Source organism: Bradyrhizobium sp. A11, from assembly GCF_042077125.1.
In the GTDB taxonomy this organism is placed as follows: domain Bacteria; phylum Pseudomonadota; class Alphaproteobacteria; order Rhizobiales; family Xanthobacteraceae; genus Bradyrhizobium; species Bradyrhizobium japonicum_B.
In genome coordinates this window covers 2511917-2625050 of record NZ_CP149509.1, presented here as the reverse complement: position 1 = coordinate 2625050, position 113134 = coordinate 2511917, and the positions used below count along the sequence as shown (strand labels likewise).

At 65.1% G+C, this 113134-nt stretch carries 106 protein-coding genes, 1 tRNA gene and 1 pseudogene (1 of these 108 only partly in view); 34 read left to right on the top strand and 74 right to left on the bottom strand.

Translation table 11 applies throughout. From position 1 onward, the window contains the following. A protein-coding gene (locus tag WI560_RS12065; RefSeq protein ID WP_375308177.1) for a xanthine dehydrogenase family protein molybdopterin-binding subunit crosses the window boundary here: on the top strand, positions 1 to 457 show its final stretch. It extends 1916 nt beyond the left edge of the window; only the last 457 of its 2373 coding nucleotides appear in the window; its start codon lies off the left edge, out of view; the stop codon is at positions 455 to 457. A gap of 173 nt (positions 458 to 630) precedes the next feature. Here WI560_RS12065 and WI560_RS12060 read toward each other — a convergent pair whose 3' ends face one another. After that, positions 631 to 1431 (bottom strand): hypothetical protein, encoded by an 801-nt coding sequence (locus tag WI560_RS12060; protein WP_375308176.1) that lies wholly within the window; start codon positions 1429 to 1431, stop codon positions 631 to 633. Between the two features lie 106 nt (positions 1432 to 1537). Here WI560_RS12060 and WI560_RS12055 point away from each other — a divergent pair, with 106 nt between their 5' ends. Genes WI560_RS12055 through WI560_RS12045 form a run of 3 tightly spaced genes read left to right on the top strand, consistent with a single transcriptional unit; the run spans position 1538 to position 4926 of the window. Beyond that, positions 1538 to 2029, top strand: a complete 492-nt coding sequence (locus tag WI560_RS12055) for a YaiI/YqxD family protein (protein WP_375308175.1) — start codon at positions 1538 to 1540, stop codon at positions 2027 to 2029. Between the two features lie 2 nt (positions 2030 to 2031). Next, positions 2032 to 3843 (top strand): ABC-F family ATP-binding cassette domain-containing protein, encoded by a 1812-nt coding sequence (locus WI560_RS12050; RefSeq protein WP_375308174.1) that lies wholly within the window; start codon positions 2032 to 2034, stop codon positions 3841 to 3843. A gap of 3 nt (positions 3844 to 3846) precedes the next feature. Next, complete coding sequence (locus WI560_RS12045) at positions 3847 to 4926, top strand: D-TA family PLP-dependent enzyme (protein ID WP_375308173.1); 1080 nt, start codon at positions 3847 to 3849, stop codon at positions 4924 to 4926. A 97-nt stretch (positions 4927 to 5023) separates the two neighbouring features. Here WI560_RS12045 and WI560_RS12040 read toward each other — a convergent pair whose 3' ends face one another. The 8 genes from WI560_RS12040 to WI560_RS12005 form a co-directional block, all read right to left on the bottom strand. After that, entirely contained in the window at positions 5024 to 6211 is a 1188-nt protein-coding gene (locus tag WI560_RS12040; protein ID WP_375308823.1) for a TIGR03862 family flavoprotein, read from the bottom strand. Positions 6212 to 6409: 198 nt separating this feature from the next. After that, positions 6410 to 7327, bottom strand: a complete 918-nt coding sequence (locus WI560_RS12035) for an SDR family NAD(P)-dependent oxidoreductase (RefSeq protein ID WP_257177870.1) — start codon at positions 7325 to 7327, stop codon at positions 6410 to 6412. Between the two features lie 229 nt (positions 7328 to 7556). Then, on the bottom strand, positions 7557 to 8036 hold the full coding sequence (locus WI560_RS12030) for a MaoC family dehydratase (protein WP_375308172.1): 480 nt from the start codon (positions 8034 to 8036) through the stop codon (positions 7557 to 7559). A gap of 128 nt (positions 8037 to 8164) precedes the next feature. Continuing rightward, positions 8165 to 9883: an AMP-binding protein gene (locus tag WI560_RS12025; RefSeq protein WP_375308171.1), complete on the bottom strand. Its 1719-nt coding sequence runs from the start codon at positions 9881 to 9883 to the stop codon at positions 8165 to 8167. Next, positions 9883 to 10773, bottom strand: coding sequence for a 3-hydroxyisobutyrate dehydrogenase (gene mmsB / locus WI560_RS12020; protein WP_375308170.1), 891 nt, complete (start codon positions 10771 to 10773; stop codon positions 9883 to 9885). Before mmsB ends, WI560_RS12025 begins: the two co-directional genes overlap by 1 nt. Before the next feature lie 25 nt (positions 10774 to 10798). Continuing rightward, positions 10799 to 11866: an enoyl-CoA hydratase/isomerase family protein gene (locus WI560_RS12015; RefSeq protein ID WP_375308169.1), complete on the bottom strand. Its 1068-nt coding sequence runs from the start codon at positions 11864 to 11866 to the stop codon at positions 10799 to 10801. Beyond that, a complete protein-coding gene (locus WI560_RS12010; RefSeq protein WP_375308168.1) occupies positions 11863 to 13008 on the bottom strand; it encodes an isobutyryl-CoA dehydrogenase in 1146 nt (381 codons plus the stop codon). Before WI560_RS12010 ends, WI560_RS12015 begins: the two co-directional genes overlap by 4 nt. Before the next feature lie 183 nt (positions 13009 to 13191). Beyond that, on the bottom strand, positions 13192 to 14688 hold the full coding sequence (locus tag WI560_RS12005; RefSeq protein ID WP_375308167.1) for a CoA-acylating methylmalonate-semialdehyde dehydrogenase: 1497 nt from the start codon (positions 14686 to 14688) through the stop codon (positions 13192 to 13194). Between the two features lie 101 nt (positions 14689 to 14789). Here WI560_RS12005 and WI560_RS12000 point away from each other — a divergent pair, with 101 nt between their 5' ends. Further along, the gene (locus WI560_RS12000; RefSeq protein ID WP_375308166.1) at positions 14790 to 15698 is read left to right on the top strand and encodes a LysR family transcriptional regulator; all 909 of its coding nucleotides are present in this window, start codon (positions 14790 to 14792) and stop codon (positions 15696 to 15698) included. A 110-nt stretch (positions 15699 to 15808) separates the two neighbouring features. Here WI560_RS12000 and WI560_RS11995 read toward each other — a convergent pair whose 3' ends face one another. Continuing rightward, complete coding sequence (locus tag WI560_RS11995) at positions 15809 to 16426, bottom strand: TetR/AcrR family transcriptional regulator (protein ID WP_375308165.1); 618 nt, start codon at positions 16424 to 16426, stop codon at positions 15809 to 15811. Positions 16427 to 16490: 64 nt separating this feature from the next. Then, complete coding sequence (locus WI560_RS11990) at positions 16491 to 17024, bottom strand: PaaI family thioesterase (RefSeq protein ID WP_375308164.1); 534 nt, start codon at positions 17022 to 17024, stop codon at positions 16491 to 16493. Positions 17025 to 17170: 146 nt separating this feature from the next. On the opposite strand from WI560_RS11990, the gene WI560_RS11985 reads away from it, so the two are divergent. The 3 genes from WI560_RS11985 to WI560_RS11975 all read left to right on the top strand — a co-directional run bounded on the left by WI560_RS11985 (position 17171) and on the right by WI560_RS11975 (position 20794). Next, positions 17171 to 17941: an enoyl-CoA hydratase gene (locus WI560_RS11985; RefSeq protein WP_375308163.1), complete on the top strand. Its 771-nt coding sequence runs from the start codon at positions 17171 to 17173 to the stop codon at positions 17939 to 17941. A gap of 254 nt (positions 17942 to 18195) precedes the next feature. After that, positions 18196 to 19392 (top strand): acetyl-CoA C-acyltransferase, encoded by a 1197-nt coding sequence (locus WI560_RS11980; protein ID WP_375308162.1) that lies wholly within the window; start codon positions 18196 to 18198, stop codon positions 19390 to 19392. Between the two features lie 112 nt (positions 19393 to 19504). Continuing rightward, positions 19505 to 20794 carry an MFS transporter gene (locus WI560_RS11975; RefSeq protein ID WP_375308161.1) on the top strand — a complete coding sequence of 430 codons (1290 nt, stop codon included), beginning with the start codon at positions 19505 to 19507 and terminating at the stop codon, positions 20792 to 20794. A 152-nt stretch (positions 20795 to 20946) separates the two neighbouring features. Here WI560_RS11975 and WI560_RS11970 read toward each other — a convergent pair whose 3' ends face one another. From WI560_RS11970 to WI560_RS11945, 6 genes are all read right to left on the bottom strand, one after another. Beyond that, positions 20947 to 21693 (bottom strand): CoA-transferase, encoded by a 747-nt coding sequence (locus WI560_RS11970; protein ID WP_375308160.1) that lies wholly within the window; start codon positions 21691 to 21693, stop codon positions 20947 to 20949. Further along, the gene (locus WI560_RS11965) at positions 21690 to 22496 is read right to left on the bottom strand and encodes a CoA transferase subunit A (RefSeq protein WP_375308159.1); all 807 of its coding nucleotides are present in this window, start codon (positions 22494 to 22496) and stop codon (positions 21690 to 21692) included. The genes WI560_RS11970 and WI560_RS11965 overlap by 4 nt, the downstream gene beginning before the upstream one ends. Before the next feature lie 110 nt (positions 22497 to 22606). Further along, positions 22607 to 23182: a peroxidase-related enzyme gene (locus WI560_RS11960; RefSeq protein WP_375308158.1), complete on the bottom strand. Its 576-nt coding sequence runs from the start codon at positions 23180 to 23182 to the stop codon at positions 22607 to 22609. A 449-nt stretch (positions 23183 to 23631) separates the two neighbouring features. After that, positions 23632 to 24291: a TadE/TadG family type IV pilus assembly protein gene (locus WI560_RS11955; RefSeq protein WP_257180907.1), complete on the bottom strand. Its 660-nt coding sequence runs from the start codon at positions 24289 to 24291 to the stop codon at positions 23632 to 23634. An 8-nt stretch (positions 24292 to 24299) separates the two neighbouring features. After that, positions 24300 to 24848, bottom strand: a complete 549-nt coding sequence (locus WI560_RS11950) for a TadE/TadG family type IV pilus assembly protein (protein WP_375308157.1) — start codon at positions 24846 to 24848, stop codon at positions 24300 to 24302. Between the two features lie 9 nt (positions 24849 to 24857). Then, positions 24858 to 26279: a TadE/TadG family type IV pilus assembly protein gene (locus WI560_RS11945; protein ID WP_375308156.1), complete on the bottom strand. Its 1422-nt coding sequence runs from the start codon at positions 26277 to 26279 to the stop codon at positions 24858 to 24860. A gap of 478 nt (positions 26280 to 26757) precedes the next feature. Between WI560_RS11945 and WI560_RS11940 the strand changes: the two genes are divergently transcribed. Continuing rightward, the gene (locus tag WI560_RS11940) at positions 26758 to 28236 is read left to right on the top strand and encodes an FAD-binding oxidoreductase (RefSeq protein ID WP_375308155.1); all 1479 of its coding nucleotides are present in this window, start codon (positions 26758 to 26760) and stop codon (positions 28234 to 28236) included. 24 nt (positions 28237 to 28260) lie between these two features. Here WI560_RS11940 and WI560_RS11935 read toward each other — a convergent pair whose 3' ends face one another. From WI560_RS11935 to WI560_RS11920, 4 genes are all read right to left on the bottom strand, one after another. After that, positions 28261 to 28785: a hypothetical protein gene (locus tag WI560_RS11935; RefSeq protein WP_375308154.1), complete on the bottom strand. Its 525-nt coding sequence runs from the start codon at positions 28783 to 28785 to the stop codon at positions 28261 to 28263. 213 nt (positions 28786 to 28998) lie between these two features. Then, positions 28999 to 30696 (bottom strand): GMC family oxidoreductase, encoded by a 1698-nt coding sequence (locus tag WI560_RS11930; protein WP_375308153.1) that lies wholly within the window; start codon positions 30694 to 30696, stop codon positions 28999 to 29001. A gap of 235 nt (positions 30697 to 30931) precedes the next feature. After that, positions 30932 to 32491, bottom strand: a complete 1560-nt coding sequence (locus WI560_RS11925; protein ID WP_375308152.1) for an acyl-CoA carboxylase subunit beta — start codon at positions 32489 to 32491, stop codon at positions 30932 to 30934. Further along, complete coding sequence (locus WI560_RS11920; RefSeq protein ID WP_375308151.1) at positions 32421 to 33395, bottom strand: IclR family transcriptional regulator; 975 nt, start codon at positions 33393 to 33395, stop codon at positions 32421 to 32423. The genes WI560_RS11925 and WI560_RS11920 overlap by 71 nt, the downstream gene beginning before the upstream one ends. A gap of 94 nt (positions 33396 to 33489) precedes the next feature. Here WI560_RS11920 and WI560_RS11915 point away from each other — a divergent pair, with 94 nt between their 5' ends. The 4 genes from WI560_RS11915 (at position 33490) to glsA (ending at position 39218) form a co-directional block, all read left to right on the top strand. Continuing rightward, positions 33490 to 33711, top strand: a complete 222-nt coding sequence (locus tag WI560_RS11915; RefSeq protein WP_257194100.1) for an acetyl-CoA carboxylase biotin carboxyl carrier protein subunit — start codon at positions 33490 to 33492, stop codon at positions 33709 to 33711. 165 nt (positions 33712 to 33876) lie between these two features. Further along, entirely contained in the window at positions 33877 to 35043 is a 1167-nt protein-coding gene (locus WI560_RS11910; protein WP_375308150.1) for a TAXI family TRAP transporter solute-binding subunit, read from the top strand. 230 nt (positions 35044 to 35273) lie between these two features. Beyond that, complete coding sequence (locus tag WI560_RS11905) at positions 35274 to 37349, top strand: TRAP transporter permease (protein WP_375308149.1); 2076 nt, start codon at positions 35274 to 35276, stop codon at positions 37347 to 37349. Positions 37350 to 37370: 21 nt separating this feature from the next. Further along, the gene (glsA, locus tag WI560_RS11900; protein ID WP_375308148.1) at positions 37371 to 39218 is read left to right on the top strand and encodes a glutaminase A; all 1848 of its coding nucleotides are present in this window, start codon (positions 37371 to 37373) and stop codon (positions 39216 to 39218) included. 224 nt (positions 39219 to 39442) lie between these two features. Here glsA and WI560_RS11895 read toward each other — a convergent pair whose 3' ends face one another. The 14 genes and pseudogenes from WI560_RS11895 to WI560_RS11830 all read right to left on the bottom strand — a co-directional run bounded on the left by WI560_RS11895 (position 39443) and on the right by WI560_RS11830 (position 52447). Further along, the gene (locus WI560_RS11895; RefSeq protein WP_257177843.1) at positions 39443 to 39745 is read right to left on the bottom strand and encodes a nucleoside triphosphate pyrophosphohydrolase family protein; all 303 of its coding nucleotides are present in this window, start codon (positions 39743 to 39745) and stop codon (positions 39443 to 39445) included. A gap of 26 nt (positions 39746 to 39771) precedes the next feature. Next, positions 39772 to 40299, bottom strand: a complete 528-nt coding sequence (locus WI560_RS11890) for a carboxymuconolactone decarboxylase family protein (RefSeq protein ID WP_375308147.1) — start codon at positions 40297 to 40299, stop codon at positions 39772 to 39774. Positions 40300 to 40781: 482 nt separating this feature from the next. Then, positions 40782 to 41141, bottom strand: a complete 360-nt coding sequence (locus WI560_RS11885) for a Zn-ribbon domain-containing OB-fold protein (protein ID WP_375308146.1) — start codon at positions 41139 to 41141, stop codon at positions 40782 to 40784. Then, complete coding sequence (locus WI560_RS11880; protein WP_375308145.1) at positions 41138 to 42274, bottom strand: thiolase family protein; 1137 nt, start codon at positions 42272 to 42274, stop codon at positions 41138 to 41140. Before WI560_RS11880 ends, WI560_RS11885 begins: the two co-directional genes overlap by 4 nt. A 144-nt stretch (positions 42275 to 42418) precedes the next feature. Next, positions 42419 to 43618, bottom strand: a complete 1200-nt coding sequence (locus WI560_RS11875; protein WP_375308144.1) for a CaiB/BaiF CoA transferase family protein — start codon at positions 43616 to 43618, stop codon at positions 42419 to 42421. 127 nt (positions 43619 to 43745) lie between these two features. Next, positions 43746 to 43952, bottom strand: a complete 207-nt coding sequence (locus tag WI560_RS11870; protein ID WP_028135770.1) for a hypothetical protein — start codon at positions 43950 to 43952, stop codon at positions 43746 to 43748. A 124-nt stretch (positions 43953 to 44076) separates the two neighbouring features. Then, positions 44077 to 45237, bottom strand: a pseudogene (locus WI560_RS11865) (acetyl-CoA acetyltransferase); the annotation flags it as partial. Between the two features lie 60 nt (positions 45238 to 45297). Then, entirely contained in the window at positions 45298 to 45948 is a 651-nt protein-coding gene (eda, locus tag WI560_RS11860) for a bifunctional 4-hydroxy-2-oxoglutarate aldolase/2-dehydro-3-deoxy-phosphogluconate aldolase (RefSeq protein ID WP_375308143.1), read from the bottom strand. A gap of 11 nt (positions 45949 to 45959) precedes the next feature. Continuing rightward, a complete protein-coding gene (locus WI560_RS11855) occupies positions 45960 to 46928 on the bottom strand; it encodes a sugar kinase (protein ID WP_375308142.1) in 969 nt (322 codons plus the stop codon). Between the two features lie 23 nt (positions 46929 to 46951). After that, positions 46952 to 47938 carry a D-erythronate dehydrogenase gene (gene denD / locus WI560_RS11850; RefSeq protein ID WP_375308141.1) on the bottom strand — a complete coding sequence of 329 codons (987 nt, stop codon included), beginning with the start codon at positions 47936 to 47938 and terminating at the stop codon, positions 46952 to 46954. Positions 47939 to 48003: 65 nt separating this feature from the next. Next, positions 48004 to 48915, bottom strand: coding sequence for a carbohydrate ABC transporter permease (locus tag WI560_RS11845; RefSeq protein ID WP_375308140.1), 912 nt, complete (start codon positions 48913 to 48915; stop codon positions 48004 to 48006). An 81-nt stretch (positions 48916 to 48996) separates the two neighbouring features. Then, a complete protein-coding gene (locus tag WI560_RS11840; RefSeq protein WP_080672162.1) occupies positions 48997 to 49914 on the bottom strand; it encodes a carbohydrate ABC transporter permease in 918 nt (305 codons plus the stop codon). A gap of 100 nt (positions 49915 to 50014) precedes the next feature. Beyond that, positions 50015 to 51334, bottom strand: coding sequence for an ABC transporter substrate-binding protein (locus tag WI560_RS11835; protein WP_375308139.1), 1320 nt, complete (start codon positions 51332 to 51334; stop codon positions 50015 to 50017). A gap of 45 nt (positions 51335 to 51379) precedes the next feature. Then, positions 51380 to 52447 carry an ABC transporter ATP-binding protein gene (locus WI560_RS11830; RefSeq protein WP_028135762.1) on the bottom strand — a complete coding sequence of 356 codons (1068 nt, stop codon included), beginning with the start codon at positions 52445 to 52447 and terminating at the stop codon, positions 51380 to 51382. 203 nt (positions 52448 to 52650) lie between these two features. On the opposite strand from WI560_RS11830, the gene WI560_RS11825 reads away from it, so the two are divergent. The 7 genes from WI560_RS11825 to WI560_RS11795 all read left to right on the top strand — a co-directional run bounded on the left by WI560_RS11825 (position 52651) and on the right by WI560_RS11795 (position 59051). Then, positions 52651 to 53751, top strand: a complete 1101-nt coding sequence (locus WI560_RS11825) for a LacI family DNA-binding transcriptional regulator (RefSeq protein ID WP_375308138.1) — start codon at positions 52651 to 52653, stop codon at positions 53749 to 53751. 122 nt (positions 53752 to 53873) lie between these two features. Then, positions 53874 to 55703: an IlvD/Edd family dehydratase gene (locus WI560_RS11820; RefSeq protein ID WP_028135760.1), complete on the top strand. Its 1830-nt coding sequence runs from the start codon at positions 53874 to 53876 to the stop codon at positions 55701 to 55703. 132 nt (positions 55704 to 55835) lie between these two features. Beyond that, positions 55836 to 56567, top strand: coding sequence for an SDR family oxidoreductase (locus WI560_RS11815; protein ID WP_375308137.1), 732 nt, complete (start codon positions 55836 to 55838; stop codon positions 56565 to 56567). Between the two features lie 17 nt (positions 56568 to 56584). Then, the gene (locus tag WI560_RS11810) at positions 56585 to 57331 is read left to right on the top strand and encodes an SDR family NAD(P)-dependent oxidoreductase (protein ID WP_375308136.1); all 747 of its coding nucleotides are present in this window, start codon (positions 56585 to 56587) and stop codon (positions 57329 to 57331) included. Positions 57332 to 57338: 7 nt separating this feature from the next. After that, entirely contained in the window at positions 57339 to 57731 is a 393-nt protein-coding gene (locus WI560_RS11805) for a GFA family protein (protein ID WP_375308135.1), read from the top strand. Positions 57732 to 57885: 154 nt separating this feature from the next. Beyond that, positions 57886 to 58566 carry a site-2 protease family protein gene (locus tag WI560_RS11800; protein WP_375308134.1) on the top strand — a complete coding sequence of 227 codons (681 nt, stop codon included), beginning with the start codon at positions 57886 to 57888 and terminating at the stop codon, positions 58564 to 58566. A 62-nt stretch (positions 58567 to 58628) separates the two neighbouring features. Then, positions 58629 to 59051 carry a hypothetical protein gene (locus WI560_RS11795; protein ID WP_028135755.1) on the top strand — a complete coding sequence of 141 codons (423 nt, stop codon included), beginning with the start codon at positions 58629 to 58631 and terminating at the stop codon, positions 59049 to 59051. Here the strand turns inward: WI560_RS11795 and WI560_RS11790 are convergent. The 6 genes from WI560_RS11790 to WI560_RS11765 all read right to left on the bottom strand — a co-directional run bounded on the left by WI560_RS11790 (position 59039) and on the right by WI560_RS11765 (position 64825). Continuing rightward, the gene (locus tag WI560_RS11790) at positions 59039 to 59851 is read right to left on the bottom strand and encodes an energy transducer TonB (protein ID WP_375308133.1); all 813 of its coding nucleotides are present in this window, start codon (positions 59849 to 59851) and stop codon (positions 59039 to 59041) included. The two genes, WI560_RS11795 and WI560_RS11790, sit on opposite strands and share 13 nt — an antisense overlap. Positions 59852 to 59862: 11 nt before the next feature. After that, positions 59863 to 60318, bottom strand: coding sequence for a TonB system transport protein ExbD (exbD, locus tag WI560_RS11785; RefSeq protein WP_375308132.1), 456 nt, complete (start codon positions 60316 to 60318; stop codon positions 59863 to 59865). A gap of 3 nt (positions 60319 to 60321) precedes the next feature. Then, the gene (gene exbB, locus WI560_RS11780; protein WP_375308131.1) at positions 60322 to 61272 is read right to left on the bottom strand and encodes a tonB-system energizer ExbB; all 951 of its coding nucleotides are present in this window, start codon (positions 61270 to 61272) and stop codon (positions 60322 to 60324) included. Further along, on the bottom strand, positions 61269 to 61958 hold the full coding sequence (locus WI560_RS11775) for a Fe2+-dependent dioxygenase (RefSeq protein WP_375308130.1): 690 nt from the start codon (positions 61956 to 61958) through the stop codon (positions 61269 to 61271). Before WI560_RS11775 ends, exbB begins: the two co-directional genes overlap by 4 nt. A gap of 2 nt (positions 61959 to 61960) precedes the next feature. Beyond that, positions 61961 to 64363 (bottom strand): TonB-dependent receptor, encoded by a 2403-nt coding sequence (locus WI560_RS11770; RefSeq protein WP_375308822.1) that lies wholly within the window; start codon positions 64361 to 64363, stop codon positions 61961 to 61963. Positions 64364 to 64585: 222 nt separating this feature from the next. Continuing rightward, on the bottom strand, positions 64586 to 64825 hold the full coding sequence (locus WI560_RS11765) for a hypothetical protein (protein ID WP_028135749.1): 240 nt from the start codon (positions 64823 to 64825) through the stop codon (positions 64586 to 64588). A 384-nt stretch (positions 64826 to 65209) separates the two neighbouring features. Between WI560_RS11765 and WI560_RS11760 the strand changes: the two genes are divergently transcribed. The 3 genes from WI560_RS11760 to WI560_RS11750 all read left to right on the top strand — a co-directional run bounded on the left by WI560_RS11760 (position 65210) and on the right by WI560_RS11750 (position 70153). Further along, entirely contained in the window at positions 65210 to 66379 is a 1170-nt protein-coding gene (locus WI560_RS11760; protein ID WP_375308129.1) for an efflux RND transporter periplasmic adaptor subunit, read from the top strand. Further along, a complete protein-coding gene (locus tag WI560_RS11755; protein ID WP_257177822.1) occupies positions 66376 to 69522 on the top strand; it encodes a multidrug efflux RND transporter permease subunit in 3147 nt (1048 codons plus the stop codon). The genes WI560_RS11760 and WI560_RS11755 overlap by 4 nt, the downstream gene beginning before the upstream one ends. 64 nt (positions 69523 to 69586) lie before the next feature. Next, positions 69587 to 70153, top strand: a complete 567-nt coding sequence (locus tag WI560_RS11750; RefSeq protein WP_375308128.1) for an invasion associated locus B family protein — start codon at positions 69587 to 69589, stop codon at positions 70151 to 70153. A gap of 11 nt (positions 70154 to 70164) precedes the next feature. On the opposite strand, the gene WI560_RS11745 is transcribed toward WI560_RS11750, so the two are convergent. The 8 genes from WI560_RS11745 to WI560_RS11710 all read right to left on the bottom strand — a co-directional run bounded on the left by WI560_RS11745 (position 70165) and on the right by WI560_RS11710 (position 77619). Beyond that, the gene (locus WI560_RS11745; RefSeq protein ID WP_375308127.1) at positions 70165 to 70527 is read right to left on the bottom strand and encodes a DUF1428 domain-containing protein; all 363 of its coding nucleotides are present in this window, start codon (positions 70525 to 70527) and stop codon (positions 70165 to 70167) included. Positions 70528 to 70699: 172 nt separating this feature from the next. Next, positions 70700 to 70773 (bottom strand) — tRNA-Gln (locus WI560_RS11740). 144 nt (positions 70774 to 70917) lie between these two features. After that, positions 70918 to 71889 carry a Bug family tripartite tricarboxylate transporter substrate binding protein gene (locus tag WI560_RS11735; protein WP_375308126.1) on the bottom strand — a complete coding sequence of 324 codons (972 nt, stop codon included), beginning with the start codon at positions 71887 to 71889 and terminating at the stop codon, positions 70918 to 70920. A gap of 57 nt (positions 71890 to 71946) precedes the next feature. After that, entirely contained in the window at positions 71947 to 73077 is a 1131-nt protein-coding gene (locus WI560_RS11730) for an iron-containing alcohol dehydrogenase (RefSeq protein WP_375308125.1), read from the bottom strand. A 13-nt stretch (positions 73078 to 73090) separates the two neighbouring features. Further along, positions 73091 to 74128 (bottom strand): 4-hydroxythreonine-4-phosphate dehydrogenase PdxA, encoded by a 1038-nt coding sequence (gene pdxA, locus WI560_RS11725; RefSeq protein ID WP_375308124.1) that lies wholly within the window; start codon positions 74126 to 74128, stop codon positions 73091 to 73093. Further along, a complete protein-coding gene (locus WI560_RS11720) occupies positions 74125 to 75231 on the bottom strand; it encodes a four-carbon acid sugar kinase family protein (RefSeq protein ID WP_375308123.1) in 1107 nt (368 codons plus the stop codon). The genes pdxA and WI560_RS11720 overlap by 4 nt, the downstream gene beginning before the upstream one ends. After that, entirely contained in the window at positions 75228 to 76670 is a 1443-nt protein-coding gene (locus tag WI560_RS11715) for an FAD-binding oxidoreductase (protein ID WP_375308122.1), read from the bottom strand. Before WI560_RS11715 ends, WI560_RS11720 begins: the two co-directional genes overlap by 4 nt. 28 nt (positions 76671 to 76698) lie before the next feature. After that, positions 76699 to 77619, bottom strand: coding sequence for a dihydrodipicolinate synthase family protein (locus WI560_RS11710; RefSeq protein WP_375308121.1), 921 nt, complete (start codon positions 77617 to 77619; stop codon positions 76699 to 76701). 124 nt (positions 77620 to 77743) lie between these two features. Between WI560_RS11710 and WI560_RS11705 the strand changes: the two genes are divergently transcribed. Then, a complete protein-coding gene (locus tag WI560_RS11705; RefSeq protein WP_375308120.1) occupies positions 77744 to 78577 on the top strand; it encodes an IclR family transcriptional regulator in 834 nt (277 codons plus the stop codon). 17 nt (positions 78578 to 78594) lie between these two features. Here WI560_RS11705 and rnz read toward each other — a convergent pair whose 3' ends face one another. Beyond that, positions 78595 to 79500, bottom strand: coding sequence for a ribonuclease Z (gene rnz, locus WI560_RS11700; RefSeq protein WP_375308119.1), 906 nt, complete (start codon positions 79498 to 79500; stop codon positions 78595 to 78597). 84 nt (positions 79501 to 79584) lie between these two features. Further along, entirely contained in the window at positions 79585 to 80190 is a 606-nt protein-coding gene (locus tag WI560_RS11695) for a TetR/AcrR family transcriptional regulator (protein ID WP_375308118.1), read from the bottom strand. Positions 80191 to 80389: 199 nt separating this feature from the next. Here WI560_RS11695 and WI560_RS11690 point away from each other — a divergent pair, with 199 nt between their 5' ends. Together WI560_RS11690 and WI560_RS11685 are read left to right on the top strand one after the other, a co-directional pair. Further along, positions 80390 to 81631 (top strand): efflux RND transporter periplasmic adaptor subunit, encoded by a 1242-nt coding sequence (locus WI560_RS11690; protein ID WP_375308117.1) that lies wholly within the window; start codon positions 80390 to 80392, stop codon positions 81629 to 81631. A 160-nt stretch (positions 81632 to 81791) separates the two neighbouring features. Continuing rightward, a complete protein-coding gene (locus tag WI560_RS11685; RefSeq protein ID WP_375308116.1) occupies positions 81792 to 84980 on the top strand; it encodes an efflux RND transporter permease subunit in 3189 nt (1062 codons plus the stop codon). A 48-nt stretch (positions 84981 to 85028) separates the two neighbouring features. On the opposite strand, the gene WI560_RS11680 is transcribed toward WI560_RS11685, so the two are convergent. The 5 genes from WI560_RS11680 to WI560_RS11660 all read right to left on the bottom strand — a co-directional run bounded on the left by WI560_RS11680 (position 85029) and on the right by WI560_RS11660 (position 89430). Continuing rightward, positions 85029 to 85526: a hypothetical protein gene (locus WI560_RS11680; protein WP_257194051.1), complete on the bottom strand. Its 498-nt coding sequence runs from the start codon at positions 85524 to 85526 to the stop codon at positions 85029 to 85031. Between the two features lie 429 nt (positions 85527 to 85955). Then, on the bottom strand, positions 85956 to 86378 hold the full coding sequence (locus WI560_RS11675; protein WP_375308115.1) for a hypothetical protein: 423 nt from the start codon (positions 86376 to 86378) through the stop codon (positions 85956 to 85958). A 12-nt stretch (positions 86379 to 86390) separates the two neighbouring features. After that, positions 86391 to 86612 (bottom strand): hypothetical protein, encoded by a 222-nt coding sequence (locus WI560_RS11670; protein WP_028135731.1) that lies wholly within the window; start codon positions 86610 to 86612, stop codon positions 86391 to 86393. Between the two features lie 110 nt (positions 86613 to 86722). Continuing rightward, positions 86723 to 87541 carry a lytic transglycosylase domain-containing protein gene (locus WI560_RS11665; protein WP_257194049.1) on the bottom strand — a complete coding sequence of 273 codons (819 nt, stop codon included), beginning with the start codon at positions 87539 to 87541 and terminating at the stop codon, positions 86723 to 86725. A 35-nt stretch (positions 87542 to 87576) separates the two neighbouring features. Next, positions 87577 to 89430 (bottom strand): flavin-containing monooxygenase, encoded by a 1854-nt coding sequence (locus WI560_RS11660; protein ID WP_375308114.1) that lies wholly within the window; start codon positions 89428 to 89430, stop codon positions 87577 to 87579. Positions 89431 to 89607: 177 nt separating this feature from the next. On the opposite strand from WI560_RS11660, the gene WI560_RS11655 reads away from it, so the two are divergent. Next, positions 89608 to 91233 (top strand): long-chain fatty acid--CoA ligase, encoded by a 1626-nt coding sequence (locus WI560_RS11655; protein ID WP_375308113.1) that lies wholly within the window; start codon positions 89608 to 89610, stop codon positions 91231 to 91233. A gap of 30 nt (positions 91234 to 91263) precedes the next feature. Continuing rightward, a complete protein-coding gene (locus WI560_RS11650; protein ID WP_375308112.1) occupies positions 91264 to 92475 on the top strand; it encodes an acyl-CoA dehydrogenase family protein in 1212 nt (403 codons plus the stop codon). A gap of 21 nt (positions 92476 to 92496) precedes the next feature. Here WI560_RS11650 and WI560_RS11645 read toward each other — a convergent pair whose 3' ends face one another. The 5 genes from WI560_RS11645 to WI560_RS11625 all read right to left on the bottom strand — a co-directional run bounded on the left by WI560_RS11645 (position 92497) and on the right by WI560_RS11625 (position 97690). Then, complete coding sequence (locus WI560_RS11645) at positions 92497 to 93405, bottom strand: amino acid ABC transporter substrate-binding protein (RefSeq protein ID WP_375308111.1); 909 nt, start codon at positions 93403 to 93405, stop codon at positions 92497 to 92499. A gap of 137 nt (positions 93406 to 93542) precedes the next feature. Then, on the bottom strand, positions 93543 to 94976 hold the full coding sequence (locus WI560_RS11640) for an amidohydrolase family protein (RefSeq protein WP_375308110.1): 1434 nt from the start codon (positions 94974 to 94976) through the stop codon (positions 93543 to 93545). Positions 94977 to 94990: 14 nt separating this feature from the next. Continuing rightward, a complete protein-coding gene (locus WI560_RS11635; protein ID WP_375308109.1) occupies positions 94991 to 96016 on the bottom strand; it encodes an ABC transporter substrate-binding protein in 1026 nt (341 codons plus the stop codon). A gap of 40 nt (positions 96017 to 96056) precedes the next feature. Then, complete coding sequence (locus tag WI560_RS11630; RefSeq protein ID WP_126261191.1) at positions 96057 to 96833, bottom strand: ABC transporter permease; 777 nt, start codon at positions 96831 to 96833, stop codon at positions 96057 to 96059. Beyond that, positions 96833 to 97690, bottom strand: coding sequence for an ABC transporter ATP-binding protein (locus WI560_RS11625; protein WP_375308108.1), 858 nt, complete (start codon positions 97688 to 97690; stop codon positions 96833 to 96835). Before WI560_RS11625 ends, WI560_RS11630 begins: the two co-directional genes overlap by 1 nt. 198 nt (positions 97691 to 97888) lie before the next feature. Between WI560_RS11625 and WI560_RS11620 the strand changes: the two genes are divergently transcribed. Further along, complete coding sequence (locus tag WI560_RS11620) at positions 97889 to 98647, top strand: GntR family transcriptional regulator (protein WP_375308107.1); 759 nt, start codon at positions 97889 to 97891, stop codon at positions 98645 to 98647. Here the strand turns inward: WI560_RS11620 and WI560_RS11615 are convergent. Then, entirely contained in the window at positions 98644 to 99060 is a 417-nt protein-coding gene (locus WI560_RS11615; RefSeq protein ID WP_126261194.1) for a nuclear transport factor 2 family protein, read from the bottom strand. The genes WI560_RS11620 and WI560_RS11615 overlap by 4 nt on opposite strands. A 147-nt stretch (positions 99061 to 99207) precedes the next feature. Between WI560_RS11615 and WI560_RS11610 the strand changes: the two genes are divergently transcribed. Continuing rightward, on the top strand, positions 99208 to 100449 hold the full coding sequence (locus WI560_RS11610; protein WP_375308106.1) for an amidohydrolase family protein: 1242 nt from the start codon (positions 99208 to 99210) through the stop codon (positions 100447 to 100449). Positions 100450 to 100654: 205 nt separating this feature from the next. Beyond that, a complete protein-coding gene (locus WI560_RS11605) occupies positions 100655 to 100975 on the top strand; it encodes a hypothetical protein (RefSeq protein ID WP_375308105.1) in 321 nt (106 codons plus the stop codon). A gap of 16 nt (positions 100976 to 100991) precedes the next feature. Here WI560_RS11605 and WI560_RS11600 read toward each other — a convergent pair whose 3' ends face one another. The 6 genes from WI560_RS11600 to WI560_RS11575 are packed head-to-tail and all read right to left on the bottom strand — an operon-like array spanning position 100992 to position 105861. Further along, the gene (locus WI560_RS11600) at positions 100992 to 101906 is read right to left on the bottom strand and encodes a DUF1932 domain-containing protein (protein ID WP_375308104.1); all 915 of its coding nucleotides are present in this window, start codon (positions 101904 to 101906) and stop codon (positions 100992 to 100994) included. Further along, entirely contained in the window at positions 101906 to 102775 is an 870-nt protein-coding gene (locus WI560_RS11595) for a hypothetical protein (RefSeq protein ID WP_375308103.1), read from the bottom strand. Before WI560_RS11595 ends, WI560_RS11600 begins: the two co-directional genes overlap by 1 nt. 24 nt (positions 102776 to 102799) lie before the next feature. Then, the gene (locus WI560_RS11590; protein ID WP_375308102.1) at positions 102800 to 103483 is read right to left on the bottom strand and encodes a 4-carboxy-4-hydroxy-2-oxoadipate aldolase/oxaloacetate decarboxylase; all 684 of its coding nucleotides are present in this window, start codon (positions 103481 to 103483) and stop codon (positions 102800 to 102802) included. Then, positions 103480 to 104193 (bottom strand): PIG-L deacetylase family protein, encoded by a 714-nt coding sequence (locus tag WI560_RS11585; RefSeq protein WP_028135719.1) that lies wholly within the window; start codon positions 104191 to 104193, stop codon positions 103480 to 103482. Before WI560_RS11585 ends, WI560_RS11590 begins: the two co-directional genes overlap by 4 nt. Before the next feature lie 40 nt (positions 104194 to 104233). Next, positions 104234 to 105118: an amidohydrolase family protein gene (locus tag WI560_RS11580; protein ID WP_375308101.1), complete on the bottom strand. Its 885-nt coding sequence runs from the start codon at positions 105116 to 105118 to the stop codon at positions 104234 to 104236. A 32-nt stretch (positions 105119 to 105150) separates the two neighbouring features. Next, positions 105151 to 105861 carry a TetR/AcrR family transcriptional regulator gene (locus tag WI560_RS11575; RefSeq protein WP_375308100.1) on the bottom strand — a complete coding sequence of 237 codons (711 nt, stop codon included), beginning with the start codon at positions 105859 to 105861 and terminating at the stop codon, positions 105151 to 105153. 115 nt (positions 105862 to 105976) lie between these two features. Between WI560_RS11575 and WI560_RS11570 the strand changes: the two genes are divergently transcribed. After that, a complete protein-coding gene (locus tag WI560_RS11570; RefSeq protein WP_375308099.1) occupies positions 105977 to 106954 on the top strand; it encodes a tripartite tricarboxylate transporter substrate binding protein in 978 nt (325 codons plus the stop codon). A gap of 198 nt (positions 106955 to 107152) precedes the next feature. Beyond that, a complete protein-coding gene (locus WI560_RS11565; RefSeq protein WP_375308098.1) occupies positions 107153 to 108076 on the top strand; it encodes a PepSY domain-containing protein in 924 nt (307 codons plus the stop codon). A gap of 13 nt (positions 108077 to 108089) precedes the next feature. Here the strand turns inward: WI560_RS11565 and WI560_RS11560 are convergent, their stop codons facing one another. Continuing rightward, positions 108090 to 109229: a mechanosensitive ion channel family protein gene (locus WI560_RS11560; RefSeq protein ID WP_375308821.1), complete on the bottom strand. Its 1140-nt coding sequence runs from the start codon at positions 109227 to 109229 to the stop codon at positions 108090 to 108092. Positions 109230 to 109356: 127 nt separating this feature from the next. On the opposite strand from WI560_RS11560, the gene WI560_RS11555 reads away from it, so the two are divergent. After that, entirely contained in the window at positions 109357 to 110607 is a 1251-nt protein-coding gene (locus WI560_RS11555; RefSeq protein WP_375308097.1) for a DUF763 domain-containing protein, read from the top strand. Between the two features lie 34 nt (positions 110608 to 110641). On the opposite strand, the gene WI560_RS11550 is transcribed toward WI560_RS11555, so the two are convergent. The 5 genes from WI560_RS11550 to WI560_RS11530 form a co-directional block, all read right to left on the bottom strand. Beyond that, positions 110642 to 110884 carry a hypothetical protein gene (locus WI560_RS11550; protein ID WP_375308096.1) on the bottom strand — a complete coding sequence of 81 codons (243 nt, stop codon included), beginning with the start codon at positions 110882 to 110884 and terminating at the stop codon, positions 110642 to 110644. 63 nt (positions 110885 to 110947) lie between these two features. Next, entirely contained in the window at positions 110948 to 111148 is a 201-nt protein-coding gene (locus tag WI560_RS11545) for a hypothetical protein (protein ID WP_375308095.1), read from the bottom strand. Positions 111149 to 111162: 14 nt separating this feature from the next. After that, the gene (locus WI560_RS11540; RefSeq protein ID WP_257177796.1) at positions 111163 to 111348 is read right to left on the bottom strand and encodes a hypothetical protein; all 186 of its coding nucleotides are present in this window, start codon (positions 111346 to 111348) and stop codon (positions 111163 to 111165) included. Positions 111349 to 111447: 99 nt separating this feature from the next. Beyond that, positions 111448 to 112719 (bottom strand): cytochrome P450, encoded by a 1272-nt coding sequence (locus WI560_RS11535; protein ID WP_375308094.1) that lies wholly within the window; start codon positions 112717 to 112719, stop codon positions 111448 to 111450. A 90-nt stretch (positions 112720 to 112809) separates the two neighbouring features. After that, complete coding sequence (locus WI560_RS11530) at positions 112810 to 113133, bottom strand: hypothetical protein (RefSeq protein WP_257194033.1); 324 nt, start codon at positions 113131 to 113133, stop codon at positions 112810 to 112812. Position 113134 lies beyond the last annotated feature (1 nt).

Genomic DNA, 113134 nt, shown 5'->3' with positions numbered 1-113134 from the left:
CGGCTGCCACGTCGCCGAGGTCGAGATCGATCCGGACACCGGCGTGGTGCAGATCGTGCGCTACAGCGCGGTCAACGATTTCGGCACGGTGATCAACCCGATGCTGGTCGCGGGCCAGCTCCATGGCGGCGTCGTGCAGGGCATCGGCCAGGCGCTGATGGAGCAGATCCGCTACGACGACAGCGGCCAGCCGATCACGGGCTCGCTGATGGACTACGCCCTGCCCCGCGCCGAGGACGTCCCGAACATGACGATCGGCGATCATCCGGTCCCCGCCACGACCAACCCGCTCGGCAGCAAGGGCTGCGGCGAAGCCGGCTGCGCCGGCAGCCTGTCGACGGTGGTGAACGCCGTGATCGATGCGCTCTCCGAATACGGCATCAAGCACATCGACATGCCGCTGACCCCGGAGCGGGTGTGGCGCGCGATCCAGGACGCGAAGGCCAAGGCGGCGTAGTTGTTGTTCACCTCTCCCCGCTTGCGGGGAGAGGTCGAAGCCGGAGCGCAGCGAGGCTTCGGGTGAGGGGGAGCTTCCGCGGGGGCGGTGACAGACGACTCGTGGAGAGTCCCCTCACCCGCCGCGCGTTCCGCGCGTCGGCCTCTCCCCGCAAGCGGGGCGAGGCGAAGACCTTACGCCGCCGCCTGCTCGCGCGGCTGGTAGATCGCGGTGTGCTGGCAATGCGCCAGCGGCGTAGTGCCGTTGGCGACGACCAGCGCGTCGAGCTCGACGAAGCGGTGGCCCTTCTTCTCGTAGTTCGCGGTGACCTTGGCCCGCGCGGTGATCTCGTCGCCGGCGCGCGCGGCCGACAGCAGCTGCATCCGGCTGCCGACATGGATCCAGGGGCCCAGGATGGTGTTGTCGACCAGCACGCGGTTCATGACCCGCTGGATCAGGCCGGGATGGCCAAGCCCCTCACGCGCGAAGATCGGATCGTTCTCCCTGATGTCGGTGAGATAATCCGCCGCGTCCCGCCCAATCCAGCGGCGCGGCGCCGTGCCCAGCCATTTGCCCGTCTCGAACGTCGCGGGACCGACCGGCTTGCGCTCGGCCACAACGGGCACCGCCACATAATCGTCCAGCGACACCGCCGGCGCGGACGCCGGCAGCGAGGCCGTCCCGGTCGCGCAGAGCTCGGTACGGCTGAACACCTCGATGGTCAGCAAGCCCTCGTGCTCGGTGGCGTCGACATCGGCGGTCTCGCCGTCATAGACCGGCTTGATGAAGCGCGCCTCGATCAATCCGCGCGCCAGGAAATCGCGCCCCCAGCGGGCGATCGGCACGTGCATCATGTAGGCGAAGACGTCGACGCCCGGCACCAGCCCGCCGGAAAAGCCGAAGCGCTGCGCCACCTCGTCGTCATGCATCTTGTTCTCGGATTGTTTGGCGGTGTTGTAGGCCTCGACGCGGTAGGTTTCGAGCCGGTTCGGCATGGCTGGCGTTCCCCATATTCTTGTTGCTTCAGGGCCGATCGTAGGCCCCGGGGAACAGCGGTCAATCCCCTCGCCTTTGCGGCCCGGATGGGGTACCACGCGGCGAATGACTAACGCCCCCACTCGCATTTATGTCGATGCCGACGCCTGTCCGGTGAAGGACGAGATCTACCGCGTGGCGCTCCGGCACGGCGTGCCCGTCAGCGTGGTCGCCGGCAATTTCATCCGGGTGCCGCAGGACCCGCTGATCGAGCGCATTGCCGGAGGGAGCGGCATTGACGCGGCCGACGACTGGATCGCGGAGCGCGCCCGCCCCGGCGACGTCGTGGTGACCTCGGACATTCCGCTGGCGAGCCGCTGCGTCAAGGCCGGCGCCGACGTGCTCGCGCCGAACGGCAAGCCGTTCACGGAGGAATCGATCGGCATGACGCTCGCGGTGCGCAATCTGATGACCGATCTGCGCTCGGCCGGCGAGGTCACGGGCGGTCCCAGATCGTTCGCGCCGCGCGACCGCTCCGCCTTCCTCTCGGCGCTCGACCAGACGCTGCGGCGGATCGCGCGACGTCGCGCTGATGCAGCCGCAACCAGTCAGGGCTGACCATGGCGCCGCCGCTGATCCAACTCAAAGACATCAGGCTGACCTTCGGCGGCACGCCGCTGCTGTCGGGCGTCGAGCTCAATGTCGCGCCATCCGAGCGGGTCTGCCTGATCGGCCGCAACGGCTCCGGCAAATCGACGCTGCTGAAGATCGCGGCCGGCCTGGTCGAGCCCGACGGCGGCACGCGCTTCGTGCAGCCCGGCGCTACCGTGCGCTATCTGCCGCAGGAGCCTGATTTCGGCGCGCACAAGACCACGCTTGCCTACGTCGAGTCCGGGCTCGCGCCCGGCGACGACCAGCATCAGGCGCGCTATCTCCTGGAGCAGCTCGGCCTCACCGGCGAGGAGAACCCGCACGATCTTTCCGGCGGCGAGGCCCGCCGTGCGGCACTGGCCTATGTGCTGGCGCCCTCGCCCGACATTCTGCTGCTGGACGAGCCGACCAACCATCTCGATCTCGCCACCATTGAATGGCTGGAACGCGAGCTCGACGGCCGCCGCAGCGCGCTCGTGATCATCAGCCACGACCGCCGCTTCCTGACCAATCTCTCGCGATCGACCGCCTGGCTCGACCGCGGCCGGATCAAGCAGATCGACCGCGGCTTTGCCTCGTTCGAGAGCTGGCGCGACGAGGTGCTGGCGGAGGAAGAGCGCGATCAGCACAAGCTCGACCGCAAGATCGTCGACGAGGAGCACTGGCTGCGCCACGGCGTCTCCGGCCGACGCAAGCGCAACGTCAAGCGCCTCGCCAATTTGCATGCGCTGCGCGACCAGCGCCGCAATTATCGCGGCACCGCGGGCACCGCCAGTCTCGCAGCCAGCGAAGCCGAGCAATCCGGCAAGCTGGTGATCGAGGCGAAGGGCATCACCAAGGCCTATGGCGAGCGCAAGATCGTCGACAATTTTTCGACCCGCATCCAGCGCGGCGACCGCCTCGGCATCATCGGGCCGAACGGCGCCGGCAAGACCACGCTGGTCAATTTGCTCACGGGCGGAATGCAGCCGGATTCCGGGACGATACGTCTCGGCGCCAATCTGGAGGTAGCCACGCTCGACCAGCACCGCGAAAGCCTCGACCCCAAGTCGACACTGGCGGAGGCCCTGACCGGCGGACGCGGTGATCAGATCATGGTCGGCGGCAAGCCGAAGCACGTCGTCGGCTACATGAAGGATTTCCTGTTCGCGCAGGAGCAGCGCGGCACGCCGGTGGAGGTGCTCTCCGGCGGCGAGCGTGGCCGCTTGATGCTGGCGCGCGCGCTGGCCAAGCCTTCGAACCTCCTGGTACTGGACGAGCCGACCAACGACCTCGATCTCGAAACGCTCGATGTGCTCGAGGAGATGCTCGGCGATTACGAGGGCACCGTCATCCTGATCAGCCACGACCGCGACTTCCTCGACCGTGTCGTCACTTCCGTGATCGCGCCCGAGGGCAACGGCAAGTGGACCGAATATGCCGGCGGCTACAGCGACATGCTGAGCCAGCGGGGTGCAGACCTCAAGCGCGAGACGGCGAAAGCGCAACCGGTTGCGGAAAAGAAGGAGGAGCGCTCCGCTGCTCCCACCTCCGCGCCGAAGCGGAAGCTGAGCTTCAACGAGAAGCACGCACTGGAAACCCTGCCGAGAAAGATGGAAACGTTGCAGGCGGATATCGCCCGGCTGCAGCGCGTGCTCGACGATCCCAGTCTCTATGCGAAGGATCGCAAAAAATTCGACGATACGTCGGCCGCCATCGCCAAGGCACACGAAGAGCTGTCGGCCGCCGAAGAGCGTTGGCTCGAACTGGAAATGCTTCGCGAAGAGATAGAACAGGCATAGCTTATGACAACAACCCTTGCCGCCAAGATCGCCCGCGAATACGGCACGCCCTGCGCCGTCATCGACATGGACCGGGTCGAGCGCAATATCGCGCGGATCCAGAAGGCCTGCGACGACGCCGGCATCGCCAACCGTCCGCATATCAAGACGCACAAGAATCCGAGCATCGCGAAGATGCAGATCGCGGCCGGCGCCAAGGGCATCACTTGCCAGAAGCTCGGCGAAGCCGAGATCATGGCCAATGCCGGCATCGACGACATCCTGATCAGCTACAACCTGATCGGCGACGAGAAGATGGCGCGACTCGGGGCGCTGCAGGCCAAGGCCAACATGACGGTGGCCGCCGACAATTCCACCGTCGTCGCCGGCCTGCCGAAGGCGGCCGCGGCGTCCGGCCGTCCGCTCTCGGTCGTGGTCGAATGCGATACGGGGCGCAAGCGCGCCGGGGTCGAGACACCGGCCGAAGCGATTGCGCTGGCGCGCGAGATCGCGGCATCCAAGGGGCTCGAATTCGCCGGCTTCATGCTGTATCCAACCGAGAGCGGCTGGGCGGACGCGCAAAAGTTCTACGACGAGGCGCTGGCCGGCGTGCGCGCGCACGGGCTGGATGCAAAGATCGTCTCGACCGGCGGCACGCCGAACCTCGTCAACATCGGCAAGCTCAAGGGCGGCACCGAGCACCGCTTCGGCACCTACATCTACAACGACCGCATGCAGGTCGCTGCGGGCTCGGCGACCTGGGACGACTGCGCGCTACATATCTACTCCACGGTGGTGAGCCGCGCCGCGCCCGAGCGCGGCATCCTCGATGCCGGCTCGAAGACGCTGACGACGGATACCGGCGGGCTCGACGGCCACGGCCTGATCCTGGAGCACCCCGAGGCCAAGATCGCGAAGTTCGCCGAGGAGCACGGCTTTCTCGACCTCTCCCGCAGCAACACCCGGCCGAATGTCGGCGACGTCGTCCGCATCGTGCCGAACCATGTCTGCGTCGTCGTCAACATGATGGACGAAGTGGTGATGGTCCGCGGCGAGGAGATCATCGGCACGCTGCCCGTGGCGGCGCGAGGGAAGCTGCGGTAACGAGCACACTGCCGTAGGGTGGGCAAAGCGGAGCGTGCCCACCATGAGCCCCTTACGCGCGAACTCGTGGGCACGGCGCTTTGCGCCTTTGCCCACTCTACGAGTCCTGTGAGTTGGCGAGCCACGCGAGCACGCCCCTGCCCGCCGCATTCCCTGTCGCGAACGAGGCCTGGAGCAGATAACCGCCGGTCGGCGCCTCCCAGTCCAGCATCTCGCCGGCGGCGAACACGCCGGGCAGCTTACGGAGCATGAAGCGGTCGTCGAGCTCGTCGAAGGAGATCCCGCCCGCGGTCGAGATCGCGCGCTCGATTGGGGCGACGCCTGTGAGCTGAACCGGAATGGCGTTGATCAGCTGCGCAAGCTCCGCCGGCGCGAACGAGGCCAGCGTTCGGCCGGACGCAATGGCGGCCTCCTGCATCAGGCCGATTCCGACCGGCGACACTTGCGCGGCCTTGCGCAAAAAATTCGCCAGCGATTGCTTGCCGCGCGTGCCTGATAGCCGCGTCGTCAACGCGCCGGCATCGAGGTCGGGCCGCAATGCGATCATCAACGTCGCATGGCCGAGTTCGAGCACGGCTTCGCGCAGCTCGGCCGACAGCGCGTAGACCGCGCCGCCTTCGATGCCGCTGCGGGTGATCATGGCCTCGCCGCGCACCGTGTGTGCACCGACCGTCAGCGCCACGCCCTTGAGCGGCTGTCCCTCGAAGCGATCGCGGAACACGTTTGACCAGGCGACCGTGAAGCCGGAATTGGCGGGCCTCAGTCTGGAAATGGCAACGCCCTTGGCAGCGAGGAGCCCGACCCAGCCACCATCCGAGCCGAGCCGCGGCCAGCTCGCGCCGCCGAGCGCGAGGACCGTGGCGTCGGCAACGACCGCCACCTCGCCATGGGGCGTTCGAAACAGCAGCCGCCCCTCGCCGTCCCATCCGGTCCAGCGATGCCGGAAGGCAAACCGCACCCCGCTGGCGTCGAGGCGCCGCAGCCAGGCGCGCAGCAAGGGCGAAGCCTTGAACGCTTTCGGAAACACCCGGCCGCTGCTGCCGACGAAGGTCGGCTCGCCCAATGCTGCGCTCCACGCCCGCAGCGCCTCGGGCGAGAACGCCGCGATCGCCGCTTGCAGATTCGGTGCCGCCTCGCGGTAGCGCGCCATAAACTGCGGCGACGGCTCGCTGTGAGTGAGATTGAGCCCGCCGCGGCCCGCCATCAGGAATTTGCGGCCCGCGGACGGCATCGCGTCATAGACGGTGACGCGCGCGCCGCCCTGCGCCAGCACCTCCGCCGCCATCAGCCCGGCGGGACCGGCGCCGATGACGGCGATGTCGTTATGGGTTGAGGTCATGGCGGGAGTTTAGGGCAGATTCTCACGCCTCGCTCGTCATTCCGGGGCGCGCCACTTGGCGCGAACCCGGAATCCATCAGGCGGCGGATTCTGAGGAACGATGGATTCCGGGCTTGTCGCTTTGCGACGCCCCGGAATGACAACTTAGAGCTTGATCCCCGCACGCGCCGCGGCCTGCGCCACGTATTTCTGCGTCTGCTCGAACGCGCCCGTCAGCGCCCTGGCCTTCGACATGTCGCTGATCTCGGCGAAATGCGCGGCGACGGCGTCCGGCGTCCATTCGGACTCCGGCAGGTTGATGCCCTCGCTCTCCAAAATCTTGATCACGGCGAAGGAGCCGGCGCCGGCGCCCATGATGGTGCGGGTCGGGGCGTCCTCGCTGAGCATGTACTCGACCGCGGGCGTGATCGCGTTCGGCTTCATCAGCTGAAGCGCCTGCGGCGGCAGCAGCTCCTCGGTCATACGGGTCGCCGCGGTGGGCGAGATGATGTTGACGCGGATGTCGTTCTTGCGGCCCTCTTCCGCGAGCACGTTCATCAGGCCGACCATGCCCGACTTCGCCGCGCCGTAATTGGCCTGGCCGAAATTGCCGTAGAGGCCGGAGGACGAGGTCGTCAGCACGATGCGACCGTAATTGCGGTCGCGCATGCCGGCCCAGGCCGCCTTGCAGCAATAGAAGGTGCCGACGAGGTGCACGTCCAGCACCTTCTGGAAATCGGCCGCCTCCATCTTGCCGAACGACTTGTCGCGCAGAATGCCGGCATTGGCGCACAAGAGGTCGACGCTGCCCCATTCCTTGGTGGCGCGCTCGACCATGGCGGTGACCTGCTCGAAGTTCGAGACGTCAGCGCCGTCGGCCATCGCCGTGCCGCCGGCCTTGCGAATTTCCTCGACCACGGCTTCGGCCGGCGACAGCGAACCACCGGTGCCGTCGCGCGCGCCGCCGAAATCGTTCACCACCACTTTCGCGCCGCGGCTCGCCAGCCCCAGCGCATGCGCCTTGCCAAGACCATTGCCCGCGCCGGTGACGATGGCGACGCGTCCGTCGAACCTGATTGCCATGAGTGCAGTTCCTGCTTCCTTCTTCCTTCTCCCCTTGCGGGAGAAGGTGGCGCGAAGCGCCGGATGAGGGGTTTGCTTCTACAAGCGAGTCCGCGGAGAGAGACCCCTCACCCGGCTTCGCATTCGCGAAGCCACCCTCTCCCACAAGGGGAGAGGGTGACACCGCGCTTTGGGTCGCTTTTTGAGCAGCGATAGATGTCCGGGTCAAGCCCAGCCATGACAGGCGGAGTTACGCGAAATAAATCAGACCCAGCCAGTCCGCGACCAGCGCGGGCTTGTCCTCGCCTTCGATCTCGACCGTGACGTTGGTGCGGGACTGCAATTCGTTCGGCTTGCGCAGCTTGGCTTCGGCGAGGACGAAGCGGCCACGGATGCGCTTGCCGGATCGGACCGGCGAGATGAAACGCAGCTTGTCGAAACCGTAATTGACGCCCATCGTGGTGCCGGCGATCGCCGGCATCACTTCATAGGATATCACCGACAACATCGACATGGTCAGGAAGCCGTGCGCGATGGTGGTGCCAAACGCGGTTTCCTTCCTGGCTCTTTCGGGATCGACGTGGATGAACTGATGATCCTCGGTGACGTCGGCATAGGTGTCGATGCGAGGCTGGTCGATCAGATGCCAGGATGACACGCCGATCTCCTTGCCGACCAGGGCCTGATAGGCCTTGAGCGTGATCGGCGGCGACTTCCAGATTTGGTTCATTGATGACTCCAACCACCGTCATTCCGGGGCGCGCGAAGCGCGAACCCGGAATCCATTTGACAGCAAACTCTGCCGCAAAATGGATTCCGGGTTCGATGCTGCGCATCGCCCCGGAATGACAAGCTCCACTAACCTTCGCCCCTTGCCTTCGACAACTCCGGAAAATCCTCCTCGCGGAATTCCCGGCCGCGCAGCGGATCCTCGCGATCGTCGTCGCGTTCGAGCCGTCGTAGCTGCACGCGACGGATTTTGCCAGAGATCGTCTTCGGCAGCTCGGTGACGATTTCGAGGCGGCGGATACGCTTGAACGGGGCCAGCCGGCTATGCAGATGCCTGAAGATGGAGAGCGCCGTCTCCGGCGTCCGCTCCGTGCCCGAGGTCAGCAGCACGAAGGCCTTGGGAACGGCAAGGCGGATCGGGTCCGGGCTCGGCACCACCGCGGCTTCCGCGACCAGCTCGTGCTCGAGCAGCACGCTCTCCAGCTCGAACGGACTGATGCGGTAGTCTGACGACTTGAACACGTCGTCGGAACGGCCGACGAAGGTGAAATAGCCTTCATCGTCCTCGAACACGACATCGCCGCTGCGATAGAGCTCACCCTCGGCACCGGACAGCTTGCCGTCGTCGCCCTGGTAACCCTGCATCAGGCCGGCGGGCCGCTCGGCGCCGAGCACCAGCGTGACCTCGCCTTCCCTGGCGGGATGGCCGTCGGCGTCGCTGATCTGCACGCGATAGCCCGGCAGCGGCCGGCCCATCGAGCCGATCTTGATCTTCTGGCCCGGCGAGTTGCCCGCCAGCGCGGTGGTTTCGGTCTGGCCGTAACCGTCGCGGATGGTGAGGCCCCAGGCCGCCCGCACCTGGTCGATCACTTCAGGATTGAGCGGCTCGCCGGCGCCGCAGACCTCGCGCAGGGCCACCTTGAACGAGGCGAGGTTCTCCTGGATGAACAGCCGCCACACGGTCGGCGGCGCACACAGCGTGGTGACGCCGCAGCGGCCGATGGTGGCGAGCAGGCCTTTCGCATCGAAGCGCGGCTGGTTGACCACGAACACGGTCGCGCCCGCATTCCACGGCGCGAAGAAGCAGCTCCAGGCGTGCTTGGCCCAGCCGGGCGAGGAAATGTTGAGATGGACGTCGCCGGGCTTCAGCCCGATCCAGTACATGGTCGAGAGATGGCCGACGGGATAGCTGCGCTGGCTGTGCCGGACGAGTTTCGGCTTCGCCGTCGTGCCAGAGGTGAAATAGAGCAGCATCGGGTCGTCGGCGTTGGTTACACCGTCGGCAGCAAAACTCTCGGAAGCCTTTGCCGCGTCATCGTATGACAGCCATCCGTCGGAGGCCGCGCCGACCGCGATGCGAGCGATGTTGTCCGCACCAAGGCTCGCAAATTTCGCGACCTGATCCTCGCCGGCAACCACCGCCTTGGCCTTGCCGCGATCGAGCCGGTCGCGCAGCTCATCCGCCGTGAGCAGCGTGGTCGCGGGAATCACGACGACGCCGAGCTTCATCGCCGCCAGCATGGTCTCCCACAACGGAACCACATTGCCGAGCAGCAGCAGCAAATGATCGCCGCGCTTCAGGCCCTGCGCACGGAGGAAATTCGCGACCTGGTTGGAGCGCTTGGAGAGCGCCGCAAAGGACAGCTTTGTCTGGCGATCCTGTGCGGCATCGACGATCCAGAGCGCGGGACGATCCCTGCTCTCCGCATTGGTTGCCAGCTCGGCGTCGAACCAGTCGAGCGCCCAGTTGAAGGGGACCGGATCCGGCCAACGGAAGTCTTTGACCGCCGTCTCGTAATCCGTGCGATGTTGCAGAAGGAACGCGCGCGCTTCCTGGAATGTCGTCATCAAGCTTTCCCGGCCAGACTCCTAACGTGCTTGATAATTCCGGAAAAATCCACCCCACCCTGGCCGGCTGCGTCGAAAGACTGATAGATTTCCTGCGCATGCTTGCCGAGCGGCGTGGCTGCGCCGGCAGCCTTGGCGGCATCCTGTGCCAGCGTCAGATCCTTCACCATCAGCGCCGAAGCGAAGCCCGGCTTGTAGTCGTTGTTGGCGGGCGAGGTCGGCACTGGACCCGGCACCGGACAATAGGTCGTCAGCGACCAGCACTGGCCCGATGAGGTCGAGGCGACGTCGAACAGCGCCTGATGCGAAAGGCCGAGCTTCTCACCGAGTGCAAAGGCCTCGCTGACCGCGATCATGGAGATGCCGAGGATCATGTTGTTGCAGATTTTTGCCGCCTGGCCGGCGCCGGCGCCGCCGCAATGCACGATCTTCTTGCCCATGTTCTCCAGTACCGGCTTGGCCGCGGCAAACGCCTTCTCCTCGCCGCCGCACATGAAGGTGAGCGTCGCGCCCTTGGCGCCGCCGGTGCCGCCGGAGACCGGCGCATCGACCGAAAGCACGCCGTGCTTCGCCGCCAGCACATGCGCGGCCCTCGCGCTCTCGACGTCGATGGTGGAGCTGTCGATGATCAGCGCGCCCTTGGTCATGGCCGGCACGACCTCGTTCCAGACGCCGAGCACATGCTTGCCTGCGGGAAGCATGGTGACGACGACATCGGCGCCCTTCACCGCCGCGGACGCGCTGTCGGCAATGCCGGCGCCATCGGCCTTGGCCTGCGCGCGCGAGGCTTCGACTAGGTCGAATGCCACCACCTTGTGGCCGGCCTTGACGAGGTTAGCCGCCATCGGGCCGCCCATGTTGCCGAGACCGATGAATGCGATCGTGGCCATTGTCGTTTCCTCCGCTGTCTCGTTGTCAGTTGAACTTCAGCTCATCAGTGCCGATCTCGGCGAAATACGGCGCCAGCATCTCCGGCGTCACATCCTCGATTGTTCGCGGCGACCAGGTCGGGTTGCGGTCCTTGTCGATCACGGCGGCGCGCACGCCTTCGCGAAAATCGTCGCTGCGGAAGACTTCCAGCGCGGCACGGTATTCGCGCACCAGACACTCCTCCAGGCTCGACGAAGCGCGCGCGAGCCGCAAGAGCTTCAGCGTCACCACCATGCCGCGCGGCGATTTTTCGTTGAGCGTCTTCAGCGTGGCCAGCGCGAAGTCCGAGCCGTCGCGCTCGAGCGCCGCAACGATGTCCTCCATGCGGTCGAAGCCGAACAGCGCGTCGATGACAGGCTCCTTCGCGGCCACCGGCCCCCCGGCCTCGGCGGTTGAAAGGCTGCTGATGAGCTTGCTGACCTCGGCGGCGGTGGCGCCGGAACGCAGCTTCGTCAGGGCCTCGCGCAGCTCGGGCAGCTTCACCGCCGGCACGACCCAATCGGCGAACTTGGCATGGATCGCATCCGGCCCATTCATGGTCTGGCCGGTCAGCCCGAAATAGGTGCCGATCTCGCCCGGCGAATGCGACAACAGATAGGTGCCGCCGACATCGGGGAAGAAGCCGAGACCGACTTCGGGCATGGCGAGCCTGGTGCGATCCGTGGCGACGCGATGGCTGGCATGGGCGGACAGACCGACGCCGCCGCCCATCACGATGCCGTCCATGAAGGCGACATATGGCTTCGGAAATTTCTTGATCCGGGCGTTGAGGATGTATTCCTCGCGCCACAGGATCTTGCCGAGGTCGCCGTTCACCTTCGAGCTTTCCCAGAGCGCGCGGATGTCCCCGCCGGCGCAGAGCCCGCGCTCGCCGGCACCTTCCAGCACGATCACGGCGACTTCAGGATCGGCCTCGAAGCGATCGAGTGCCTTCTCGATGTCGCGAAACATCTCCAGCGTCACGGCATTGATCGCCTTGGGACGGTTGAGCCTGATGATGCCGGCCGCCCCCTCGACGCGGGCGATGAGATCGCCCTCTTCCACCCCGCTCATCGCGCGCCCTCGATCAGTTTGCGCGCCACGATGAGCCGCATGATTTCATTGGTGCCTTCGAGGATCTGGTGCACGCGCAGATCGCGCACGATCTTCTCGATGCCGTACTCGCTGAGGTAACCGTAGCCGCCGTGAAGCTGCAGCGCATGGTTGGCGACCTCGAAGCCGACATCGGTGCCGAAGCGTTTTGCCATCGCGCACAGCATGGTGGCATCGGGGTCTTTGCGGTCGAGCGCCGCGGCCGCCCGCCACAGGAAGGTGCGCGCGGCTTCGAGCTCGATCGCCATGTCGGCGAGGCGGAATTGCAGCGCCTGAAATTCGTCGAGGCGTTTGCCGAACGCCTCGCGCTCCTTCATGTAGGCGCGCGCCTTGTCGAGCGCGGTCTGCGCGCCGCCGAGCGAGCAGGCTGTGATGTTGAGGCGGCCGCCGTCGAGGCCGGCCATCGCGATCTTGAAGCCGACGCCCTCCTCACTCAGGCGATTGGCAACAGGCACGCGGGCGTTCTCGAACATCACCGCGCGGGTCGGCTGCGCGTTCCAGCCCATCTTGCGCTCGTTGGCGCCGAAGGAGACGCCCGGCGTCTTGCCGTCGATGACGAGGGTCGAGATGCCGCCGGGACCATCACCGCCGGTGCGCACCATCGCCACCAGCAGATCGGTGCCGCCGGCGCCGGAGATGAACTGCTTCTGGCCGTTGAGGACGTAATGGTCGCCGTCGCGCACCGCGCGGGTGCGCAGCGCCGCTGCGTCCGAGCCGGCGCCCGGCTCGGTCAGGCAGTAGCTGGCGATCAGCTCCATGGTGCAGAGCTTTGGCAGCCATTGGTGGCGCTGGGTGTCGCTGCCGTAGGCGTCGATCATCCAGGACGCCATGTTGTGGATGGAGATGAAGGCCGAGGTGGTCGGGCAGCCGGTCGCCAGCGCCTCGAAGATCAGCGCCGCGTCGAACCGCGTCAGCGCGGATCCCCCGACATCGTCGCGGATGTAGATGCCGCCCATGCCGAGCGTCGCGGCCTCGCGCATCACATCGACGGGGAAATGCTTCTCCTCGTCCCAGCGCAGCGCATGCGGCGCGATCTTTTCCGCCGCAAACGCGAGTGCCATGTCGCGAACCGCGATCTGATCCTCGTTCAGAGCGAACTGCATCTCAAAGCCCCCGCCGGGATAGGGTCACCTCTCCCCGGAGGGGAGAGGTCGATTTGCGCAGCAAATCGGGTGAGGGGGTGCTGCTCCAACGAGAGACCGTAACCCCTCACCCGCGCCTTCGGCGCGACCTCTCCCGAAGGGAGAGGTGTTGTCCCGACGCCGCTGCAGTTCACGCCGACCGCGTCACTTCATCAGCGGGATCGAGAATTCCGCACCTTCCTTGACGCCGGACGGCCAGCGCGAGGTCACGGTCTTGGTCTTGGTGTAGAAGCGGACCGAGTCAGGACCGTGCTGGTTGAGATCGCCGAAGCCCGACTTCTTCCAGCCGCCGAAGGTGTAATAGGCGATCGGCACCGGGATCGGCACGTTGATGCCGACCATGCCGACATTGACCCTAGCCGCGAAATCGCGCGCGGCATCGCCGTCGCGGGTGAAGATGGCGACGCCGTTGCCGTAGTCGTGCTCCGACGGCAGCGCCAGCGCTTCCTTGTAATCGTGCGCGCGCACCACCGAGAGCACCGGGCCGAAAATCTCTTCCTTGTAGATCCGCATGTCCTTGGTGACGTTGTCGAACAGCGATCCGCCAAGATAGAAGCCCTTCTCGTAGCCCTGCATCTTGAAGCCGCGGCCGTCGACGGCGAGCGTCGCGCCTTCCTTGATGCCGATGTCGATGTAGCTCTTGACCTTCTCGACCGCCTCGCGCGTGACCAGCGGGCCGTAATCGGCAGACGGATCGATCGAGGTGCCGATCTTGAGGCTCTCGACGCGCGGGATCAGCTTTTCCATCAGCCGGTCGGCGGTGGACTTGCCGACGGGGACCGCGACCGAGACGGCCATGCAGCGCTCGCCGGCCGAGCCGTAGCCGGCGCCAATCAGCGCGTCGACCGCCTGGTCCATGTCGGCGTCGGGCATGATGATGGCGTGGTTCTTGGCGCCGCCGAAGCACTGGCAGCGCTTGCCGGTCTGCGCGGCGCGCTCGTAGATGTACTGCGCGATCGGGGTGGAGCCGACGAAGCCGATGGCCTTGATGTCGGGGTCGTCGAGGATGGCGTCGACCGCTTCCTTGTCGCCGTTGACGACGTTGAGGATGCCGGCCGGCAGGCCTGCTTCCATCATGAGCTCAGCGAGGAGCATCGGCACGCCGGGATCGCGCTCCGACGGCTTGAGGATGAAGGCGTTGCCGCAGGCGATCGCCGGCGCAAACTTCCACATCGGGATCATCGCCGGGAAGTTGAACGGGGTGATGCCGGCGACGACGCCGAGCGGCTGGCGCATCGAATAGATGTCGATGCCGGGACCTGCTCCTTCCGTGTATTCGCCCTTCATCAGGTGCGGGATGCCGCAGGCGAACTCCGCGACCTCGAGGCCACGCTGGATGTCGCCCTTGGCGTCCGGCACCGTCTTGCCGTGCTCGCGAGCCAGCAGCTCGGCGAGCTTGTCGTAGTCGCGCTGCACCAGCTCGAGGAACTTCATCATGACGCGGGCGCGGCGCTGCGGGTTGGTGGCGGCCCATTCGGGCTGCGCGGCGCGCGCGTTCTCGACGGCGGCGCGGACCTCGGCCTTGGACGCCAGCGCCACCTTGGCCTGAACGTCACCGGTCATCGGCTCGAAAACGTCGGCGGTGCGGCCAGAGGTGCCCTTGACCTCCTTGCCACCGATGAAATGTCCGATTGAACGCATGGAATGATCTCCTGGGGTCGAGCCTGAACGCTTTGACAAATCCTATTGACCTGCATTTTATAGGATTCAAGTCTGAGATAATGCACCATAGATGTGCGAAAATGCTGGATCAAGGCGCTATCGACTGGGACGACTTTCGCTTCGTGCTGGCCATCGTGCGGGGCGGCTCGGTCTCGGCTGCGGCAAAACAGCTGGGCGTCGACCATGCCACGGTGATCCGCCGGGTCGACCGGCTGGAAAGGCACCTTTCGGCAAAACTGTTTGACCGGCGCAAGACCGGCTACCTCCTCACCGAGGCCGGCCAGCGCGTCGCCGACAGCGCCGAAGCCATGGAATCGACCATCGTCGCCAACCAGGAGCAGGTCGGCGGCTCGGTGGCGCGGCTGACCGGCACGGTCCGGATCGGCGCACCGGACGGCTTCGGCACCGCCTTCCTGGCGCCGCGGCTGGCGCCGTTTGCCGACCGGTACCCCGATCTCGATCTGCAATTGGTGGCGACCGCGCGGCTGTTCAGCCTCTCCAAGCGCGAGGCCGATATCGCCATCAGCCTGACCATGCCCAAGGAGGGCCGCATCGTCGGCCGCAAGCTGCTCGACTACCGCCTCGGCCTCTATGCCGCGCCCGCCTATCTAGACCGCTTCCCAAAGATCACCTCGCGCGAGGTGCTGCCGCAGCACCGCTTCGTCGGCTACATCGAGGAGCTCCTGTTCACGCCGGAGCTCGATTATCTGCCGCAGGTGTCGCCGCGGATCTCCGCGCGCTTCCGCAGCGCCAATCTGATCGCCCAGCTCAATGCCACGCTCTCCGGTTTCGGCATCGCGGTGCTGCCCCACTTCATGGCGACCGACTATCCGCAACTGGTTCCGGTGCTGCCCGACGAGATCTCGATCACGCGGACGTTCTGGATGCTGATGCACGCCGACAGCAAGGATCTGGCGCGCATCCGCGCGGTTGCGGATTACATCGGCGAGATCGTCGAGCGCGAGCGGGCGTTGTTCGCGGGGCGGTAGCGCCAGTCCTGTAGGGTGGGCAAAGGCGCAGAGCGCCGTGCCCACCATCTATCTCCGATAGCAGCGAAGTCGTGGGCACGCTTCGCTTTGCCCACCCTACAGGACCTCGCCTAGGTCTTCGCCTTCTTCGTCACCGCCACCTTCGGCTCGCGCTTTGCGCCCTCCAGGGCAACGTCCCTGCCCGCCTTCAGCACCTCGTCGGACAGCTCGCTGGAGCCAGCGATACGCGCGAGCAGCATGGCGCCGGCCATCGTCGCCAGCGTCGCGATCGCCTGCTTGCGTGCGGCCTTGCGCGGCAGGTTCGGGATGTAGTCCGCCAACAGCTCGATCATCTCGTCGAGCTTGCCGGCAAAGGCCTTGCGCGCCTTCGGGCTCTCGCGGGCGATCTCGGCACCGAGGGCGGGAATCGAGCAGCCATGGCCGGGATTGTCGCGATGCAGCGCCGAGAGATAGGCCTCCGCGATCAGCGCCAGCCGCTTTTCCGGCGAAACCTCGTCGGTGATCTTGCGCCAGTGCTCCATCGAGCGGTCCATCGCATAACCAAACGCCTCAATCACCAGCGCCTCACGGGAATCGAAATGCGCATAGAAGCCGCCATGGGTCAGGCCGGCCTCCTTCATCAGGTCGGCGACGCCGATGCCGTGGGCGCCCTTCTCGCGCAGCCGCACGGAAGCCTTCCTGACGATGCGGTCGTGGGTTTCCTGCTTGTGTTCCCGGGAATAGCGCATGCGGGTCTCATTGAATGTCGGAAATCATCTCATAACACGCGGAGGCCGAAATGGCTGCATTAATTCATGTCAAGTTGCTGCCGATCATGGAAAAGGTTGCAGTTGCATGCACCGCGAGGGCGCCCTTGCCGTCGCGGACGAAGCCCTCGGTGTAGCTGGTCTGCCGCCCCAGCTTGATCACCTTGCCTTCGGCCGAGATCAGCCCGGAACGGACCGAGAGCGGACGCAGGAACGCCAGCTTCAAGTCGAGGGTCACCGAGCTCTGGCCGGCCTCGAGCCGGGTCGAAATGGCGCAGCCCATGGCGGTATCGAGCAGCGCCGCAGCGGTCGCACCGTGGATGAGGCCGATGGTGTTCTCGAGATCCTCACGCGGCTCCAGTTCCATGACGATCCGCCCCGGCTCGACCACGGCCATGGTGAAGCCGATCAGTTTCGCGAAAGGCGGCGGCGGCAGCCGGCCGTCGCGAATGCCCAGCATGGCTTCCATGCCGGACAGCGCCATGGCCGCTCTCGCTACCGGCGCAGGCACCTGCCAGTCCACCACGCGCTCACGCCGCTGCGCCGGCGAAAACAGGTCGAGTTGATCGCTAGGGGTCATGGACGCCTCTTTGAATGATGTACGTCATACTACGTCGCGGACTTCGCGCTGGCAACTGGCGACTTGACAAGCCGGGGATTTCGGCCCGGAAGTGACACCGACCGCTGCGCCTTGTGCGCGCCACCAAAGCCGACCGGGATCCCACGATGGAAATGCTCAACCACCATTGCGGCGTGACGCGCGATGCGCGCGGCGTCGTCCATGTCGCGATCTGCAACGCCGGCCCGCTCAACATTCTCGGCTCGCCGGTGACCGACGCCGTGCGCAAGGGTTTGCAGCAGCTCGGCTCCGACCGCAGCATCCGCGTCGTGGTGCTGCGCGGGCAGAGCGAGAGGAGCATGATCGGCGGCGCCGATATCAAGGAGATGGCAAAACTCGACCAGGCATCGGCCGAGGCCTTCATCAGCCGCCTGCGCGATCTCTGCGAGGCCGTGCGCGCCTTTCCCGCCCCGGTCATCGCGCGGATGCCCGGCTGGTGCCTCGGCGGCGGACTGGAAGTGGCGGCGGCATGCGACTTCCGGATCGCCGCCCACGATGCACATTTCGGCATGCCGGAGGTGCGCGTCGGCATCCCCTCGGTAATCCACGCGGCCCTGTTGCCGCGCCTGATCGGCTGGGCGCGCGCGCGCTGGCTGGTGATGACGGCGGAGAATATCGACGCAGCCACGGCGCTGGCCTGGGGCCTCGTCGACAAGGTCGCGCCGGAGGGCGGGCTCGATGCCGAGGTCGAGCACCTCGTGAAGGCATTGCTTGAATGCGGCCCCGAGGCGCTGCGGTCGCAGAAGGCGCTGCTGCGGCAGTGGGAGGAGCTGCCGCTGACGGAATCAGTGAACCTGAGCGTGAAGGTGTTCGGCGAGTCGTTTTTGACGGACGAGCCGACGCGGCTGATGGGCGCGTTTGTGAACCGGAAGCGGTAGGCGCACCAAAGACGGTGTCGTGCCCCGCGAAGGCGGGGCATCCAGTACGCCGCGGCTTCTCGGTTCTAGCCGCACCGTCTCCGGTCTAAACACTTCGCGGGTGATGACAGCGTGCCGCGAAGAGCATTCTCTTCACTCGAACGACCAAATCTCATCCTCATCACGACATTTTCTCATCCCGGCCGCGGTTGCATTTTTTGCGTCGCATCATATGATGACCATAATCTTATCTGCCATCGCTAGGGAGTTCCGTCATGGCCGAAGCCGCCGATCCCGTCGTCATCGTCTCCGCCGCCCGTACCCCGCTCGGCCGCTTCATGGGCGAATTGTCGCCGCTTGCCGCGCACAAGCTCGGCTCGCATGTGATCGGGGCGGCGCTGGAGCGCGCCAGGCTCGCGCCGGAGAAGGTCGACGAGGTCTTCATGGGCTGCGTGCTGCCGGCGGGACAAGGCCAGGCGCCGGCGCGGCAGGCGGCCCGCAGCGCCGGTTTGCCGGATGCCACCGGTGCCACCACCGTCAACAAGGTCTGCGGCTCCGGCATGAAGGCGACCATGCTGGCGCACGACATCATCCGGGCCGGCTCGGCCGACATCGTCGTCTCCGGCGGCATGGAGAGCATGAGCAATGCGCCATATCTCCTCGCAAAGGCGCGCGGCGGCTATCGCGTCGGCCATGACCGCATCATCGATCACATGATGATGGACGGCCTGGAGGATGCCTACGAGACCGGCCGTTCCATGGGCGATTTCGGCGAGGCCACCGCGGAGGCCTACCAGTTCACCCGCAAGGACCAGGACGCCTACGCCATGGAGACGCTCACCCGCGCCCGCAAGGCGGTCGAGGGCGGCGCGTTCAAGGCCGAGATCGCGCCGATCACGCTGAGCGAGAAGGCAGGCCCCCGCATCGTCGCCAATGACGAGCATCCGTTGAAGGTCGACCCCGCCAAGATTCCGGGCCTCAAGCCTGCATTCCGCGCCAACGGCACGATCACGCCGGCGGCCTCCTCCGCCAATGCCGACGGTGCCGCGGCGCTGGTGCTGACGAAACGCTCGCTCGCCGATCGGAACGGGCTGCCGGTTCTCGCCGAGATCCGGGGTCGCGCCACCCACAGCCAGGAGCCGCAATGGTTCACCACGGCGCCGATCCCGGCGATCCGCAAGCTGCTGGACAGGGTCGGCTGGGCTGCCTCCGATGTCGACCTGTTCGAGATCAACGAGGCCTTCGCCGTGGTGGCGATGGCGGCGCAGCGCGATCTCGGCATTCCCCGCGACAAGCTCAACGTCAACGGCGGCGCCTGCGCGCTCGGCCATCCCATCGGCGCCACCGGCGCGCGGTTGATCGTGACGCTGCTGCATGCGCTGGAGGCGCAGAACCTCAGGCGCGGCGTCGCCGCGCTGTGCATCGGCGGCGGCGAAGCCACGGCCATCGCCGTTGAGCGGCCAGCCCGCTGACGTCAATGTCTGAAATTGAGGGAAGTCTGGCATTCCAGACTTTCCTCGCCTGTGCCAGATTGCAACGATGATGCGGGTCCCCATGGGGCTCGACAACCATGATTGAGGCTCGATGATCTCGAACTGGCTCGCGGCAGCACTGTCCCGCCGCAACATCCATTACGGTTGGGTGATGGTCGGCGTCACCTTCCTTGCCGCGCTGATCAGCGCCGGCACGGTCGGCGCACCCGGCGTGTTCATCGTTCCGCTGCAGAAGGAGTTCGGCTGGAGCACGGCGGAAATCTCCTCGGCGCTGTCGATCCGCTTCATCCTGTTCGGACTGATGGCGCCGTTCGCGGCCGCCCTGCTCAACCGCTATGGCCTGCGCAACGTCACGCTGGTTGCGCAGCTGATCGTCGTCTCGGCCCTCGTCGCCTCGCTCGGCATGACCGAGGTCTGGCAGCTCATCGCGCTGTGGGGCGTGGTGATCGGCCTCGGCACCGGCATGACCGCCTTGGTGCTGGGCGCGACGATCGCGACGCGCTGGTTCGCGGCAAGACGCGGCCTCGTGGTCGGCATCATGACCGCGAGCGTCGCCACCGGCCAGCTCGTGTTCCTGCCGCTGCTCGCGAGCCTCACCGAACGCTACGGCTGGCGGCTCGCGCTCGGCTTTGTCTGCATCATGCTCGGCGTTTCCGCACTGGCCGTCCTGCTCGCAATGCGCGACCGGCCGAGCGATGTCGGCCAGCGTCCGTTCGGCGACGAAGGCACCGAACCCCTGCCCGCGCCGCCCGCCAGCCACGGCTCGATCACGGCGGTGGCGCTCGGCACGCTGGCCGACGCCTCGAAGTCGACGGCGTTCTGGATCCTGTTTGCGACCTTCTTCGTCTGCGGCGCCTCGACCAACGGCCTGGTCCAGGTGCACCTGATCCCGATGTGCCTCGATTTCGGCATCCCGCAGGTGCAGGCCGCCAGCCTGCTCGCCGCGATGGGCATCTTCGACTTCTTCGGCACCATCATGTCGGGCTGGCTGTCGGACCGCTACGACAACCGCTATCTGCTGTTCTGGTATTACGGCCTGCGCGGGCTCTCGCTGATCTTCCTGCCCTTCACCGATTTCTCGTTCTACGGCCTCTCGCTCTTCGCGCTGTTCTACGGGCTCGACTGGATCGCGACCGTGCCGCCCACGGTGCGGCTCACCGCGCAGAAATTCGGCCCCGAGCGCGCCAACCTGGTGTTCGGCTGGATCTTCGCCGGCCATCAGCTCGGCGCCGGCGCCGCGGCCTTCGGGGCAGGCTTCTCGCGAACGGTCTATCAGAGCTACCTGCCCGCGTTCTTCATCGCCGGCGCGCTCTGCGTGTTCGCCGCCCTGATCGTGCTGGCGCTGTCGCGGCAACCGAAGCCGCAAGCGGCGATGGCGTAAGGCGCATAAGGATGTCTCCCCGGTGCGGCGTGCACCGGCAGGACAGATCGCGCGCAACTCTCTCCTCGTCGTCATTGCGAGCGCGTCGGCCTCTCCCGCAAGCGGGAGAGGCCGAGCAAGCTCGCGCCGATCGCGTGAAAGCCAGCAATATCCTACCCTGGCCCCGGCATGTTGCCTGCGAACTGCGGATAGCATTCGCGCAGCTCCTCGCGAATCCGGCCCCGGATCAAGGCGAGTGTCGCCTCGTCCGGCGACGGCATCGTGACCGCACATTGCTCGTTGTCGTACGCGAAGCCCGTGGTGCCGCGAATGTCGCGCCAATCATATCCGGGATGGGTGCTCTCGAGGCGAAAGCGTCCCACCTCGCGCTCGAAGGAAAACAACGCCGCGTTGGTCAGCAGCGCATGCGGGCCGCCGCGCCGATAGACCGTCTCGTCGGTGACGCCAGGCGCAGACACGAAGTCGACGCGCTCCACCAGGGAGCGCAGGCTGTGCTCTTCCCGAAACAGGATGACCCGCGGAACGAGGAAATAGAGGTAGGCGGAGCCGAACGAGCCGGGCCATCTGACCGGATTGTTCGGATAGTCGCCGGTGCCGACGAGATTGACGTTGCCCTGGCCGTCGATCTGGCCGCCGCCGAGAAAGAAGGCATCCAGGCGTCCCTGCGCGGCGCAATCGAACAGCTCCTCGGCACCGCCAGTGAACGAATTGTGCTTGACCGAACCGAGGATCGAGACCTGCAGGCGCTCCAGTCCGTCACGCTCGTTGAGCGCGCGCAGGAGCATCGCTCCTGCCGCGGGCATCGGCGAGGATTGACCGACCGCAACATGCCGCACCCCCTTCAGCAGCCGCGAGATCGTGTAGATCATCAACTCGCGGCTGGTGCACGGCTCGCTCATGCCGCGCTCCCCGACCCCTGGATGTAGGCCTGGAAGCCTTCCGGCGAGCGCGCCGCGCGCGCGTACTTCTCGACCTCCTGCCCGTCCCTGGGATATTCGGCGTAGAGCCCGGTGGGCCACCCGCCGTTCTTCAGCTCCGCCACCGCGCTGACGTAGATCGCCGGCAGGACGCCCGCGGCCATCTTCTCGTCGTCGAGCAGCGAGACCTCGGAAATGCGCTCGACGGTCACGAAGGCCTGCTTCGAGGCGTGCGCCAGCAACATCACCTCGCGCCGGCGCCCCAGCCGGACGTTGCCGAACCGATCCGCTTCGGGCGCATGAAACAAGGCGATGTCGGGCTGGATCGCCGAGACCGCGACGATCTTCTCGTCGTCGTCGAACGGATTGGACATCAGCTTCCAATCGTCCCGTTTCTTCAGGACGTCACTGCCGATGATGCCGCGGATCGGCATGAACGGAACGCCCTTCTCGGCGGCCGTCAGGCCTGCGAACACCGCGGGACAAGTCGCGTCGCGAAGGCGAATCGATCCGTCGCGGACGGCCCGGCTGAAACATGGCGCGCCGCCCGCCTCGCCGAGACTGACCGCGCTCGTCTCCAGCGTCGCCGCGGCACCGGCGCCGATGAGCATGTCGACCTGCATGCCGCCGATCGGCGCACAGACCACGTGCAGATCGCGGATGCCGCGCTCGATCAGCATCCGAACCAATCCCGGGGCTGCAGCGTAGTCGTCCGGTGCCAGACCGAGCTTGCAGCCAGAAGGTATCATCTCCGCCATCTTCTGCGGCGTTACGAAATCCGTCATCTCTCCACCTCTCCCTCGCTTCCCAGGAGGCCGATCGAACAGGATCGACTTCCGGCTTCGCCCGCGGCACCTGAGCCGCGCGGCCCCCGATCGTGAACGTGCGGACCCGGTCAGGCGCGTCCCATGCCGTAGAATTCCGCGTTCGGACGCATGCTGGTGACGTTGGCAAGCCGGTTGGAGAGGCCGAAGAAGGCCGTGATCGCGGCAATGTCCCAGACGTCCTCTTCCGTGAACCCGTGCGATTTCAGCGTGGCGAAATCAGATTCGGAAACCTTGTAGGCCTCGGTCGAGACGCGGACGGCGAAGTCGAGCATCGCCTTCTGCCGATCGGTAATGTCCGCCTTGCGGTAATTGACCGCGACCTGATCGGCGATCAACGGATCCTTGGCGCGGATGCGCAGGATCGCGCCATGCGCGATGACGCAATATTGGCATTGATTGAGGTTGCTGGTCGCAACCACGATCATTTCCCGCTCGGTCTTGGTGAGGTTGCCCGGCTTGTCCATGAGCGCGTCGTGGTAGGCGAAGAAAGCGCGAAACTCGTCCGGCCGGTGCGCGAGCACCAGAAAGACGTTCGGAATGAAGCCGGACTTCTCCTCGACGGCCAGGATACGGGCCCGAATGTCGTCCGGCATGTCGGCGAGATCAGGGACAGGAAAGCGACTGATGGCAGGTGCCTGGGTCATGGCCTCAATTTCCTTAGGGCTGGTCCGTGGGAATTACTTCCCGTCGCCTTCTTCATGTCCTTGGGGCCGGGCCGTTGCAAGAAACCCACGGGTGAATGCGTCGAGCGCGTCGGGGCGTCGTTCCAGCTTCGCCCGCGGCACCGTCCCCTCCCGGCCGATTCAGAAGAAATGCGCAAGGCCCACAATCAATGCCCGCTTCGATGTCGCAAGGCAATGCGGGTTGCTGTAGACCAGCCCCGCGCGCCGGTGGCGGTCTGGAGCACCGACAGTCCCCACAGCGTCAAGGCCGGGCTTGTCCCGGCCATCCACGCCTTTCCACGCAGCACAAAGAACGTGGATGCCCGGGCCTTCGCCGCGCCGAAGCGGCTTCGGCCGCGCAGGCGGGACAAGCCCGGGCACGACGCCTCTGCTAAATTCTAACCGTGATTGCCCTGCCCGCTCCCGCGAGACTAACAGGTCTTCTGCTGCAAGTGCTGGACGCAGGTGCAGGTGGTCACCCCTGTTCCATATTTCACGTCGTAATACGGAAAGCTGGTGGAGCCGCTCGGGCCGTTGGTCGAGCAGCGCGGAAATAGATAATAGCTGTCGGACAGCTTGACGGTGCCCGCGATGGTGAAGCCGAGATTGGGCGTGTAGTCGTAGGACACCTCGCTCAGGATGAGAGAGATGTTGGCATTGGTGGTGCCGCCCGGTGCGGTAAAGGACGACAAGGTCATCTGTTGACCGACGGTTCGTGCGCCCGAGGCGCTCGTCGACTTGCTCCATCGCACCGTCGCATTGCCGTTGCTGTCGGTCGAGACCTGCGAGACCGTGATCGTCATCAGGGAGGTGCTGCCATTCTTGACAGGATACGGCGCCATGATGGCGGTCGCAGCCGCGAGAATGCCGTCCATTTGGGTCGTGCTGACAGCCGTGTTCTGCGTGATCATGTCGGCAACACTGTGCGCGGTGGCGCTGACCTTGACGTTCATGGAGAGCGCGTTGCCGAGCTCGACGCCGCCGACATAGAGCAACAGCATGAACGGCGTCACGATCGCGAACTCGGTCGCCGCAACGGCGCGAACATCGGTCAACAGGTGACGGGCGCGGGACGACAGGGCGGAGATCATCAGATGGCTCATGGCTCGTTCTGGAACGCGGCGGACGACATGATCAGCCGGTTGCCGTTGCTGAGGTTCGACAGGTTGAAACCGAGCGGACCGAGGACGACCGGCCACTCGTACATGATACGGAGCACGACGATATCGCCGGGCTGGCCCGGGTTGTATTGCCAGACATTGGAGACCTTGCCCGAACCGTCGTAGGTCAGGGTCGGCATCGCCGTGTTCGCGGAGGTCCACGAGGTCGCCACCTGCATGTCGACCATCATGCCGCTGCAGTTGAACAGGATCAGGATCTGGTCGCAGACCTTCTGCTTGAAGACGGCCTGGGTCATGTTCGCGGACTGGACCTGCCCGGTCATGACGAGGCGCGCCGACTGGCGCACGATGGATTCGAGCGTCTGCTGGGCGAAGAAGACCAGAAAGGTCTGGATCAGCGCGATGACGAGGGCGAGGAACGGCGCAGCGACCAGCGCGAACTCGACCGCCGTGGCGCCACTGCTATCGCGCGCGAAACCGGCGCAGCGATCGCGGCGTTTCCTCATGGTGGCGGGGGATCCGGACATGGCCTCTTCCTACTGCACGAGGCTGGCCGTGCTGGACGCAACCTTGATGAAGAGGTCCGTCAGCGCCTTGCTGATGTCGCCGCCATTCTGAACGTTTGCGTACAGGCCCGGCGACGCACAGGATTTCAGCCGTTGTGCGATCGTGCCCGTCGACGAGGTCGGGTTGTTGAACTGCGCGATACGGCCGTTGTACCAGCCGTCGCTCGGCAGTTGCAGATACTCGGTGTAGAGGATCGCGATACGGATGTTCCGACTCTTGATGGTATCGCATACAGCGGTGTTGAGCGGTTGCTGGCATCGCAAAGTCGAGGTGTTGGCCTGCGGAAGCGGATAGGTGGCACTGGGATCGCAGCTACCCCCCGTCTTCGGAATCAGCTTGTCCTCGACGCCGTCGGTGACAAGGAAGACCACTTCCTGCGGCGTACCGGCCGCGGTACCGTCGCCGGGATTGGGCATGACGGCATTGAGGTCCGTCAGCCCCTTCGAGATGTCGGTGCCGTAGTCGGTCGTGTAGATGCAGGCGCCCTTGCTGTCGAGAACGGGGCAGTTCTGATGGTCGACCTTCAGGAGCTGAATGTTGCCGATCTTCGTGCCGGCGGTGGTCGGGCTGGTCAGCGTCTGGATCGTGTTGAGGGCGTAGTCGAAGGTGTAGATGGCGGCCTTGTAGGTCGTGTTGTTGATCGCCGACATGCACTGCATGACGCCGCCCGTGGTGCCCGACTGCGGACAGGTCCACGGCCCGACCATCAATTGCTTGACGGCGTTGGTCACGAGATCGATCCGCAACGTGATGTTGTTCGCACGCGCGACCGTAAGATTGTCTTTGTTCGTCGCGCTGGGATTTGCGTTGTTGGGATGCGCCTCGTGGCAGGCAAATGCGCAATTCTTCGCGTAAGTGGGCTGGTTCTTCGTGGCGAGAACCATGTTGTCGATGTCTTTCTGGGTGGCCGCCAGCGCCATCGACGGAGAATCGTCCAGCAACAGGTAGAAATTCATGTTGGGGGCGCTGGACGCCTGCGCCGTCGCCGACCCCGCCACCTTCCAGGTCTGCTTACCCAAAACGCCCGGGAAATTGTTGAGGGATTCCGCAGCGTAGGACACCGTGATGGTCCGCGACAGACCGACATCGGTGACCGTGACCGTCGGCGTCGGCACGGTGGCGAGCCCGGGAAGGTTCGCCTTCGCAGCAAAGACGGCAGCCGCCGTGTTCCTGATGGTGGCCTCGTCGGTCTGCGTCAGCATCGCGGGGCGCACGGCTGCGATCGCGGCCGCATCGGCGGCTGCGTTCAGCTGCTCGCGCTTGCGCAAGGCCAGCGTGTAGTCGAGGGTCATGCCCAGGAGAAAGATGATAGGAACCATCGTCAGCGCGAAGATGATGGCGACGTTGGCCTTCCGGTCTGTCGCGAAACAGAGCATTGCGCGGCGAAGCATGTCGTTCATCCTGGCTGCCGTCGTTGCGGCAGCGGTCCTTTCCCTGAAATCCACGGGCGCGGCTGCCGGGTTTCGATCCCGGTGCTCGTCCGTCACAGCGGGATATGACGATGGCTCTCTTAATCAACGCTTACGGACAATCCGCAAAGAACAGCCGAAGCGGACCGGGATGTCTCATATCGAGAAGGCATCATTAATGTCGCTTGAATCCGGTCGCAGACATTGGCGCTAAACCCTAAGCATCGCCCCGTAGAAATACCGGAGGCGACGTGCCGGCCGACGGTGCGCCGCGGTCGCCCGGTGCGGCGCCGATCAAACGGGAAATCCGAAGACGACCCCATGCCGCCTGCGCAGGCCTGCCCGTCTGGACACCCCGGGTGAGAGACATTTTGCCGTTAGACTCCACGGCGCAAACGTGGACAATGCTCTGACGCACGCCGCGTGCGCAGTGCACATCAAGATGCGCCAGGGGAAACAAATGCCGGTTGCCGGTCCGTCGTCCGAACCCATCATTCCAACCGTTCCGCTCACCGTCCCATTGCGCGATTCGCTGCGCGCGATCGTCGGTGAGAAAGGCTTTATCGAGGACGCGCACGGCATGCAGCCGTTCGTGACGGATTGGCGCGGATTGCTGGCTGGAAACGCCGGCGCGGTGGTTCGCCCTGGCAGCACCGAGGAAGTCGCGGCGGTGGTCGGGCTCTGCCACGAGCATGGGATCGCGATCGTGCCGCAGGGTGGAAACACCGGCCTGATGGGCGGCGCCACGCCCTGGCCCGCGCACACCGGCATAGTGCTGTCGCTCGGCCGCATGAACCGCGTGCTAGACATCGATGCCACCGGATACACCATGACGGTCGAGGCCGGCTGCGTGCTGCAGACGCTGCAGGAGACGGCAAGCCGGCACGACCGGTTCCTGCCCCTCAGCCTCGGCGCCCAGGGCTCGTGCATGATCGGCGGCAATCTATCGACCAACGCCGGCGGCGTGCAGGTGCTGCGCTACGGCAATGCCCGCAATCTCGTGCTGGGACTCGAGGTCGTGCTGCCGAACGGCGAGGTCTGGGACGGCTTGCGCGCGCTCAAGAAGGACAATACGGGCTACGACCTCAAGCACCTCTTCATGGGCGCCGAAGGAACGCTCGGCATCATCACAAAGGCCGTGCTCAAGCTGTGGCCGGCCCCGAAGGACGTCTGCACGGCATGGCTGGCGATCCGCGATCCGCGCGCGGCGCTGGAGATCCTGTCGGAGGCTCACAGCGCATCCGAGGACAATGTCGGCTCCTGCGAGCTGATGAGCCGCGCCGCCGTCGACATGGTGCTTCGCAACATTCCCGGCACGCAGGATCCGCTCAAGGCGGACACGCCATGGTACCTGTTGCTGGAATGGTCGTCAGCGCGGGCGCGGCAGGACGGGACCGGCGGCATCGCCGAGAAGATGGAGCAGTTTCTCGCCGATCAACTGGAGGACGGACGCGTGATCGACGCGGTCGTCGCCCAGACCGGACAGCAATCGCAGAACATGTGGCGCATCAGGGAGAGCGTCGCCGAGGCCTCGCGCGCCGAGGGGCCTGGGCTGAGCTACGACATCTCGGTGGCGATCTCCCGGATACCGGAGTTCATCGATCTCGGGCTCAAGGCCGTGCTCGACATTCTCCCGACCATCCGGCCCTATCCTTTGGGGCACATCGGCGACGGCAATCTGCATTTCTCGTTCATGGCCCCGGTGGACATGGACCAGCAGACGCTGACGCAATACAAGGCCGCCATCACGCGGGCGGTGAACGACCTCATCACCTCCATGGACGGCTCGATCTCGGCCGAGCACGGCATCGGCATCGAAAAGCTGGACGAGCTCAGCCACTACCGCTCCAAGACCGAGCTCGACATCATGCGCACCATCAAGCGCGCGCTCGATCCGCAGAACATCATGAATCCAGGCAAGGTGCTGCGGCTGGGATGAACGCCGCGCACCTTCGCCATCGTCTCAGCCGTGCGGATTGACGACTGTGTAGCCCCGCAGCGAGCGCGCGTGGATTCGCGTGGCGCGCCCGCCGGAATTGGCGTCGTACGCCATCCACGTGTCGCCGCCGAGATGCTGCTCCAGAACGAAGACATGGCCGCGGCGCGCTGCGACCATTCCCGGCGCCGGGGCCGCGCGCGGAAAGCGCAGCCAGTTGGACGCGAGATTCAATTCCGGCACAACACGGCCGAACACGCGCAAAGACGCACCGCAGCCGCAGAATGACGACGGGCAGCCGGCCGGGCGCCCCCCGACGACGCGCTCGCCGGAGACGCTCATCGTCGTGGCGGCGTTGCCGGTATCGGTCACGGTCATTTGCATCGAGCGATAGGCCTGCAATGAAGCCTTCGGCAATGAAGCTCTCTGGATTGAAACCCCGGGAGCCCGCTCGCGACGCACCTGCGAGTGCGAGAAATCGCAGGGCATGGTGACGTTGCATTCGGGCGCTTGGACGATGCGATAGGGCCGCGCCTCGGCAGCGGCGGACATGGCTATAACGACGACGCACGCAGAAACAACTTGTTTTATCATTGCAGGACTCTTGGTTGGAGGGTCCTGCCCCGCAGCGGAGAAACCAATATTGGTTTGTCCGAAATGGGCCGAAAGGGCGGCAGAAAAAGGCTTCTATTCACGTCCCTATTTTAGGTTATATGCAGTCATCCGTGTGGTGGGCAAATTGCTAAACCGCAGCGCACGCCCCTGCTACTGCATGATCGCAGCCGCGATCTTCTCCGCCGACATCAACACCGGAAAATTGGTGTTGGCGCACGGCACCACCGGGAAGATGGAGGCGTCGACGACGCGCAGGCCCTGGATGCCCTTGACGCGGCCCTGGTTGTCGACCACCGCCATCGGATCGTCCGCGCGGCCCATGCGGCAGGAACAAGAGGCGTGCCAGACGCCGATGGTGGCCTTGCGCACGAAGGCCTCCAGCGCATCGTCGTCGTTCATGACCTGATCGAAGGTGAAGCCTTCGACCACGAAATTGTCGATCATGTAATGGCGCAGCGCCGCCGGCCCGTCCATCAGGGCCGCGGCAATCGCAGTGAGGATCTTGTTCTTTGTGTTGACCACGCCGATCTTGCGCACCTTGTCGGTGTAGGCGGCCGGAAACGGCTTGTCCGTCACCTTCCTGACGACGTCGCTCATCTGGATGGCCGCCATCTTGCGAAAGCCGCTCATCAGGCGATCGAGATCGCGCCGGTCGGACAACAGGTTGAACTCGACGATCGGCTCGGCGGAGGGATCGCGCGAGGCGAGCTTGACCTGTCCGGTCTCCGAATAGGTCTTGTTGACGAAGGTCAGCAGCGAGCCGATCTGCTCACCAACCGCGTGCCAGGCCGACTTGGAGAGCAGGACGACGAACATGTCGCCCTTCGGCACGCCGGCAAGACCCGAGGAGTAGCGCAGGCCCAGCTGCATGTGGCGCCTGGTGTGCTCGTTCATGCGCGCACCGCGGCGAACGAAGGACGACAGCGAGATCGAGGGATGATCCATCAGGCGCTGGCCGACGCCGGGCAGGGCCATCAGCACGGGAATGCCCAAGTCCTTGAGATGGCCGACCGGCCCGATGCCGGCACGCAGCAGATGCGCCGGCGAATGGATGGCGCCGCTGGAGAGGATGATCTCGCGTCCGCGGAATTCCTGCTCGCGTCCGTCGACGACGGCCTTCACGCCGACGCATTGCGTGCCTTCGAACAGCAGCTCGCGCACCTGCGTGTTCGTGGAGATCGTGAGATTGGCGCGCTTGCGGGTGTCGCGATCAAGATAACCCATCGCGGCCGAGACGCGCTGCTCGGCCTGGTTGGAGTGCGTCACCGGGAAGAAGCCGTCGACAAACTCGCCGTTCTGGTCCGGCAGGAACTGATGACCGGCCTGCTGGAAGGCTTCGGCGAATGCCTGGGAATGCCTGGTCCAGTGCTCCTTGGGGATACGGCGAACCGGGATCTTGCCGTCCTTGCCGTGATAGGGACCGTCGAAATCGAGGTCCCGCTCGACCTTCTTGAAGAAGGGCAGCACCTCGTTCCACGTCCATCCTTCGGCGCCGCGCGCGTCCCATTCGTCGTAATCGGTCGGTGCGCCGCGATTGGCCATCTGGCCGTTGATCGAGGAGCCGCCGCCGAGCACGCGCGCCTGCTCGTATTTGCGCAAGGGAGGCCGCGGCTCGTTCGGATTGTTATGGCTGACGACCTGAGTCGTAACCTTGAGCTCGGTCCAGTGGAATCGCGGATCGAAATAGGCGGTGCCCGGATAGCTGTCCCGAATTTCAGCCGGCTCGTTGCCGGGCGGCGTGTCCTGCCCGGCCTCGCACAGCAAGACCCTGTTGGCGCTTCTGGCCGAGAGCCGGTGCGCCAGCACGGACCCCGCCGAGCCGCCGCCGACGATGATGAAGTCGTACACGATTGGCGTTTCCTGTTGTTCTTGTTGGGCGAGTTTAGCCCGTTATTGTTTTGCTGTGGAAGGATCTTGAACTGCGTCGGCGCCCACTTCTCTCGTGTCCCGGACGCGCTGCAACGCCTCGGGCGTTGCGGCGCAGAGCCGGGACCCAGGAGATCGCGAGCTCGCTGCTGCATGGGCCCCGGCTCTGCAGCGCACCGCTGAACGAGCGGCGCGCTGCGTCCGGGGCACAGGGATGCTACGGCCGGATCGAAAAATTCTCCGGCGGCCCCGGCTTGCGCAGCGGCTCGGCAAGGCGCGCGAACTCGCACAGCAGCGATCGCGTCTTGCGCGGGTCGATGATCTCCTCGACCCAGAATTTCTCGGCCGAGCGGAACGGCGAGCGCAGCTTGTTGAGGCGCTGCTGGATCTCCTCCAGCTTTGCCGCCTTGTCCTCGGCCGCATCGATGTCGGCGCGATAGGCGGCCTCGATGCCGCCTTCGAGCGGCAGCGAGCCCCAATAGGCCGACGGCCAGGCGTAGCGGATCGAGAAGCGGTCGGCCGGCTGATGCACGACACCGGCGACGCCGAAGGCGTTGCGCAGGATCACGGTGCACCAGGGCACCGTGGTCTGGTTCACCGCGGCCATGGCGCGGACGCCGTGGCGGATGGTCGCCGCCTTCTCGGCATCGAGGCCGATCATGAAGCCGGGGCAGTCCATGAGGTAGACGATCGGCAGGTGGAAGGTCTCGGCGAAGTCGACCCAGCGCACCACCTTCTGGCAGGCATCCGCCGTCCAGGAGCCGCCATAGTGGAAGCTGTCGCTGGCCAGCACCATCACTGCCCTACCCTCGAGCCGCGCGAGGCCGACGATGATGGGCTTGCCGAAATTCCTGGCGACCTCGAAGAACGAGCCCCTGTCCACGACGGATTCGATGATCGGCCGGATCTTGTAGACCTGCTTGCGGTTGCGCGGCACCGCGTTCATCAGCGCTTCGTCGCTGCGCTCCGGATTGTCGGTGCAGGGCAAGGTCGGCGGCAGCTCGTAGACTGATGACGGCAGGTAGGACAGGAAACGCCGCGCGCAAGCGAACGCCTCCTCCTCGGTGTCGACGGCATGGTCGATTGCGCCGGCGCGGGTCTGGATGTCGGCGCCGCCGAGCTCCTCCTTCGAGAGGTCCTGCCCCAGCGCCTTCACCACCGGCGGCCCCGCGACGAACATCGCGGACTTCCGGGTCATGACGGAATAGTGGCTGGCGGCAAGGCGCGCGGCTCCCAGGCCCGCCACCGAGCCGAGACCGAGCGCGACGACCGGCACGCGCGACAGGTTCTCCGTCGTGAAGCGGTACCAGCGCGTGCCGCCGATGCCGCCCGGCAGGTTGGCCGCGCCCTTGGTCTCGATGGTCTTGACCGAGCCGCCGCCGCCGGAGCCCTCGATGATGCGCACGATGGGAAGACGCAAATCGTGCGCCATCTCCTCGGCCATCAACGGCTTTGCCGAAATGGACGCATCAGCCGAACCGCCGCGGACCGTGAAATCGTCGCCGACCACAACCAATGGACGCCCGTCGACGCGGGCGCGGCCGAACACGCAGTTGGCCGGCGTCAATTTCTGCAATTCGCCGCCGGCATCGTACTCGCCGACGCCGGAGACGGCGCCGATCTCGTGAAAGCTGCCTTTGTCGGTCAGCTTGTCGATGCGCTCCCGTACAGTCAGCCGGCCCTGGTCATGCTGTCGCTTGACCTTGTCAACGCCGCCCATCTCCCGCGCGAAGGCTTCGCGCCGGGCGAGCTCGTCGAGTTCCGGCTTCCAGTTCATTCACTCCCTCCGAATGGATCGGCTTGTTATTGTTGTGCACGGCCATTGCGACCGGTTTGCGCGGCATGCGGTTGTTGAAGACGTCACCTTCGGCGCCCTCGAGCAGGCCGCCGAGCGAACGCCCGAGTTCGAGCATCAATGGCGCGACCTCGGCATGCAGCCGCTCCTCGTCATACATCGCCGAAAGCAGGCCGATCGTGATGACCACGAAGGTCTGGTACTGCGGCGACCATATCGGCAGCGCGAGACCGTTGATGTGCGGGCTCCACAGGCCGCAGGCCACGACATAGCCGCGCTCGCGCAGCATCTGCCGGTTGGCTTCGATGCGCGGCTTCAGGATCTTCGCCGCCTCGGGAGCCTCCCGCTCCATCTCCGCGATGAAGGCATCGCCGACCTCCGGCGCCAACGCCGCAGTGTAGGCCGCGCCCGCGGCGGTGGAGGCCATCGCGATGCGGCTGCCGGTGCCCTCGTGCAGGCCGAGCGCGGTCGCCGAACGTGCGAACAGGAGATAGACGAGATGGAATCGATCCGGAACGACGAAGCCGACCGTCCCAGGCAATTGCTCGGCGACTTCCTGCAGCCGCTGCCGGATCATGCTGCGCAGCTGCGCGCCCTTCATCATCGTGGCGCTCATCGCGACCGCGCTCGGACCGATGCGATATTTCTGATCGCGCGGCAGATAGACCAGTTGTCCCATTCGCGTCAGCGTGTGCGTGAGCCGCGACACCGTCGAGCGCGGCAGACCGCAGCGATTTGAAATCTCGAGATTGCCGAGCCTCGCCTCGTGGCCTTCGAAGCATCGCAACACGTCGAACGCGCGCGAGACCACCTGGATGACATCTCCCTCGCCGGCATCGCCAGCGAGTGCGCCTTGCCTACTCAACCGCTCCGATCGTCGTCCCATGTTCCCTACCGTATGTTCCGCTCTGCGGAATTAAATTCCACTTGCAGACGACGCTACCTCAGGCATTTTGCGACGACAACAAAAAGGCGATGGCATGCCAGAAATTAAGATCGTCACCGAGATCGCGGGACGCGTCTGCGCAACTCCCGTGCAAGTTGGAGGAACCGTCGCGGATGGCGATGACGTTGTGGTGGTCGAAGCCATGAAGATGGAGATACCGGTTTCTTCGCCCGCAAGCGGCACGATCACGTCTCTGCTGGTAAAGCTCGACGACGTCGTCGCGGAGGGTCAGGCAATCGCCATCGTCGCGTGCTGAATGTTCTGTTCGGAGTTTGCGCGACAATCTGTCAGCCTCATTCCCGCATGCGAGGTACGGCGTTGCCATCGCTCGATCGCGGTGACATGATCTGTTGCAAACAAAACGTTGTTTCAAACAAAGAAAGAAATCCTCGCGGCAAAGCGAGGATCATGGGAGGGAAACATGCTTCGTGGGCTGCTCGTGCTCGCGCCTGCTTTGGTGGCAGGCATTTCTTTTGCGTCTACACGCTACTCGTTCGCCGAAGACCTCAAGCTGCCGGCGACATTGGCTTTCACCGCCTATGACACCGGCACCGCCGGTTTCAATATCGCGGTCGGCGTCGGCAAGATGATGAAGGACAAGTACGGCACCGACGTGCGCGTGCTCCCCGCGGGCAACGACGTCGCCCGGCTTGCGCCGCTGCGCGCCAAGCGCGCCGTGTCCTCGGCGATGGGATCCGGCACCTATTTCGCGCAGGAAGGCGTGTTCGAGTTCGGCGCGAAGGAATGGGGGCCGCAGCCGCTGCAGATCCTGCTCTCGTCGGTCGACTGCAATTGCGGCTCGCTCGGCGTTGCCGCCGACACCGGCGTGAAGGAGTTGAAGGACCTCAGGGGCAAGCGCGTCGGCTTCGTGGTCGGCTCGCCGGCGCTGAACCAGAACTCGCTCGCGGTGCTGGCCTTCGCCGGCCTGACGCAGAAGGACGTCAAGGTCGTCGAGTTCGCGAGCTACGGCGCGATGTGGAAAGGTCTGATCAACAACGACGTCGATGCCGCCTTCGGCACCACCATCACCGGCCCTGCCAAGGAAGCCGAGACCTCGCCGCGCGGCCTGATCTGGCCTCCGCTGCCCGCCAAGGACAAGGAAGGCTGGGCGCGGATGCAGAAGGTCGGCTCGTTCTTCTTCCCGCAGGTCGCGACCTGCGGCGCCGGCATCTCGCCGCAGAAGCCGGTCGAGCTCGGCAACTACCCCTACCCGATCTTCGTGGCCTACGCCTCGCAGCCGGCCGACCAGGTCTATGCGATGACCAAGGCCATGATCGTCAACTACGACGCGTACAAAGATTCCGCGCCCGGCGCCGGCGGCCTTGCCGCCGATCGCCAGACCAAGAACTGGGTGGTGCCGGTGCATCCCGGCGCGGTGAAGGCGCTGAAGGAGGCCGGGCAATGGAGCGATGCGCAGGAGGCGCACAACAACAAGCTGATCAAGCGCCAAGAGGTGCTCGGCGCGGCGTGGGCCGATTACGGCAAGTCCAATCCGCCGGCGGATGACAAGGCGTTTCTCGACGGCTGGATGAAGGCCCGCGCCGCAGCGCTTGCGAAGGCGGATATGCCGAACGGGTTCGAGGAGTAGGGCGTCGTTGGGTTTGATCGCAGCCCCGCGAGAAGTGCGCTCCCTCTCCCGCTTGCGGGAGAGGGTTGGGGAGAGGGTATCTCCACGATGGGATTCCCCCGGAGGCGAAAGCCCTCACCCTCGCCTTCGGCGCAACCTCTCCCGCAAGCGGGAGAGGTTGAATCCGCGGTCCGAGCGATTCAAACAACGGCCATTCGCTTAGTCAGTTACCAGCCCACGCCCCGGGATCAATGATGTCTTCCTCCACCTCCACCGCCCCGCAAGACGCGGCCACGCGGGTCGTGTTCGACGATCCGCATGGCGCCGCCGCCAATCTGCAGGAAGCGGAGGTCACGCGCGTGCGCACGCTGCGCGGCGCCTGGCGCTGGATGCTGGTGGCCGCGACCGCGGCGACCATCCTGCTGTGCATCAACCAGCAATTCTCGCTGCGATTCTTCATCGGCTACACCCAGCTCAACACCGAATATTTCTACCTCCTGATCGCGTTGATGCTGCCCTTTACCTTCCTGATCTTCCCGGGCACCGGGCGCGCGCCGCTCGACCGGATTCCCTGGTATGACCTCGTCCTGTTCGTCGCGACCTTCGCCGCCGCACTGCTGCTGATGTCGAACGTACGCAAGGCGGCGGAGGCCGGCTGGGAATTCGGCGGCGCGCCGACCAACGTGATCGCCGCGGGCCTCGTGATGTGGGCGATGCTGATGGAGGCGCTGCGCCGCACCGGGGGCTGGAGCCTGCTGCTGAGCGTGCTCCCCTTCACCGTCTATCCGCTGTTCGCCGAAGCCGGTTGGCTCGGACCGTTCCGCGGCACGCAATCAACGCTGGAGCAGGCGACCGCCTATCACGTGCTGTCGGGCGAGAGCCTGCTCGGCATCCCCATCCAGGCCTTTGCCGACACCGTGATCGGCTTCCTGGTGTTCGGCACCGCGCTGATGATGACCGGCGCCGGCAAGTTCTTCATCAACCTCGCCTTCGCGCTGTGCGGCACCTTCCGCGGCGGGGCCGCCAAGGTCTGCATCTTCGCCAGCGGCCTGCTCGGCATGATGTCGGGCTCGATCATCTCCAACGTGCTGACCGCGGGGACCATGACCATCCCCGTGATGAAGAAGAGCGGCTTCCGCGCCTCCTATGCGGCCGCGATCGAGGCCTGCGCCTCGACCGGTGCGGTGCTGGCACCGCCGGTGATGGGCGCCACCGCGTTCGTGATCGCGCAGTTCCTCAACGTCAGCTATGCCGACGTCGCGGTGGCCGCGATCATTCCGGCCGTGCTCTATTACGCCGGCCTGTTCATGCAGGTCGACGCCTACGCCGCGCGCCACAAGCTGAAGGGCATTCCGCGCGCCGAGTTGCCGCGCGTCATGGATACGATCAAGGACGGCTGGTACTACGTCTTCGTCATCGCGCTCTTGGTCGTGATGCTGCTCTATTTCAAGCGCGAGAGCCATGCGCCGTTCTATGCCACCGCGCTGCTGCTCGTGCTCAACCAGTTCTTCTCCAAGGACACGCGCTGGACGCTTGCGACCATCGGCAAATTCCTCGAGGTCAACGGGCGCACCTTCGTCGAGCTCGTCGGCATCCTCGCCGGCTGCGGACTGCTGATCGGCGCGTTCTCGATGACCGGGGTGGTGTCGAGCCTTGCCAACGACCTCTTGCATATCGCCGGCGACAATCCCTTCCTGCTGCTGGCGATGTGCGCCCTGACCAGCCTGATCCTCGGCCTCGGGCTGACCACGACGGCCTGCTACATCTTCCTTGCCATCCTGGTCGCGCCCGCGCTGGAGAAGCTCGGGCTCAACCGCATGGCGGTGCACATGTTCATCTTCTATTGGGGCATGCTGTCGTCGATCACACCGCCGGTCGCGATCGCCTCCTTCGCCGCCGCAGGCATTGCCGGCTCGCCGGCGATGAAGACCGGCTGGGAATCGATGTGGGTCGGCAGCATCATCTATTTCCTGCCGTTCTTCTTCGTGCTCAATCCGGCGCTGGTGCTGCAGGGGCCGAGCCCGTATCTGGCCGGCCTCGGCCTGATGGGGCTTGCGGCGTTCGGTACGCTGTTCATCTGCGGCGGCATTCAGGGCTACCAGCCTTTCGTCGGGGACTTGCGCGGGACCGGCGCGCTGGAATGGCCAATCCGTGTGCTGCTGGTGATCGGCGGCTTCGTGGTGGCCACGCCCGGCGGCGGCATCATGCCGCTGTCGCAGCTGCAGGTAACGCTGCTCGGCCTTGCCATTCTCGTGCCCACCGCCTTGCTCGCGCTTGTGCTGGTCCGGCGACAGACCATGGTGCCGGACGGGTTGCGCGCCCCCTGATTGCGTTGCACAAGTGAGGCGATGACACCGCTCTCGCCTCTTGCAGCCGCCTGGACCCGCTCGCAACCGCCCTTGCTGCGGTTTCTGGACAATTGCCTCAACAAATTCTCTGCCGAAACTTCGGGCAGCGTTGCCGGCTACATTCCCGAGCTGAGCAAGGCCGACCCTGCCTGTTTCGGCATCAGCCTCGCGACCCTGGACGGCCACGTCTACGAGGTCGGCGATTCCAGGGTGCCTTTCACCATCCAGTCGATGTCGAAACCATTCGTGTTCGCGCTGGCGCTGGACCTGCTCGGCGCCGGCAGGGTCGAGCGCGCGATCGGCGTCGAGCCCTCGGGCGATCCTTTCAACTCGATCCGCCTCAATTCCGAGAACCACCCGTTCAATCCGATGGTCAATGCCGGCGCCATCGCCTGCACCGGGCTGATCCACGACAGCAAGGGCGCAGAAGCCTTCGAGCAGATCCGCCTCGCCCTCGGCCGCTTTGCCGGCCGCGAGCTCGCCGTGGACGAGGCCGTCTATGCGTCCGAAAGCCAGACCGGCGACCGCAACCGCGCGATCGCCTATCTGCTCAAGACCAACGCGGTGATCTCGGACGACGTCGCCGCCGTGCTCGACGTCTATTTCCGGCAATGCGCCGTGCTGGTCACCGCGCGCGACATCGCGGTGATGGCGGCAACGCTGGCCAATCGCGGCGTCAATCCGGTGACGGGCGAGCAGGTGTTGACGCCTTACGCGATCTCGCGCACCCTCTCGGTGATGACCTCGTCGGGCATGTACGACTATGCCGGCGAATGGATCTACCGCATCGGCATTCCCGCCAAGAGCGGCGTCGGGGGCGGCATTCTGGCCGCGCTCCCTGCCCGCCTCGGGCTCGGCAGCTATTCGCCAAAGCTCGACAAGCACGGCAACAGCGTGCGCGGCATCAAGGTCTGCGAGGCCCTGTCCTCGCATTACGACCTCCACATGCTCAACCGCAGCGACGACGCCCGCAACGCCGTCATCGCCGATTACGATATCGGCAAGAGCCCGTCCCGCCGCGTGCGCCGGCCGCAGGAGCGCGAGATCCTGGCCGCGCACGAGCAGGAGGTACGGGTCATCGAGCTGGTCGGCACGCTGTCGCTGTCGGCCGTCGACTACGTCTCGCGCCGGCTGGCCGGACGACCGCGGCCGCAAATCGTCGTGTTCGACCTGCACCGTGTCACGTCCACCACCCGTGCGGGCGCGCGGCTGATCGCCGAAGCCTTCGAAGAGCTGGCGGCCCTGAACGTCACGGTGGTGCTGTCCGGCGTCAGGCGCGCCTCCAGGGAATGGGACAGCCTGCGGGAATGGACCGCCGAGCTGAAGAACGTCCGCGACTTCTACCTGCTCGACACCGCGATCGAATGGGCCGAAGACCAGATCGTCTACCGCTATGGCGGCTCGATCGACTTCCACGAGACCACCGAGCTTGCCGAGCAGCCGCTGCTTGCCGGGATGAGCGAGGAAGAGCTGACCGATCTCGCCTCGATCTGCGCGATCCGAACCTATCAGGCCGGCGCGAAGATCATCACCACGGGAGATCCGGCCTCCTCCCTTTTCTTCCTGCGCAGCGGCGCGGTGCATGTCACGCTGCCCGACGGCGTGCGGCTGGCGACGCTGACCGCCGGCATGGCGTTCGGCGAGATGGCGCTGCTGGAGCCGACGCGCTCGGCCGACGTGTTCGCCGACATGGCGGCGACCGCGTTCGAAGTGCCGCTGAAAGCGTTCGAACGCTTCCGCAAGCAGCACCCGCGCGCCAGCGAGCGCGTCATGCGCAACCTCGCGCAGCTGCTCGCCGACCGCCTGATCGTCGCCAACGCGAAGGTGGACATTCTGACCTCGACGTGAGCCAAGGAGGTCTTCACTCCCTCGACAGGCGATGGTGCTGCATCTGGCCTTTGCGTCGACTTGAACGCACGCCTCGTCCTTCGAGACGACCGCTTTGCGGTCTCCTCAGGATGAGGCTAAGAAGCACCGTTGCTCGCTGAAACTGCTGCCGCGCGCTCGGTCCTCATCCTGAGGGCCCGCCAACGGCGGGCGTCTCGAAGGATGGCCGCAACGAGATTGTCGCCTCAGCGGCTCGCCGCCTCGCTCAGCCGTCGCTTGATCTTCTTCGCGCTGGCCTCCAGCAGCGCCGACGGCTGCTGGCCGGTCGCGGCGCACAGGCAGGCCCAGTAGTAGATGACATCGCCGAGCTCATCGACCAGACCCGCCTTGTCGAGCCAGTCGTCGCGCAGCAGCTTCTTGATGTGATCGGCGACCTCGCCGGCTTCACCGGCGAGACCGAGGCCGAGATAGGACAGCCGCTCGTTGGACGGATGCTCACCGACCTTGGCAATGGTCGCGGCCCAGGCCGCGTACTCGTCGATCGTCATAAGCATCCCTCGCCGCGTCTTTGGAATCAGCCTACCACTTCGGTGACGGGTTGGAGATCGATTTCGAAGGTCTCCAGAAATTTCGAGGTCATGATGTAGAATCCGACCGAGAGTTGCAGCTCGACCAGCGCCGCCGGCGTCAGCTGCGACGCGATCGCCTTGAAGGTCGCATCGGTCGGCTTCCTCAGCTTGACGATCTCGTCGGTGAAGGCGAGCGCGGCGCGCTGCACCTCGTTGAAGCAGCTCGCCGCCTGCCAGTTCTCGAGCGCCTCGTTCTGCGCGTCGGTGACGCCGACATTCTTGCCGATCCGCTTGTGCGCAACGATCTCGTACGGCGCCTCACACAGGATCCCGGTGCGGGTGATCGCGAGCTCGCGGACAACAGGATCGAGCTCGCCTTTGTGGCGGATCGCGCCACCCAGCCGGCAGTACTGCTCGAAGTAGCTCGGCGAGTGCGCCATCATGCGGAAGATGTTGGCGTTGCGGTTCTTGTCGAGGATCTCGCGGGTGCGGTCGGATGCCTTGGACGGGTCGCTGTACGGAATGCGGGCCATGATTTTCCTGAAGTTTTCCCAGAGCTTTTGATGCTTTTTGCAGTTGCCGGCGAGAGTTCCTTGAAACTCTATTCTTGCGCCGACGCAGGAGCAACATCATCGAGTCAAATTGCCGCCGCATTGCTGATCGACCCTGGGACGATCGATATTCGCCGCGTGGGGACACGTCGCGGCGGATACTCGAGAAGTGGGGTGTTCCGAGTAAAACAATTGGCCGTCGGGTGCGCTAGCCGCACAACGATGAGTCACGCCCAAGTCTAGGGAGAGAACGGCATGAAGGAAGCCACCAAGGGGGCGGCCTCGGGAGCGCTCGCGCATATGCTGGCGGTGACGGCGATGCTCGTCATCGCCAGCATCTTGTTCTACGGGCGCTAGTTGGAGTTCTAGCGTTTTCGTCATTCCGGGGTGGCTCTCGCACAGGCCAGGCCCAGAATACCCGTTCCAGGCTCGGTCGCATGACCGCCCCCGAATGACGAATCCCTCTACGTGTCCTTCGTGAAGAACGGCACGAGCCTGCCGGCAAACGGCCTGAAGCTCGCAATGACCGAATCGCCGATGGCGAGGTCATTGTCACCATGGGCCATCATGCGAAAACCTTCGGGGCAATCGACCAGCAGGATGTTGTAGGGCACGTGCGCCCGCGTCTCCGGCGTAGCGGCGCGGCAGACCAGCGAGGCCGCGTAGACCGTGCCCTTGCCGCTGGCGCGCAGCACGCGCGGATCCGATTCTCCGCATGCCGCGCAGAAGGCACGATGGAAATACTGCACGTGCCCGCATGAGGTGCAGGCCTGGTAGGTGATGGCCGCTTCGCCTCTGGTCCAGTCCGCCGGAGAATCGCTCATCGCACCCGCTCCAGGAGCATGCTCACGTGCGACGACAGCACGCCGCCGTCGCCATGCAGCAGCGCGATCGAGGCGTCGCGCACCTGGCGGGCCGCCGCCCGCCCCGTCATCTGCAAATGCGCCTCGACCAGATGCGCCATGGCGCCGCCGACGCCGCAATGTCCGTAGCTGAGCAGGCCGCCATGGGTGTTCAGCGGCATCGCGCCGTCGCGGCCGAAATGACCTGATCGCACGCGGGCCGCGGCTTCGCCGCGACCGGCAAGGCCGAGGTCTTCCAGCAGCATCGCGAGCGTGATCGTGAAACTGTCGTAGATCGCGGCGTAGCGCACATCGGAGATTGCAAGGCCGCAAGCCTGCTTGGCGCGCGCGATGGAGATCTCGGCGCCGAGCTCATGAAGCGCGGGCGCGGCCGTGACATGCTGATGGGTATGCGCCTGGGCGCAGCCGCGGATGCGCACGCCCACCTCTCCGGTCGGCTCGCGGCTGATGACGAAAGCCGCGCCGCCGTCGGAGACCGGGCAGCAGTCGAGCAGCTTGAGCGGCATCGCCACCGGCTTCGAGGCCATGACGTCGGCGACCGTGATGGGATCGTGGAATTGCGCGCCGGGATGGGTGCAGGCGTGGGCGCGCATCAGCACAGCGAATTCGGCGAGATCCTGTTCGGTCACGCCGTATTCGCGCATGTAGCGGTTGGCGACGAGGCCGTAATAGGCGGGAATGGTCGGCCCTAACGGCACCTCGTAGTCGGGATGGCCGACCTGCGCCAGCGCCTGGATCGAGGCATCACGGCTCTGCCCGGTGAGGCGGTTCTCGCCGGCGACGACGAGCACGTGACGCGCCACGCCTGACGCGACGAGATGATGCGCCAGCATCGTCATCGCCAGCCCCGTGGCGCCGCCGACCTGCACGGCGTGGGCGTAAGCCGGGCGGATGCCGAAATGTTCGGCGAACACAGTCGCCAGCATGATGTGGGGCGAGACGGTGGAGTAGCCGCAGAGGATGCCGTCGATGTCGCTCCGCTTGAGGCCGGCGTCGTCAAGCGCGAGTTGGGCGGCTTGGCTCATCAGGTCAAGCGAGGACGAGCCTTCATGCTTGCCGAAAGATGTGAGGCCGACGCCGGTGACGAAGCTCATCGTCGCTCCTCCTCGTCATTCCGGGGCGCGCCGTCAGGCGCGAGCCCGGAATCCATACTCACGATGGTGGTTATGGATTCCGGGCTCGCGCCCAAGAGGGCGCGCCCCGGAATGACGGATAAGAGAGCCGTTTTCATATCGCCCCTACTCCGGCGCCGACCGCGTCACGCCATCGCGGACCATGGCGGCGATCTCGTCGGCGGAATAGCCGAGCTCGCGCAAAATCTCCGCGCCGTGCTCGTTGAGCCGCGGCGCCAGCCGTACCGGCTCGGCCTCGGTCTCCGACCAGGTCGCCGTCACCTTCATGCTGCGGATCGGACCTTCCGTCGGATGGGTCACGACCGGGAAGAAATTCGTCGCCTCCAGATGCGGATCGTGCAGGATCGAGGCAAGGTCGTGCATCGGCATCACCGGCACGTCGGCCTTCGTCAGCAGTTCGATCCATTCGGCCGTGCTGCGCGTCTCGAAGATGCGCGCGAGCTCGGCGTAGACGACGTTGATGTTGGCGGCGCGCCCCGCGAAGGTCGCGAATTTGGGATCGGCGCGCAGGTCGTCGCGTGCCGTCGCCTTGAAGAAGTTCTCCCACTGCTTGTCGTTGTAGACGATGACGCTGAGATAGCCGTCCGAGGTCTTGTAGGGTCTGCGGTCGCGCGAGAGGTGGCGGGCATAGCCGCCCTTGTCGAGCGGCGGCTCGTAGGTGAGGCCGCCCATGTGGTCGCCCATGACGAAGCCGGCCATGGTCTCGAACATCGGGATGTCGACGCGCTGGCCGCGGCCGGTGCGGTCGCGATGCACCAGGCTGGCGCAGATCGCCCCGACGGCGGTGAGGCCGACGATGCGGTCGACCAGCGCGTTCGGCACGTAGCGCGGCACACCGTCGCCGGTCTGCGCCATCAGCGCCGGAAGGGCCGTGGCGCCCTGGATCAGATCGTCATAGGCGGGCTTTGCGGCATAGGGCCCGTCCTGGCCGAATCCGAACACGCCGGCATAGACCAGACGCGGATTGATGGCGGACACGACATCGTAGCCGAGCTGAAGCCGCGCCATCGCCTGCGGACGGACGTTGTAGACGAGCACGTCGGCGTCCTTCAGAAGCCGCAGCACGGCCTCGCGGCCGGCGGGCTTCTTCAAATCGAGGCAGATCGAGCGCTTGCTGCGGTTGGTGTTGAGGAACACCGGGCCCATGCCGGCGTGGCGCGTCGGGCCAATCAGCCGGGTGACGTCGCCGTCGAGCGATTCCACCTTGATGACGTCGGCACCGTAGTCCCCGAGCATCTGGGTCGCATAGGGCCCCATCAGCACGGTCGTCATGTCGATGACCTTGATGCCCTTCAGCGGCCCCATCGTTCGCTCCCGATTGCGCAGGGCTCAAGGCGCGGCCCCACGAATTCGGTCCAGCTAAAGACAGCGAGGCCGTGCGCGCAAGGGCGGCCGGCGTATGGCTGCATGCGTCGCGCGGCGATACCGGCCGCTATTTCTTCTGGCGGGATTCGCGGATCCTGAGCAGCCGGTCGAGTTCGTCGTTCTGCTGGCTGATCCGGTCGGCGATGCGCGACTCGCTCTGCTCGCCCGAGGCGGCCGCGGCCTGCTCGATGAGCTGGCGGATATTGTCCTCGAGGATCGCGATGCGATCGTTGAGTGCGTCCATCGACAGCGAGTCTTCGTAGTCAGTGCTCATGATGCGTTCCCTGCTAGGAGCCGTAGGGTGGGCCAAGCGAAGCGGGCCCACCATGATCTAACGCAAGGAAAAGGTGGGCACGGCGCATACGCGCCTTTGCCCACCCTACGAGGGACCTACTCAGCGGCTCCAGGATGGAGACGTAGTTGGCGACCGCGGCCCCGCCCATGTTGAAAATGCCGCCGAGCTTGGCGTTCTTGAGCTGCATGCCCTCGGGGGCCTGGCCGGCGAGCTGCATCGCGGTCATCACGTGCATGGAGACGCCGGTGGCACCGATCGGATGGCCTTTGGCCTTGAGGCCGCCGGACGGGTTGACCGGCAGCTTGCCGTCCTTGAGCGTCCAGCCTTCCTTGATGGCGCGGGCGCCCTGCCCCTTCGGCGTCAGGCCCATCGCTTCATATTCGATCAGCTCGGCGACCGTGAAGCAATCATGGGTCTCGACGAAGGAGAGATCGGACAGCGTCACGCCCGCCTTCTCCAGCGCGCGCTGCCAGGCGACGGTGCAGCCCTCGAACTGGAGGATGTCGCGCTTGCTCATCGGCAGGAAGTCCTGGGCGTGCGCGGTGGCGCGGAAGCCGATCGACTTGGCCATTCCCTTGGCGGTCTCGGCGTCGGCCAGCACCAGCGCCGCGGCGCCGTCGGACACCAGCGAGCAGTCGGTGCGCTTCAGGGGGCCGGCGACGTAGGGGTTCTTCTCGCTCTCGGCGCGGCAGAAGTCGAAGCCGAAATCCTTGCGCATCTGGGCGAAGGGATTGGCGACGCCGTTCTTGTGGTTCTTGGCCGCGATCAGCGCCAGCGCATCGGACTGGTCGCCGTATTTCTGGAAGTAGGAGCTGGCGATCTTGCCGAACACGCCGGCAAAGCCGCCGACGGTGTCACCGTCCTCGGGCAGATAGGAGGCCTTGAGCAGGTTCTTGCCGATCTCCGCGCTGGGGGTGCGGGTCATCTGCTCGACGCCGACGACGAGCACGACCTTGGCAGCGCCTGCGGCAATCGCGCGCAGGCCCTGATGCACGGCGGCAGATCCCGTGGCACAGGCATTCTCGACCCGGGTCGCCGGCTTGAAGCGCAGCTTCGGATCGGCCTGGAGCACCAGCGAAGCGGTAAAATCCTGCGGCGAGAAGCCGGCGTTGAAATGGCCGAGCACGATCTCGTCGACATCGCCGGCCGAAATGCCGGCATCTGCCAGCGCCTCATTGGCAACACGGGTGATGAGGCTTTCGACGGTCTCGGTGTCGAACTTGCCGAACGGCGTATGCGCCCATCCGACGATGCTGGCGGTCATGGTCATCTCTCCCTGGGGGTCTTCTCCTGAGCTAAGTCTTAGCCCAGGGATGGCAAGACTTCACGCGGCTTTCAGGGCTTTCAGGGTGCGCTGGCAGATGGCTGTTATGCCGGCCCAGTTCCCGGCCCGGATCTCCGCCGTCGGGCATAACCAGGAGCCGCCGACCGCGACCACGTTGGGCTCGGCGAGCCAGCTCGCCGCATTGGCTTCGCCGATGCCGCCGGTCGGGCAGAACCGCACGTTCGGGAACGGTCCGCCGAGCGCGCGCAGGCCCTTGATGCCGCCGGCCTGCTCGGCCGGGAAGAATTTTGCGACGTCGAAGCCGTGTGCCAACGCCATCATCAGCTCGGACGCCGTGGCAATGCCCGGCGCGAACGGCAGGGAGCTGTGGGTCGCGGCCTCAAGGAGATCGGGGGTCAGGCCCGGGCTGATGCCGAAGGCGACGCCGAGCTTCTCGACACGGGTAAAATCGGCCGGATTGAGGATCGTGCCGATGCCGACGACAGCCTCGGGCACTTCGGCCATCATCGCCCGCGCTGCCTCGATCGCAACTGATGTGCGCAGGGTCACCTCCAGCGTGCGGATTCCGCCGGCGACCAGCGCGCGCGCCAGCGGCACGGCGTCCTGGATACGCTCGATGGTGAGGACGGGAATGACAGTCGCGTCCCTGAACAGCGCGACGAGGTGGTTCTGTTGGGCAGACGTGGGCATGGGATCTCGATTCACTTAGTCGCTTGACGCGAGGCCGGCGGCCGGTGCCGCTTCTTCGGCGGCATGGCATAGCCCGGAATGATGGCGCCGGGATAGCAGATCACGACGCTGGCGAGGCGATGCCCGGCCTGAGCGGCCTCGACCGGATCGGAACCGCCAAGCCGGGCGGCAATGTAGGCGGCGGCAAAGCTGTCGCCGGCCGCCGTGGTGTCGACGACCGGCTTGGACATCGGTTCGGCGCGGACCTCGCTCGTACCGCCGGGGAAGCGCAGCAGGCTGACCGGCTCGGCGAGGCGGAACACCAACTCGGGCGCCGGAATGCGCGCCATCAGCTGGTCGTTGCTCTCGCCGGGATAGAGCGCGAGCAGATCCTCGGTCGAGGTCAGCACGATGTCGGCGGCCGCAAACGCCGACGCGAACACCTCCCGGGCGACGTCGCGGTCCGGCCATCCCCGCGCGCGGAAATTGGTGTCGAACACGAAGCGGGTGCCGAGCAGGCGTGCGCGCCTGATCGCCGCGAACAGGCGCTCGCGCCCCGGCGCATCGTAGATCGAGAGCGTGATCGCGGAGAGATAGACGATGTCGTAGCTCATCAGCGAATTGAGCAGCTCGTCGGTCTCCGGCAGCTTCATCAGCTGGCGCGCCGCCGCGCTGTCGCGCCAGTGAAAGAACTGGCGCTCGCCCTTGGCGTCGAGCTGGATCATGTAGAGGCCGGGTAGCTTGCCCGCCAGCCGTACGACGCGCCGCGTGCCGACACCTTCGCTCGTCCAGGCCGCGATCATCTCGTCGCTCAGCGCATCGTCGCCGAGCGCGGTGAGATAGTCGACCTTGACCTCGAGCCGCGCCAGATAGACGGCAGTGTTGAGGGTATCGCCGCCGAAGCCGCGTGAATAAAGCCCGCCCCCCTGCCCGGCGGACGCGCCGCCCTGCGCCTGCCGGAGCTCGACCATGCATTCGCCGATGCAAGCAACGCTCGCCATCACCAGGCCCGCTCAGTCAGAGATCAGGCGACGAAGTTGCCGCCGAGCTCGTCTTCGATGTGAATGCGGATGATATCGTCGAAGGTCTTCTCGGCGGTGGTGAAGCCGAGCTCGAGCGCCCGCTTCGGGCTGAAATTGCGCGGCCAGCCGCCGACGATGCCGACGATGAAGGGATCGGGCTCGCGCTTGATGCGGGCCGCGACCTTCTCACCGGCCACGCGCTTCAGGGCCGCGATCTGTTCGCCGACCGTGGCCGACAGGCCCGGCATGGTCAGATTGCGGCGCGGGCCGACGGCGGCGAGATCCATGGTGCCGGCATGGAGCAGGAACCCGACGGCCGAGCGCGGCGTGGCGTGCCAGTGGCGGACGTCCTCGGACACCGGGAGCACCGCTTCCTTGCCGGCCAGCGGCTCGCGCAGGATGTTGGAGAAGAAGCCGGAGGCCGCCTTGTTGGGCAGGCCGGGCCGGATGCAGATGGTCGGCAGGCGGATGCCGATGCCGTCGAGGAAGCCGCGGCGCGAATAGTCGGCCAGCAGGAGCTCACCGATTGCCTTCTGCGTGCCGTAGCTGAGCAGCGGGGTGTGGAAGAACTCGTCGCCGATCGCATCCGGGAACGGCGCGCCGAACACCGCGATCGAGGACGTGAAGACGACGCGCGGCTTGTAGCCGCCGCCAACGAGCCTGATCGCATCGAGCAGCATCCGCGTGCCGTCGAGATTGATGCGGTAGCCCTTGTCGAAATCGAGTTCGGCTTCGCCGGAGACGATCGCAGCCAGATGGAAGATCACGTCTGGACGGCCGGCGATCAGCTTCTCGGCCGCGCCCGGCACGGCGAAATCGCCCGACACCGTCTCGACGGGGAAACCGGCCTTCTCCGGCTGCTTCGGCTCGACCACGTCATGCATGGTCAGCTTCGTGATGTCGTTCTTGCCGAGCCGGCCGTCGCGCAGCAGCTGTTCACAGAGTTTGCGGCCGACCATGCCGGCGGCGCCCAGAACCAGAATGTGCAAGAGCTCAACTCCTTGTCATTGGCCGGAGCGCGCCGCTCCTGGCGCGCCCTCGGCAAGCCCCGCGATCATTCCTTCACGGCGCCGGTCATCGCGGACACATAATGCTCCACGAAGAAGGCGTAAAGGATGACGAGCGGCAGCGAGCCGGCCAGGGCTCCCGCCATCAGCGAGCCCCAGCGGTAGATGTCGCCGTCCACGAACTCGTTGACGATCGCGACCGGCACCGTCTTGTTGCTGGTCGACTGCAGGAACGTCAACGCGTAGATGAACTCGTTCCAGCACAGCGTGAAGCAGAAGATGAAGGCCGAGATCAGGCCGGGAATGGCGAGCGGCAGCACGATCTTGATCAGGATCTGCCAGCGGCTCGCCCCGTCGATCAGCGCGCATTCCTCGAGCTCGAACGGGATGGTCTTGAAATAGCCCATCAAGAGCCAGGTCGAGAACGGGATCAGGATGGTCGGATAGGTCAGGATCAGCGCCAGCGGCGAGTCGAACAGGCCGTACTGAAACACGACGGTGGCGAGCGGGATGAACAGGATCGACGGCGGCACCAGGTAGGCGAGGAAGATCAGCCCGCCGACGAGATTGGCGCCCTTGTAACGCAACCGCACGATCGCGTAGGCCGCAAACACCGATGCGACGATCGAGAGAATGGTGGCGCAGATCGCCACGTACATCGTGTTCCAGAGCCAGTACGGATAGTAGCTCTCGAACAGCAGCTTGTGGAAGTGCTTGAAGGTCGGATTCCAGGTCCAAAACGGGTTGTACTTGTCGAGGTCGAGCAGCTGCTCGTCCGGCTTCACCGAGGTCAGCGCCATCCAGTAGAACGGAAACAGGAGGACCACGACGATGATCGCGAGCGGCAGGTACAGCGTCACGAGCCGGCGCGGCACCGACTGCAGGTAGCTCATGCCCTCGCTGTTATCGACCCGCGCGGACGCCGACAGGACGCCCTTGGCGGCAGGAAGATCAGTCATTGTTCTCTCCCTGTTGCCACTTGCGGCAGCGCGCGCGGGGCTTGCCCCGTTCGCGCAAAAGAAACGGAAACAGTGCGGGGATCAGTCATTGTTCTCCCCCTGTTGCCACTTGCGGCGCTGCAGGCCGAACCAGGACACCATGATCGCAGCGAGCAGGAACGGAATCATGGCGCTGGAGATCGCCGCACCCTCGCCGAGCTGTCCCGCGATGATCGCGCGCTGGTAGGACAGCGTCGCCATCAGATGGGTGGCGTTGACCGGTCCGCCGCGCGTCATCGCCCAGATCAGCTGGAAGTCGGTGAAGGTGAACAGCACCGAGAAGGTCATGACGACGGCGATGATCGGGGTCAGCAGCGGATAGGTGATGTAGCGGAAATTCTGCCAGCGCGTCGCGCCGTCGAGCGTCGCGGCTTCATAGAGCGACGGCGACACCGTCTGCAGGCCGGCGAGCAGCGTGATCGCCACGAACGGCACGCCGCGCCAGATGTTGGCGAAGATCACGCAGATGCGTGCCCAGGTCGTGTCGCCGAGGAAGTTGATGTTCTGATCGATCAGACCCAGATGCCTCAGAGACCAGGAGATGATCGAGAATTGTGAATCGAAGATCCACCAGAACGCCAATGCCGAGAGCACCGTCGGCACGATGAAGGGGATCAGGACCATCGCGCGCAGCATCGCCTTGAACGGCATGTTCTCGTTCAGCAGCAGCGCGAGATAGAGCCCGATTGCGAATTTGAGGGCACTGGCGACGAAGGTGTAGAGTAGCGTGTTGAACACCGACAGCCAGAAGATGGAATCGTCCCACAGCCACTCATAATTCTCGGTGCCGACGAACTGCCCGACCCTGCCGATGCGGGTGTCGGTGAAGGATAGCCAGATGCCGAGCCCCAGCGGATAGGCCAGGAAGAAGATCAGGAACGCCATGGCCGGCACCATGAACCAGAAGCCGAGCCAGTTGCGGTTGTGTTTGAGCTGGGTCCAGGCGCCGCCCTCGCTCATCTGAGGCTTGGCCCTGGGAATTGCGACATCAGCCATGCCCGATATCCCTGATCGAAATGTTGACGAGCGGGCGGCGCGACTGCCGCCCGCTCCATGATCTCTAGCGATAGATGCGCTTCAGCTGGCGCTCGGCTTCAGCCATCGCGCCCTTTGCATCCTTGGTGCCGGTGCAGTAATTGGCGAACATGTCGACGACGATGAAGTCGGCGATGGCCGTTGCCGCCTTTTCGCCGACCGTGCCGATGCCGGAGGCCGGCAGCGTGCGCTTGGAGGCCTGCGAGAACACCTCGTTCTTGGGATCGGCTTTCCAGATCGGCGCAGATTCGTAGGCGTTCAGGGTCTGGGTCAGATAGCCCTGCGCGCCGTCCAGCCACTTCTCGTAGTTCTCCTTCTCCAGCATGAAGGCGACGAAGGCCTTCGCTGCGTTCGGATATTTGGTGAAGTTGAAAGCGAGAATCGGCAGCGCCAGCTGCAGCTCGGTCGGCTTGCCGACCGGTCCGACCGGCCAGAGCGCGTGATAGGTGTCCTCGGCGAGTTCCTTCTTGCTCGCATCGGTCTTGGCGGCGACGTAGATCGAGATGCCGTTGGCCGTGCAATAGAGCTCGCCGGCGAGGAACGCCTTGTTGTTGGAGGAATCGTTCCAGGACGCGGTGCCCGGGATGAAGCTGTCGTAAAGCGCCTTGCAATATTCCAGCGCCTTGGCCGTCTCCGGCGAGTTGATGACGATCTTGTCGTTCTGGTCGACCGTGTAGGCGCCGTGGCCCCACAGCACCCAGTGCAGCCACGAATTGCCGTCGCCCGAGGCATGGCCGAGGGCGAAGCCGGCCGGCGTGTTGTTCTTCTTTAGGGCCTTGCACATCTCGAGGAAGCCCGGGAAGTCCTTCGGGAATTCCTTGAAGCCAGCCTTGTCGAGCGCCGACTTGCGGTACGTCATGTAGCCGCCGTTGGTCGCGACGGGGATGCCGAGCCAGTCGTTGCCCTGCTTGCAGGTCTTGGCGGCCGCATCGGTCCAACCGCCGTATTTCTTGCCGAGATAATCGGCGACGTCGTTCATCTTCAGCACTTTGGTCGGGAACAGCTGCGGCAGCGTGTGCAGGCCCCAGGCGAGGTCGAGCCCCGAGCCGGTATTGGCCGCAACCGAGGCCTTCGGCTGCACGTCCTCGAAGGATTCGCTGAACACGTTCATCTCGGTGCCGGTCGCGGCCTTGAACGCCGCCACCATCTGGTTGAACGCATCGTCTTCTGCAGGCACGAAGCGCTTCCAGCGCATCACGGTCAGCTTGGCGCCCGCCTCCGGCTTCCAGGGCGCGCTCTGCGCCCAGGCCTTGGCGAAGTCGAACAGCGCCGGCCCGGTGAGCATGCCGGTCGCAGCCAGTGCCGTTCCGCCTTGAAGCAGCGTGCGGCGGGTAAAGTCTTGCATGTTGTCCTCCCTGTGATGCTTTTAATATCTTAAGTAAAACTCACACTACGCGTTCAGGCGTTTTCCCGTCGCCTCGTCGAACAAGTGCACCAGCGACGGATCCGGCTTCAGCCGGATCTTGTCGCCCGGATTGAACTGGTGACGCTCGCGGAAGACCGCGACGACCTGCTCGCCGCCGATCTTGGCGAAGACCTGCGTCTCCGAGCCGGTCGGCTCGACCACGATGATCTCCGCTTCGGCGCCGTCGTCGGCGATGGTGAAATGCTCGGGCCGCACGCCGTAGACCGCAGGACGGCCGTCGGACGCCGCGGGCGCGGTCTTGAGCGGCAGCTTGACGCCGTTCGGCCCCTCGAAGCTCGCGACACCGTTGACGCGCACATGCCCCTTCAGGAAGTTCATTGCGGGCGAGCCGATGAAGCCGGCGACGAACTGGTTGTCGGGCTTGTCGTAGAGCTCGAGCGGCGTACCCATCTGCTCGACGATACCGTCATGCATGACGACGATCTTGTCGGCCATGGTCATGGCCTCGATCTGGTCGTGCGTGACGTAGACGGTTGTCGTCTTCAGCCGCTGGTGCAGCTCCTTGATCTCCGTGCGCATGGCGACGCGCAGCTTGGCGTCGAGGTTCGACAAGGGCTCGTCGAACAGGAAGACCTGCGGGTCGCGCACGATGGCACGGCCCATCGCGACACGCTGGCGCTGGCCGCCGGAGAGCTGGCGCGGATAGCGATCGAGCAGCGGCGCCAGCGCGAGGATCTCGGCGGCGCGCTTGACGCGCTTGTTGATCTCGTCGGCGCTCGCGTTCCGCAGCTTGAGCGAGAAGCCCATATTGTCGGCGACGGTCATGTGCGGATAGAGCGCGTAGTTCTGGAACACCATCGCAATGTCCCGCTCCTTTGGCTGGACATTGTTGACGACACGGTCGCCGATCGAGATCGTGCCGGAGGTGATGTTTTCGAGACCGGCGAGCATGCGCAGAAGCGTCGACTTGCCGCAGCCGGAGGGGCCGACCAGGACGACGAACTGCCCATCCTCGATCGGTACGGTCACGCCGTGCAGGACTTCAAAATTGCCGAACGATTTCCGCACGTCGCGGATTTGCACAGACGACATCTAGCTCCCTCCTCGATAGTCCACGACGACCCTTGGCGCCGCGACCGTCTTGTTTTTTCAGACTTCGCCGAACGAAGCCCGACCGTAGCGGGCAACATTGTCGGCAGTTTGTGCGGTTTTGGCAATTTCTCTTTGGTTAGTCGCTGCTGGTAGCGCTGTCAACGTTCCTTTGTTTGCGGGACTGACTGTGTTAAGAGCAGCAAATGGGTCGAAAACGCACCAAGTCAGGCAAAATCCGGCTGGCGGAAGTCGCCGAGCTTGCCGGCGTCAGCCCGATTACAGCGTCTCGCTTCTTTCGTAATCCGGAGGCCCTGTCGGTCGCCAAGCGGACGCGGGTGGAGAGCGCGGCCAAGGAGCTCGGCTACGTCCCGAACCTTGCGGCACGCGCGCTGGCCTCGCAACGCACCGAGGTCATCGGTGTCTTGATCCCCTCTCTCACCAACAACGTGTTCTCGGACGTGCTGCGCGGCATCTACGATGCGTCCGAAGGCAGCCGCTACTCGATCCAGCTGTCCAACACGCGCTACAGCATTCTCCAGGAGGAAAAGCTGCTGCGGCTGTTTCTCGCGCAGAAGCCGGCCGGTCTGATCGTTACCGGGATCGACCAGACCGCCGAATCGCGCGCGATGCTGGAGGCCGCCGACTGCCCGATCGTGCAGATCATGGAGATCGGCCCCGATCCGGTCGACATGATGATCGGCTTTTCGCACTATGATGCGGCCCGCGCGGCGGTTGCGCACTTGTTCGACCAGGCCCGCCGCAAGATCGGCTTCATCGGTGCCCGGATGGATCCCAGGGTGCAGCGGCGGCTGGACGGATATGTCTCGGCCATGAAGGACGCCGCATTGTTCGAGCAGCGCCTCGTCGTCACCACCGCGACGCCGACCTCGGTGACGCTCGGCTGCGCCCTGTTCGCCGATCTCCTGGCGCGCGAGCCCGATCTCGACGCGGTGTTCTGCGCCAATGACGACCTCGCGCTCGGCGTATTGTTCGAATGCCGGCGCCGCGATATCGCGGTCCCCGAGCAGCTCGCGATCGTCGGCTTCAACGACCTCGAATTCATGGCGTCCGCCGTCCCCACCCTCACCAGCGTGCGCACCAACCGCTACGAGATGGGCAACACGGCCGCCACCATGCTGATCGAGGCGATCGACGGACGGCGTCCCGAGCAGCCGGTGCTCGATCTCGGCTTCAAGGTGATCGAGCGGCAAAGCTCGTCGTCGCGTCATTCGGACAGCAGGCCGGCCGTATCAGGCGCGGGTCCGGCGAACAAAATGGTAGCGTTACCAAGCGGTCATGACTAGTATCGGATCTGTGAGGAAACGACCCGCCAGCGGGCCAGCGATCCATCATTCGCGCCGCTCGGCATCGCACAAGCCGAGATCCCGGGACGGACGCCAGTGCGTTTGCATTGCAGGAGAAACCAATGACAAAGAAACCAACCAATGGGCACGCGCCCGCCGGCAACGGCGCGCGACGCCATCTTCGCTCGCAGGAATGGTTCAACAACCCGCATAATCCGGGCATGACCGCGCTCTACATGGAGCGCTATCTCAATTACGGCCTCACCCGCGCCGAGCTGCAATCCGGCAAGCCGATCATCGGCATCGCCCAGACCGGCAACGACCTCTCTCCCTGTAACCGCCATCATATCGAGCTCGCGCACCGCGTCCGCGAGGGCATCCGCGAGGCCGGCGGCATTGCGATGGAATTCCCGACCCATCCGATCCAGGAGACCGGCAAGCGCCCGACCGCGGCGCTCGACCGCAACCTCGCCTATCTCGGCCTGGTCGAGATCCTGTACGGCTATCCGCTCGACGGCGTCGTGCTCACCACCGGCTGCGACAAGACCACGCCGGCCTGCATGATGGCGGCGGCGACCGTGAACCTGCCCGCGATCGTGCTGTCGGGCGGCCCGATGCTGAACGGCTGGCATGCCGGCGAGCGCACCGGCTCCGGCACCATCGTCTGGAAGTCGCGCGAGAGGCTCGCCGCGGGCGAGATCGACTATGAAGAGTTCATGGAGATCGTGGCCTCATCCGCGCCCTCGGTCGGCCATTGCAACACCATGGGCACCGCCTCGACCATGAACGGGCTCGCCGAAGCGCTCGGCTTCTCGCTGCCGGGCTGCGCGGCGATTCCCGCCCCCTATCGCGAGCGCGGCCAGATCGCCTACGAGACGGGAAAACGCATCGTCGAGATGGTCTGGGAAGACCTCAAGCCGTCGGACATCCTGACCCGCAAGGCGTTCGAGAACTGCATCGTGATCAATTCGGCGATCGGCGGCTCGACCAACGCGCCGATCCACATCAATGCGCTGGCCCGTCACATCGGCGTCGAGCTGACGATCGAGGACTGGCAGAAAGTCGGCCACGACGTGCCGCTCTTGGTCAACATGCAGCCGGCCGGCTTCTATCTCGGCGAGGAATTCCACCGCGCCGGCGGCGTGCCGGCCGTGGTGCGCGAATTGATGAAGCACAAGCGCATCCATGAGGACGCGGTCACAGTCAACGGCCGCGGCATCGGCGAGAACTGCGCCAATGCGCCAAAGCCCGACAACGACGTGATCTGGGCCTACGACAAGCCGCTGGTGAAGGACGCTGGCTTCCTGGTGTTGAAGGGCAATCTGTTCGATTCCGCGATCATGAAGACCTCGGTGATCTCCAAGGAATTCCGCGACCGCTATCTCAGCAACCCGAAGGACCTCAACGCCTTCGAGGGCCGCGCCATCGTGTTCGAGGGTCCGGAGGACTATCACGAGCGGATCGACGATCCCTCGCTCGACATCGACGAGCGCTGCGTGCTGTTCATCCGCGGCACCGGCCCGATCGGCTATCCCGGCGGCGCCGAGGTCGTGAACATGCAGCCGCCGGCGGCGCTGATCAAACGCGGCATCCTGTCCCTGCCCTGCATCGGCGACGGTCGCCAGTCCGGCACCTCGGGCTCGCCCTCGATCTTGAACGCCTCGCCAGAAGCGGCGGCCAACGGCGGCCTTGCGATCCTCAAGACCGGCGACAAGGTCCGCATCGACCTCAACAAGGGTAGCGCCAACATCCTGATCTCGGACGAGGAGCTGAAGAAGCGCCACGCCGAGCTGAAGGCCAGCGGCGGCTTCAAGCATCCGCCGAACCAGACGCCGTGGCAGGAGATCTATCGCAACACCGTCGGCCAGCAATCGACCGGCGCGTGCATGGAGCTCGCCACGCGCTACCAGAACGTCGCCGGCACGTTTGGCGTGGCGCGGGATAATCACTGACGGCCACACCGTCATTGCGAGCGAAGCGAAGTAATCCAGAGATTTGTCTACGGAGACAGCCTGGATTGCTTCGTCGCAAGTGCTCCTCGCAATGACGGCGGATAGATGACAATCAAGAAGGAGAAAAACAACATGGCAGACCGCCTTAGGGGCAAACGCGCCGTCGTCACGGCTGCAGCCGCCGGCATCGGCCGCGCCTGCGCCATCGCATTCGCGCGCGAGGGTGCAACCGTCATTGCCACCGACATCAACGAGTCCGGCATCGCCGGCCTGACCAAGGAAGGCATCGCCGAGGTCGCAAAGCTCGACGTCCGCAACACCGCCGACGTCAACGCCTTTGCCAAGCGCGTCGGCAAGATCGACATCCTGCTCAACGCGGCGGGCTTCGTGCACCACGGCACTATCCTGGAGTGCTCGGAAGAGGATTTCGATTTCTCGTTCGACCTCAACGTCAAGTCGATGCACCGGACCATCAAGGCGTTCCTACCCGACATGATCGCGGGAGGCGGCGGCAGCATCGTCAACATCTCGTCCTGCGCGGCCTTGAGGCCGCCGGCGAATCGTTACGTCTACAGCTCGTCGAAGGCCGCGGTGTCGCTGCTGTCGCGCGCGGTGGCGCTCGACTTCATCACCAAGGGCATCCGCTGCAACTCGATCTGCCCCGGCACCGTCGAGACGCCCTCGATGCTCGACCGCGCCGCCGCGCAGGGTCCGCAGGGCAAGGAGATGTTCATCTCCCGCCAGAAGATGGGCCGGCTCGGCACCGCCGAGGAGATCGCATCCATGGCGGTCTATCTCGGCAGCGACGAGAGCGCCTTCACCACCGGCGTCGACCTCGTCGTCGACGGCGGCTACATGCTCTGACGCCAGAGGCCTGCGGCATGAACAAGATCGATCTCAACGGGCGCGTTGCCGTCGTCACCGGCGGCGCGCAGGGTTTTGGCCGCGCCATCACCGAGCGTTTCGTCGCCTCCGGCGCCAAGGTCGCGGTCTGGGATTTCGATGCGGCGCTGGCTGAGAAGACCGCAAAGGAGATCGGCGACAACGCCCGCGTGTTCAAGGTCGACGTCTCCGACACCGCGGCCGTCGAGCAGGCCCGTGATGCGACGCTCAAGGCCTTCGGCAACATCGACATCCTCGTCAACAATGCCGGCATCGCCGGAATCAACAAGCCGGTCTGGGAGACCGACCTCGAGGAATGGCGCAAGGTTCTGCGCATCAACCTCGACGGCCCCTTCATCGTCTCCAAGGCGATCGTGCCTGAAATGCTCAAGCGGAAATACGGGCGGATCGTCAACATCGCCTCGATCGCCGGCAAGGAAGGCAATCCGAATGCGGCGCATTATTCGGCCTCCAAGGCCGGACTGATCGCGCTGACGAAATCGCTCGGCAAGGAGCTCGCGGCGCACGACATCCTCGTCAACGCGGTGACCCCGGCGGCAGCCAAGACCGCGATCTTCGACCAGATGACGCAGCAGCATATCGACTTCATGCTGTCGAAGATCCCCAAGGGGCGCTTCGTGCTGGTCGAAGAGCTCGCCGCGATGGTGGCCTGGCTCGCGTCCGAGGATTGCGCCTTCTCGACCGGTGCGGTGTTCGACATCTCGGGCGGGCGCGCGACCTATTGAGGACATCATGATCCGGGAAGGTGGATGCCTGTGCGGCGCGGTGCGGTTCAAGGCGGAGGGCGAGCCGCTCAACATCCGCGTCTGTCATTGTCGCATCTGCCAGAAGGCGATGGGCTCGCCCTATTTCGCCCGCGCCCAGTTCGACCAGCGGGCGCTGAGCGTCGAGGGCGACACAGGGCGCTATGCATCGTCCGAGAATATCGACCGCGTGTTCTGCAAGCGCTGCGGCACGCGCCTGTTCGCCTGGCGCCGCAACGGCACGCTGGCTGGCGTGGCACTCGCCACCTTCGACGATCGTAATGCTTTCGCCCCGACCGAGCACATCTGGGTGTCGGAAAAGCTCGCTTGGGTGAAGCTCGACGATGGCCTGGTGCAATATCCGGGGACGATCCCGGCGTGAATTTGCGCGACTGCACGACGCCAGGCCGAAGCAATCCATCTGCACCGTGGCATTCCGGAACCGGCCATCCTATGTTGAGCCTAAGAGTTGCTGCACCGCCGGTTTGGTTAGGACGGCTGCAAGGCCGCCACTAGCGAACCGAAATGGATGAGCTGTGAACATTTCTTTCTATGACCTGTCGGTGTGGGTGATCCCGCTGGTGCTCGCCATCACCTTCCATGAGGCCGCGCACGCCTTCGTCGCCAACCGGCTCGGCGACAACACCGCCGCGCAGCTCGGCCGCGTCAGCTTCAATCCTCTCAAGCATATCGACCCGTTTGGCACCGTCATCCTGCCGGCGATGCTGTTGTTCGCGCATTCGCCGTTCCTGTTCGGCTACGCCAAGCCGGTGCCGGTGAACTTCCGCAAGCTGAACAATCCCAGGCTCGACATGGTGTGGGTGGCTCTGGCCGGACCCGCCACCAACATCCTGCTGGCGCTCGCCACCGCCCTCGCCTTCCATGCCCTGCCGCTGGTGCCCGCGGGCGCGGCAAAATGGGTTGCCGACAACCTCAAGAACGCCCTCATCATCAACGCGATCCTGGCGGTCTTCAACATGATGCCGATCCCGCCGCTGGATGGCGGGCGCGTCGCGGTCGGGCTGTTGCCCCGCCCGCTCGCCTTGCCCCTCGCCCGTCTCGAGCCGTTCGGTATGCTGATCCTGATCGGGCTGTTGATTTTGCTGCCCCTTGCAGGTTCGCAGTTCGGTCTAAATCTTGATGTTATTTCAGCAATACTGCGGACGTTGACCGGTTATGTGATTCAGGCTGTTCTCTTCCTGACCGGCAACGCGTAGTTGAAGAGCGACACCGAACACAGGCCGAAGGGCCAGAGGCCGACTTGGTCAAAGCTGCCGATATGCTGATCGCGCGACGCGCCGACACCCGCGCCCGCGCCGATTTCGCCACCTGGAAGATGATGGCCAAGCTCAACGGGGCGTCCGCTTTGCCCCCGGAGGCCCAGGAATTCCTGGCGAGCTACCAGAACCTGCTGGCGCAGATGAGCGAGGGCGAGGCCACCGAGGCCACCATCGGCGCGATCTACAAGGCCTATTATGCCGAGATGGGCGGCGCGGGAACTGCGCCCGACGTCCGCCCTCGCGCGGCCGAGCCGGCGGCGGACAATGTTACCGCCTTCCGCCGCCCCCCACCCGCGCCGAAGAGGTCCGCTTCCTTCGGGGCGGCGGCATTCGCCGGTCCCCAGAAACGACCGCTTCCGGTGGCGTTGATCTTCGCGTGCCTGGTCGTGGTCTATGTCGGGATCCGGCTCTACTGGCGCTGAGCGGTCTTCTTCTTTTTCGCGTCCGGCGGCGTGAAGATGATATCGACGGTCCGCTCGAACCGGTCCTCGGTCAGGCCGGCAGGCGGCTGCGGGATGGGATCGGACTTGCGGACGATCGAGACCGCGGCCGCATCGTAGGCGGCGTCCCCGGACGATTCCACGACATCCACCGACAGCACGTTGCCCTTCCGGTTGATCGCGAAGCTCACCTTGACCTTCTGATTGTTGGGATGTTTGCCTTCCGGATTGATCTTGTGCAGCGACAGATGCGCGCTGATCTTGCGGTTCCAGTCGGCGGTCAGCTTCAGGACGTCCTTGCCGATGCCGATGACGGGCGCCAGCGCCTTCTCGGCCTCGCGCGCATCCTCCTCGAGCGTCTGCCGTGCCGTGGCAACCGATTTGGGCGAGGCTTCGGCGGCCGGCGTTTCGACCGCCTGAATCTTCGGATCGTCTTCCGTCGGCTTCTTCGCGTTGTTCTCGGTCACGACGCGGTCGGGATCCTCGACCTCCTGCGGCTGATCCTTCGGAAGCTCCGTCTCCTGGGTCTCGGCCTTTTGCTCGGGAAGCGCCTGCTGCTCTTGCATCGCTTCGCTGTCCGGCCCGGGCGGCAGATCGGTCTCGGGCGCCTTGGGCGATGCCATCTCCACGGCGAACTCGGCGCCGTTCGCACCCAGGCCATCGCCGTCGTCGTCGTCGCGCAGATGCGCCAGCGCGAGCGCAGCGCCGCCCAGATGCAGCGCCAGCGCCGCCACTGCGGCCAGTATCCAGAGCTTGCGGGATGGTCTGAGCTCGTCCGACATGGCGGGCCTTCTCAAGGCTGAGCGGCGCCGGCCGCAGGCGCTCCCGGAGCGCCTTCCAGCGCCACCAGCTTCACCCGCGTATAGCCGCCTGAGCGCAACAGCTCCATGACCCCCATCAACTCCCCGTACGGTACCGACTTGTCGGCACGCAGGAACACGTACTTATCCTTGCTCATATCCGACAGGCCGTCGAGCGTCCCGACCAACTCGGCCCGGTGCACCGCGTTTTCTCCGATTGCAAGGGTCAGATCGGGCTTGATGCTGAGATAGGTCGGCTTGTCCGGCTTCTTCTGCGGCGTCGCGCTCGACGTCGGCAAGTCGATCGGCAAATCGACCGTGGAGAGCGGGGCTGCGACCATGAAGATGATCAGCAGCACCAGGATGACGTCGATGAACGGCGTGACGTTGATGTCGTGCGTTTCCGAGAAGTCGTCGTCTTCATCGTTGTCTGCGAGCGAAACGGCCATGGTTCACTCCGCTGCGCGCGAATGCACGCTGCCGTGGCTGCGATCGAGATCGCGCGAGAGCAGCCGTCCTGCCGCCCCCGAGGCACGGTTGACGAGCTCGAGATAGCCCTTCGTCACGCGCGAGAAGTGGTTGTAGATGATGACGGCGGGGATCGCCGCGACAAGGCCGATCGCGGTGGCGAGCAGCGCCTCGGCGATGCCGGGCGCGACGACGGCGAGGTTCGTGGTCTGCGACTTCGAGATGCCGATGAAGCTGTTCATGATGCCCCAGACCGTGCCGAACAGGCCGACGAAGGGCGACGTGGAGCCGATGGTCGCGAGCACGCCCATGCCGATCCGGATACGGCGCGCCTCGGCGCGCACGATCTCGGAAAAGCTGGAGGCCGCACGCTCCTTGATGCCGGCATCGCTGGACAGACCAGCCGACATCCGCGCCTCGCGCAGGGCAGCCGCCAGGAAGGACGACAGCACGCCCTGCTTGGGGCCGAGCGCCATCTGCGCTTCGGCCAGGGAGCGCGTCTCGGCGATCTTCTTCAGGGCCGAGCGAAGCCTGGTGGAGGCGACCGACAGCTCGATCGACTTGGCGATGAAAACGGTCCAGGTCATCAGCGATGCGAAGGCGAGCCCGATCATCACCGCCTTCACGATGACGTCGGCCGACATGAACATGACCCAGGGCGACAGCTCTTTCATCGCCGGCGCCACAGCGGAGGTCTCGGACTTTGCGGGCGCCGGCGCGGCGGCCACGGGCGGGGCTGCCGGTGCGGTCGCCGTCGAAGCCGCAGGTGCCGAGGGTGCAGCCGCCGGGGACGGGCTGGCCATGGGCGGCTGAGATGCCTGCTGCGCTGCGGCCGAGGGCGGGGACTGTGTCTGGGCGGAAACAGGGGTCGCGAGCCAGGCGGCCATCAGCATGACGGCTGCGGCAAGGCTTGCTTGGAAGGTCATTGTCTTCATACTTCGGCCCAGTAGCGAATGAGGTTGTGATAGATACCCGTCAATTTGACCGTTTCGGGATCGTCACGCCCGAGCCGTTCCACCAGCGCCTGAATCGCGGTGTCGAGGTCAAAGATCATGCTCCGAGCTTGATCGTCCCGTATCATGCTCTGAAGCCAGAAGAAAGACGCAACCCGCGTTCCCCGCGTCACGGGGGTGACGAGATGGAGGCTGGTCGAGGGATAGAGCACACAATCGCCGGCCGGCAATTTGACTTCGTGCGAGCCGTAGGTGTCCTCGATCACAAGTTCGCCACCATCGTACTCTTCCGGCTCAGCGAGGAACAGCGTCACCGACAGGTCTGTGCGAATGCGCAGGCCGGTCAGACGGTCGCCGCGGATCGCGTTGTCGACATGCAGGCCGAAATGATGGCCGCTGCTCGCCGCATAGCGGTTGAACAGCGGCGGGAAGATCTGGAGCGGAACAGCCGCCGCAATGAAGCGCGGATTGGACGTCAGCGCCGAGATGATGCGATTGCCGAGCTTGCGCGCGACCTCGCCGTCCGGCGGCAATTGCTCGTTGCGCTTGACCATGGCCGACTGCGCGCCCGCGGTAGAACGCCCGTCCTCCCATTCGCTGGCGTCCATGATGCGGCGGAAATCCGCCACATCATCCTTGCCGAGAACGCCTGGCAGGCACGTCAACATGATCAGAACTTCGCTGTGGTCACGACATAGAACGCCCTTCCCGGCGCCACCGCCACGAAAGGAACTGCGCTGCGATAGAACGAGTCGTAATAGAGCTTGTTGGTCAGGTTCTGCGCGTAGAACTTCATGGTCCAGTTCTTGTCGATCTTCTTCTCGACGAACGCATCGAAGCGCCAATAGCTCGGCAGCTCGTTGGTGTTGGCCGCGAACGTGCCGCCATAGACCTTGGAACGGTACACCGCCTGGCCGCCAAGCTCCCAGCCGTCGTCGAACTTGTACTTGGTCAGCATGCTGAACGATTGATGGGCAATGTTTGCCAGTTGCAGCCCGAGATTCGAAGCAACGCCGCTCTGCGTGACCTTGGACTGCATCAGCACCAGGCCGCCGAAGATGCTCCAGCGATCGGTGATCTTGCCCTCGGCTTCGATGTCGATGCCCTGGATCCTGTAGGCAGCGCCCGAGGTCAGCAGACCGTTGACGGTCTCGCGCGCGTTGTCCTTGGTGGTCTGGAACAGCGCACCGGTGACCAGCAGGTGGCGATCGGCAAGCTCCCATTTGGTGCCGAGCTCGATCGCCTTGTTGCGCTCGGGCCCGAGCAAGATGGTCGAGTTGGCAGGAACGCCGCCGTACTCGGTGCCGGTCGCGTCGAGCTCCGAGCCGAACGGATTGGCCGAGGTCGCGTAGGCGCCATAGATGCTGCCGATCGACATCGGCTTGTAGACCAAGCCGACGTTGTAGTTCACCAGATCGGAGCTCTGCTTCACATATTGCGGACCGTTGTTCGACGCGCTCTGGCTGTAGCCGTCGTAGCGCACGCCGCCGTTGACGATGACCGTGTCCTGCCAGTTCGCGGTGTCCATGACATACACGCTGGTCGTGTTGACGCCATAGCGCGTCGGATTTCCCATCAGCGACGGTATGCCGAAGGGAATGTAAGTGTATTGCGGGGCGTAGAGATTGACCCCCGTCACCGCGCCATTGCTGGTAAACGCGGAACCGGACAGTTCGGAGGCGAGGCCGGCATAGCGATCGATCGAGATGTTCTCGTTCGAGTATTCGACGCCGAACACCGCGGTGTGCTTGACCCCGCCGGTGTCGAGCTTGAACGTGGCCTCATTCTGGTTGGCCCAGACGTCGACGTTCTGGTAGCGACTCTGCGCGCTCGCCGTCGTGGTCCAGAGCAGCGGATTGGGACTGGTGGTGTTCGGATTCTGCGGCAGCGTGCCGATATAGTTGAGCAGCGAGTGCTCGCCGCGCACCTTGCTGGTCAGCGTAATGGCCTCGTTGACCTTGTACTCGACGATGCCGGTGCCGAAATCCTGCCGCGCGGTCTGGAAATCGCGGTTGAGGAAGCCGTACCAGTTTTGACGCGGAATGCCGGCCGAGGTCACCGGCACGTTGCCCTGCCTGTAGTAAGGCACGCCGAAATCCGGATAACCGCTGAGGTCGGTGTGGACGTAGTTCGTCGTGATCTTGATGTCGTCGGTCGGCGTGTACTTGGTCGAGATGAAGCTGCCCCAGCGATTGTCGGTCACGTGGTCGCGGCCGGCGACGTTGGCGTCCTGGAACAGACCGCCGGCACGAACCGAGAAGGTCGGATCGATGACCTGGTTGACGTCGAGCGTGACGCGCTTGGTCATGTCGGTGCCGAATTCGGAGTCTACGCGCTGGAAGTTGCGATTGCCGGCCTGCTTGGTGACGATGTTGATGGCGCCACCGGCAGTGCCGCGGCCGGCGTAGGACGATGCCGGCCCGCGCAGGATCTCGATCTGCTCAGTGAAGAAGTTCTCGCGAATGGACACGGCGGGATCGCGGATGCCGTCGATGAAGACGTCGTTGCGCGCGTCGAAGCCGCGGATGAAGAAGCGGTCCCCGAACGCGTTGCCGCCCTCACCCGAGCCCAGCGTCACGCCCGCGGTCGAGCGGCCGATCTCCTTCAGGGTCGTGGCGTTCTTGTCCTCCAGCACTTCCTTGCTGAGCACGGTGATGGATTTCGGCGTATTCAGCATCTTCTCGGGAAACTTGCCCGAGGCCTGGACGTGGTCGACCTTGTAGGGCGCGGCCGGATCGGCATAGGGATTGCCGTCGGGAGCGCCAGACGGCCTCGTCGGCGCCGTCTGTTGCGCCGCCTGCTCGCGTTGCGCGGCGCGGCGAATCGCGTTGCGGGCGCGGACCTGCTCCGGCGAGGGCTTCGATGCCGTCGGACGCGGCCGCTCGATCGGTGCGTCGACCGTCACCGGCGGCAGGTTCGACTGCTGCGCCTGCGCGCCGCTCGACACCGATGCCGCTGCGATCAAGCTCGCAACCGCTGAAACCTTCTTACCGGAAACGCCCGCGAATTTCTCATCCACCAGATCGAATGCTGCGACCGAACGCAACGACCTCGGTGCGACTACCTGCCCCATTACCAAACGCCCCATCTTCCTGTTCGCTCATTCTCTTCGGCGAACAACGAGTGTTGGTATCGGCCGCAAAATAGCGGGTCAATGCGAGCACCTCGCAAGAACCCTTGAATCGATCCAGATCAAAACAATTCTAAACTACAGTTTGAAACCGTTCTAAATTGCGATTGGACTCGTTCTCAGAAGCGCGCCGCTCGCCGCGCAATCGCAGCCTCCCTCACAGCATCAATCGCTGCTTGGCGGCTTCATCAGCGAAAACAATTCGTCGACGGTTTTCTGCGCGACGGCGCGCACCCGATCGGTGCTGTCCATGCCCGCGATGTTGATACCGTTCACCACCGCTTTGATCTCGTCGCGGAAGTCGGTGAGGAAGCGCAAGGGATCGCGCTGCTCGTTGGCCACCCGCGCGATCAATCCCGTGATCAGAATCTGACACGCGATCAGCTTGCCGTTCAATTCATCCATGCTGCGCTCCATTGGTGGCGGCGCCGATATGAATGATGCCGAAATTGCTGACAACCGAAACGGCGTCCGCGCGATTTAGAACCGTTCTCGTCGGTCGCGCGAGCGGGGGTCGGCTGCGCCGTCGGCTCGAGCACACCGTCTGCGGGTGTCGTCCAAGAAGTATCGTCTAAGACTTGCCGCCGATCGACCCGCCCGAGAAAATGCAGCACTGCACAGTGCCGCGCCAGCGCACTGCCCACACGGTGCAAAGCTTTCCAATTGTTTAGGATTATCAACGGATAGTGCTGTTTACACTGGAACTTGGCGTGTATTATACAACGCGCTGGAACCCTGCGATTGCCCTATTATTCTAAGCTGAGGGCATACGAGCCGACACGAGACGACATGAAAAAGTCCCGGCCGATCCTCTGGCTTCTGATCATCGCGGCCGTGGCCTCCGCGGGTTACTATGGTTGGCAGAAATTCGGACCTGGGGCCGGAAAAACCCAGACCGCCCAGAAGGGTCCACCGCGACCGCCCCCCGTCCCCGTCAGCGTTGCGCCGGTCCAGAAGATCGACTTCCCGGTCTACCTGACCGGCCTCGGCACGGTTCAGGGTTTCAACACCGTCCAAGTCCGCAGCCGGGTGGATGGTCAGATCGACAAACTCACCTTCAGGGAAGGCCAGATCGTCCAGCAGGGCGAGCTTCTGGTCTCGATCGATCCCCGTCCCTATCAGGCCGCGCTCGACCAGGCCAAGGCCAAGAAGGCGCAGGATGAGGCGAGCCTCGCCAACGCCAATCTCGAGCTTCAGCGCGCCATGAAGCTCGGCGAATTCGCGACCGCGCAGCGGGTCGACACCCAGCGCTCGACCGTCGCCCAGCTCACCGCCCAGATCGCCGCCGACGAAGCCGCGATCGCCAACGCCCAGACCCAGCTCGACTACACCCAGGTCAAGGCGCCGATCACCGGTGTCGCCGGCCTGCGCCAGGTTGACGTCGGCAACATCGTCAACGCCTCGACGCAGACGGGCATCGTCACGATCTCGCAGGTCGAGCCGATCTCCGTGATCTTCACCGCGCCGGAAGACCAGCTTCCCTACATCAGCGAAGGCCAGAAGAGCGGCGCGCTCAAGGTGATCGCTTTCACCACTGACGGCAAGAAGACGCTGGCCGAGGGCAAGCTCGCAGTCATCAACAACCAGGTCGACACCAGCAGCGGGACGATCCGGCTCAAGGCCGTGTTCGAGAACAAGGACCACGCGCTTTGGCCGGGCCAATCGGTCTCGACGCGGCTTCTGGTGCGGACGCTGAAGGACGCGACCGTAGTTCCGGACGACGCGGTCCAGCACTCCACCAACGGCCTCTACGCCTACACCGTCAATCAGGACAACAGGGCCGAGCTGCACAAGGTCAAGGTCAGCTATGCCATCGACGGACGTTCGGTGATCGAAGAAGGCTTGAGCCCGGGGCAGCAGGTGATCACTGGCGGCCAGTTCAAGGTGCAGCCCGGAAGCCTGGTCTCGACGGCGGTGGCGAGCTCGAACCCGGCCCAGAACAAGGTGCGACAGGAATGACCGAGGGCGGGATTTCGGCACCTTTCATCCGTTATCCCATCGGCACCTCGCTGCTGATGGCCGGCATCCTCTTTGTCGGTCTCGTCGCCTATCCCCTGCTTCCGGTCGCACCGCTGCCTCAGGTCGACTTCCCGACCATCCAGATCACCGCCAATTTGCCGGGCGGCAGCCCCGAGACGATGGCCTCGTCCGTGGCCCAGCCGCTGGAGCGCCAGTTCGCCCAGATCCCCGGCATCGCCCAGATGACCTCGACGAGCTATCTCGGCACCGCGTCGATCACCATCCAGTTCGACCTCAACCGCAGCATTGATGGCGCCGCCAACGACGTGCAGGGCGCCATCAACGCCGCCAGCGGCCAGTTGCCGAAGAACCTGCCCTCGCCGCCGACCTACCGCAAGGTCAACCCGGCCGACGCGCCGATCCTGTTGCTGTCGGCGACATCGGATACGCTGCCTCTGACCAGCGTCAGCGACGCGGTCGATGCCCAGCTCGCCCAGCAGATCAGTCAGCTGTCGGGCGTGGCGCAGGTCTTCATCGGCGGCCAGCAGAAGCCCTCCATCCGCATCCAGGTCGACCCCGCCAAGCTGGTTGCCAAGGGCCTGTCGATGGAGGACGTCCGCAGCCAGATCGCGATCACCACCGTCGACAGTCCCAAGGGCAATATCGACGGCGAGAAGCGCGCCTACACGATCTACGCCAACGACCAGCTCACGCAGGCGAAGGACTGGAACGACGTCATCATCGCCTATCGCAACGGCGGTCCCTTGCGAATCCGCGACGTCGGCCGGGCGGTCAGTGCCGCCGAAGACGCCAAGCAGGCGGCCTGGGCCAACGGCAAGCGCGGCGTGTTCCTGGTGATCTTCAAGCAGCCCGGGGCCAACGTCATCGAGACCGTCGACCGGATCAAGGCGACCTTGCCCCGCTTGGTGGCGGCGATCCCGCCCGCGATCAAGATCGAGCTCATCAGCGACCGTACCACGACCATCCGCGCGGCGGTCGAGGACGTCCAGTTCACGCTGCTGCTGACCATCGCCCTCGTGGTCATGGTGATCTTCATCTTCCTGCGCAGCTTCTGGGCAACGGTCATTCCTACCGTCACGGTTCCACTGGCGCTGCTGGGCGCGTGCGCTTTGATGTGGCCGGTCGGCTATTCGCTCGACAATCTGTCGCTGATGGCGCTCACCATCGCGGTCGGTTTCGTGGTCGACGACGCCATCGTGATGCTCGAGAACATCACCCGCTACATCGAGGAAGGCGACTCGCCGATGGAGGCCGCCTTCAAGGGCTCCAAGGAGATCGGCTTCACCATCGTCTCGATCAGCATCTCGCTGGTGGCGGTGCTGATCCCGCTGCTGTTGATGGGCGGCATCATCGGCCGCCTGTTCCGCGAATTCGCCGTCGTGCTGGCGATGACCATTTTCGTCTCGATGTTCGTGTCGCTGACCCTGACGCCGATGATGGCCTCGCGCTTCCTGCGTGCCCATGGCGAGGTGCAGCACGGCCGCTTCTATCAATGGAGCGAGCGCGCCTTCGACGCGATGCTGCGCGGCTACGAATACGTCCTCGATCACGCCCTCGCCTGGCGGCGCACCACGCTTGCGATTTTCTTCGCCACGCTCGGACTGTCGATCTACCTATTCGTCCTGATCCCGAAGGGCTTCTTCCCGCAGCAGGACGTCGGCCTGATCACCGCCACCTCGGAAGCCTCGCAGGACATTTCGTTCAAGGAGATGACCCGGCGCCAGGAGCAGCTCGGCAAGATCATCCTGGCCGATCCCGACGTTGCCAGCGTTGCCATGTCGATCGGCGGCAGCGGCCGTGCCGGCAACAACGGCAATATCTTCATCACGCTGAAGCCCCGCGACCAGCGCGAGGCCTCGGCGCAGCAGATCATCGCGCGACTACGTCCCCAGTTCGACAAGGTCGAGGGCGCCCGCCTCTACATGCAGGCAGCCCAGGACGTACGGCTCGGCGGCCGGCCGACGCGTACGCAGTTCGAATTCACGCTGCAGGACGCCAATCTGGAAGAGCTCAACGAATGGGCGCCCAAGATCCTCGCCAAGATGCAGACGCTGCCGGAGCTGCGCGACGTCGCGACCGACCAGCAGACGCAGGGCACCACCGTCCAACTCAAGATCAACCGCGATACCGCCTCACGTTACGGCATCCAGCCGCAGCTGATCGACGACACGCTGTATGACGCCTTCGGACAGCGGCAAGTCACGCAATATTTCACCCAGCTCAACACCTACAAGGTGATCCTGGAAATCCTGCCGGAGATGCAGGGCAATCTCGACAGCCTCAACAAGCTTTACCTCAAATCGCCGCTGACCGGCGACCAGGTGCCGCTGTCGACGTTCGCGACCTGGACCACCGATCCGGTCCGTCCGCTCTCGATCAGCCATCAGGGCCAGTTCCCGTCAATCACCATCAGCTTCAACCTCGCGCAAGGCGTCGCGCTCGGCCAGGCGACCGAGGCGGTGCAGAAGGCGATGGCCGATCTCGGCGCGCCGCCGACGCTCAATTCGAGCTTCCAGGGCACCGCGCAGGCGTTCCAGCAGTCGCTCGGCACCGTGCCGCTCTTGATCCTCGCCGCGCTCGTCGTGGTCTACCTGGTCCTCGGCATCCTCTACGAGAGCTACATCCATCCGATCACGATTCTGTCGACGCTGCCCTCGGCCGGTGTCGGCGCGCTCGCGATCCTGATGGCGGCCGGCTTCGACTTCAGCCTGATCGCGCTGATCGGCATCATCCTGCTGATCGGCATCGTGAAGAAGAACGGCATCATGATGGTCGATTTCGCGATCGCAGCCGAACGCGACGAGCACAAGACGCCGGAGGAATCGATCCGCCAGGCCGCGCTGCTGCGCTTCCGCCCCATCATGATGACGACGATGGCCGCGCTGCTCGGCGGCGTGCCTCTGATGCTCGGCCACGGCACCGGCGCCGAGATCCGCCAGCCGCTCGGCTACGCCATGGTCGGCGGCCTGATCGTCAGCCAGGCGCTGACGCTGTTCACCACGCCCGTGGTCTATCTCTATCTCGACAAGCTCAACAACTGGTTCTCGACCTGGGGCCGTTCGGGCGACGACGAAGGCGACGAGGCACCCGCACCGGGCACTGTGAAGGAAGCCGCCGAGTAAGCTTGCGCCGCGGCCGCCACGACGCTACAGCGAGACCCTCGGTTAACGCCAACGTGGTTTCGCCATGCCCATGCAATCCAGACTTGCCGCTCTCGCCGCCGCTATCCTGTTGTCGACGGCCGCCGCGCAGGCCCAGCAGAGCGCGAAGAAGAACGCAGCGCCTGCCCCGGCCGCGCAGCCCTCGCCCGCGCCGACGCAAGCACAGGCTGACGGTGCTCCCGGGCAGCCCGGCTGGATCGTCCGTTGCACCAGCGCCAGCCGCGAGGCCCCGCTCGAATGCGCGATGGAGCAGAACGCGGTGCTGACCAAGACCGGCCAGACCGTCGTCCTGATCAACATCCGCATCGCGCCCGACACCCGCACGCCGATCGCGCTGCTGCAATTGCCGCTCGGCCTCAACCTTCCCGTCGGCGCCAAGCTCCAGGTCGATGAAGGCAAGACCTTCGACCTGCAGATCCAGACCTGCGAGAACCGCGGCTGCTACGCCTCGACCCCGATGGCGGCGGACCTGCTCGCCGCTTTGAGGTCGGGCAAGCAGTTGAAGGTCTCGTTCCAGAACATGGCCAAGGAAACGATCACGATTCCGATGCCGCTCGGCGATTTCGCGGCGGCCTACGACAAGATCAAGTAGCTCGCCGCTCGTCAGCCGATCACGTCGCTCGCCCGCAGCAGCGTGGTGAAGCCGCCATAGATCATGCGCTTGCCGTCGAACGGCATGCCCTCCATCTTCAGCCTCGGGTCCGCCATCACCTTCTTGTTGATGGCATCCCGGCTCTCCCGGTCCCGGTAGACGATCCAGGCGAACACCACGATCTCGTCCTCCTTCGCGATCACAGCGCGTGGAAATGAGGTGAGCTCGCCATAGGGAACGTCGTCACCGATGCATTCGACATAGTCCAGCGCGCCGTGCTCCATCCAGATCGCGCAGGCGGTCGTCGCCATCGCCTTGTAGGCCTCGATGTTGGCCTTCGGCACGGCCAGAACGAAACCATCGACATAGGGCATCACGGATCTCCTTGGGTTGCCTAGCCCAAGGACGATGGAGCGCGCCGCGATCCGACGTCGAGTTGCGATTTCAGGATGAGACAAACCGTCGCGAGCGGCGGCGCGGTCAATGGCGCGAACGTCCCTGCCGACGGCGCACACGGGAGCTGGACTCAAAAAAAGTGCCCGGAACTGGCTGGGGAACCTGGATTCGAACCAAGACAAACAGAGTCAGAGTCTGTTGTGCTACCGTTACACCATTCCCCAACGGAATAGTCAAACAAATTCAATGACTTGCTGATTTGCTCGACTCTCGCCGGCAGCGCGTTTGGCGCAAATCACGGCTCAGGCGTGGCAGGGTTCTACCCGCTCGTCCCCGGGCTGGCAAGCGCTGCGGTGGATGGATCACGCCTACTCCAGCTTGATGTTCGCGGCCTCGATCACCTTCTTCCAGCGCGCCGTCTCGGCGGCGATGTAGGCCGCGAAGGGCTCGGAATCCACGGCGACCGCGGTGGCGCCGAGCTCGGCCAATTTCTGCACCGTCTCCGGCTGCTGCATGAAGGCGCGGATCTCTGCGGAGAGCTTCTCGACGATCGGCTTCGGCGTCCCGGCAGGAACGAAGAAGCCGTGCCAGGCCACCGCCTCGAAGCCGGGCAGGAATTCGGCAACCGCCGGGGCCTGCGGGTCGAAGTCGGCGCGCTTGGGTGTTGCGGTCGCGAGCAGCGCGAGCTGGCCGGTCTTCACCTGCGGCAGCAGCAGCGGCACGTTGTCGAAGGCGAGGTCGATCTGTCCGCTCAGCAGGTCCGTCAGCATCTGGCTCGAGCCCTTGTAGGGCACGTGCACCATCTTGGTGCCGGTCATCTGCTGGAACAGCTCGCCGGCCAGATGCTGCGAGGTGCCGACACCGGCCGAGCCGAACGAGATCTTGTCCGGATTCGTCTTCAGGTAGGCGATCAACTCCGGCACGGTGCGCGCCTTGATCTTGTTGGGATTGACGACGAGCACGTTGGGCACGACGCTGATCTGCGCGACCGGCACCAGATCCCTGTCCGGCTGGTAGCTGAGCTTGGGCCCATAGAGCGACGGGTTGATCGCAAGCGCGGACGTGCTGGCGACGCCGAGCGTGATGCCGTCCGGCGCCGATTTCGCCAGCCGCGTCACCCCGAGGATCGAACCGGCGCCGCCGACATTCTCGACCACGAAGGGCTTGCCGAGCTTGGCCTGCAAATGGTTGGAGACCATGCGCGCGAAGATGTCCGCCGTGCCGCCGGCGGCGAAGGGGACGATGACCATCACCTGCTTGGACGGATAAGCCTCCTGCGCCTTCGCCGGCGACATCGCCAGCATCATTGCCGACACAAGACCAAACCACATCGATCTCATCGAAGTTTCCTCTGTTTTCATTGAGTTGTTGATTGACTGCCGCAAGCGGCAGCTGGGCTAGAACGCGGCCTCGTACATGGTCAGGATCGCATCCCGGCCGAGGTCGCGCGGATTGTTGTCGAGCAGGCGGCGAATGGCGTGCGCCTCGTCGGCCATCACGCCGAGATCGTTGCTGGGCACGCCGAGCGCGGAGAGCCGCATCTCGATGCCGAGGTCCTTGCAGAAGGCGTAGGTGGCGTCGAATGCGAGCTGCGGATCGGTCCGTTCCGGCAAGCCGAGCGCACCCAGCACCGCGACCGTCTTCGCCTCCACGGCCGGCATGTTGAAGGCCAGCGTGTGCGGAAAGATCAGTGCGCAGGCCAGTCCGTGCGCTACATGGTGACGCGTGCCGAGCGGATAGGCCACCGCATGGCCGGCGGTCGTGTTGACCGGTCCCAGGCAATAGCCGCCATAGAGCGAGGCCAGCGCGAGGCCGGCACGCGCCTCGCGGTCGTCGCCGTCGGCCACCGCGCGCTTGAGATAACGTCCGACCAAGCGGGCGCCTTCGAGCGCGTAGAGATCGATCGCCGGATGCGCCTTGCGGCTGGTATAGGCCTCGACGCAATGCGCTAGCGCATCGACCCCGGTCGCCGCAGTGACCTCCTTCGGTAGGGTCATCGTCAGGTCCGGATCGACGATGGCGATGTCGGCCAGCATGAAGCGGCTCTGCACCGCCTGCTTGTTCTGGCTGACCGGATCGGTGACGAGCGCGCGGGTGCCGGCCTCGCTGCCGGTGCCGGACGTCGTCGGAATCTGCATCAGCGCGACGCTGCGGCCCGCCACCTTTTCCGGCCCGACGATGTCGGCAAAGGGCACGTCCCCCCTGCACATCACCGCGACCAGCTTGGCGAGATCCATCGCGCTGCCGCCGCCAAAACCCACGACGAGATCGGGCTTGACGTCCTTTGCCATCGCCACCGCCCTCTCGAGATTGGGCAGGTCCGGCTCGGGCTTGACCTCGCCGAACACCTTGACGGCGCCCGGCAGCGCCAGCAGGTCGACGCGCCGCGCGTTGAACGGATCCGAGATCACCAGCGGCCGCCTGGCGCCGATCCGCTCGGCAAAGCGCGCCGCGCCGACGATCGTGCCGTTGCCGAACTCGAGGATGGTGGGACGCTGGATTTCGATGGGCGTGAAGGCGTTGGTCATCGTGCGTTCGATCTCATGATTTGGATGCGGAGGCGCCGGCAGCCAGCCGTTCGGCATAGTCGATGGCCTCGATCAGGCTGTGCTCGTTGGCGATGCCCTTGCCGGCGATGTCGAAGGCGGTGCCGTGATCGACCGAGGTGCGGATGATCGGCAGGCCGAGCGTGATGTTGACGCCCGAGAGCTCCTGCCAGCGGCCGGTCGCGGGATCGACCTGGAAGCCGAGCAGCTTGACCGGAATGTGCCCCTGGTCGTGATACATCGCGACCGCTGCATCGTATTGGCCAGCGCGCAGCTTGACGAAGATGGTGTCGCCGGGCACGGGCCCGACGACATCGAGGCCATCCGCAACTGCTTTGGCGATCGTCGGCGCGGACACGTCGATATCCTGCCGGCCGAACAGGCCGCCCTCGCCGGCATGCGGATTGAGCGCGGCGATGGCGATCTTTGGCTTGGCGATGCCGAGCCGCAGCAAGGCATCGTTGGTGAGGTCGATCACCATGCGCAGCCGCTCCGGCGTCAGACGCTTCGGCACGTCCTCCAGGGCCACGTGGGTCGAGACGTGGCTGACACGCATGTTGCCGTGGGCGAGCAGCATCACCGAGCCGCGCACGCCGGTGAGATGCGCCAGCATCTCGGTATGGCCGGGGAAATGATAGCCGGCCTTGTTGAGCGCTTCCTTGTTGAGCGGCGCGGTGACGATCGCCGCGGTCCGGCCGGCCTGCGTCAGGCGCACGCCCTGCTCGATCGCCTTGTAGGCGAAGCGGCCACCATCGGCGCTGAGCACGCCGGGCTTGATCGGATCGCCCTCGGCGTCGGCTTGCAGGTAGCAGAGGTTGGGCCAGTCGCGGTCCTCCGCGGAGACCTGGGGGATCGCGATGTCGGTGCCGAGCGCAGCCTTCGCGCCATCGAGCGCCGCGCCGCTGCCGATGACCAGCAGGCGCAGATCGCCGCTCGCGATCCGGTCCTTGAGCCCCACGCAGGCCTTGACGATGATCTCCGGCCCGATCCCGGCCGGATCGCCCATGGTGATGGCAAGATGACGAGAGGTCATGTCGGACTCTCCATTCTGAGCAGATGATTGTCCCGGAGCAGGTCGCGCCACAGCGCGCTCGGGCCGAATGCGCCTGATTTCGAGACGACGTCGACACCGGCCCAGCGGCCGCCCTGCAGGATCGAGCGCGGCAACCCCGGCACGATACGTCCTGTCACCTGGAGCGCATGCGCGCCGAGGGCAACGCAGGCGGCCTTCAGGGTTTCTCCACCGGCCACGATCAGCGTGCCCGGCGGTTCGAGGGGCGCGATCAGCCCGCTCATCTCGCGCGCGATCCGCCGCGCCGCCTCGACGCGCGACAGACCGTCGGCCAGGGAGAATTTGACGAGCGCCACGCCCTCGTCAGCCAGCTTGCGTCGAACGCCCGCACCGCCCTCGCCCTCGGCCAGCGCGATCGCGGCTTCGCCACATGCCGCGAGTTGCGATGCGGTGGCCGCCTGGTCGGAGCCGAACAGGCCCAGCACCGGCAGCTTCAATTGGCTCGGTGCATCGGCACGATGGCTGCCGGCCAGCGCACCGGCGAGGCCGCCGCTGCCACACCACAGCACGGGCCCCGGCATGCGCCGCGCCATCTCGACGACGCGATCGAGGTCGAGATCGCTCTCGGCATCGAACACCTGAACGCCGCCTTGCGAGAGCGTGTCGGGCGTACCCTGTCGGGCCGCGATGCCCTCTTGCCTCAATTGATCCAGCAGATTGTCGCCGACCTTATGCCAATCGCCATGCACGGTTCGGGCGAATTGCTGGCCGCCGACGGTGCGGCGCCCCTGGTAGTCGAACGCGGGCGCGACCACGCACGAGGCCCAATGGCCATTGCGCAGACAGGCGCCCAGCTCGGCCGCCCAAGCGCCCCGCAGGAGGCTGTCGATTTTCTTGTAAGCGATCGTCCCGCCCTGAAGGTATGGCACCAGTCGCCCGACGATCTCGACGCTCTCGGCCTTCGAGCGCTCGCGGGTGCCGCTATCGATGGCGACGCCGCCGGAGTCCCGCGGCGCAAACGCTTCCAACCAGACGACGTCGAACGGTCCGCCCAGCCCGACGAACTCCGCCGCGGTGTCGAGCGCACCGGTGAGATCGTCGGCCAGCAGGCGGATGCTCGTCATCGTGCCGCTCCCGCGCTGAAGATCTTGCCGGGGTTCATCAGGCCATTCGGATCGAACAGCCGCTTGATATCGCGCATCAGCTCGATGTCGAGCGGGTCGGTGACGCGGGCGAGCCGGCCGCGATTGGTGATGCCGATGCCGTGCTCGGCACTGATCGCCCCGCCCTGCGCCGCGGTCTCGTCGTCGACGATCTCGTTGATCTCGGCGACCAGAGCGGCCGTCGCGGCCGGGTCCTGGCAACGGGCGCGATCGATCAGTGCGATGACGTGGATGTTGCCGTCGCCGATATGGCCGTGCATTACCACCTTCGCATGGGGAACGGCGGCCTTGATCCGGGCCTCGACGTTGGCGACGAAGGCCGCCTGCCGCTCCAGCGGCACCACGCTGTCATGCGACACGACATAGCCGCTGCGCTTGTTGCCTTCGGACACGCTGTGCCTGACCGCCCAGATCGCCTTGGCCTGCGCGAGGCTGGACGCAAGGATCACGTCTTCGGCGAGCTTCGCCTCCATCGCCTCCGCCAGCACCGTGGCAAGCGGCTCGTCGAGGTCGACGTCGGGAAGCGTGTCGGTCAGCTCGACGATCAGATACCACGGCGTCGTCAGCTCGAAGGGGATCGCGACATGCGGCACCGTCGCTGCGATCGCCTCTATCTGCGACCGCGACATGATTTCGAGGCTGCCGAGCCGGTCGCCGACCGTGCCGCGCAAGCGCTGCATGATTTCGAGCGCCTGCTCCACCCCTTGCAATTTCAGCAGCGCCAGCGCCGAGCTGCGCGGCGGCGCGAACAGCTTCAGCACGGCCGCGGTGACGATGCCGAGCGTCCCCTCTGCCCCGATGAAGAGCTGCTTGAGCGCGTAGCCGGTATTGTCCTTGCGCAATGCGCGCAGGCCGTCGAAGACGCGACCGTCAGGCAGCACGACCTCCAGCCCGAGCACGAGATCGCGCGTCGGACCGTAGCGGAGCACGGCCGTGCCGCCGGCATTGGTCGAGATGTTGCCGCCGATCTGGCAGGAGCCTTCGGCGCCCAGGCTCAAGGGGAAATACCGATCGACGGCTCGGGCTGCATTCTGCACCTCAAACAGGATGCAGCCGGCCTCCACCGTGATCGTGTTGGCGAGCGGACTGACGTTGCGCACCGCACGCATCCGGTCGAGCCGGATCACGACATTGCCCGGGCGATCGTCGGGCGTCGCGGCGCCGCACATGCCGGTGTTGCCGCCCTGCGGCACGATCGCGAACTGGCGTGCCGCGCAGAACTTGACGATCGCGGCGACCTCCGCGGTCGAGCCAGGCTTCACCACCGCGGTGGCGCGGCCGTGATAGCGCCCGCGCCAGTCCACCACGTAGGGCTCCTGGTCGGACCCGGGCGCGATGACTTGCTTGTCGCCGACGATCGCAGCAAGCCCGGTCACCACATCCTGCAAAGAGTCGGACATCGGATCGCCTCGCCTCTCGGGCCTGGCCTTAAGCGGCGGCTGCGAATGCAGCAGCCGTTGCGAGCAATTCCTTCGCCTGAGCCGACGGCAAGGATTCCAGCGGTGGCCGCAGACGCTGCCATCCGGCATGGCCGGTGCGCTCGGCCACCAGCGTCTTCAGCGACGCCATCTGCGGGAAGCGCGAGACCAGCTCGCGCGCTTTCACGATGCGCGCCTGCGCCGCCTGGAGCGCGGCGTCGTCGTCGCTGTCGCGAAAATGCTTGTAGACATAGGCCAGATCGCGCGCGACCAGATTGGAGGTCGCTGTGATGCAGCCCGCGCCGCCCTTGCGCAGCAGTGGCAGCAGCAAGGGATCGGCTCCGACCAGGACCGAAAAGCCCGGAAAGCGATCGACCATCGCGGTCATGTTGGCGAAGTCGCCGGAGGAATCCTTGATCCCCACGAACGTCGCCGGATAAGCCGCACGCAGCCGCTCAATCAGCGCATGCGAGATCGGCTGCGCCGACATCTGCGGGATGTGATAGAGCACGACCTTGAGCCTGTCATCGCCGATGCGCTGCACGATCTCGCTATAGGAGGCGTAGATGCCGTCGTCGCTGACGCCCTTGTAGTAGAACGGCGGCAGCATCACGACGGTATCGACGCCGACCGAGAGCGCGTGCCGCGTCAGGGCGATGGTCTCGCTGAGTGCGGCAACACCGGTGCCCGGCAGAAGCCGTTGCGAAGCGATGCCGGCCGCCACCACCGCCTCGAGCAGAGCCGTGCGTTCGGCGACGGAGAAGGAGTTCGCCTCCCCTGTCGTGCCCAGCAGCGCGATGCCGTCGCAGCCTTCATCCAGAAGATGGCGGCAATGCGCGACGAAGCGCGCGTGATCGGGGGCGAGCTCGGCATCGAGCGGCGTCAGCGCGGCGGAAAACACGCCACGGGGGTGCAGCGATGGTGTCGACAAGCTTCCTCCGATCGTCAAATCAGCATTGTTCGGAATGCGAACATTTGTTATTAGCGTGACCTGTCGTAAAATCAGCCGGCCGCCACGTCAAGGGCGATGGCTGCCATTGGCAAGGTATTCGAGCATGGCCAAGGCCGAGAAGAAGGCCACCAAGCGCAAATCGGACGCGCTCCCGAAAAATTCAAAGAACTACGTCGCTTCCGTCGGGAAGGCCTTTGCCGTGCTCCGCAGCTTCAGCAGCGAGCATTTCGAGCTGACCCTGAGCGAGATTGCCGCAACTGCCGGTCTCGATCGCGGGACCGCGTTTCGCCTGATCCAGACCCTGGTCGAGCTCGGTTATCTCCAGGCCGTTCCGCAGAGCCGGCGGTTCCGCCTCGGGATTGCCTGTCTCGACCTCGGCTACACCGTGCTGTCGCGCGGATCGTTGCGGCCGATGGCCGAGCCGCTGCTGCGCGAGCTCGTGCCTGATGTCGGCGATGCGGCCTCGCTCGGCATCCTCGACGGCGGCGACGTCGTCTATCTCGCGCGCGTCGGTGCGGGCCTTGACCGCCACAAGATGGACCGCCGGCCAGGTACGCGCATTCCCGCCTACAGCGCCGCGCTCGGCCACGTCATGCTGGCGCATCTGTCGCGCGAGGAGCAGATCGCGCGGCTGGAATCGCGCCCGCGCGTCAAACTGTCGGAGCGGACCCTGACTGATCTCGATGCCCTGCTCGCCCGGCTCGACCAGGTGAAGAAGAAAGGCCACGCCGTCTCCGACGGCGAGAACGCCTATGGCTTGCGCACGCTGGCAACGCCGATCTTCGACGCGCAGGGACTGGTCGTCGGAGGATTGAGCGTCACCGTCGATGCGATGCGCATGGAGATGGTAGCCTTCCGCGACCAGGCGCTGCCGAGGCTGATGCAGGTGACGGCCCACGTGCAGGATCTCGCGATCAAGTCGGGATTGACGAGCTGAGCGCCGGCCAGCGCGCCTTAGATCACGATGTGATCGAAATCGGCGGCGATCCGGGTGTTCGGAAAGATCCGCGCCGCCTCGGCCAGGATCTCGTCGTCCTCGTATCGTCCGGACAGATGGGTCAGCACGAGTTGGCGGACGTTGCCGGCGGCGGCAAGAGCGGCCGCTTCCGCCGCGGTCAGATGGCCGTAATCCCGCGCAGTTGCGGCGTCGCGCGCGAGGAAGGTCGCCTCGATCACCAGCAGGTCGGCGCCGGCGACGTATTGCGACAATCCTTCGGTGGTTTCGGTGTCGCCGATCACCACGAGTTTCTTGCCGCCGCTCGGCGGCCCCAGAACATCTTCCGGATCGACCCTGCGATCACCCTCGATCACGACCGCTCGACCTGCGGCCAACTCGCCGCGCAAGGGACCGTCGGGAACGCCCAGTGCCGCGAGCCGATCCGGCTGAAGATGGCGGCGCGAGGGGCTCTGGAAGGTAAATCCAAAACTGTCGGTGTCGCGGTGACGAACCGGAAAGCAGCCGATGGTGAAATCGCCGGCGTCGACGACCTCTCCTTCGCACAGCGCCGCGAACTCGACCGCGATCGGCGCCCTGCCCGCACCCCATAACCCGGCGAGCATTCGGATGACGATGTCGAGCGTGCCCGGCCCGCCATATATGGTCATCACCTCAGCGCTCTGCCGCAGCCCCAGCGTCGAAAACAGACCGGGGATGCCGAGCACGTGATCGAGATGAGCATGCGTCAACAGCACGCGGTCGATCCGCCGAAAGCCCGAGCCGCTCCTAAACAGCTGGCGCTGCGTGCCCTCGCCGCAATCGACCAGGACACGCTTGCCCGCGGCCTCGACGAGGAGCGCCGGATGATTGCGTTCGGCGGAGGGAACGCTTGCCGAGGTGCCGAGGAATGTCAGCGCAAACATCGTCGTCCGTGTGTCCAGCGCCCGTCCTCGCCGCGACGGCGCCGTCGCTGTCCGAGAAGCAGTCCGCGCTATGATGATGGTCGATTAAGTCTTGGCGGTCGACTGCGCTTCGACTGCCTGCACGGCGACATCAGCCACCTGCCGCAGCGCTTCACGATCGGCACCGGAGGACGCCATCACGCCCATGCCGACGGACACCGCCGAGACGTAGCGCGCGAGGGCGGCGGGATCGGCCGTCTCCTTCAGATCGCGTTCAGCCTTGGCGCGGATGAAACGCTCGCGCAGCTGGTCCTCGTTCTGAGCGCGCCGGGCGGCGAGCTCGAAGGGGACGCTCTCGGAGCCGGAGCCGCAGGCGATGCCGCCTTGCACCAGCAGGCAGCCGGGCGGATTGGCGGGATCGGTCTGCTTGTCGGCAATGCCCATCAGCATCCGCTCGGCGACGTCGCGGGCGGTGGGAGCCGCGACCACCTCGTCCATCCAGGCGCCGCGCAACTTGGTGTAGCGGTCGAGCGCAGCCTTCAGCAGGCCTTCCTTGTTGCCGAAGCAGGCGTAGAGACTTGGCGGATTGATGCCCATGGCCTCGGTGAGCTGGGCGATGGTGGCGCCCTCATAGCCATGGCGCCAAAACACTTCCATCGCCTGGTCCAACGCCGTTTCGGCGTCGAATTCGCGGGGGCGTCCCATGCGCATGTGCCTGTCTCCTCGGAAGCGGCGGACCGTACCAACCTAACGCCAGTTCCTATCTATTTGTTCTGGCTTTCTTTTTCTTGTGTCTTCCAATCGTCACGGTATCGGCGTACATTTTTCTTAGCGACCGGTACATAAGTATCTTGCGCTGCGGTATCCAGCTCCACATCTGTAGTGAACACTACATATCTGGAGCGCGCAAATGCCCCCCTCCCAAGAAGCGTCTTCCGCCGGCCGTTTTCGCCGTCTCCTCGGCGGCGTTGCCGTCGTGGGCGCCCTCGCCGTCGCCGGCTCGATTGCGACCGGCCGCTACTTCCACGCCGCCCAGGCGACAGCAACGGCCGCCGCGGCTGAACAGGCCGTGCCAGTCACCGTTGCGCTGATCGAACCGAAGCAGACCGTGCTGTGGGACGATTTCTCCGGCCGGCTCGAGGCCATCCACCGCGTCGAGCTGCGCCCGCGCGTTGCGGGCGCGATCCTCTCCGCCAACTTCACCGAAGGCGCGCTGGTGAAGGCCGGCGACGTCCTGTTCAAGATCGACCCGGCGCCCTATGCGGCCGAGGTCGACAAGGCCAACGCCCAGCTCGAGGCGGCGAAGGCACGTGTGGTGTTCACCACCGGCGAGGTCGAACGCGGCGCACAGCTCGTCGGCAACGCCGTGGTGACGCGGCGCGATTTCGACCAACGCGAGAACGCCAACCGCGAAGCGATCGCCAACGTGAAGGCGGCCGAGGCGACGCTCCAGACCGCAAAGCTCAATCTCGATTACACCGAGGTGCGCGCGCCGGTGGACGGCCGCGTGGGCAAGATCGAGGTCACCGTCGGCAATCTCGTCGCCGCCGGCACCGCCTCTCCGGTGCTGACCTCGCTGGTCTCGGTCAATCCGATCTACGCCTCGTTCGATGCGGATGAAGAGGTCGTGCTGCGCGCACTGAACTCGATCGCCGATGCCTCCGGCCAGCGCGGCAAGCTCGACCAGATCCCCGTGGAGATGACGACCTCCGGCGGCCTCTCGGCGAAAGGCCACATCCAGCTCATCGACAACCAGGTCAACGGCCAGAGCGGCACGATCCGGGTCCGGGCGGTGTTCCGGAACGAGGATGGCCGTCTCATTCCCGGCCAGTTCGCGCGCGTGCGCATGGGTCAGCCGAAGCAGCAGGCGCTGGTGATGATCGACGAGCGCGCGATCGGCACCGACCAGGACAAGAAGTTCGTGATGGCCGTCGGCGACGACAGCCGCGCGGTGTACCGGCCGGTCACGCTCGGCGGCGCCGTGGATGGACTTCGCGTCGTCACTTCGGGCTTGAAGCCGGGCGACCGTATCGTCGTCAACGGCCTGCAACGCGTGCGTCCCGGCGGCCTTCTCAAAACGGAGGTTGCCGCCATGGGCGCGCGAGCACAGCAGGCCTCCAACCACAGCAACCAGGACGTGGTGCAGCGTTAGTGCACGCCGTCATCCCGGGGCGCGCATCGCGCGAACCCGGGATCTCGAGCCTATGAACTCCGATCACATCACCTCTGGATTCCGGGCGCGCGCTTCGCGCGCCCCGGAATGACTGCGGAGTTGTCCGGGGACGACCAAGATATTGCCCAGGGGCAAGACCATGAATCTCTCAAAGTTCTTCATCGATCGTCCGATTTTCGCCGGCGTGCTATCGGTCCTGATCTTCCTTGCCGGCCTGATCTCGCTGTTCGCGATGCCGATCTCGGAATATCCCGACGTGGTACCGCCTTCCGTCGTGGTGCGCGCGACCTATCCCGGCGCCAATCCCAAGGTGATTGCGGAAACGGTGGCGACGCCGATCGAGGAGCAGATCAACGGCGTCGAGAACATGCTGTATATGTCGAGCCAGGCGACCACCGACGGCGCGATGACGCTGACGGTGACGTTCCGCCTCGGCACCGACCCGGACAAGGCGACGCAGCTGGTGCAGAACCGCGTGCAGCAGGCCGAGCCGCGCCTGCCCGCCGTGGTGCGCCAGCTCGGCATCATCACCAAGAAGTCGTCGCCCGACCTCACCATGGTCGTGCATCTGTTGTCGCCGAACGGCCGCTACGACATGACGTATCTGCGCAATTACGCGGTGCTCAACGTCAAGGACCGGCTCGCGCGGATCGACGGCGTCGGCGACGTGCAGCTCTATGGCGCCGGCGACTATTCGATGCGGGTCTGGGTCGATCCGCAGAAGGCCGCCGAGCACGGCCTGACCGCAAGCGACATCGTGCGGGCGATCCAGGCGCAGAACGTCGAGGCCGCCGCCGGCGTGGTCGGCTCCTCCCCGAACGTGAAGGGCATCGACCTGCAATTGTCCGTCAACGCCGAAGGCCGGCTCGCGAACGAGGAGCAGTTCGGCGACATCGTGGTCAAGACCGGCACGCGCGGCGAGGTCGTGCGCCTGCGCGACCTCGCGCGCATCGAGCTCGGGGCCTCCGAATACGGCCTGCGCTCGCTGCTCGACAACAAGCAGGCGGTGGCGATCCCGATCTTCCAGGCGCCCGGCTCCAACGCGCTGCAGATCTCCGACAACGTTCGCGCCACCATGGCCGAGATCAAGAAGAACATGCCGGAAGGCGTGTCGTATCAGATCGTCTACGACCCCACCCAGTTCGTGCGCTCCTCGATCGAGGCGGTGATCCACACGCTGCTGGAAGCGATCGCGCTGGTGGTGCTGGTCGTGATCCTGTTCCTGCAGACCTGGCGCGCCTCGATCATCCCGCTGCTGGCGGTGCCGGTGTCGATCGTCGGCACCTTTGCCGTGATGCACGTGTTCGGCTTCTCCATCAACGCGCTCAGCCTGTTCGGCCTCGTGCTCGCGATCGGCATCGTCGTCGACGACGCCATCGTCGTGGTCGAGAACGTCGAGCGCAACATCGAGTCCGGGCTATCGCCGCGCGATGCCACCTATCAGGCGATGCGCGAGGTGTCGGGACCGATCATCGCCATCGCGATGGTGCTGATCGCGGTGTTCGTGCCGCTCGCCTTCATCTCCGGCCTCACCGGGCAGTTCTACAAGCAGTTCGCATTGACGATCGCGATCTCGACCGTGATCTCGGCCGTCAACTCGCTGACGCTGTCGCCGGCGCTGTCCGCGCTGCTGCTCAAGGGGCACAACGAGCCGAAGGATCGGCTGACGCTGATCATGGAAAAGAGCCTCGGTTGGTTCTTCCGTGGCTTCAACAAGGCCTTCACACGCTCCTCGGAGAACTACGGCAGCAGCGTCACTCGGGTGATCTCGGGCAAGGCCGCGGTGATGGGTCTTTACGCCGTGCTGGTCGGCCTCACTGCGCTCCTGTTCCAGCAGGTGCCGGGCGGCTTCGTGCCGGGCCAGGACAAGCAGTACCTGGTCGGCTTCGCCCGCCTGCCCGACGGCGCTGCGCTCGACCGCAGCGAAGAGGTGATCCGCAAGATGAGCGACATCGCGCTGACCCAGCCCGGTGTCGAGAGCTCGGTGGCTTTCCCGGGGCTCTCAATCTCCGGCTTCACCAACTCGTCCAACGCCGGCATCGTGTTCTCGACGCTGAAGCCGTTCGACGAGCGCAAGGACCCCGCGCTGAGCGGGAATGCCATCGCGGCCGAGCTGAACAAGAAATATGCCGGCATCCAGGAGGCCTTCATCGCCATGTTCCCGCCGCCACCGGTCAACGGCCTCGGCACCATCGGCGGCTTCAAGCTGCAGATCGAGGACCGTGCCGGCCTCGGCTACGAGGCCCTGAACGAAGCGACCAACGCCTTCATGGCGGCAATGCAGAAGGCGCCGGAGATCGCCGGCGTGTTCTCGAGCTTCCAGGTCAACGTGCCCCAGCTTTTCGCCGACATCGACCGCACCAAGGCGCTGCAGCTCGGCGTGCCCGTCACCGAGGTCTTCAACACGCTGCAGATCTACCTCGGCTCCTACTACGTCAACGACTTCAACAAGTTCGGCCGCACCTATTCGGTCCGCGTGCAGGCGGACGCGCCGTTCCGCGCGCGTGCCGACGACATCAGGCAGTTGAAGGTGCGCTCGTCGTCGGGCGACATGGTGCCGTTGTCGGCGCTGCTCACGATCCGCCAGAGCGCGGGGCCGGAGCGCGCGATCCGCTACAACGGCTTCCTTTCATCCGACATCAACGCGGCGGCCGCGCCCGGCTTCTCCTCGGGTCAGGCCCAGGAGGCGGCGACGCGGATCGCGGCCGAGGTGCTGCCGCCCGGCTTCGCCTTCGAATGGACCGACCTGACCTATCAGGAGTTCATCGCCGGTAATTCCGGCATCTGGGTGTTCCCGCTGGCGATCCTGCTGGTGTTCCTGGTGCTGGCCGCGCTTTATGAGAGCCTGACACTGCCGCTCTCGATCATCATGATCGTGCCGATGGGCTTGCTCGCTGCGATGTTTGGCGTCTGGGTCTCCAAGGGCGACAACAACGTCTTCACCCAGATCGGTCTGATCGTTCTCGTCGGGCTCTCGGCCAAGAACGCGATCCTGATCGTCGAATTCGCGCGGGAGCTCGAATTCGCGGGCCGCACGCCGATCCGCGCCGCAATCGAGGCGAGCCGCTTGCGGCTTCGTCCGATCCTGATGACGTCGATGGCGTTCATCATGGGCGTGCTGCCGCTTGTGCTCTCGACCGGCGCCGGCTCGGAGATGCGCCGCGCGATGGGCGTTGCCGTATTCTCCGGCATGATCGGCGTCACCGTGTTCGGCCTGTTCTTGACGCCGGTGTTCTACGTGCTGCTGCGGACCATCACCGGCATGAAGCCGCTGACGCATCACGGCAGCGACACCAGCGCGGCGCCTGTTCATGGGCCTGCAGAGTGATCAGCGTTCCGCCGCGGCACGCCCCCGGCGGGACCAAGTTCGCATCGCTTATTTCCGATTCTCCTCGCAGAACTTCAGCGCGGCCAGCGCTTCGCCGGCGCGCGGTATCTGCATCTCGATGCTGTCGTCGTCATCGTCTTCGAAGTCGAGCGTGAGGCGTTTGGCCTTCGACAGGCGGTCCATCATTGACTGGTCGTACTCGAAGATGCCGCGCACGGTGGTCCTGTCCATGACCTCCCACTTCGCCTTCTTCATGATGTCCGCATCGTCAGTGCCGACATCGGCCCGAAGGATCTCGCCGACCGTCTCCCATTCCCAGCCGTCGTAGATCATCACGATCACGATCGTCTTCTCGGAATAGGTGATCACGATGACGTAGTCGCGGTTCTCGTCGTCCTTGTCCTTGTAGCCCCGGCTTGCGTTGCAATGGGTGTCCTGCGTCCGCTTTTCGATGGTCCAGTCACCGACCTTGGATTTTTGCGCCAGCGCCGGCCCTGCCCCGAGGACGCTCGCGGCCAGCAAACCGGCGCAAATGAATCGTGTCATGTCAGCCTCCAGCGCATTCCCCGGGCCGAGATGACCACCTCCGTGGGCGAGCCGCAAGGGTCCGCGCCAGCCGAAAGGCGTGCCTTCCTCCTTATCCGGCTCCGGCATTTTGTGCGGCCGCAGCGCACAAACCCGCCCTCCGGGTTCCCCGCGAAACCGCATTCCAGAAGCGACGAAACACCCCTGAAACAGATCGCCGGTTAAGTGGTTGTCAAAACAAGTACAGGGACGGCCACCATGCAATTCCTTCTCGACCTGATCTACGAATATTCCTGCTGTCAGAACCTCGTCACCCAGCCGCTACAGGAGGACGAGTTATGATCGAGCTCATCTCCGCCCTTCTGGCCCTTTGCAGCGTCGGCGTTTTCGCAGCGCATGCGCTGGACGCCTACCGCACCACGCATTCCTGACCGGCTCGCTCTTCCGGCACTAGAACGGTCGCCGGTAGAAGTGCTCCGAATGCGTGGCCGGTGGAAAGCGGTTGGCGAGCGCCAACGTGCCCTTCTCGTCGGTTTCGAGCCCGATCTTCTGCGCCAGCATCACGTCGCCCGGGACGAGAAAGCCTGACGGGACGAAGCACCAGCCCATCGTCGCACGCCCGGCCTCGTCGATCTCGTGGACATTGGCGGCCGTGCCGTAATGGATGCGGTATATCTTGCCGGTGTCGCAGCCGACGACGTCGAAATAGCGGTGCTCTTCGAACTGTGCGCGCTGCGCCGGCGACAGCCATTCAGCCAGAAGCCGGCGGCCACGAGCATCCGGCGTGTTCTCGCCGAAGAACCGCCGATAGAGTTCACGCAGCGCATGCAGACGCGCACGCGCCGGCGCGCGGAGCCAAACTGCCGCGATCATGTGCAGCTCAGATCAACCGCCGACCAGACGGGGATAGAACAGCGTTTCCTGCGCGGTCGGGTCGAACGATTTGATGCGGGTGACCTCGCCAGGTCCGGTTCGCAGGGCGGCGGTGAAGCCGGCCCCGGTCAGCTCCCGAAAGCGCCGTTCGGCTCGCGCCAGCGCTTCGGCATTGCCAGGATCAAACTCGTGGCGTGTATCGCCCGTCTGGTCCATCACGATCTGGGTTGCCATGTTGAGTCTCCTCATGCCCACCCCTGAATCTGATCAAAGCAAACGTCGTGCCGTCGGTTCCTGATGGCAACAATTTTCTCGCGCCAGCGCATCACGCCTTGCTGAACTGGTCACCGCGAGGCGGCCGCCGCTCCGCCCTCGTCGATCTGCCGGCCCATCAAGGCGATCGCCTTTTGATAGACGCCGGCCGCATTCCACGCCTCGATCGCGGCGAAATTCGGCTCGCCCGGCTGGTACCCGGCTCCCGCCCGCCAGCCATGGGCCTTCAGGAAATTCGCCGTCGAGTTCAGCGCGTTGGCGGCCACTTCGAGATTGCCGGTGCCATAGGCCAGGATGCTCTTGGGCATGAACTGGGTCTGGCCGACCTCCCCGTGCATGGAGCCGCGGGTCGTCCCCGACAGCGTGCCGCGGTCGATCAGCTTCAGCGCGGCGTAGAGCTGGTCGGTGAAGAATTCGGGACGGCGACAATCATAGGCAAGGGTCGCAATCGACGACAGCATGTTCTGGTTGCCGCGCTGGCTGCCGAAACCGGTCTCCATGCCCCAGATCGCGATCAAGGGTCCTGGCGGGACGCCATAGCGCTGCTGGATCGAGGCGAACAAGGCGGCCTGCGACTGCTTGAGCTGCCGCCCCTTGGCGACGATGGTGGTGGCGCCGCGCTTGGCGAGGAACTGGTCGAGCGTCAGTGAAAAACTGCGCTGGCCGCGGTCGGCCGCGATGGTGGCACTGGCGTAATTGGTCTGCATCAGGGCCGAGAGCGCGGTCTGGCCGATGCCCTTGCCTTGCGCCTCGGCGCTGAACTCGCGCTTCCAGGCCTCGAACCCGCCGGGCCCGTTGCCGCAAGTGGCCGCCTCGGCGGCGGGCGCCAGGCAACCAAACAGCGCCATCGCGCCAAAAACCGCCCCCGCAACAGCCCTGCCCCTGATCATACCTGGCGTCTCCCGTCCTGTACCGATCGACAATCTTACCCCGTCAAAGGCGCCGACTCCATGGCGCGATCATGGGTCAATTCCAGACCCGCCAGATTGCCTTCCTTCCGCCATTTATCGAGCAGCCGCAGGAACGCCACCGGCCCACGCCAATATTGGCTGTTTCTTGCCGCGATCGGATCGAACACGCCTTCATTGTTGTAGTAGCCGGGCGTGCATTCGGCGAGATAGGTCTGCCGGCCAATCGCGGCCTTGACGACCTCGTCGACCCACGCATCCTCGGCGGCGACCGTCGGCTCCAGCGTTCTGGCGCCGCGCTTTCGCGCCTGGTCGATGACATAGGCGATGTGCTGCGACTGCTCGTCGATGATGTGCGGGAAGTTGGCGCTCTGGCCGGCCTGCACGGTGACGATCAGGAAGCAATTCGGGAAGCCGCGGCTATAGAAGCCATGCATCGTCTTGACGCCGCCCTGCCAGCGTTCGGACAGGCTCATGCCGCCGCGGCCATAGACCTCAAAGCCCATGCGCCGGGCGTAATCGGTGCCAACCTCGAAGCCGCTGGCGTAGATCAGGCAGTCGAGCTCATAGGCCTTGCCGCCGGCCACGACGGCATCCTCGGTGATGCGATCGACACCCTGCCCTTTGGTGTCGACGAGATGAACGTTGGGACGATTGAAAGTGTCGAGATATTCGTCGTGGAAGCACGGTCGCTTGCAGAACGCCTTGTACCAGGGCTTGAGCGCCTCCGCCGTCGCCTTGTCCCTGACCACCGCGTCGACCCGGGCGCGGATCTCCTCCATCTTGCGGTAGTCGGCCTGCTCGATGACCTTCAGCGCCTCCTCCATCGAGGTGACCGGTTGCGGCTGCCGGCGCGGCGCGAGCAGTATCTCTCCGAGCAGGCCGGTCCAGCCGTCCTGCACCAGATCCCGCTCGAACGGCTCGCCTGAGATCACGGCGGTGAAATTGTCCATGCGCTCGCGCTGCCAGCCCGCCTTCAGGCTCTCTGCCCAGCCCGGATCCGTCGGACGGTCGTCGCGCACGCCGATCGCTGACGGCGTGCGCTGAAACACATAGAGCTCCTTCGCCGAACGGCCGAGATGCGGCACGCATTGCACCGCGGTGGCGCCGGTGCCGATGATGCCGACGCGCTTGTCGGCAAGTCCGGTCAGACCGCCATCAGCGCTGCCGCCGGTGTAGCCGTAGTCCCAACGGCTGGTGTGGAAGCTGTGGCCCTTGAAGCTCTCGATGCCGGGAATGCCCGGCAACTTCGGGCGGCTGAGCGGGCCTCCGGCGAGAATGACGAAACGTGCGCGGATCTGGTCGCCCCGATCGGTCTCGACCAGCCAACGCGCCTCCTCCTCCCGCCACACCATGCGGGAGATGACGGTCTGAAACAGCGCGCGCTCGTAGAGACCGAAATGACGGCCGATGCGGCGGGAGTGCTCGTAGATCTCCGGCGCCCGGGCGTACTTGCGCACCGGCATGTAGCCGGTCTCTTCCAGGAGCGGCAGGTAGATGTAGCTCTCGGTATCGCAGGCAGCTCCAGGATAACGATTCCAGTACCAGGTGCCGCCGAAATCGGCAGCCTTTTCCACGATGCGGAAATCATCGATGCCGGCCTCGCGCAAGCGCGCGCCACAGAGCAGCCCGCCGAAGCCGCCGCCGACGACAAGCACCTCGGTCTCTTCACGGAAAGGTGCGCGCGCAAAGCCGGGATCGGCCCAGGGGTCGTCGAGGTAGCGACTGAAGCCGCCTGCAACCTCGACATATTGAGCCTTGCCTTCGGCACGCAAACGGCGATCGCGCTCCTCGCGATAGCGCGCACGAAGAGCCACGATGTCGACGGTAGGTTCGCCGGCTGCACCGGTCTTGTGTCTTTCCGCTGCCATGCACGTCCTCCAAGCAGAGCGCTGCTTCGCCGGCAGCTCGCCTCACGTTAGCCCCGAAAAAGTGAGGCATGCAATCGCGTCCAATGCTTTTTGCGTGAACGTCGCGAGACGTTCCGCTAACCTCGCGCGCAAATCACAAGCGTACGCCGCGCAACGACGTGGCTTCCGGAGGAGACCATGCAGGGATTGATGATGGACATGCCGCTTCTGATCAGCGGCCTGATCCAGTATGCGGCCGACTATCACGGCGAAGCCGAGATCGTCGCGCGCGAGATCGAGGGCGACATTCATCGCTACACCTATGCGGACGCGCATCCGCGCATCAAGCGCATGGCGCTGGCGTTGAAGCGGCTCGGCATGAAGCAAGGCGATCGCGTCGGCACGCTGGCCTGGAACACCCATCGTCATTTCGAGATGTTCTACGCCGCGCCGGGCATGGGCTATGTGCTGCACACCGTCAATCCCAGGCTGTTTCCCGAGCAGCTCGTCTACATCATCAACCACGCCGAAGACCGCCTGCTGTTCGTCGACCGCGCCACGCTGCCGCTGGTCGAAGCGATCGCGCCGCAGCTCAAGACGGTCGAGGCTTACGTCGTGATGTCCTCGCGCGAGCGGATGCCCGAGACGAAGCTAGAGAACGTGCATTGCTACGAGGAGCTTCTGGCGCGCGAGAACGACGCCGGCTTCGCCTGGCCGGAGTTCGACGAGAAGTCTGCCTCCACGATCTGCTACACCTCGGGCACCACGGGCAATCCCAAGGGCGTGATCTATTCACACCGCGCCGCGATCCTGCAGACCATGACCTGCTGCAATTTCGACTTCCTGCCGGGACATGTCGAGGGCGTGCGCGAGGTGATGATGCCGATGGCGCCGCTGTTCCACGGCAACGGCTGGAACATGCCGTTCACCGCGCCCTATACGGGCTCCAAGCTGGTGCTGCCCGGCCGCAATTACGAGCCCGACAAGCTCTACGAGCTGCTCGAAGGCGAGAAGGTGACGCTGTCGGCCGGCGTGCCGAGCTTCTGGCTGATCCTGCTCGACTGGCTCGGCCGTACTGGCAACAGGTTCTCGACCCTGCGCGCAACGTTGTCGTCCGGCTCGGCCCCGCCGCGCGCGATGGTCGAGAAGCTGAAGCGCGACTACGGCATCGACTACATCCAGGCCTGGGGCATGACCGAGGCCCTGGGCTGCTCGATGCCGGGCCTGCGGCCGGGCTCGGAGCACCTCAGCGAGAAGGAGAAATTCGACCGCCGCCAGGTGTCCGGCCGTGCTTGCTTCGGAACCTCTCTTCGCATCGTCGATGACGCCGGAAACGAGCTGCCGCGCGATGGCAAGACCGTCGGACATCTTCGCGCCCGCGGCCCCTGGGTCGCCTCCGGCTACATGAAGCTGGAAGAAGGTCTCGACCGCGACGGCTGGCTGATCACCGGCGACATGGCGGTGATCGACCCTCAAGGCCACGTCACGCTGACCGACCGCTCCAAGGACGTGATCAAATCCGGCGGCGAATGGATCTCATCGATCCAGCTCGAGGACGTCGCACTGTCGCATCCCGATGTGCTCCAGGCCGCGGTGGTCGCGATCCACCATGAGAAATGGCAGGAGCGTCCCCTGCTCCTCGTCGTCCGCAAGAAAGGCGCGAGCGTCGACGGCAAGTCGCTGCTCGACCATATGCGTCCGAAGATCGCGAGCTGGTGGATGCCGGACGCCGTCGAATTCCTCGACGAGTTTCCGATGACGGGGACCGGCAAGGTGCTGAAATCGGCGCTGCGCGATAGATTCAAAGAGTACCGGGTTGCGTGAGGCGCCCGCCTTCGATCAAGGAGACCAGAGATGCTGTACCCGATGTCGCCAAAGGTCGTCGAGCTCAAGCGCAGGCTCGAGAGCTTCATGGACCGGCACATCTATCCGAACGAGGAGCGCTTCTATCGCGAGGCTGAAGAGCTCGGGCCGTGGAAGGTCTATCCGGTCGTCGAGGAACTGAAACCGCTGGCGCGCGCGGAGGGCTTCTGGAATCTGTTCCTGCCGGAATCCAGCCATGGCGCGGGTCTTTCCAATCTCGACTATGCCCCGCTCTGCGAGGTGATGGGCCGCTCGCATCTTGCGCCCGAAGTGTTCAACTGCTCGGCGCCCGACACCGGCAACATGGAGGTGCTGGAGCGCTATGGCAGCGAGAAGGACAAGGAGCGCTGGCTGAAGCCCCTGCTCGCGGGCGAGATCCGCTCCTGCTTCGCCATGACCGAGCCTGCGGTCGCATCATCGGACGCGACCAACATCGAAAGCTCGATCGTGCGCGACGGCGACCATTACGTCATCAACGGGCGCAAATGGTACACGACCAACGCAACAGATCCCCGCTGCAAGATCTGCATCTTCATGGGCAAGACCGACCCCGACAATCCCGACCGCCACAAGCAGCAGTCCATGATTCTGGTGCCGATGGACACGCCCGGCATCGAGGTCAAGCGTCCCCTTCCCGTGTTTGGCTTCTACGGCGTGCCCGATCGGGCCTCCGAGGTCGTCTTCACCAATGTGCGGGTCCCCCGGGAGAACATGCTGCTCGGCGAGGGCCGCGGCTTCGAGATCGCGCAGGGCCGCCTCGGTCCCGGCCGCATCCACCATTGCATGCGGCTGATTGGCCTCGCCGAGCGCACGCTGGAGAAGATGTGCCGCCGCGTGCGCAGCCGGGTTGCCTTCGGCAAGCCGGTTTCCGAGCAGACGGTGACGCAGGAGCGCATTGCGGAGGCCCGCATCATGATCGAGCAGGCCCGGCTGCTGACGCTCAACGCCGCTTCAGCCATGGATACGGTCGGCAACAAGGTGGCGAAAGCCGAGATCGCGATGATCAAGGTCGCCGTGCCCAACATGGCCTGCCAGATCATCGACTGGGCGATCCAGGCCCATGGCGGCGGCGGCACCTCGAACGATTTCGGCTTGACGCACGCCTATGCGACCGCACGCTTGCTGCGTCTGGCCGATGGACCGGATGAGGTCCATCGCAACCAGATCGCGCGGCTGGAGCTGAGGAAATATTCGAACGCGTAGGAACGGCGCTCTTCCCTCGCCTCAGTTGACCACATAGACGTCGGGATCGGCGCTGGAGCTCGGCTTCTTGAAAGCGTTGCGCAAGGCGGACGACATCGGGACGTTGTAATTGAGGCCGTTCGGCGGCGTCGGCGATTGCAGCCATTTCTTGTAGAGCACCTCGATCTCCGGGCTTGCGTAGAGCTCCGCTGTTGCCCGATCGGCCAGCGCCTTGAAAGGCGCATCCTCCCGCCGCAGCATGATGCCGTAAGGCTCCGGCTTCGAGAACGCCTCCTCGCTGATCATGTAGGCTTGCGGCTCCTTGGAGCGCGCGATCGCGACCGCCAGCTGCACGTCATCGAGTGCATAGGCCTGGGCGCGGTCGGTCTCCAGCAACAGGAAAGCCTCGGCCTGGTCCTTCGCCGGCATCACGTTGAGGCCGAGATTGCGCTCGGTGTTGACCTTGGCGAGCTGCGTCAGGTTGACCGAGCCGGCCACGGCCGTGACCGCCTTGCCCTTGAGATCGTCGATGGTGTTGATCTTCGCGGCCTTCTTGGCGGCGAACCGCGTCGCGCTGAGGAAATGCGTGTTGGTGAAGGCGACCTGCTTCTGGCGGTCGGCGTTGTTCGTGGTCGCCGAGCAGTGCAGATCGAGCGTGCCGTTGACCATCAACGGGATCCGGTTCGACGAGGTCACGGCGAGCGTGTCGACGGCGATATCGGGCATGCCCAGCTGCTTCTTCACGGCATCGACGATCCTGAGGCAGATATCCATGGCGAAGCCGACCGGCTTCTGGTTGCCGTCCAGATAGCTGAACGGGACCGAGGCCTCCTGATAGCCCAGCGTGATCTTTTTGGTCTCCTTGATCTTCTGGAGCGTGCCCGAGAGATCTTCGGCTGACGCTGCGCCCGCAAGACATGTCAGGGCCAGGAAAAGAACGGGTAGACGCATCAGTTGCTCCTCAATGGGGTCGTCGACCTTGTCGCGACGGGATTGCAGAGGTGATAACCGACACATGCAGCATCCGCCAGACGGGACCGCGACTACCAGCTATCGCGCTTTTCAATACTGGGCGAACGGGAGCCGCTTCACTGGCACGTCAGCTGCTGTTCGAACCAGCCGCCTAACTGCTCCGCCAGGGGTGGCCACATCCGCTGAAAGTTCGCGAGCTTACCGACATTGGCGCGGTACATGTCTCGCAACTCGCGCTCGATGGCCGGCAGATCGACACCCGTGCAACCCCCTTCCCTCACGATGGTTTTGCCGGCGACGACGACCTCCTTCACCAGAGACGCATTACCCCTTGCGAACAGCAGCGCCATCGGATCGACCGGCATGATCCGGTCGCGGTCCAGCCGATCGAGATCGATCACCACGTAGTCGGCCGGGTTGCCGGCGACGAGCTCGCCATTTCCAGGAGCCCCCGTCGCGCGGCGTCCGTTGCGGATGGCGAGCGAGAACAGCTCGGCCGGCATCCATGTTGCCTTGAAGCCAAGGCCGCCATGAGCCATCTGCACCAGCCGCATCTCGCGCAGGATGTCGTCATCCTCGTCCAGCGCCAGCCCGTCGACGCCGACGGCGATGGCACAGCCGCATTTGTGCGCGGCGGCGATCGGAGCGAGGCCCGAGCGCAGATGCATGCTCGAGCTGAAATTGGTGACGATGCGGGCGCCAGAGGCCGCGATCATCTCCAGCTCATCCGGACGCGCGTGGATGCAGTGCGCGAGCGTCAGCCGCTCCGAAAGGAAGCCGATGTCGCGCAGCCAGCGGACCATGTCCGGAAAATTCCGGTCGGCCCAGGCGCGCTGGTACACAGTCTCCAGCAGATGCATGTGGATCCGGCGGCCGGTCCGCGCCGAATTCTCGGCCACCGCCTCCAGCAGCGGCTTCGAGCACCATTGCACGCCGGCAGGACCGAGCTGCACGTCCGCCATCGGGCCGGCCATCGCGGCGGCAATGGCGTCGGTCAGCTCGATATACGTTTTGGGCGACATTGGCGCGCGGACGAACAGATCGTCGATGGTCTTGCGGTCGTCGCGCGACAGTCCCGAGAGCACCGGCTCGGCATCGCCATAGACGATCGGATTCTGGTCGCGCACGGCCATCGCAAACGCGATGCGGATACCGACGTCGGACGCAGCCTTCGCGATGGCCTTGGCCTCGTCCACCAGGGGCATTGTCCCGCTTGGGCGCGTGTAGTGCACCATCATGGCCGCGCAGCCGGCCTTGGCCGAACGCGCCAGCGCCGAGGCCGCGGTCAGATAGGGATCGACGGGCGTGCCGAGCACGGTCCGCAGAATCCAGCTCTCCAGGGGCATGCCGACCGCGCCGAAGGACGACGCCGTGGCGCGGGCATGATCATGCGCATTGACGAAGGCCGGGATGACCAGGGAGCGAGATGCTGGCCCCGCACCATCCGCAATCTCGGTGATGACACCGCCCTCGTGCCGCAGCACGACATTGTCGGCGACGGCGCGATCAGGGCCACGGAACAGGCTGGTTGCCGAAATCTCCGTGGCCAAAATCAACCTCCCAATCAGTTGGCGGTATACACCAGCTCCCGCTCCGCGCGCGGCGGCAGAAATTCGCGCGAGAACACTTCCGCAGGCGTCGGGGCGCGGGCGAGCTGGTAGCCCTCGACTACGATGCCAATGGCGCGCGTCATGCGGTCGTCCTTGATGTCGCCGATGCCGATCTCCTTCATCTCCGGCGAGACGATCAGCTTCTCGAAGGAATATTGCAGCCGTCGCTTCTCGACATCCGCGTTGATGAGGTTGTCGTAGTTCACCGCCGCCTTCATGCCGGCATTCTGGTCCTTTCCAATCGCGATCGCGCCCTTGTTGATGGCGCGCACCAGGCCCGCGACGGCCTTCGGGTTCGAGGCGATCAGCTTGCGGGAGACCATCACGCCGTTGGAGTAGAGGTCGAGGCCGTACTCACCGAACGAGAACCATTTGAAATCCTTGTCCGGATCCTGGCGGTTCAGCACCAGGTTGAAATAGCTGGTGATGTTGAAGACGAGCGCAGCGTCGATATCGCCCTTGATCAGCATCGGCTCCTGCAGGTTCGGCGCCATGTTGGAGATCTTGATCTTCTCGCCGTCGAGCCCGTTCTTGCGCGTGAACACGGGCAGGAGGCGCGTTGTCGGCGTGCCCTGCGCGCCGCCGAGCGTGCGGCCCTCGAAATCCTTGATGGTGTTGATGCCGCTGCTTTTCTTGGCAACGATTGCGAACGGCGGCTGGTTCCACATCATGTAGACCATGACGGGCGCCTCCTGCGGCTTGGTCGCGGCGTTCTGGATGATGGCGTTGACGTCGCCGAAGCCGGCGTCATAGGCGCCGGACATGATGCGCGTGACGGTGGCCCCGGAACCCTCGCCTTGGTCGATGACGACGTTGAGGCCCTCCTCTTTGAAGAAGCCGTTGTCCTTGGCGTAAAAGAACGCGGCATCGCTGCCTTGGGTCTTCCAGCCCAGCGTGAACTTGATCGTGGTCTCCTGGGCGATCGCGGCCCCCGTGCATAGGGCCCATGCCAACAGCGCGGCAGTCATTTTTCTCAACATCGAGACCTCCTCAAGCTTCGTTGCATGACGGTTGGAAAATTCAGGTGGCGATCACGTCGTTCTTGCGCGTCGCCCAGCCGGTGACCCGCCCTTCGATCAGCGAGAACACGACGTAGAGCGCAACGCCGAGACCGGCGAGTACGAACAGGCCGGCGAAGACCAATGGCACGTTGAAATTGGAGGACGCGGTCATCATGACGTTGCCGATGCCACGGTTGGAAGCGACCGTCTCCGACAGTACGGCGCCGACGAACGCATAGGAGATCGCGACCTTCAGCGAGGCGAAGAAGAAGGGCATGGTCCTGGGCAGGCCGACGTTCCAGAGGATGTCGAGCTTGCTGGCGCCGAGCGCCTTCAACACGTCTTCGAGCTCGGGCTCGGTGGTCGCAAGGCCCGTGGCGATATTCACGACGATCGGGAAGAAGCAGATCGACAGCGCGGTCAGCACCGCCGGCACCGTGCCCGAGCCGAACCACAGCACGAAGATCGGCACCACCGCGACCTTCGGGATCGAGGAGAAGCCGATCAGCAGCGGATAGCAGGTGTCGTAGGCTGTCTTCGAGACACCGATGATCGCGCCGAGTGCAACCCCGAGCGCTACCCCAAGCACGAAGCCGAACATGGTGGTGGCCAGCGTCTGCACGATGTGCGGCCACAGCACCGGAAAGCGCTCGACCAGGGTCACGAACACCTGCGACGGCCGCGGCAGTACGAGATCCGACATGCCGGTCATCAGGCAGAACAGCTCCCACGCGACGAAGAACAGCACGATCAATCCGGCCGACCACGCCTTCTGCCTGACATCGATCCCGAACATCAGTCTGCTCCCCGCTGGGCCGCGCTACGCGCATCCTCGATGAAGGCGCGCAGCTTCTGGTTCAGCGCGACGAAATCCGGCTCGAAGGTCATGGCGACGGTGCGCGGCCGCGCGAAGTCGACGCGGCTGTCGTCGAGGATGCGGCCGGGCCGCGCGCTCATCACGCAGATGCGGCTGGCGAGGAAGCCTGCCTCGCGCAGATCGTGCGTTACCAGCAGCACCGTCGGCTTGTGCGTCATCCAGAGCGTCTGGAGGATCGCCCACAGCTCCTCGCGGGTGAACTGGTCGAGCGCGCCGAAGGGCTCGTCCAGCAGCAGCATGCGCGGCTCATGGATCAGCGCGCGGCAGAGATTGGCACGCTGGAGCATCCCGCCGGAGAGCTGCCAGGGATAGCGGTTGCCGAAGCCCTTGAGGCCGACCTGCTCCAGCAATGCGTTGGCCTTGTCGCGAAACTCGGTCTTGCGCAGCCTGCGGAAGCTCGAGCGGAACGGCTCGACGATCTTCAGCGGCAGCATGATGTTCCGCTCGATCGTCATCCACGGCAGCATGGTCGGGTTCTGGAAGGCCATGCCCACCCGCATCGCCCGGGCCGCCACCTCGCGGCCGCCGACGATGACGACGCCGCCGGTCGGCTGCACCAGACCGCTGACGAGGCGCAAAATGGTCGATTTTCCGCAGCCGGACGGGCCGACCAGTGCGACAAACTCGCCGTCGGCGATCTTCAGCGTGGTCTTCGACAGAGCCGGCACGGCGCGGTCACCGCGCCCGAAGGTCACGAAGGCCTCGGACAGCTCGATCGCGGTCGCAGCAGCGCCCTCCGGAATGGGCCGGCCGCTAAACTGGGCGTGGGGTTGCATGCGCATCACAGGCAAAGTGTATGCAAGCGAGGTGCCAAGCGACCTGCTGCGCAAAATCAACGATTTGATCAACAGACACACCAACGGGCCGGATTCGATTTAGGCAGGCCGGACGTCAAACTGCATGCAATTGGAGCGCTTGATTGGCACCACGCTGTGCTAAAGAAAACGCTCGACCCCTCCCTCGAGGATTCGCCGATGGCGGCGCGCTCGCCCACCAAGACTTCTGAACCATCGGACAAGGTCAGCGTGATCTGTCGCGCACTCCGGCGCGCGATCATCGAGCAGGCGCTTGAGCCCGGCGCCAAGCTGCCGGAGGATTCACTTGGCGAGCGCTTTGGCGTCAGCCGCACCATCGCCCGCCACGCGCTGGGGCAGCTCGCCGCCGAGGGCTTGGTCGAGCTCCGCCGCAACCGGATCGCCGTGGTGGCGACGCCAAGCTGGCAGGAGGCGCGCGACGCCTTCGACATCCGCATTGAGCTCGAGCGCCTCGTGGTCCGCCAACTCGCGGGCAAGCTGACCAAGGCGCAGATCGCCGAGCTGAACGCCCACGTCGACGCCGAGGAACGTGCCCGCGGCGGTTCGGACGCCGTATCGATTCGCCTGGCCACCGAATTCCACATCCTGCTCGCCCACATGACGAACAGTCCGATCCTGGTACGCTATGTCAGCGAGGTCGCCTATCGCTGCTGTCTGACGCTGTCGCTTTACAGCCGGCCGCATTCTACCGAATGCGCCATCAATGAGCATCGCGCCATCATCGCAGCGCTCGGCAAGGGCGATGCCGCCAAGGTGATGGAATTGATGCATCATCACCTGGATTCCGTGGCCAGTCGCGCATTAGTCGCTCCTACTCCGCAGCGCGGCCGCGACCTGCTCGACATCCTCGCGCCCTATGCCGACGAAGTGACGAGCGAGCGCGTGGTCAAACTGACGAAGGTCGCTCGAAGTGGTTAGGCTTCGATGCCGCGCTGAACCAGGATGCGCTCGGCGCTATCATTCCAGACGTCCATCTTCACGATCTGGCCGCCCTTGACGACGAAACGATCGACATAGCGATTGCCCTCGAACGGTGTGCCGTCCATCCACTCGCCGTAGAGCGTACCGACGCTGTAGACCACGGTCTCGTCCTCGCCGGGGCAGACGTCGAACCGGTCCATCCGCTTCTTGACCCAGCGATAGCGCTTGGCGTTGAAGCCCGTCGGCCCGCGCGGATGATCGAACTCGCGCCCACCGGTGAAAGTGATCACCGTACCCGGCTTCATGTAGGCCGCCGCCGCGTCGGGATCGGGAATCATCGAGGCGGTCAGGTAAGCCTCAACGATCTCGGCGTCGGTCATCGGGTGATCGGCTTTGGCGGGAGCTGACATGGCGGTTCTCCAGAGTACCTGCACTCTACAATTCATAGCCAAAAGTGCATGCACATTTTTTGAACAATCTGATAGCTCGACTGCACACAATCTGGTGCTGCTCGCGCTCACGGCTTCCGGTACGCTGCTTCAGCTGAATCCAATACCATGATCACGCCCGCCGCCTTCGACCTGATCCTCCGCAACGCGCTGTTGCGATCGTCCGCCGTACCCGTCGATATCGGCGTTAAGGGCGGCCGCATCGCCGCGATCGAGCCGCGGCTTGCCTGCGAAGCGGCCGAGGTCGACCTCGGCGGACACCTCGCCCTGCCCGGCTTCGTCGACACCCACATCCATCTCGACAAGGCCTGCCTGCTCGGCCGCTGCGGCCACGATCACGGCAGCGTCTCCGAGGCGATCCGCGCCGTCGCCGGCATGAAGAAGGATTTTACGGTCAAGGACGTCTACGTGCGCGGCGGAAAGGTGCTCGAACGCGCCATCGTGCACGGCACGACGCGCATGCGAACCCATGTCGAGATCGATCCGCGCATCGGCCTGCGCGGCTTCGAGGCGGTCAAGGCGCTCAAGCGCGACTACGCCTGGGCGATTGACCTGTCACTCTGCGTCTTCCCGCAGGAAGGCCTGACCAACGATCCCGGCAGCGACGAGCTGCTGGTGCAGGCGCTGCGCGACGGCGCCGAAGCGATCGGCGGCTGTCCCTATATGGACAGCGATCCGAACGCCCATCTCGCACGCATCTTCGATCTCGCGGAGCAGTTCGACGTCGACGTCGACCTTCACCTGGATTTCGATCTCGATCCCTCCTGGTGGCATCTCGACGAAGTCTGCCGGCAGACCGAGCGGCGCAACTATCACGGACGGGTCGCGATCGGCCATGCGACAAAACTCTCGGCCCTGCCGCCGGATCGGATGAAGGCTGCCAGCGCGCAGCTGGCAAGAGCCGGCGTCGCCGTCACCGTGCTGCCCGCGACAGATCTCTATCTGATGGGCCGCGAGTCCACCCACAACGCGCCGCGCGGACTGACGCTCGCCCACAGGCTCGCGGGCGATGGCGTCGTATGCTCGGTTGCGACCAACAACGTGCTCAATCCCTTCACGCCGTTCGGCGATGCCTCGCTGCTGCGGATGGCGAACTTCTACGCCAATGTCGCGCACGTCGCGGTGAACGATTTCGACACCTGCCTCGATCTCGTGACCGAACAGCCGGCCCGGCTGATGAACCTTGCCGATTACGGCATCAAGGTCGGAAATCCCGCCGATCTCATCGTCCTCGATACGAAAGATAGCCGCTTCGCCATCGCCGAGCTGCCTGATGTCGTGATGGGCTTCAAGCGCGGCCGGCAGACCTTTGAGCGGCGGCGGCCCACCTTGTTCCGGCCCGGAACCTGACCCGCTTTCAGTCGAACACCAATGGTAGAATCGTCAGGACACGGAGCCGGATATAGGCCGTTCGCGCTGGTTTCACGGCTGATCTCACCCCAAATCCGAGTCCGGTAGAATCCCGGACCGTAGCTGTGCGCATTGAACAAGAGGTCATCCGGATCATACTAAGGGGGCGCTCTGAACCATCCGGGTTCAGTGGGGAAGTCTGTCTATGTTCAACGCTTTCAGTAGCCTCGATTATCGCTCCATTCGGGCCAACACACCTGCGGAAACCGCCATCAAGCGACTGAACGGAATCGGTGAAGTCCTGTCGGACCTCGATATCTCGACGATCCACACGCAGGACGACATGACCCGCGCACTCTGGACGCTCGAGACCGCCGACAAGTGCATCCGCATGATCGTCTCGGAGTTCCGCACCGCGCCCGCCAAGGAGCAGGTCGTCCGCAAGGCCAAGAGCCTGGTCGATGCGATCGAGCACGCTCGTGACGAAATCTCGAACTATCGCGACGGCCGCAGGGCGTTGAGCTGAACGCAGGCGCTCGGCCTCAGCGCTTGATCTTCGCCAATATCCGGTCTGCCTCGGTCCGCCAGTCGGCGCTGCGAGCGAACTCCTTGGTGCTCCTGGCGCCGAACACCCCTTCGTCGGCGAGATCGGCCATCCACGCCTGCCGTTCGGCAGTGCCCTGCGCGGACCATGGCGTCAGCCCCGCCTCGCGCACGGTCTCCGCGACCTCCCGCACCTCTTCGGCACGCCGGCGGCCGTGCTCGATCACGCGCTGGAAGCAATAGGCGCCCTGCTTCTCCCAGTTGATTCCGGGAAACGTCTCCGCGAGCGAGGCCAGCACCGCATCCTCCACTCCATAGGCGCGCGCGGTGGTGAAGCTCTCGATGACCATGGCTTCGAGGCCCTTGATCATGATGCTGCGGCACATCTTCACCGCGGAGGACACGCCGAGCTCGTCGCTCGCAACCTTGGCCGCAAAGCCGATCGCATTCAGAAGCGGCTCGATCTGCCTCGCGCCGGGGCCGCCGAGCAGCAGCGGCACCTTGATGCGATAGGGCGGCACCGAGGTCATCACCGCGCCCTCGACGTAGCGGCCGCCTCCACCGTCGATCAGGGCCGCCGCGCGCTGCTTGGCGCCGGGAGAGGCCGAATTGAAATCGAGGAACCAGGTGCCCGGGTTGAGCGCGACGGCACAGGCGTTCGCCACCGGCACGGCCTGGCTGGCAGTGACGGCGGAGATGATGAAGTCGGATTTCGCAGCCAACTCGGCATGCGAAGCCGCGAGCGCCACACCGAATTTTGCCGCATGCTGCTGCAGCGAGGCGCCCTGCTCGCTTCCGAGCTTGATGTCGTAGGTTGACACCTTGATATCCTGCCGGCGCAAATCCTCGGCCAGGATCCGCCCGACCTCGCCATAACCAATCAGCCCGATCTGCCAGCGCTTCGGATCCGCCATCAGTTCAATCCTCGTGTCGTCTCGTCGAACAGCTCCTCGATCGCATAGCGGCGCGGGATCAGCGACTGCTGGAAGGCGTAGTGGACGATCAGCTCGAGCGGCTTCCTGTTGGCCTCGATCCCGAACGGCACGAGATCGGGTTCTGCCGCAGGCCCCATCTGTTCCTTGTTCCGCTTGAGCAGATCATAGAGGCTCGCGACCACGTCAGGGCGCGATTTCGCCAGCTTCTCAGTCACCACCACGAGATGATTGACCGGCACGACGCCGCGCCGGGCGTACCATCTGGCGGCCTCGGCGGCCGGATCAGGAAATAGAGACTTGAGCCTGGGATTGTCGGAGGTCTCACCAAGCACGGCATCGAGCTCGCCATCGAGCAGCATTGGCAGGATCTTCTTGTCCTTGGGCGCGCGCTCGGTGGTGTCGACATACTCGGCGACGTGCGGATCCTCGAAGGTGATCCAGCGGATCTTGTCGAGATTGACGCCGTAATCGTTGGCGAGGATGCCCCTGATCCAGGCGCCTGTCGTCGTGGTGAACGAGCGGATGCCGACGCGCTTGCCTTCGAGATCGGACGGCCCGAGCGATCCACGTGCGGGATCGTAGAGCGCGTAGGAATGCTGGAAGCGGCCGAGCATGGTGGCCGGCAGCAGCACCAGCGGCTTGCCGTGCGCCTTCGCCATCAGATAGGTGACGATCGCCATCTCGCAGACGTCGAAGGCCTGCTCGCGCACCATCGGCTTGAACGCCGTGTTGGTCGGCGTGTATTCGATGAAGTCGAGATCGAACAGCTCGGAGCGGAGCTCGCCACTCTTGACCGCCTGCACATGGCGGTGGTTGCCGAGCACGGCCTTCAGCTTGAGACGATCCATCCGCCTGCTCCGCTTGTCTTCGCCTTAGACGTCCTCGGGATTGTCGACGTAGACGAGCCCGGCCTTCGCCAGTGCCTCGCGCATGTTGTACATGTCAAGGCCAAGCTCGCCGGAGGCAAGCCGCTTGCGCTTGCCGCCCTCGTCCGAGTTGCGCTTTCTCGCCTTGTTGGCGACCTCCGCCGCGTAGCGCTTCGGCACCACCACGACGCCGTCGTCGTCAGCGACGACGATGTCGCCGGGATCGACGTTGACGCCGGCACAGATCACGGGAACGTTGACCGAGCCGAGCGTCGCCTTGACCGTGCCCTTGGCCGAGACGGCACGCGACCAGACCGGAAATTCCATCTCGTGCAGCGCTTTGACGTCGCGGCAGCCGGCATCGATGATCAGCCCTTGCACGCCGCGCGCCTGCAGCGAGGTCGCCAGCAGCTCACCAAACATGCCGTCGGTATTGTCCGTGGTGCAGCCGACGACGAGGATGTCGCCCTTCTTGCACTGCTCGACGGCGACATGGATCATCCAATTGTCGCCGGGTTGCGCCAGCACGGTGACCGCGGGACCGGCAATCGCCGCGCCCGGCCAGACGGGCCGCAAGTAAGGCTTCATCAGGCCGAGGCGGCCGTAGGCCTCATGCACGGTCGAGACGCCATACTCGGCCATGCCGGCAGGGTCGGCTCGCTTGATGTTGCGAACGACGACCGGCTTCATGCCAGCTCCTCAGCAACCGTCGGGAACAGGCGCTGATAGGCCTCGCCATAGGTCATGGGCACGCCGGTGTTGCGGCTGCCCTGGATGCCGCGGTTGAGCGCGACGCGCTCGTAATAGCCCCAAAGATGCTTCTGCGCGGCCAGGATCTGGAACGCTTCGTATTTCTCCTTCCAGACCTCGTCGATCCTCAGCAGCAGGTCGGGCTTGTAGTTGCACTGCTCGGGCTGATGCGGCTCGAACAGGAACACCGGCGGCGCGGCATATTTGTACTGCGCGCCGGGCTTGTGGCCCATCGCCTGCGCGACCACACGGGTCTCCTGTGCGAAATGCGCCGCGTTGGGATGATCGAAATTGTACGGATCCTCCAGCGCGTGCGTCAGCACGAAGCTCGGGTTGAGCTCGCGGTAGATGTCGACCATGCGGTCGAAATGCGCCTCGGTGAGCTTCAGCGGATAGTCGCCGCAGTCGAAGAACTCGATCTCGGCACCCAGCAGCTTCGCCGCGCGCTCCGCCTCGTCCTTGCGCCCCGCCTTGACCGATTCCAGCGTCGCGCCCTTCTCCTTCCAGGCGAACTGGCTCTCGCCGCGCTCGCCAAATGACAGGCAGACGATCTTCATGCGATAGCCCTTCTTCGCATGCAGCGCGATAGCGCCGCCGGCGCGCCAGACGAAATCGCCGGGATGGGCGGTGACCACGAGACCTGTCTTCATGGGACGAACTCCCTTCTTTCGCTTATAGGTATCAAATTGATCATCGGTCGAACCCGAACAGGCGCGCGGGATTGTCGACCAAAATCTTCTGCTGAAGCTCCGGCTCCGGCGCGAACAGCGGGATCAGATCGACGAGGTCTCCGTCGTTCGGCATCGCCTTGACGTTGGGATGCGGCCAGTCGGTGCCCCAGATGACGCGGTCGGGCGCGGTCTCGACGATCTTTCGTGCAAACGGCACCGCATCCATGAACGGCGGACCGGCCGAGGACACCCGCTCGGAGCCGCAGATCTTGACCCAGCATTTCTCGTCGCGCTGCATCAGCTCGATCAGGATCCTGAACGGAAGCTGGTCGAGCCCCTCGGCAGCCTCCACCCGCCCCATATGGTCGATCGTGTAACTCAGCGGCAGCCTTGCCAGCATATCGGCATAATCCGGCAGATCGATCGCGTCGAAATGCAGGTCGATGTGCCAGCCGAGCGGCGCGACCATGGCAATAACGCGGTCGAACACGCCCTTATCGGGCACGCCGCCGAGGTGGCGGACGAAATTGAAGCGGCAGCCGCGAAACCCGCCCTCGTGCAGCACGCGAAGCCCGCGCTCGGTGATGGTGTCGTCGATATTGGCGACCGCACGATAGGCGCCGTTGCTCTCAGCGATCGCATCGAGCGCGACCGTATTGTCGGTGCCGTGCACGCTGGCATTGACGATGACCGCGCGCTCGACGCCGAGCTTGGCATGCAGCACGCGAAAATCCTCCAGCGGCGCGTCCGGCGGCGTGTAGGACCGATCCGGCGCATAAGGATACTTCGCGCCGGGCCCGAAGATGTGGCAATGCGCGTCGCAAGACAGCTTCGGCAGCTTGAACTTCGGCGTGCGCGTGTTCGGATCGGGCGGCGGAATGGTCGGCGTGTACATCATCGTCATCAGGTGAGCCCGCCGAAGCGAGACCGCTTGTTTCAAGTCTTGCTGCTGACGACCGTCCGGCGCCGCGCCGGCGCGGCATGATCGAGCGGCGGCGCCTGAAACGAGGCAACCGTCGCCTGCACCAATTGCTCGATGGCAGTAGCGGCATCGCCGCCGTCGGCCTCGCCGCGCGACAGGCGCGAAACGCGGTCCGGCGTCACCAGTGAATAATAGAGCGCGCCGAGCAGGAAATGGCTGCGCCAGACGATCTCGGTGCGCGGAATGTGCGGCAGGCTTTCGTGGACCGCATCGATGAAGGCGTGGCTGGTGTCGTCAAACGTCTGCGCGATGATCTTTCGCGCGACCTCGTTGCCTTCGGCCGACATCACGGCGCGCAACCGCGTAAAGCGCGCCCCGCCGCCGGCGAGATCGCTGCCCGAGGTGAATGCCGGCACCACATAGGCGCGCACGATCGCTTCCAGCCGGTCCTGGAGATCGCGTACGCGCCGGGCGGCCGCGAGCAGCTCCGAGCGGCGCAGGTTCATCGGCCCGCAATGGCGCCGATAAATCTCCAGCAGCAGACCGTCTTTGGTCTTGAAATGATAGGTCACGCTGCCGGGATTGGCCCCGGCCGCGTGCGCGATGTCGCGCACCGAGACGGCATTGAAGCCGTTGGTGGCGAACAGCTCCTCGGCCGCGGCGAGGATTGCCTCGCGCATATTCGGCTTGCGGGCCGTTTCCTTGCTGGTGGGCTTGCGGACCATGTGATTTGTACTATCGTACAAAAGATCAGGTCTCGTCAACAAAAACCATGTCGGCGTACGGGACGGCATGGAGATCGCCGCTCGGACGCGAATGCCTACAGGGAGTGCTGGAAAAATGCTGGGTTTGAACAAGACGATCGGCGGTTTGATGCTGGGTGCCGGTCTGCTGCTGGCGGGCGGCGCGCCAGCCGCCGACAATTATCCAAGCAAGCCGGTGCATATTATGGTCCCCTACGCCGCGGGCGGTGCGGTCGACGTGCTCGCGCGTACGCTGGGACAGGCGCTGGCGAAAAGCTGGGGCCAGCAGCCGGTGGTTGACAATCGTCCCGGCGCTGGCGGCATCGTTGCCTCGCAAGCGCTGACGCAGGCCGCACCCGACGGCTACACGCTGATCCTCGTCGCGAGCGGCCATCCGCTCAACCAGTTCATCTATCCGAGCGTGCCCTACGACACGTTCAAGGATTTTACCGCGATCACGGAAGTCGCCTCCTCGCCGCTCGCGATCGTGGTGGCCAAGGACAGTCCCTACAAGACTCTCGGCGATCTCCTGGCGGCTGCGAAGAAGGAGCCGGACAAGCTCTCCTACGGCATGTCAGGCAACGGGACGTCCGCGCATCTGGCCGGCGAGCTGTTGAAGTACATGTCCGGAACCAAGATCGTCTCCATTCCCTATAAGGGCGGCGCACCGGCGCTGACCGCGGTGATATCAGGCGAGATCCCGCTCAGCATCAATCCGCTCGCCGAAGCGATCGGCCAACTCGAGGGTGGCCCGGTGCGCGCGCTGGCGGTGACCTCGGCCGAACGCTCGAAGGCGTTGCCGAACGTGCCGACGGTCGCGGAGTCCGGCGTGCCCGGCTACGACGTCTCGGTCTGGTGGGGCGTCCTCGGCCCGGCCAAAATGCCGCCAGAAATCGTGGCCAAGCTCGAAACCGACCTCAAGGCGGCGCTGCAGGATGCGAATGTGCAGTCGACGCTGGGGAAGATCGGCGCAACTCCAGTCGGCTCGACGTCCAAGGAGTTCGATGCCTACATGCACGCCGAGGCGACCAAATGGGAGCCAGTGCTGAAGGCTGCCAACATTCGCGCGCAGTGAAGCGCGCAAGTCCTTTGATCCGCTTTTAGCGCGCGTGCCGGCGCAGAGAGTGCGGCGACACGTGGCGCGCGGGACTCGATACCTTCCGCGCACGTTAATTCCGGTTGCTGCAAATCAACGCAACAACATGGACAAAGCGTCATTTGTGTTTTGCACGGCTCTGCGCGAGCACTGTCTGGAAGGCACCGAGGACGACGAATGAGCAAACCCGCATTGTTGAGGCTGCATCGCTGGATCACTTTGGTCTTCGCCCTTCCCTTGCTCGCGATCATTGTCACCGGCCTGATCCTGTCGATCGAGCCTCTCATGCAAACGACTAGCATGAACGGTGCTGCGATAGAGGCCGACCGTGTCATCGAGCTGGTGAAGCGATACGATCCCGACGGCAAGGCGCGCGGGCTCTCCATCGACGCGGGCAGCCACAGCATGACGCTCCGGAGCACCAAGGTGCTGGCGATCGATCTTGCAACCGGCGAAGCCGCGTCGGCGGGTGCGACCCTGTCGAATGTCCTCCTCTGGGCACGGGTCACGCATGAACGTCTCATGGGACAGGCCTGGCTGGTGACGGCATCCACGCTGGCCATGGTGATCGTCATGCTGCTCGGCATCGTCATGGGATTGCCGCGGCTTCGCAACACGCTGTCGGGATGGCACAAGGCAACCGCCTGGTTCACGCTGCCACTGATCCTGCTCAGTCCCCTGACCGGTCTGTGCCTGGCGTTCGGCCTGACGTTCCAGGGTGGAGCTGCTCCGGCTGCAACCGGCCGCCCTGTTTCCCTGCCGGACGCGGTCCGCATGGTCGCGGCCTCGCACGAGCTGTCGCATCTGATCTCGATCGGCACGCGCGGCGGCCGCATGATGGCGAGACTTTATGACGGCGGCGAGTTGCGCGCCTATGCCGTCACGTCGTCCGGGGCCGCCCCCCTGCCACGCAACTGGCCGCGCCTGATCCACGAGGGAAACTGGTCAGCCCTGATCGCCGCTCCGATCAATCTCGTGACGTCGATCGCGCTGCTGATCCTGCTGTCGACCGGCCTGCTGATCTGGGCGCGGCGAACATTGCGCAAGCGGCGACCGCGCGCGGAGGGGCCGGCCGGCGCGGCAATGGTCGGCGCCGGCTGATCGCGCGGGAGAGTCAATTGCGCGCGCCCGCCCGTACCTTCTCCGGTGCGACGCGCTGGAGGAGATCTCCATCGCTGTCGGCCGAGGGGATCAGGATCGCGCGATCGCGCGGCAGCGCCTCCGGCATTTCGTCACGGATGAAGGCGATCAACTTCTCTCGCATCTCGCAGCGCAGATCCCAGGATTGCGGCGCGTTCCGCGCGCTGACCAGCGCGCGCAGCTCGATCGTGCGCGCATCCGCGTCAATGACCTGAAGATTGACGACGGCCCCGTCCCACAGCTTGGACTGCTTCACCGCCTCCTCCAGCCAGCGCCGAATGCGCGGAACGTCCGCCCGATAATCGACGTGAAGCGCGATCACACCGATCAGGGATGCGGTGTCGCGGGTCCAGTTCTGGAACGGCTTCTCGATGAAATAGGACAGCGGCACCACCATGCGGCGCCAGTCCCACAGCCGGATCACGACATAGGTCGCGGCGATATCCTCGATCCAGCCCCACTCGTTCTCGATGATCACCGCGTCCTCGATGCGGATCGGCTGGGTGATCGCGATCTGCAAGCCCGCGATCAGGTTGCTCAGCAGCGGCCGCGCCGCAAGGCCGACGATGATACCGGCGGCGCCTGCCGAGGCGAACAGGCTGACGCCGTATTGCCGGACCGAATCGAACGTCATCAGCGCCGTGGACACCGTGATGATGACGATGATGGTGTCGGTGACGCGCTTGAACACGCGGACTTGCGTGACGTGCTTGCGCGCGACGAAATTCTCGGTGACATCGCGGAAATTCTGCAGGTAGCGCGCCGCGCTCATGTCGACGATCCTGATCGAGATCCAGCCGATCAGGGCGATGACGGCGACGACGAACAGGCGCATCATCGGCGTGCGGATCGTGTCGTCGAGCGGCGCGAGCGGCAGAACCAGGGCGACGGCCGCCAGGCACAGCGCTAGCTGGGCCGGGCCGGACGTCCGCTCGATGAACACGCTCAGCAGCGGCAGGCGGGTGCCAAAGGCCCGGTTAAGCAGCCATTTGGCGATCCGATAGAACGACAGTGCAAGGAGGATTGCCGCCGCAACGAGGCTGAGGCCGATGAACCATGACGGTATCCAACCGAACATCCCGTCGATGTCGGCCAACACGGCCTGCCAATGCATCGCCATTCCCCAATTTGCTCTGCGATAGCCGGCTCAACGCCTCTCGGCCGGCTTCGCTCCCCCGCCCTGTGCAACGCAGCATCCCATAGGTGCAAGTGTCGCCGAACTGGGCTAGTTTGGAGCGCTCATGACTCGACGTAGCGGCAGCGCCGATCTTCCCCTGCACACCGGACGGGTTCCGCCCTGGCTGGCGAGCCGCATGGCCACGCTCGGGTCGATCGTCACACAGGCGATCGTGCATCATTACGGCCGCGATGCATTTCTGCAGCGGCTGTCTCATCCGTTCTGGTTCCAGTCGTTCGGCGCCGTGATGGGAATGGACTGGCATTCCTCCGGCATCACGACGTCCGTGATCGGCGCGTTGAAGCGCGGGCTGGGACCCCTCCAGGACGAGCTCGGGATTTATGTCTGTGGCGGCCGGGGCCAGCATTCGCGCAGGACACCGGACGAGTTGATGCAACTCGGCGAGCGCGTCGGATTCGACGGCGCAAAGCTGACCCGCGCCAGCCGCCTGGTGGCGAAGGTCGACAGCGCGGCCGTGCAGGACGGCTTCGACCTCTATCTCCATGGCTTCTTCGTCACCGCCGACGGCAAATGGACGGTGGTGCAGCAGGGCATGAACGGCGACAAGCGCCAGGCCCGCCGCTATCACTGGCATTCCGAAGCGCTGAAGAGCTTCGTCGACACGCCGCATAGCGCGATCGACGGGCCGCAACAGGGCGAGATCGTCAATCTCACCGACCATCGCGCCGACGTCTCGCGCACCGCGCAGCTCGATCTCCTGGATGATCTCGGTCCCGATCGCATCGTCTCCGAATTCGAACGGCTTGTCGGGACTGCGTCCGAGCCGGCCCAGGCCATGCTGCCGCATCTGATCATGCCCGCACATCACGACGTCAGACCGAAGGACGTATTCGCGCGCCGCCTGCACGGCACGCTGGCCGCCGCGGCCGAGCGCGGCCCGATCGACTTTCCCGAATTGCTGCTGACGCCCGGCGTCGGCGCCCGCACCGTGCGCTCGCTGGCGATGGTCGCGGAGGTCGTGCACGGCGCGCCCTATCGCTTTGCGGACCCGGCGCGTTTCTCGCTCGCCCATGGCGGCAAGGACCGGCATCCCTATCCCGTCCCGATCAAGGTCTATGACGAGAGCATCCGCGTGCTGAAGGGCGCGATCCAGAGCGCCAAGCTCGGACGAGAGGAAGAGATGCAGGCGATGAAACGGCTCGACGATCAGGCCCGACGGCTGGAGCGGACTGCGCGCGGGCCTTCGGTGGAGGCCTACATCGCCAATGAGCGCGTCGCCTCGCCCGATCTCGACGGCCACTCCGTGTTCGGCTGGGAACGCGACCTCGCGCTCACAAAAAAGCGGACCGGCTGAACGCCGGTCCGCTAGTTGGTCGGGAGGAACGCTGTTAGGTCTCGTCGGTCTCCGGCTTCTCGTCGAGCCGGTTGGCGGCGTGGTCCTGATATTGTTCGGTCTGGATGGTCTTGCCGTCCATGCCGCGGATGTCCGAATGCTGCTTCTTGTCGCGGTTGGACAGGACCATGTTGTCGCCGATCATCTCCTTGGGGATTTCGGTCATGCCGCCGGTGCCGTCGCCCTTGCCGTGCATGCCGGATCTGAAATGCGTCTTGCTGCCGTGCCCAGATGGCATCGGTCTCTCCTCTTGCCGTGAACCTCTTCGTGTTCCGTTGCGGGTGCCGCATCGGATCGGTCTTTACCTGCCTCCACCCTTGCCCGCGTCGTCGTGCGCGTGATGGGAGTCGTGCTCGCCTCCGACGCCCGAGACACGGCTATGATTACGTTGCGAATTGTCGGCGGGCGGCTTCTTCACCTCCAGCGGCGCCTTTGCGTTCTCGTGTGAGGCGCCGGGTCCGCCCTGGCGGATGCTGTTCGGGGTCTTGGTGGATGTCGACATGGATGTCGCCCTCCTCAACGATCTTGCTGATAGCCTTGATTGGTCGTGTTTTGCTTGATGTTGCCCTGCTGTCCCTGCTGGTCCGGATTTTCCGCGCGCTGCTGGCCATGCGGCGTCTGATCAGGGGACATCTGCTTGCTGTCGCCGGTTCCCTTGCGGCTCTGATTTTCCGGCGGAACAGGTGGCATCTTGCTGGTCATGATCTTGTCTCCCGTTCGAACGTTCGAGGGGACAACAGGACGAGCGGCCCAGCGTTCCTGGACGATGTGCGACAAAGATTTTCCAAAGGGAGACTTGCGTCAGCTCGCCGCGGTAAGGGAACGATCAATGCTTGCTTCGCTGCACGCAGTCATCTGTGTTCCCCGGCCCTCGGCCGTGACTGGAAGCGTCGCGATCGCACGCAAGCCCGGCCGCTTGCGCCAGTGGACCTCGTCGGGATCGATCGCCAGGCCAAGTTTCGGCCAGCGCACGAACAGCGCTTCCAGCGCACAGGCCGCCTCGATGCGCGCGAGCTGATGGCCGAGGCAGAAATGGATTCCCGTTCCGAACGAGAGATGACGGTTCGGCTTGCGTTCGAGGTCGAGGCTTCCAGGGCGATCATGCATCGCCGGATCCATGTTTGCGGCGGCGAGCATCACCATGACCCGGTCGCCCTTGCTCAGACGTACGCCTTCGACCACGACATCCCGCCGCACGTAGCGCGGCTTGGAGAACTGCACTGGCGAGACGAAGCGCAGGAACTCCTCGACAGCGAGCCCGATGCGGCTCCAGTCCTGCTCCAGCCAATCGCGCAAGTCCGGGCTTCTGAGCAGCTCGTAAGCGGAGCCGCTGATGAGATGCGTGGTGGTCTCCGACCCCGCTGCGAGCAGCAGAAAGACCATCGAGACCATTTCATCCGGCGTGATCTGGCCGCCCTCGCGCTCGACCTGGACCAGCTCTGCGATCAAGCCCTCGCCGCCCTGTTCGCGCGCAATCTGCAATTGTCGATCCAGATAGGCGCGCATCTTGCGGAACGCGAACAGCAGGCGGAAGAAGCTGACGACGTTGGTCAGCGAGGACATCGAATTGGCCCAGGCGATGAAGCGAGGACGATCGGCCAACGGCAATCCGAGCAATTCCGAGATCACCGCCAGCGGCAGGATGCGCGCGTAGCGCTGGACCAGATCGGCCGGACGTCCCGCCGAGAACAGCTCGTCAGCGAGACCGTCGGCGATGGCGCGGATACGGGGCTCCATCGCGACGATCGCGCGGCGGCGAAAGGCCTCGTCCACGATGCTGCGCAGCCGGGTGTGATCCGGCTCGTCCATCGTCAGCATGTTGTTGGCGATGGTCCTGACGTAGCGCGGCATCCACCAGCGCAGACCGGCGACGTCGCCATCTTCCTTTCGCAACGTGAAGGTCGCGCTGTCCTTCAGGACCTGCGCGGTGGCGTCATGGGTCGTGGTGATCCAGACGTCGCCGACGAGAGGAAACCGTGTCGCAACCACGGGCCCGGACATGCGCAGCGTCGCAATGGCCTTGGGCGGATCGCGAAAGAAGGCCTCGCTGGTGAAATCGAGGCGCACACTCATGGGCTCACCGGACTGATTGCTGGCGTCTCACCCAGATGGTGCGTGGCCCGGCCGGCGCAAGGGCCGGCTTTCCCTCGGAACGAGACGCGCCTATCCGCGCTCCGGCGAACGCTGCCCCGTCTTGCGCTGCTGCTGCGTATAGGCGTCCCAATGGCTCCAACTGCCATTGCTGAGGCTCTGCAGGTCGGTTGCGAGCGGACGGCGCGTGCGCTTGTCGTGATCGGCGATGACGCGCTCGGACTGCGCAATCTTGCGCTTGATGTCCGCGACCGCCTTCTGGGTCTGGCCGTTCCGCTTCGACGAGGCGATCTCCCCCATCGTGAAGCGCGCGGTCTCGAGCGCCTTCAACTCGGCGCGATTCTTCCTCAACTGAACCCGGTGCCAGGCGATGTTGCTGTCGCTGTCCGCAACCATG

Bases quoted from the DNA above. Each gene is read 5' to 3' on its own strand.
- WI560_RS12060 (WP_375308176.1), bottom strand. From the start codon at position 1,431: ATGCCGAACCGGCTCGAAACCTACCGCGTCGAGGCCTACAACACCGCC.
- WI560_RS12055 (WP_375308175.1), top strand. From the start codon at position 1,538: ATGACTAACGCCCCCACTCGCATTTATGTCGATGCCGACGCCTGTCCG.
- WI560_RS12050 (WP_375308174.1), top strand. From the start codon at position 2,032: ATGGCGCCGCCGCTGATCCAACTCAAAGACATCAGGCTGACCTTCGGC.
- WI560_RS12045 (WP_375308173.1), top strand. From the start codon at position 3,847: ATGACAACAACCCTTGCCGCCAAGATCGCCCGCGAATACGGCACGCCC.
- WI560_RS12040 (WP_375308823.1), bottom strand. From the start codon at position 6,211: ATGGCGGCGGAGGTGCTGGCGCAGGGCGGCGCGCGCGTCACCGTCTAT.
- WI560_RS12035 (WP_257177870.1), bottom strand. From the start codon at position 7,327: ATGGCAATCAGGTTCGACGGACGCGTCGCCATCGTCACCGGCGCGGGC.
- WI560_RS12030 (WP_375308172.1), bottom strand. From the start codon at position 8,036: ATGAACCAAATCTGGAAGTCGCCGCCGATCACGCTCAAGGCCTATCAG.
- WI560_RS12025 (WP_375308171.1), bottom strand. From the start codon at position 9,883: ATGACGACATTCCAGGAAGCGCGCGCGTTCCTTCTGCAACATCGCACG.
- mmsB (WP_375308170.1), bottom strand. From the start codon at position 10,773: ATGGCCACGATCGCATTCATCGGTCTCGGCAACATGGGCGGCCCGATG.
- WI560_RS12015 (WP_375308169.1), bottom strand. From the start codon at position 11,866: ATGAGCGGGGTGGAAGAGGGCGATCTCATCGCCCGCGTCGAGGGGGCG.
- WI560_RS12010 (WP_375308168.1), bottom strand. From the start codon at position 13,008: ATGCAGTTCGCTCTGAACGAGGATCAGATCGCGGTTCGCGACATGGCA.
- WI560_RS12005 (WP_375308167.1), bottom strand. From the start codon at position 14,688: ATGCGTTCAATCGGACATTTCATCGGTGGCAAGGAGGTCAAGGGCACC.
- WI560_RS12000 (WP_375308166.1), top strand. From the start codon at position 14,790: ATGCTGGATCAAGGCGCTATCGACTGGGACGACTTTCGCTTCGTGCTG.
- WI560_RS11995 (WP_375308165.1), bottom strand. From the start codon at position 16,426: ATGCGCTATTCCCGGGAACACAAGCAGGAAACCCACGACCGCATCGTC.
- WI560_RS11990 (WP_375308164.1), bottom strand. From the start codon at position 17,024: ATGACCCCTAGCGATCAACTCGACCTGTTTTCGCCGGCGCAGCGGCGT.
- WI560_RS11985 (WP_375308163.1), top strand. From the start codon at position 17,171: ATGGAAATGCTCAACCACCATTGCGGCGTGACGCGCGATGCGCGCGGC.
- WI560_RS11980 (WP_375308162.1), top strand. From the start codon at position 18,196: ATGGCCGAAGCCGCCGATCCCGTCGTCATCGTCTCCGCCGCCCGTACC.
- WI560_RS11975 (WP_375308161.1), top strand. From the start codon at position 19,505: ATGATCTCGAACTGGCTCGCGGCAGCACTGTCCCGCCGCAACATCCAT.
- WI560_RS11970 (WP_375308160.1), bottom strand. From the start codon at position 21,693: ATGAGCGAGCCGTGCACCAGCCGCGAGTTGATGATCTACACGATCTCG.
- WI560_RS11965 (WP_375308159.1), bottom strand. From the start codon at position 22,496: ATGACGGATTTCGTAACGCCGCAGAAGATGGCGGAGATGATACCTTCT.
- WI560_RS11960 (WP_375308158.1), bottom strand. From the start codon at position 23,182: ATGACCCAGGCACCTGCCATCAGTCGCTTTCCTGTCCCTGATCTCGCC.
- WI560_RS11955 (WP_257180907.1), bottom strand. From the start codon at position 24,291: ATGATCTCCGCCCTGTCGTCCCGCGCCCGTCACCTGTTGACCGATGTT.
- WI560_RS11950 (WP_375308157.1), bottom strand. From the start codon at position 24,848: ATGTCCGGATCCCCCGCCACCATGAGGAAACGCCGCGATCGCTGCGCC.
- WI560_RS11945 (WP_375308156.1), bottom strand. From the start codon at position 26,279: ATGCTTCGCCGCGCAATGCTCTGTTTCGCGACAGACCGGAAGGCCAAC.
- WI560_RS11940 (WP_375308155.1), top strand. From the start codon at position 26,758: ATGCCGGTTGCCGGTCCGTCGTCCGAACCCATCATTCCAACCGTTCCG.
- WI560_RS11935 (WP_375308154.1), bottom strand. From the start codon at position 28,785: ATGTCCGCCGCTGCCGAGGCGCGGCCCTATCGCATCGTCCAAGCGCCC.
- WI560_RS11925 (WP_375308152.1), bottom strand. From the start codon at position 32,491: ATGAACTGGAAGCCGGAACTCGACGAGCTCGCCCGGCGCGAAGCCTTC.
- WI560_RS11920 (WP_375308151.1), bottom strand. From the start codon at position 33,395: ATGGGACGACGATCGGAGCGGTTGAGTAGGCAAGGCGCACTCGCTGGC.
- WI560_RS11915 (WP_257194100.1), top strand. From the start codon at position 33,490: ATGCCAGAAATTAAGATCGTCACCGAGATCGCGGGACGCGTCTGCGCA.
- WI560_RS11910 (WP_375308150.1), top strand. From the start codon at position 33,877: ATGCTTCGTGGGCTGCTCGTGCTCGCGCCTGCTTTGGTGGCAGGCATT.
- WI560_RS11905 (WP_375308149.1), top strand. From the start codon at position 35,274: ATGATGTCTTCCTCCACCTCCACCGCCCCGCAAGACGCGGCCACGCGG.
- glsA (WP_375308148.1), top strand. From the start codon at position 37,371: ATGACACCGCTCTCGCCTCTTGCAGCCGCCTGGACCCGCTCGCAACCG.
- WI560_RS11895 (WP_257177843.1), bottom strand. From the start codon at position 39,745: ATGACGATCGACGAGTACGCGGCCTGGGCCGCGACCATTGCCAAGGTC.
- WI560_RS11890 (WP_375308147.1), bottom strand. From the start codon at position 40,299: ATGGCCCGCATTCCGTACAGCGACCCGTCCAAGGCATCCGACCGCACC.
- WI560_RS11885 (WP_375308146.1), bottom strand. From the start codon at position 41,141: ATGAGCGATTCTCCGGCGGACTGGACCAGAGGCGAAGCGGCCATCACC.
- WI560_RS11880 (WP_375308145.1), bottom strand. From the start codon at position 42,274: ATGAGCTTCGTCACCGGCGTCGGCCTCACATCTTTCGGCAAGCATGAA.
- WI560_RS11875 (WP_375308144.1), bottom strand. From the start codon at position 43,618: ATGGGGCCGCTGAAGGGCATCAAGGTCATCGACATGACGACCGTGCTG.
- WI560_RS11870 (WP_028135770.1), bottom strand. From the start codon at position 43,952: ATGAGCACTGACTACGAAGACTCGCTGTCGATGGACGCACTCAACGAT.
- eda (WP_375308143.1), bottom strand. From the start codon at position 45,948: ATGCCCACGTCTGCCCAACAGAACCACCTCGTCGCGCTGTTCAGGGAC.
- WI560_RS11855 (WP_375308142.1), bottom strand. From the start codon at position 46,928: ATGGCGAGCGTTGCTTGCATCGGCGAATGCATGGTCGAGCTCCGGCAG.
- WI560_RS11845 (WP_375308140.1), bottom strand. From the start codon at position 48,915: ATGACTGATCTTCCTGCCGCCAAGGGCGTCCTGTCGGCGTCCGCGCGG.
- WI560_RS11840 (WP_080672162.1), bottom strand. From the start codon at position 49,914: ATGAGCGAGGGCGGCGCCTGGACCCAGCTCAAACACAACCGCAACTGG.
- WI560_RS11835 (WP_375308139.1), bottom strand. From the start codon at position 51,334: ATGCAAGACTTTACCCGCCGCACGCTGCTTCAAGGCGGAACGGCACTG.
- WI560_RS11830 (WP_028135762.1), bottom strand. From the start codon at position 52,447: ATGTCGTCTGTGCAAATCCGCGACGTGCGGAAATCGTTCGGCAATTTT.
- WI560_RS11825 (WP_375308138.1), top strand. From the start codon at position 52,651: ATGGGTCGAAAACGCACCAAGTCAGGCAAAATCCGGCTGGCGGAAGTC.
- WI560_RS11820 (WP_028135760.1), top strand. From the start codon at position 53,874: ATGACAAAGAAACCAACCAATGGGCACGCGCCCGCCGGCAACGGCGCG.
- WI560_RS11815 (WP_375308137.1), top strand. From the start codon at position 55,836: ATGGCAGACCGCCTTAGGGGCAAACGCGCCGTCGTCACGGCTGCAGCC.
- WI560_RS11810 (WP_375308136.1), top strand. From the start codon at position 56,585: ATGAACAAGATCGATCTCAACGGGCGCGTTGCCGTCGTCACCGGCGGC.
- WI560_RS11805 (WP_375308135.1), top strand. From the start codon at position 57,339: ATGATCCGGGAAGGTGGATGCCTGTGCGGCGCGGTGCGGTTCAAGGCG.
- WI560_RS11795 (WP_028135755.1), top strand. From the start codon at position 58,629: ATGCTGATCGCGCGACGCGCCGACACCCGCGCCCGCGCCGATTTCGCC.
- WI560_RS11790 (WP_375308133.1), bottom strand. From the start codon at position 59,851: ATGTCGGACGAGCTCAGACCATCCCGCAAGCTCTGGATACTGGCCGCA.
- exbD (WP_375308132.1), bottom strand. From the start codon at position 60,318: ATGGCCGTTTCGCTCGCAGACAACGATGAAGACGACGACTTCTCGGAA.
- exbB (WP_375308131.1), bottom strand. From the start codon at position 61,272: ATGAAGACAATGACCTTCCAAGCAAGCCTTGCCGCAGCCGTCATGCTG.
- WI560_RS11775 (WP_375308130.1), bottom strand. From the start codon at position 61,958: ATGTTGACGTGCCTGCCAGGCGTTCTCGGCAAGGATGATGTGGCGGAT.
- WI560_RS11770 (WP_375308822.1), bottom strand. From the start codon at position 64,363: ATGGGGCAGGTAGTCGCACCGAGGTCGTTGCGTTCGGTCGCAGCATTC.
- WI560_RS11765 (WP_028135749.1), bottom strand. From the start codon at position 64,825: ATGGATGAATTGAACGGCAAGCTGATCGCGTGTCAGATTCTGATCACG.
- WI560_RS11760 (WP_375308129.1), top strand. From the start codon at position 65,210: ATGAAAAAGTCCCGGCCGATCCTCTGGCTTCTGATCATCGCGGCCGTG.
- WI560_RS11755 (WP_257177822.1), top strand. From the start codon at position 66,376: ATGACCGAGGGCGGGATTTCGGCACCTTTCATCCGTTATCCCATCGGC.
- WI560_RS11750 (WP_375308128.1), top strand. From the start codon at position 69,587: ATGCCCATGCAATCCAGACTTGCCGCTCTCGCCGCCGCTATCCTGTTG.
- WI560_RS11745 (WP_375308127.1), bottom strand. From the start codon at position 70,527: ATGCCCTATGTCGATGGTTTCGTTCTGGCCGTGCCGAAGGCCAACATC.
- WI560_RS11735 (WP_375308126.1), bottom strand. From the start codon at position 71,889: ATGAGATCGATGTGGTTTGGTCTTGTGTCGGCAATGATGCTGGCGATG.
- WI560_RS11730 (WP_375308125.1), bottom strand. From the start codon at position 73,077: ATGACCAACGCCTTCACGCCCATCGAAATCCAGCGTCCCACCATCCTC.
- pdxA (WP_375308124.1), bottom strand. From the start codon at position 74,128: ATGACCTCTCGTCATCTTGCCATCACCATGGGCGATCCGGCCGGGATC.
- WI560_RS11720 (WP_375308123.1), bottom strand. From the start codon at position 75,231: ATGACGAGCATCCGCCTGCTGGCCGACGATCTCACCGGTGCGCTCGAC.
- WI560_RS11715 (WP_375308122.1), bottom strand. From the start codon at position 76,670: ATGTCCGACTCTTTGCAGGATGTGGTGACCGGGCTTGCTGCGATCGTC.
- WI560_RS11705 (WP_375308120.1), top strand. From the start codon at position 77,744: ATGGCCAAGGCCGAGAAGAAGGCCACCAAGCGCAAATCGGACGCGCTC.
- rnz (WP_375308119.1), bottom strand. From the start codon at position 79,500: ATGTTTGCGCTGACATTCCTCGGCACCTCGGCAAGCGTTCCCTCCGCC.
- WI560_RS11695 (WP_375308118.1), bottom strand. From the start codon at position 80,190: ATGCGCATGGGACGCCCCCGCGAATTCGACGCCGAAACGGCGTTGGAC.
- WI560_RS11690 (WP_375308117.1), top strand. From the start codon at position 80,390: ATGCCCCCCTCCCAAGAAGCGTCTTCCGCCGGCCGTTTTCGCCGTCTC.
- WI560_RS11685 (WP_375308116.1), top strand. From the start codon at position 81,792: ATGAATCTCTCAAAGTTCTTCATCGATCGTCCGATTTTCGCCGGCGTG.
- WI560_RS11680 (WP_257194051.1), bottom strand. From the start codon at position 85,526: ATGACACGATTCATTTGCGCCGGTTTGCTGGCCGCGAGCGTCCTCGGG.
- WI560_RS11675 (WP_375308115.1), bottom strand. From the start codon at position 86,378: ATGATCGCGGCAGTTTGGCTCCGCGCGCCGGCGCGTGCGCGTCTGCAT.
- WI560_RS11670 (WP_028135731.1), bottom strand. From the start codon at position 86,612: ATGGCAACCCAGATCGTGATGGACCAGACGGGCGATACACGCCACGAG.
- WI560_RS11665 (WP_257194049.1), bottom strand. From the start codon at position 87,541: ATGATCAGGGGCAGGGCTGTTGCGGGGGCGGTTTTTGGCGCGATGGCG.
- WI560_RS11660 (WP_375308114.1), bottom strand. From the start codon at position 89,430: ATGGCAGCGGAAAGACACAAGACCGGTGCAGCCGGCGAACCTACCGTC.
- WI560_RS11655 (WP_375308113.1), top strand. From the start codon at position 89,608: ATGCAGGGATTGATGATGGACATGCCGCTTCTGATCAGCGGCCTGATC.
- WI560_RS11650 (WP_375308112.1), top strand. From the start codon at position 91,264: ATGCTGTACCCGATGTCGCCAAAGGTCGTCGAGCTCAAGCGCAGGCTC.
- WI560_RS11645 (WP_375308111.1), bottom strand. From the start codon at position 93,405: ATGCGTCTACCCGTTCTTTTCCTGGCCCTGACATGTCTTGCGGGCGCA.
- WI560_RS11635 (WP_375308109.1), bottom strand. From the start codon at position 96,016: ATGTTGAGAAAAATGACTGCCGCGCTGTTGGCATGGGCCCTATGCACG.
- WI560_RS11630 (WP_126261191.1), bottom strand. From the start codon at position 96,833: ATGTTCGGGATCGATGTCAGGCAGAAGGCGTGGTCGGCCGGATTGATC.
- WI560_RS11625 (WP_375308108.1), bottom strand. From the start codon at position 97,690: ATGCAACCCCACGCCCAGTTTAGCGGCCGGCCCATTCCGGAGGGCGCT.
- WI560_RS11620 (WP_375308107.1), top strand. From the start codon at position 97,889: ATGGCGGCGCGCTCGCCCACCAAGACTTCTGAACCATCGGACAAGGTC.
- WI560_RS11615 (WP_126261194.1), bottom strand. From the start codon at position 99,060: ATGTCAGCTCCCGCCAAAGCCGATCACCCGATGACCGACGCCGAGATC.
- WI560_RS11610 (WP_375308106.1), top strand. From the start codon at position 99,208: ATGATCACGCCCGCCGCCTTCGACCTGATCCTCCGCAACGCGCTGTTG.
- WI560_RS11605 (WP_375308105.1), top strand. From the start codon at position 100,655: ATGTTCAACGCTTTCAGTAGCCTCGATTATCGCTCCATTCGGGCCAAC.
- WI560_RS11600 (WP_375308104.1), bottom strand. From the start codon at position 101,906: ATGGCGGATCCGAAGCGCTGGCAGATCGGGCTGATTGGTTATGGCGAG.
- WI560_RS11595 (WP_375308103.1), bottom strand. From the start codon at position 102,775: ATGGATCGTCTCAAGCTGAAGGCCGTGCTCGGCAACCACCGCCATGTG.
- WI560_RS11590 (WP_375308102.1), bottom strand. From the start codon at position 103,483: ATGAAGCCGGTCGTCGTTCGCAACATCAAGCGAGCCGACCCTGCCGGC.
- WI560_RS11585 (WP_028135719.1), bottom strand. From the start codon at position 104,193: ATGAAGACAGGTCTCGTGGTCACCGCCCATCCCGGCGATTTCGTCTGG.
- WI560_RS11580 (WP_375308101.1), bottom strand. From the start codon at position 105,118: ATGACGATGATGTACACGCCGACCATTCCGCCGCCCGATCCGAACACG.
- WI560_RS11575 (WP_375308100.1), bottom strand. From the start codon at position 105,861: ATGGTCCGCAAGCCCACCAGCAAGGAAACGGCCCGCAAGCCGAATATG.
- WI560_RS11570 (WP_375308099.1), top strand. From the start codon at position 105,977: ATGCTGGGTTTGAACAAGACGATCGGCGGTTTGATGCTGGGTGCCGGT.
- WI560_RS11565 (WP_375308098.1), top strand. From the start codon at position 107,153: ATGAGCAAACCCGCATTGTTGAGGCTGCATCGCTGGATCACTTTGGTC.
- WI560_RS11560 (WP_375308821.1), bottom strand. From the start codon at position 109,229: ATGCATTGGCAGGCCGTGTTGGCCGACATCGACGGGATGTTCGGTTGG.
- WI560_RS11555 (WP_375308097.1), top strand. From the start codon at position 109,357: ATGACTCGACGTAGCGGCAGCGCCGATCTTCCCCTGCACACCGGACGG.
- WI560_RS11550 (WP_375308096.1), bottom strand. From the start codon at position 110,884: ATGCCATCTGGGCACGGCAGCAAGACGCATTTCAGATCCGGCATGCAC.
- WI560_RS11545 (WP_375308095.1), bottom strand. From the start codon at position 111,148: ATGTCGACATCCACCAAGACCCCGAACAGCATCCGCCAGGGCGGACCC.
- WI560_RS11540 (WP_257177796.1), bottom strand. From the start codon at position 111,348: ATGACCAGCAAGATGCCACCTGTTCCGCCGGAAAATCAGAGCCGCAAG.
- WI560_RS11535 (WP_375308094.1), bottom strand. From the start codon at position 112,719: ATGAGTGTGCGCCTCGATTTCACCAGCGAGGCCTTCTTTCGCGATCCG.
- WI560_RS11530 (WP_257194033.1), bottom strand. From the start codon at position 113,133: ATGGTTGCGGACAGCGACAGCAACATCGCCTGGCACCGGGTTCAGTTG.